The organism is Halobacillus dabanensis (assembly GCF_900114165.1).
Taxonomy (GTDB): domain Bacteria; phylum Bacillota; class Bacilli; order Bacillales; family Halobacillaceae; genus Halobacillus; species Halobacillus dabanensis.
Genome location: NZ_FOSB01000013.1, coordinates 16,587 through 111,982, shown reverse-complemented (window position 1 = coordinate 111,982; position 95,396 = coordinate 16,587). Strand labels below are relative to the sequence as shown.

The window sequence follows — 95,396 nt, the reverse complement described above, 5'->3', positions numbered from 1 at the left end:
TCTCTTTTGACGGACTCCTTCTGTTTTCAACCAGTTGTAATAACCCGAACGACTTACTCCCGCCAACTCACAAAAATATTGAATGAACTGAGGGAAACCATTTCCTCTTACCACTTGTTCAATTAGTTGAAATTTCTCTGATGTGGTTACTTTTTCTTCTTCGCCTGCCTTTCGAGTTCGTCGAGCTTTTTTACGAAATCTAACTCTGCCTCTAGGTACGCAATGCGCGCTTCTGCTTTCTTTAGTTTGTCTTCAGGAGAAAGCTCTTTGGAAGATGGGCGTCCCGTTGAACCTTTTCCTCTGCGTTCTGTATAGAATCCCTCTTCTCCGTACTTCTGGAACGTTGCTCGCCAGCGTTCAATACATTGTTTTGGTTTTCCAGAACCAATAATGGACAGATCAAACCCATGTTCGACAAAAATCTGATGAGGCCCTTTCCCCTCTGCGTTTTCCTTTACAGCTTTCACTTTAAATTCAGGAGTATAGGTAATGGATCGATCTGAAACCTTAACGATGTTTGGGTTGGACTCTAACTCTCTTCTCTGTGATTCAGTAAAAATAATCTTAGACATGTCTATAACCTCGCTCGTATTAGTTAATTCGATTATAAATGGACATTCGAGGTCATGAAACACAAAAACCCCGAATAAGGGCACTTTTTTATCAGTGTCCATTATTCGGGGTATAGTTCAATCAGACTTGTCAGGGCTTTTTTATAGTCTGGAAAACCAGTTAAGCGCAACATTTGCCCACACTTATTTCAAAAATAAATAGCAGGTTTATAAAAATATATTCATTGTTGATAATGTGTATAAAAATGTGCATATGTGAATAAAAGAAATGTTATGGAATGAAAATCACATTTATCCACATGTGTATAAAGGGAAAGTGCGGTTTATTGCCATAATATATAATAATTTGCATTTATTTTGCTTCTATTACATTACAAATCTGTAAAATAAATAAATTGTGAAGTGTATCTATTGACATATGAGGTTTGAGGGTTAATAATATTGTAAATATACAGACGTAATCATAAATATACATAGAGGTGGGTTCAAATTGAAGGCAGGGATTGTAGGTGCGACCGGGTATGGGGGAATTGAGTTGTTTCGTCTATTGCACAATCATCCACAAGTCGAAACAATAACCTTATATTCTTCCTCACAGGCTGGAGAAAATTTCGAAGAGATTTACCCCCAATTCCAGGGGGGAGAAACTCATATATTACAAGATTTAGAACCTCAGAAAATGAAGGAAAATCTGGATGTCATTTTCCTTGCTACACCAGCGGGAGTATCCAGTAGTCTTACCCCTCAATTACAAGAGGGCCGCGCGAAGGTGATCGACCTATCCGGTGATTTAAGGTTGAAAGACGCTTCCGTTTACAAGCAGTGGTACAAGAAAGAGGCCTCAGACGGAGAAACTTTAGAGAAAGCGATCTACGGTTTACCCGAATGGAATAAAGAACAAATCCAGACAGCAGACATCATTGCAAATCCGGGTTGTTATCCAACAGCTACACTGCTTGGATTAGGACCATTGGTAAAAGAAGGATTAGTGAAATCAGATTCTATCATAATCGACGCAAAATCGGGGGTATCCGGAGCAGGAAAAAACCCTAACCCGATCACTCATTTTGCTCATGCACAAGAGAACTTCCAAATATACAAAGTGAATCAGCATCAGCATATTCCTGAAATAGAACAACAATTATTCGAGTGGAATGATAGCATAGAGCCAGTGACATTCTCTACTCATTTAGTTCCGATGACACGCGGAATTATGGCAACCATTTATGTACAGTTGAAGAAGGAAATGACAGAGGAAGAACTTCGTGAAAAATACAGGAACTATTATGAGTCCCAACCTTTTGTCAGAGTACGTAATAAGGGCAGCTTTCCTTGCACGAAAGATGTTTATGGCACAAATTATTGCGATATCGGTATGACGATTGATCCCCGGACGAAACGAGTCACGGTTGTAAGTGTCATTGATAATTTAATGAAAGGTGCAGCCACACAGGCTGTACAAAATATGAATCTACTATTTCAATATGATGAAAGGGCAGGACTTGCACCATTGCCTGTTTATCCTTGATAAGAGAGGGAGAGATGCTTTGATACAACAACGGAAGGCGCAATCTATCGAAAAAATAGTCGACGGTTCCATATTGACACCGAGAGGATATAAAGCGGGTGGAATCCACAGTGGGTTAAGGTATCGAAAGAAAGACTTTGCCTTACTTATGAGTGACAAACCAGCTTCAGTGGCAGCTGTGTACACCCAGAGTCATTTTCAAGCACCGCCTCTCAAAGTCACACAGGAAAGTATAGCGGAACAAGGGAAAATCCAGAGTGTGGTAATCAATAGTGCAGTTGCTAATGCGTGTACAGGAGAAGAAGGGTTAGCAAATGCCTATGAAATGAGGAACATGATCGCCGATCGTTTCCAAATTCCAGCAGCCTATGTTGCTGTAGCTTCGACAGGAGTGATCGGGCAACAACTACCAATGGAAAAGATTGCGCACGGTTGTGAAAGTGTGGAAGTAACAGAGGATGGTAGTAGCGATTTCCAACAAGCGATCTTGACGACGGATACATGTCAAAAGTCAGCCTGCTATCAGGTTCAAATTGATGGGGAAACGGTGTCAATCGGCGGGGCAGCCAAAGGTTCGGGTATGATCCACCCGAACATGGCGACAATGTTAGGTTTCATTACGACAGATGCCACGATTGAATCTGACGCCCTGCATCGTGCTCTTAGTCAATCGATTGAGCGATCATTCAATCAAATCACAGTAGATGGTGAAACGTCTACAAATGATATGGTGCTCGCTCTTGCAAATGGGGAAGCGGAACATGGAACGTTGACAGAATCTCATCCAGACTGGGAGTCCTTTCAATCGACTCTTCAACTTGTTTGTGAAGACCTGGCGAAACAGATCGCCAAAGATGGGGGAGGAGCGACTAAGCTGATTGAGGTTCAAGTGACAGGCGCCCGCTCCAATGAAGAAGCCCGTATCATCGGTAAAAAAGTAGTAGGATCCAGTTTGGTGAAAACCGCTGTATATGGGCTGGACGCCAATTGGGGCAGAATAGTAGGAGCCATTGGCCACAGTGAAGCAGAAGTTAATCCGACGGAATGTGATATTTATATTGAAGATCAGCTTGTCTTCAGTAACGGAACCCCATGTCCTTTTTCAGAAGAGCAAGCAACAGAAGATCTCGATAATGAAGAAGTAACGATTTCCATTCATCTTTATGAAGGTGATGGAGTAGGGACGGCATGGGGGTGTGACTTGACTTATGACTATGTCAAAATCAATGCCAGCTACCGAACATAAACCGACCATCGTCGTCAAACTTGGCGGAAGCATGCTCGACCAATTGACAGACTCTTTTTACGCAAGCTTTAAAGAATTACAAGAGCACTACCACTGTATTATCGTCCACGGTGGTGGTCCAGCGATTACAAGGCTTCTCGACAAGCTGAAGATCGAGGGTGAATTTTACAATGGTTTGCGTAGGACTACGGAACAAACCCTTGAGGTCGTTGAGATGGTTCTCGGAGGCACTGTCAGCAGCCAAATTACAGGGGCACTAACAAAACAGGGAATCCCGGCAATCGGTGTGAAGGGTTCTGAAGCTTCTTTGTTGCAGGCGACTTACATGGACAGGGAAAACCTGGACTTTGTAGGGAAAGTCGAACGTGTGGATCCAACGATCTTGCAGCAACTATTGGCTTATGGATACGTTCCTGTCGTGGCCCCATTCGGTAAAACGGCAGATCAACAAACGGTCAACATTAACGGAGATGTTGCAGCTGGAGCTATTGCTCAAGCGGTAGGTGCGGAGAAACTCCTTTTTGTAACAGATGTCCCGGGGATTCTGGTCGAGGATCACGTGCTTGGGCATACAACGCCAGATGATATTGGGGTAATGATCGAAGAAGGAACCATCTATGGCGGGATGATCCCTAAAGTACAATCAGCTGTTGATGCCTTGTCGGATCATTTACAAGAGGTGCTCATAGTCAGTGGGGAGCGACCTTTAATAGAAGGCAGCACGTTGACAGGTACCTCTATCAAAGCGAAGAGAAAGGAGAAGGTGGAGTGAGTTTATTTCCTACATATAATCGTTTTCCATTAACAATCGTCTCTGGTAACGGAACAAAGGTTACAGACGATAACGGGAAAGATTATTTAGATTTTGTATCGGGTATTGCAGTTTGCAATCTTGGACACAGACCACCCATAGTGCAAAAAGCAATCGAAGAACAACTGAATAAGGTATGGCATGTTTCCAACCTTTATGAAATCCCTATTCAAGAACAGGCGGCAGAAATTTTAAGTGAAGCTGCTGATCTTGATTACGTATTTTTCTGTAACAGCGGAGCAGAAGCAAATGAAGCAGCCATCAAGCTAGCCCGCAAACATACAGGAAGGGAAAAGATTATTACATTCAAGCAATCCTTCCATGGCCGGACCTTTGCAACAATGAGTGCGACAGGTCAGGAAAAGATTCAAGAAGGTTTCGGTTCCTTGTTACCGACTTTCGAATATTTTCCTTATAACGATGTTTCATCGATTGAGGAAGTACATGATGGACATGTCGCTGCTATTATGGTGGAAGTGATTCAGGGGGAAGGTGGGGTTGTTCCTGGTACAAAGGAATTCCTGAAGAAAGTGGAGGAAAAATGCCGGGAGTTAGGGGCGCTTCTCATTATTGATGAAGTACAGACTGGCATCGGCAGAACAGGTAAAGCCTTCGCTTACCAGCATTATGGTCTTGACCCTGATATCGTTACGACTGCGAAGGGATTGGGTAGTGGATTTCCTGTTGGCGCTATGATTGGAAAAGCGGAACTGGAAGGCTCTTTCCAGGCTGGATCCCATGGTTCGACATTTGGTGGTAACCCATTAGCTTCGGCTGCTGTCAAAGCAACATTACAGGAGATCTTCACATCTGACTTTTTAGAAGAAGTGATAAATAAAGGGAAGGCTTTTAAAAGGAAATTACAAGAATCATTAACTGGATTCAGTAGTGTTAGCGAGGTGAGAGGAGAAGGTTTGATGTTAGGGGTGGCTGTTCAAACAGAAGCCCTTCCACTCGTGCATTCCTTGAGAGAGAAAGGATTATTGGCTGTCGTAGCTGGTCCGAATGTCTTAAGACTGCTGCCTCCATTAAATGTAGAATATGAGGAGATAGACCAAGCTGTAACATTGATTACAGAAGTTATTCGTCAACAAGAAGCAAGCTTACAAAAAGCTTGATCCTAAAGGCGGTGACATCCACAATCGAGATGAACGCCGCCTTTTTCAGCTACTTAATGTATAAAAATGCGCAATATATAATAAATATTCATTTTTATGGGGTGAAATCATGAACGGATATCTATATTTACAAAATGGCAAGACATTTGAAGGGAAAGCCTCCGACTCTATGATGGAGGGTGTTCAGGGGGAAATTGTTTTCTTTACTGGAATGACAGGTTACCAGGAAGTGCTTACTGACCCTTCATATAAAGGGCAAATTGTCGTTTTCACCTATCCTTTGATTGGAAATTATGGCATCAATAATGAGGATGGAGAAAGCCAAGAAATTCAAGTGAGCGGTGTGGTCATGTATCAATGTGCGGAAGCACCCTCCCATTTTCAATCAACCCAATCACTAGGGGAATATTTAGATGGGCAGGGAATCCCTTATCTGACAGAGGTGGACACACGTGAAGTAACGAAAGCGATTCGATCAGAAGGAACGCGACAGGCAGCCCTGACTGTTCATTCTTCCTATAGTTTTCAGGAGCCTGGTACAAAGCAAATCTATAAGGTACAGGGAGAAACAGCACAAACATATGGCAAAGGGGATTTCCGTGTCGCTTTGATTGACTTTGGATGGAAAAAGTCTATTTTAGAAGCCCTTCTCGAACGAAATATGGAAGTATCTGTTCTTCCTTTTTCTAAGCTCGGTTCGATCGATGATTTGAATCCAGATGCTGTTGTATTATCGAACGGACCGGGAAACCCGAAAGATGCTGTAACGATCCTGCCACAATTGAAAGAAGTGTTAGATAAATACCCTGCTTTTGGCATATGCATGGGTCACCAGGTGATCGCTCTCGCTTACGGAGCGGATACGACAAAGCTCCCGTTCGGCCATAGAGGAGCAAACCATCCTGTCAAAGATGTCGTCACAGGTAAAGTCTTCTTATCCTCCCAAAACCACAATTATGTTGTGAAAGAGGGAAGTCTCGAAGGTACCTCTCTCCAAAAACGTTTTTATAACGTTAACGATGGATCGATTGAAGGGCTGATGCATGAATCAAAAATGATCATGTCCTGTCAGTTCCACCCGGAAGCACATCCAGGACCTAAAGACGCAGAGTGGTTGTTTGATGATTTTATTCAATTGGCTAAAAGCAAAGGGGGAAAGGCATATGTATCGTAAAGTATTGGTGATTGGTTCAGGCCCGATCATTATTGGCCAGGCTGCAGAATTCGACTATTCTGGCACTCAAGGCTGTCTTGCTTTAAAAGAGGAAGGCTGTGAGGTCGTACTTGTCAACAATAACCCTGCGACAATCATGACGGATCATGATGTGGCGGATGTCGTTTATTGTGAACCACTGACTGTTGAGAGTGTGACGAAAATTATTGAATTGGAAAAACCGGATGCCCTGCTTGCTGGTTTAGGTGGGCAGACAGCTCTTAACTTAGCAGTGGAGTTAGAAAAAGAAGGGGTTTTGGAGAAATATGATCTCGAACTATTAGGTACTAGTGTCCATTCGATACAACAGGGAGAGGATAGAGAATTGTTCCGGGGTTTGATGAATGAGCTTTCTCAACCCGTTCCAGAGAGCGAGGTCATAACAACTGTTTCACAGGCTAAAGCCTTTGCTGATGAGGTCGGTTATCCTATCATCAGTCGTCCTGCCTATACTCTGGGAGGACGGGGAGGTGGGATCGTTCACAGCGAGGATGAGCTGGAAGAATTGATATCCACTGGTCTAAAAGCGAGCCCCATTCACCAAGTCATCGTAGAAAAGAGTATTGCTGGTTTTAAAGAAATTGAGTATGAGATCATGCGGGATCATAATGGGACGTGCATTTCTGTTTGTAATATGGAAAACTTCGACCCTGTTGGTGTACATACGGGTGACTCGATTGTTGTAGCGCCTTCTCAGACCCTTTCGGACGTTGATTACCAAATGTTACGTTCTGCTGCCTTTAGTATTGTTTCAGCACTGAATGTCATTGGGGGGTGTAATGTTCAATTAGCACTCGACCCAGAGAGCCGTCAATATTATGTGATCGAGGTCAACCCAAGAGTGAGTAGGTCCTCTGCCCTCGCTTCTAAAGCTACCGGATATCCGATAGCCAAAATGGCGACAAAAGTAGCACTCGGTTATACGCTGGATCAGATTGAAAACCCGCTGACCGGACACACTTACGCAAGCTTCGAGCCAGCATTGGATTATGCCATTGTTAAATTCCCGAGGTGGCCGTTTGATAAATTTTCTGAAGCAGATCGAAAGTTAGGTACAAAAATGAGAGCGACGGGTGAGGTAATGGCTATCGACCGTACCTTGGAAGGGGCGTTTCAGAAAGCGGTCCAATCCTTAGATACGACGATCCCTGTAATCACAGATCCGTGGGAACACCTGAAAAAACCGACGGATTTACGTTACTTTGCAATCCTTGACCTTTTACGAAATGGGGAAACGGTCGAAAACATCCATAAACAAACGAAAATTGATTTGTTCTTTTTACAAATAATGAAAAACATCATCGCGATGGAGGGTAGGCTGGCGACAGAGCCATTGAGCGATTCGTTAATCCAACAGGCGAAAGTGTACGGTTTCTTAGATGCACAAATAGCTAATCTATCCGGAAATTCAGAGAAAGAAGTGGTGGAAAAAAGAAAATCACTGAATATCAATCGTCAATTTAAAGTGGTGGACACCTGTGCAGCTGAATTCGAGGCCGCTACCAATTACGTTTATAGTACCTTTACTGGTAGGAATGAAATAGAAGCCCTGGAAGGAAAAAAGAAAGCGCTGATTCTTGGATCAGGTCCAATTAGAATCGGGCAAGGGGTGGAATTCGATTATAGTGCTGTCAAAGCGATCCAAAGCCTGCAGCAACAAGGCTGGACGACGATCATGATAAACAATAATCCGGAAACGGTGAGCACCGATTACGAAACAGCGGATCGTCTTTACTTTGAGCCGATACAAAAAGAAATCGTCCAATCGATTGTTGACTTTGAAAAAGTGGATGCTGTCTTCACGCAATTCGGCGGCCAGACAGCAATCAACTTGGCAGCAGAGCTTGAAGCAGAAGGGATTCCTTTAGCGGGCGTACCTACAGAAGTATTGGACGCACTTGAAGATCGGGATAAATTTTATGCTGCACTGAAAACTCTCGGTGTTCCACATGTCTCTGGAACGACCTGCCACACGAAAAAAGAAGCGTGGGAAGCTGCTGAGACATACGCTTTCCCTATACTTTGCCGTCCCTCCTATGTAATTGGAGGACAGGGGATGGTCATTGTCCACAATCAACAAGAGTTGACGGATGCCCTTGAGGAGACGGATGATCGTCATTTTCCAATCGTGCTTGATGCATTTATGCAAGGGACAGAGGTGGAAGTGGATCTCGTAGCGGACGGGGACCATGTTTTTCTTCCGGAAGTCATTGAGCATCTGGAACCTGGGGGAGTCCATTCAGGGGACAGCATGGCATTGTTTCCTTCGACGCTCTCCTCATCCATGAAGGATAAAATCAGTGAATACAGTAAGGAAATCGTCTCCCATTTTGATTATAAAGGAATCATGAACATTCAGTTTTTGTTGAGTGATGAGGAAGTTTATGTACTGGAAGTTAACCCACGGGCAAGTCGTACTGTACCAATCGTCAGCAAAGTCGCAAACGTTCCACTCATCGATTTAGCTGTGCGAGTCCTTATTGAAGATGCGGAGTTGGACTTGAAAAACATGGAAGTCCCAGTCATTCCTAAGAAAGCTGTCAAATACCCTGTCTTCTCCTCTTATGCTATGACAGAAATCGATCATAAACTCGGTCCGAATATGAAATCTACTGGTGAGGGCATGTGTGTAGCGGAAACAGTCGAAAAGGCTTTAAGAAAAGTATTTTCTCACCTTCCAAATGCACACCAAAATGCGGACACATGTTTTATAGATGTAGAGAGCAGTAGTAAGAAATTATCCACTCATCTTTCGTTTGAAGAATGGTTGACTATTGATGAAGCTTCTCTTTATGTAAATGACCAGCAGTCAGAGGAGGCGCGTCATAGACGTATACTAGCGGTGAAAAATGGGGTTACGGTGTTTAGTGAACTTAAAACGTTCGAGGCGTACTTACAATCACTAGCTTGCGAGGAAATGGAACCGACCCCGCTACCGGGGAATAAACGTGAAGGAGTGCAATTGGGATGAATTTGTTAGATCAAATGTACACAACCGATGGAGCAATGCACGGAAAGCATGTATTGACATGGATGGACTATACACAATCAGAAATATCTCAATTATTGGCTCAGGCCCAACATTTAAAGGAAAATCCTTACACGCAGTCATTGAAAGGGAAAAATCTTGCTATGATTTTTGAGAAATCATCCACGAGAACCCGTGTTTCTTTTGAGGTAGGGATGGTTCAAATGGGGGGACATGCACTCTATTTGAATACGAATGATATTCAAATTGGAAGAGGGGAAACCATTGCGGATACCGCTCGTGTGCTTTCCGGTTATGTTGATGCCATTATGTTCCGCACAACATCGCATAGTAAGTTGAAAGAGCTTGCCGACAACGCCTCCGTCCCTGTCATTAATGGCCTTTGTGATGTGTACCATCCGTGCCAGGCCCTGGCGGATATCTTTACTATTTTTGAATTGAAAGGCCGCCTTTCTGGGGTGAAAGTTGTTTATATCGGGGATGGCAATAATGTTGCTCACTCTTTGATGATATTGGCAGCAATGACAGGTATGGAGATGGTGATCTGTGCACCGGAAGGATACCACCCTCAAGCAGAGATTATGGATAAAGCAATAGAGCTAGCTGAACGTCATAGTGGTTCCGTCCGCTTAGAAAATGACCCGAAAAAGGCTGTGGTAGATGCGGATGTCATTTATACAGATGTTTGGACGAGTATGGGGCAAGAGGAAGAGTCAGAGAAGCGTCTCCAGGATTTCCGGGGCTATCAAGTGGATGAAGATTTACTCAACTCTGCAAAGTCAAACGCTTCTTTTCTTCATTGTCTTCCGGCGCACCGTGGCGAGGAAGTTACTGGTGGTGTGATTGATGGAACCCACTCAGCAGTCTTTCAACAAGCAGAAAATCGTATGCATGTCCAAAAGGCCATTCTGCAGGCGGTCATCGGCTGGAAGTGAATTTATGAGCATATTTTATAATGGCCGCACATTATGATATAGGAATGGGGACTGATTATTGATAAAGACATAAAAAGAAGGTCGAAAGGCTACGAATTTCATCGAACGCAATTTTTTTACAAGGGAATCTCAGATCGATGTGGAAGTAGTTAGAGAGAATATTCAAATTTTAAAGGAGTGGCCATGCAATGAGTGAGCAAATGACAACGGCGGTGGAACCTAAGGTCGTCCGTAAGTCCAATTTCAAAGTGGTCGGTGTATATTGTCAAACGATGATGGATGAAAGGGAAGTTAAAATTCCCCGCTTGATGGAGCAGTTTCACGCAAAAAAATTGCCTAAAGTCAGGAATCGCGTGAATGCCCCTTGCTCCATCGGGATGTTCGTCGACCCGCCAAATTGGAATGAAATGACCGATGCGTTCTATTGGATTGCTGCTGTAGAGGTCGATAGCTTCGAGAAAATACCGACAGATATGATTACGAAGACCATACCTGCTCACACGTATGCAATGCTTGAATTTGATCCTTCTATTCATGACTTTAACCCCTATCCATATTTACATGAGTGGATTGAAGCAAAAGGTTATCAACAAGTGGATGGATTCGGCTTTGAGGAGTACCATCCATACACAGGTTCTGAGACTAGATATCGTCTATATCTCCCAATTGGATAATACTCAAGCAAGGATGCCACCTTCACGCATCCTTGCTTTTTTTGCTTCTTACAAGCTTCCGCTTCCAGATGTCTTTTGAGTTGATAGGTTGGGCTGTAGAATAACTCGCTCCTCCAAGCACCATACTCACACATTATAGTTGGCGAACATGCTGGTTTTTTAGTGGGAGAGGGTGTGGTGTTATATAAAGAACGAGATGCTGAAATAGACGATGGCTGCGAAAGATGCTGCAATCAAAGCGGGTTTCAATTTGAACCTTGCATATTTGATAGGGTTCAAATTCAGGATCCCTGCAGTCGTATTGGTGTCATCACTCAACGGAGAAGCGAAAGCTCCGAAAGTGCCACTTGCGAAAACAGCCCCGATTACAATTGGAAGCGAACTTCCAGCTGCGACAGCAATCGATACTCCTACAGGCATGAGAATCCCCCATGTCCCCCAAGAAGAACCGATGAAGTAGGAGAGAGCGCATCCTACAATGAATAGAATGACTGCCACAAACCCTGCCGGAATCCAATCAAAAGAAGAAGAAATGAAGTCTGCAAATTCCAATGTTTCGGAACCGCTACTCAATCCCCAGACCATTGCCAGTAACACAATAACTCCCATCATTTCATTTCCGCCATCAATAAGGGTATTCATCATTTTTCGAAGTGGCTCTCTCCGAAACTTCAAATAGATGACAAAGCCTATCAAAGTCAATAGTACAGCCAATACCATTGCATCTAATACGCTCGCATTGATCAAGGCCTGGAATCCAGACTCTCCATTCCTTACTCCGACCATATACATAAGGAAAAAGGTTAGAACGATGACACTTATAAGGGGAACAATCAAATGCCAAGGTTGTGCAGGGAGATCTTTTGTTACTGCCGGGTGACAATCCTCCCATTGATCATCATCCGTCCTTTTTTCTTGATCCATATTTTCTGCATCCGTTGCCGGTTTTTTATTTTTATGGAAAAAGCTCATATAAAAGCCAACGAGAAGCATGGAAAAGGCAAAAAAGTTGAAGGGAATGCTGTTGATGTATAAAGAATAAGCATCCCCTTCCGTGTTCGCTTGTTGTAACGAAAGTTCAATCACAGAGGTCATGTAGCCGACGAATGCGGTTGCAATCGGAATCAGTACAACAAGAGGGGAAGCAGTGGTTTCGATGACAAAGCCGAGTTCTTGTTTGGTCATAGGAATGTTACGGCGCAAGGCTTTCATGACTGGCCCGATGGTGACGATCCGAAAGCTCGGTGCGCTAAATGTACCTAATGAGGATAACCATGTAAGGATGAATGCCCCTTTTTTGTGATCGATTCTTTCCGTTGCTTCTTTAACGAATCCTTTAATTCCACCTGACATCTTCACTAGTCCGATCAACGCAGAAAAGGCATACAAAAAAAGAATGATTTTTAAATTTGCTTCATCGCTCAATCCTTCAATGATGAAGCCTAAAGCTTCCATCATCCCCCCAAGCCAGTGAGGGTCGATAATATACCCTGCGACAACCACTGCAAACAATAAACTAGGAATTACTTGTTTTGTCCAAATTGCAGTTATAATTACAACGATGAATGGAACGACAGAAATCCAGCCCATAGGCCATCTACCTCACTTCTTTAATGCTTCTTTTATCATGTGTGTGTTTGTGTAAGATATTCTCCTTCTTGTAAAAAAGGAGTCTAGAGAGCAAGAGCGAATATAAAGGAAGGAGCTTTTTATAGAGGGGGTTCTTATGGTGTTTATGAATCAGTCAGTCATTATCCAAAAACCATTAGAAGAGGTGTTCGCCCAAGCGACGGACTTCACGAATAGTCCAGAAATCATGGATACTGTAGTCGATGTGGAGCTTTTGAGTGAGGGTCCTGTTAGAGAAGGTTTCCGTTTTAAAGAAACGCGTGAAATCCGAGGTAAAAAGGCGAGATCGGTGATTGAAGTTACCGATTTCGAACAAAACAAAAAATATTCCGTACGCAGTCACCAGCATGGTCTTGATTTGCGTTATCAATATGAGTTTGTGCAGACTACAGAAGGAACAAAAATAGAATTCATCGGGGAGCTTTACACAGAGGGATTTCGTAATAAGTTGATGAAACCGCTCATTAAGCTGATCATTAAAAAGGAAGATCAAGACCATTTGCAGCACTTGAAGAAGTTTATCGAAACTTCTTCATGAAGGTGATATAATATAAATTAAGCTATGGATCATGTATGAAAGGCCTCTCCATTATCCAATATGGGAAGAGGTCTATTTTTTTATCCTAAAAAGTCCCTCCACAAAAGCTCCTTTTCATGGAAGGCATAGTTTCGAGACGTCTGGTGAGCGCGAATGGGGTCTTGGAAGCTACTCGCTTTCCGCGGGGAAGACGGCAAGCCTCCTCGGGCCGTGTGCCCTGTGGGGTCTTGCCAGTCTATCCTTTCCCGCAGGAGTCTCGCAGCTTCCCATCCCCCATTACCTTAATGAGTATCTCGAAACTGTCGGATAAGCAGGAAAGGGAGAGCTACTAGTGGAAAGGCTCTACAACAGTATTTTCATGGGATTTTCACATACAACTATGGATACCATGCAGAGCGATTTCGAGTCACATTATACGGCTGAGGGGCGGAGGGAAACGGCGAGACTCCTGTGGGATTAGCGGGACAGGTGAGACCCCGCAAGGCGTTAGCCTGAGGAGGCTCAGCGCCCGCCCACGGAAAGCGAGCCGTTTCCTGCAGCCCCTAAAACACTAACAATATTCGAAATCAATTTTTATATACAGAAAGGACGGTTTATTTATGAATGAAAAAGACCAAAGTTGGTTTGCTGAATTGTCTCCATCTACCAAAGAAGTATGGGAAACCTCAGGTTATGATACATTAACGAAAGTTCAGGAGGAGACCATTCCATTCATATTACAAGGAACAGATGTAGTGGCTGAAGCACCGACAGGGAGTGGGAAGACTCTCGCATATTTGCTGCCCCTTATTGAGAAAGTGGATACCGAAAAAAAGAATACCCAAATCCTGATAATGGCTTCTTCCCATGAATTGGTCATGCAAATACATCACGAAGTGCAAGTGTGGACAAAGGGAAGCGGCATCACAAGCATGACAATGATTGGTGGTGCGAACGTTAAGCGCCAGATCGATAAGCTTAAGAAAAAGCCGCAAATCGTTGTAGGAACTCCTGGTCGTGTGTATGAATTGATGCAAAAGAAAAAATTGAAGGCACATGAAATTACATGTGTCGTCATGGATGAAGCCGATCAGTTGCTTGTTCCTGAGCATATCCATACGGTGGAGAATGTATTGAAAAGTACGATGCGAGATACACAAACACTGCTTTTCTCAGCAACCTTACCTGATGAGGTTATTGACGTTGCTCAAAACTTCATGGATGAAGAGGCAGAAGTTGTTCGTGTGACGGAGGAATGGAAGAAGCCTAAGGTTACTCATACGTACATCATGTGTGAAGAGCGGGAGAAAATTGAAGCAGTAAGAAAATTGGCCCGCATGGATGGGTTCAAAGGTCTTGCCTTCATGCAGGATATCGCCAAGCTTAATGTGATGGCGGAAAAACTGACGTACAAAAACTTGGATATCGGCTTGCTGCACAGTGATGCTAAGAAAGAACAGAGAGCCAAGGCGATTAAGGAGTTCAGAAAAGGGGAATACCCTTTACTACTAGCAACAGACGTTGCTGCAAGAGGTTTAGATATTCATGAAATCAACCACATTATCAATTTAGATGTGCCAAAAGATGTAACATCTTATATTCATCGGTCCGGTCGTACGGGAAGAATAGGTTCTGTTGAAGGAACGATCGTCTCTCTAGTAAACCCTGTAGAAGAAAAGCGTTTAAAGAAATATGCAAGGGATTTGGACATCCCCCTTCATCAATACGTCATTCATAAAGGAAAGTTGAAAGAAGCGTAATGGTAACCCTTGCCATTTGCCATTGTAGCCGTCCCGTGGAATACTGGTGAAAAGCACATCTTTCTTGTTGTAAGGAGAGAAACACCATGATTAAAAAGCTTTTTCTCTTCCTAGTAGCCTTGTTTATCATCATTATTATTGCGACACCAGTTTCTGCCCAGGATTTATGGAAAGAAGGTCCACGGGCCTCCTATGAGAAGGTAACGCAACAGGTGCAAGGTTGGATGGAGAATACGGATATTAAAAGAGAATTTGAGGAATGGGCCATTGATCTTCAGTCCTTTTTTGAGTTGATGGAAGATATTGAATGGAAGTACCCGGATGATCCATCTGATGAGCAAAATCCTTCCCCTTCGGAAGAGGATGAACCGGTCGATTCTAGCAGCGAATCCACTAGAGGTGAATCAGTGGATGGTTCACTGGAAGGGTACGAACTTGAAGAATTTGAGCAAGAGGTTGTTGCTCTGGTGAATAAAGAGCGTGAGGAGCGGGGACTCGAGCCTTTACAAACACACAATCGTTTGAGCGCGCTTGCCAATGTAAAATCACAGGATATGGCGGACAATAGTTATTTCAGTCATACTTCGCCGACCTATGGTTCTCCCTTTGATATGATGGATGAGTTTGACTTCCGCTACCGAACGGCAGGAGAGAATATCGCTGCTGGACAACGTACACCTGAACAGGTAGTGGATGGCTGGATGAACAGTGAAGGCCACCGTGCCAATATCCTTCATGAAGACTTCACTCATATAGGTGTGGGGTATATTGAGGGTACAGGACCGTATAAAAGATATTGGACACAGTTATTCATGACACCAAGGTGAAAAAGCAGGATTCCGATAAAGGGATCCTGCTTTTTTTATCTAGCATAAAAAGTAAACCATAATATTAAGCAATCTGTTTATTTTCTGATGACAAAGTATTCAAAGGTGGTTTCTTTAAATCTATCATCCCTACTCACAGCATCATTCTTTATTTAGGAAATAGTGACTATTAAATAAGAAAATTGTGCAAGGTGAAAATTATCTTATAAAAAATGGAAATGTCAATTAGGCTAATGTTATAATTTTATGGTTACATATTTTCTTTTCTAGTCTATTTAGCTCATATTATAAAAAGGCTCATTCATATTTCGTTACTTTTTTAATCATTACATGTGTGATTAAGCCGTATGGAAAGAAGTGTATAGATATGGAAGTCATCCAAAGCGTGGGTAACAATCAATCCCTTTTGAAAAACCTACTTCAGCAGTTGAGTGATGCGATCGCTATTATTGAAGTGATCGATGAAAAAGCTCTTTATACATACTTTAATCCCACTATGAAAAGGGTTTACGGAGAATTGGAAAACTGTTTCCTGGCTGACATCTATTGTGAGAAGAAATATACCCCGTTATGGAAAACATTGAAAGAAGCAGATTCATCACCAAAACAGTTAGTGAATGGAAGCGATGCCGAAAACGCTCCTTACTACGTTGATTATAAGATACAATCAATTAAAAGGGGTTCTGTCTACCTTCTTTTCATTAAAATGGATGCAGGGACAGCTTTTGATTTGCTGGAAAAAAAGGAAAGAGAGCTTTCAGAAAGTGAGAGTCGCTATGAATCGCTAGTAGAAACCTCCCCGGATGCTGTTTTTGTCCATGATGAAAAGGATCAGATCGTTTACGTGAACCAATCAGGCCTGCGTATGATTGGTGCTGAACGGAAGACCGACCTTCTGGGTAAAGACATTAAATCTTTCGTTCATAACGAGTCGGCCCAAAGTGTACGGGACCGTATTGCTATTCTGCTTGCTGGTGGTTTTGTTAAAGGACCGATCGAACGACAAATGAAAAGATTAGATGGTTCTGTTATAGATGTAGAAGTACATGGTAGTGTCGTCAAATACCAGGAGGTGAAAGCAGTCCAATCCATCTGTCGTAATATATCGGAACGAAGAAAACAACAAGAGCAACTAGAGGAAATGGCTTTTTATGATCAGTTGACCCAAGTCCCGAACCGGAGGAGCTTCTTTGAAAAATTAGAGAAGGAATGGAAGCGGGTAGAGGAACAAAAATCAATCCTGGCCCTTTTATTTTTCGATTTGGATAACTTTAAACAAATCAATGATCGATATGGTCACCAAGTCGGAGATGAACTTCTTGTTATTTTTACAAAGCGTCTTAATCAGGGATTGAGAAAGTCGGATACTCTTTCCCGGCTTGGAGGGGACGAATTTGTTATCCTTTTGACTGACTTGAATTCGGTTGACCATCCGAGGCTTGTAGCTGACCGAATGCTTGACCGGGTCCTTCAACCGATTCATCTGCAAGGAAGTGAAATTGAAATCAGCGTTTCTATTGGAGTTTCGATTTACCCGGAACATGGTACCTCACAAGGGGACTTATTGACGAAAGCTGATCGAGCCTTATATGTTGCGAAAGAGAATGGTAGAAGAAGTGTTTCCGTTTATTCCCCTGAATGATGGAAAAAAGGAGAGAGTGATTTGGAAATCCGTGAACTTCGTCAGTTTGATGCAATTGCATTGAAAGAAAGAGTCGAACGAAAAGAGCTCAGAATGGAAGAAGTGATTCAACATTATCAGACTGTGATGGAAAGGAAAAACCCTGAATTGAATGCTGTTGTCCATAAGATCGAGGAGCCAATCAATGAGAACGGGTATTTTCATGGTCTTCCTTTTTTAATCAAAGATTTGAATGCAGTCAAGGGTCACCCGTTAACTTATGGTTCTAAGATTATGGAAGGGTTTGAAGCAAGTTGGGATGATGAGATTGTAAAACGATTCAAACGCGGAGGGTTAACGTTCATAGGTAAAAGCAATACCCCTGAATTCGGATTTACACCTGCGACAGAGTCGGTCCATCTCGGGGTTACGAAAAATCCCTGGAACACAAAATATTCACCGGGAGGTTCAAGTGGCGGAGCAGCTGCAGCGGTAGCATCAGGCATGGTTCCGTTTGCTCATGCCAGTGATGGAGGTGGATCCATCCGCATCCCTGCATCTAATTGCGGTTTATTCGGATTGAAACCAACAAGAGGCAGAACACCTTTTTCTATGCATTTGAACAGCCTTGCAGTCAGTCATGGAGTGACGAGGTCTGTCCGGGATAGTGCAGCACTGTTGGATATTTTGGAAGGACCCCAGAAGGGAGACCTTTTCGCAACACCTTCCAAAGAATCTCCCTACATCAACCTCATCAATGATGGCCCCCCGCCTTTAAAGGTGGCATATATGGCTGATTTCGGTGAATGGATGGAGATTAGCCAGGACGTCCAGCAAGCGATCAGGGAAACGGCTGAGCTTTGTGAAAGTCTCGGCCACCATGTGGAAATCGCTTATCCAGATTTTGACTTGCATCGTTTTATGGAAGCATTCGTAACGGTATGGGTAGTCGGAGGAGCTTTAGCCGTTAAAGGGGCGGCAAGGATGAACAACCGGGTTCCCAGTGAGGGAAAGGTAGAAAAGATGCTTTCTACCTTGATTGAAAAAGCGGAAGGATATTCAGCTTTAGAATATGAACAGGCCCGGATGTTTTTAGCTGCAGAAAGCGTCAAGTTCCACGAATTTTTCGATCGGTATGATGTTCTATTACATCCTGTGAACTCCAAATCGGCCCTGCCATTGGGATGTTATAATGGGGAAGAGAAGACAATCGATGAAATTTTAGAGGTTTCCGCCCAATATGCTCATCTGTCTCCAGTTGCAAATGTAACAGGACTGCCAGCTATGAGTGTGCCTCTGTTCTGGAATCATGAAAATGTGCCGATTGGCTCTCATTTCACAGGGAGGTTCGGAGATGAAAAAACTCTCCTTAAGTTAGCTGCTCAACTGGAGGAAGCACGTCCCTGGTGGCACAAATATAATGAACTTATATAAAAAAAAGGAGAGAAAACCTCGATTTGGTTTTCTCTCCTTTTTTTACTGTCAGAATTGGATGAATTGATATTCAAGACTTTAACTAGATGATAAGCTTTGCCGAGTATCTTTGAAATCATTAAAATTATATAAAAAAAGCGTTTGCATTTTATAAGACAGTTTTAAATCAAATCTTGCGGGGAACCTCCTGAAAATGAGTCCGATTGATACAAATTTCAGGAGGTAACTATATGACTAAAGGGAAAAGTATCCATGCACTAATTATTCTTATGTTCACCCAATTCATATCAGGTGGTGTAACCAATACAAAAGGAATTGTACTCGATCAAGTCGAGAAGGATTTAGGCTTAGATATGAGTGAATTCGGTTTGATCGTCTTTATCTTCCAACTTGGATTCACACTTGCAAGTGTCGTCATCGGTTATTACACCGATAAAAAGGGATTAAGGACGATGACAATCATTGGATCCATCATTATGGGGCTTGGATTTTTAGGTACAGGTCTTGCCCCGAACATTATGTTTTTCTTAGGGTTTTATATGATTGTAGGCTTTGGTCTTGGTTCGCTTGGTGTAGCTTCGAACGCCATCGTTCCTGCAGCTTACCCGAAAAAGCAAAACCAAATGTTCAACTTTGCGATGGGTATCTATGGGTTAGGGATGGTCCTTTTCCCACAATTGCTTAATTATATGTTCCAATTCGCATCCTGGCGTTACTTTTATATTGGGATAGCCGCACTATTAGTGGCTGTCATCATTTATATTACAAGTGTGGCGTTTCCTGACGGTAAAGCGGAGAAGATTGATTTGAAAGCTTTCATTCCAATGTTGAAGGATGCACAGTTTGTGTTCTTGATGATTTTCCTTGTCTTCCAAGTGTCTGCAGAAGTTTCATTCACGAATTTCTTCCCGACTTATTTGAAATCCCTTGATTTGGGAGGTATGTCAGAAGCGAGTAAAGAAGATATGGTCGCGACAATATTGTCTATCTTCTCGATTTTCTTTATGGTCGGTCGACTAGGTGTGGCCTACCTGACGAACTGGATTAATGAACGCATTATTTTGATCACATTTTCCGCCGGAGCTGTAATAATGGTCGGCGCAAGCTTCCTTGTTGCAGAGAATTTCCCTTACCTATTTGCTGGTGCAGGTCTCTTTTTCTCCACGCTGTTCCCGACGGCGACAGCTTTCGGTACTCAGCTATCCAGAACGAGTGGCTCTGCTCTAGGATTGATTTATATTGCTGCAGGTATCGGAGGGGGGATTGCCGGTTATATTATCGGTGTTGCTTCAGAAATTTTCGGAATGGCAGGCGGCTTCAGTATCGTCTTAGTCTTCCTTGTTCTTATGCTGGTGACAACCTTCTTCTTGAACAGTGGAAAGTCTTCGCAAGTGGAAGGATAGTATACATGCTCCGCCTGATAAAGGCGGAGCAGCTTTTGGTTAAGAAATTATAAAATTATTAACTACTAAAATGCCTTTCCACTGTGATAGGTTATGTAGTGTGAATACGTCCCAGGTTGAAAGTTTTAATGTTATATATTTCCTTCATCTCATGTAAAATGGATAAAGAAGGAGGAAAGCGATGAAAAAGCTATTATTAATACTAATTGTACTGCTTATAACCGTTGGTTGTAATAAAAGCGACAGTGAGGCGGAAGATTCTGACCGCACCTCTACGAAAGAATTAGAAGGGTACTGGGAAGGTGAAATACAAGTTCCTAATCAGCCTTTAAATATTCAAATAGAATTTCATAACGGAAAAGAGTGGACGGGGATGATTGAGATACCTGCCCAAAATGTTAGAAACTTTACTTTATCAGAAATCAAAACAAATGGAAATGACGTATCTTTTCGTATGCCCTTAGCCGGTCAATCGATTCTTTTTGATGGAACGATTGAAGGGGAGGAGTTAAAAGGGACATTTACACAAAATGGTCAAAGCTTTCCTTTCTCGTTAACAAAAGGGGAGAAGGTGAAGGAGGAGGAAGAAGGAGAGTTCCTCTCTATAGAGACAGCAACAGGTGCACTGTATGGGGAATTGCTAATGCCACAAGGGGAGAAAGTTGCTCCGGTAGCCCTTATCATCCCAGGATCTGGTCCTACTGACCGTGACGGTAATTCACAAGGGTCTCCAGGAAAAAATGATAGTTTGAAACTGTTAGCTGAAGAGTTGGCAGCAAAGGGTATTGCCACACTTCGTTATGATAAACGTGGAGCAGGGAGGAACGCTGATTCAGTTGTTGCCCAGGAAGAAATGAGATTCGATGTATTTATTGATGATGCCAAACAATGGTTGGAGCTTCTAGAAGCAGATGATCGTTTTACTGACATTGCAGTCATTGGCCACAGTCAAGGATCTCTTGTCGGAATGATGGCAGCTGGCCCTGAAACGACGGAAGCTTTTATTTCCCTTGCAGGAGCTGGTCAAACGATTGATCAACTTTTAGAAAGTCAGCTGAAAGAGAGTCTTGAGGGGAAATGGTTGGAAGAAAGCCAGAAAATACTAGAAAGTTTGAGGGACGGGGAAACAGTAACGGAAGTGAGTCAACCCTTACAAAGTGTGTTTGCTCCGAATGTTCAACCCTTTCTCCTTTCGTGGATGGCTTATGACCCTGCTGAGCAACTGGCAGATCTCGAAGTTCCTACATTGATCATCAATGGCCGCCACGATCTACAAGTGTCTGCTGAAGAGGCTCGACGGTTAGAAAGAGCAAAACCAGATGCAGAGGTTCTATTGTTTGATGAAATGAATCACGTATTGAAAGAAGCTCCGGAAACTCGTGAAGAGAACCTTGCAACTTACTCAAACCCTGATTTGCCTCTGGCTCAAGGTTTGACGGATAGTATCGTCGATTTCTTGCATCGCTCTGGCTTCTCTAAGCAGGAATAAATAAGCACACAAAACAAGCTCAGATTTAAATCTGAGCTTGTTCCGTTCTCAATCACCCATCTTAAACAAAAGCTCCCTATTCTTGAAGGCTCAATTTCGAGACATCTGGGAAAGTACGAATGGGGGCATGGAAGCTACTCACTTTCCGCGGGGAAGACGGCAAGCCTCCTCGGATTAAATCCCTGCAGGGTCTTGCCAGTCTAGGAGACTCCCGTGGGAGAAGGAGGTAGGCGAGATCCCACAGGGCTTTAGCCCGAGGAAGTTCGCCAGTTCCCCCACAGGAAAGTGTTCAAATGCGGAATCGTGTCTGGACGATGGAGCTAGACGAGTAGTTCCCAACCACCCCCGCCTCTTCATAGGGCAACGAATCCCAGTTACCTCGAAATCGAGTCTTCCAGAATACTGCCAGATTGTTGAATAGAATAAAATCGGTTATCGTCTGAGCTTTTGAAGAAGGCGGAGGATTTCGATATATAGCCAGACGAGAGTGACGATCAAACCGAAAGCCCCGTACCATTCCATATGCTTCGGTGCTCCGCGGTTAACCCCTTGCTCAATGAAGTCGAAATCCAGTACAAGATTCAAGGCTGCAATAGCTACAATGAATAAGCTGATCCCTATGCCGATAGGACCGCTAGAATGTAGGTAAGGAACCGTCATGCCGAAAAAGTTGAGGATAAAGTTAACAAGGTAGACTAGAAAGATTCCAAGAGTTGCTGATACCACCATCAGTCGGAAGTTTTTCGTAACTTTAATGACCCTCGTTGCATACAGGAATAATAATGCTGCCATGACCGCTAATGTCAGGCTGACAGCTTGAATGACGATACCAGAATAGGAACTCTCGACAAAGGCAGATAAGCCGCCGATAAGAAAGCCTTCCAAGGCGGCATAAATAGGCGCTGTAATCGGTGCAGCTTTAGGAACGAAGGCTGTGATAAGAGCAAAAATCAGTCCGCCACCCCCTCCGATAAGCATCATGATGGTAACATCTGCACCCAGCGAGTATTGGTACCATGTATAAGCGGCAGTACCTAAAAGGAATATAAATAATAGCGAAATTTTAGCAACAGTACCGCCGAGTGTCATCGATTTCCTTTGTTCATTGGAACGTTGGAAGGTATCATTTTTCAACACAGGATTACCTGTTCTCATGCTTTTCACTCCTTCTTACGTAGCTTTATACTCCTTAATACCCTTCTATAGCTTCCTTCACACTAATGGGCATACCATTTATACAGTTTCTTAGGACGTCCGATTTTTTGATGGCTGACGACTTGCTTCACTTTCCCTTCTTCCAGGAGGTGCATTAAATAACGGTAAACCGTAGGGTAGGCAAGACCGATCTCTTTTGAAATTTCGTCGACAGGGTAAGCATCCCTGTTCTTTTGCAAATAATTCGAGATAGATTGCAATGTCCCTTTGCTGATCCCCTTGGCAGTAAAAACATCTTCTTCTTCCACTTGAGCATTCTTCATATTGGCGATTTGTGCATGTAATTTGATTCTCGAAATCAAATCAGGGGCTTTGACTGGTTTCAATGCAAAGTCTGTAGCGCCTTCTTCAAGGAATCGATCAGCAACTTCCTGTCGTTCATCCACTGTAAGGACAAGGATAGGGACAGTAGAGTTGTGCTTGCGTATTTCTCTTACAGTCTGCAGCCCATCCATCTCTGGCATATGATAATCCACGAGAATTACATCATAGTTTTTCTTCAAAAACATATCTACACCCTCACGGCCGTTGGTGGCTGTTTCTGAATCCCATTGGGCGTGTTTGCAAAATTCTGTCAGCATATAGCGTAAGGATTCATCATTGTCCATGATTAATATTTTCATCTCGTACTCTCTCCTTCGGTAAATGGATCCAGAATGTCGTTCCAATCCCTTGTTCACTTTCAATCGATAGTTCAGCACCGTGTTCTTTCACGACGTTTTGCACAAATGTCAAACCTACTCCAGGGTGGGATTTCGTACTGTATCCTGCGTTCCATATTTTGTTGATATCAGCTTGACTGATACCATGTCCATTATCTTTCACACCGATTAAGATGGTTTCTTGATCGACTTTTGTGGCGATGGTGACTTTTGCATCCTGATTACCTTCAACAGCATCACTGGCATTATCAATCAAATTGACCAGCGCTCTGGTCATCCTGATTTTGTTGATATAGATTTCAATTTGCTCATCCGCTTCCAAGTCAAAAGCATAGATGGTCGCAGAGTCTGAAAGCTTATTGGCTCGTACATATTCAATAAAGGTTTTTAATGTACACCAATTCTTTTTTTCGTGATAGAGAATTTCCGAAACCATATCACTCGTCGCTTGTATGGAGGAGGATATTTTATTTGTATATTGAAGAATTTCTTCATCTTTGGTTTTCATTTGAATCAAGGAATTCAATCCTTCCATGAGTGACAACGGTGTTTTCAAATCATGCACGAGGTGAAGGGCTTCCCTGCCGGATCGGGACTCGACCATATCTAATCGGGCAATATCCAAATCTTGTCTCATCCGTGCTTTTTGCTCAGCCACTGTCAGGTAGACAGCGAGGAATGTGGCATTGACGATGAAGACCCCGAAGAACACCAGGCTATAAAAACTTAAGGTGCTTCCAAAACCTAGTTGTTCCGCCATATTTTTTACTTGCATAGAGATTTCTCCGCCCCCGAAACCGAATGCGGTCAAAAAGGTAACTGTATCCAACCACTGGAATCCTAGTAAAAGTTGGGCGAGTATAAATGCTTTAAAAACAGGACGCAATTGTCCTCTGCCAAGGAAATGAAGCACAGCGATAGAGAGCAGAAGGAATATGGCTGGCCCACCGAAATGATAGTTGATGGAATTATAGCCATTGATGATAGCATAGACGATCGGGATGGCAGCCATTGGGACTAGCACTTTTAGCCATGGGCGTTTTAGTCTTGTCCCGAGCTCGTCTCCAAGTAACAATGCCCCAATATAATGGGGGAGCGCCCGAATAGTGTTCAGCAAAATGAGTCCGAAAGCGGCCATCATCAGTTTACTTCCTGATGGCTGATTTTCAAGATCTTCCATCAGTGCAGCAAGTCCGGAAAATTCGACGCTCAGCCATAGAGGCATCGTAATCCCTGCAAGAATGAGTGCAACTTTAATCCATATACTTTTCGATTTCCATAGGTCTTCTTTCAATAGAGGTCACCCTAACGACGAGTATCTTTCTATATATTCTAATATATGCGAAGAATATTTTCGATTCTTTTTTCCTGTGATGCGTTAATAGACTTGTATTTTCCAAGTTTCTCAACTATGGCAATGACTGTTATGGATAGTATAATAGAATTATATTTAAAGTATGAAGGGTGTCCGCAACTATGATTGTGATCATCGATAATTATGATTCATTCACTTACAACTTAGTTCAGTATTTTAAACAGATGGATAAAGAAGTGGTAGTTAAACGTAATGATGATTGGGAGATAAGAGAAATTCGTGACTTGGAACCAGATCTCCTCGTTTTGTCACCGGGGCCAGGCCGCCCGGAAGAGTCGGGCATTTGTGAGGAAGTGCTTCATGTCTTCGGGGGGGAGGTACCGATTCTTGGTATTTGTTTAGGTTATCAATTAATTGTCACTCATTTTGGTGGCCGGGTCGAAAAAGGAGGTCGTCCGATGCATGGCAAGGTTTCCCGGGTTACTCATGATGGACGTACACTTTTCCGCCAATTGCCTGGTTCGTTGAATGTGACAAGATATCATTCCCTTGAGGCTGTTCCCCGGACCATTCCGGAAGAGCTGGAAGTCACAGCTGTATCGAATGATGATGTTGTCATGGGCGTTCGCCACAAGTCGAAAATGGTGGAAGGGATTCAGTTTCATCCAGAGTCGATTCTCACAGAATACGGCTTCGAAATGTTGGAAAACTATTACAGGCAGGCCGTTCATTTTTGTGAAAATAAAAAAGTAGGGGTGAGCGTATGAGGAATTCCCCTTACCTTATGTTTGAATTCAAAGACGACCATCAAGGTTCCGTTCCTCTGGTTTTTCAGGACCCTATCCACATATTAAGTACGGATGACACGGAAGAGGTAGAGGCCGTTTTTGAACAGGCAGACGCCATGTTAGAACGAGGGTATTTTGTAGCTGGGTATGTCTCGTATGAAGCTGCACCTGCGTTCGATCCGGCCTTGACCGTTCACGCTTCACCAGACTGGCCCCTGGTCTGGTTCGGAGTATTTCATCACCCTGAATCTCCAGAGCAAGAGGAGGATGGAGAGTCTGGAATCTTTGATGTATCCTCTTGGGAGATGAAAGGAGATTTCGAGTCTTATCAAGAAGGGATAAAGGAAGTAAAAGCAGGGATTGAACGGGGAGATACTTACCAGGTGAATTTCACGACAAGGTTGAAGGCAGACTTTTCTGGAGATGACTTTGCCTTTTATAAAAAGCTTGTTCGAAACCAGCAATCTTCTTATAGTGCGTATTTGAACATGGGAGAGCGCCGCTTATTATCTGCTTCTCCAGAGTTGTTTTTCCGTATTGATGGACAGAAACTGCAAACGAAACCGATGAAAGGAACAGCTAAGCGGGGCCGTTATAGCCAGGAGGATGAGAAGCAAAAGCAGCAGTTGCAGAGTTCAGATAAAGACCGTTCAGAAAATCTGATGATTGTAGACTTATTGAGAAATGATCTCGGCAGGATTGCTCTTCCAGGAACTGTCCGTGTACCGAAACTCTTTGAGGTAGAGACATATCCAACCGTACACCAGATGACTTCTACCATTGAGGCGTGCTTACCTGAGAATTATACAATGTTTGAATTGTTCCGCTCTCTATTTCCGTGTGGATCGATCACAGGGGCTCCTAAAGTCAGGACGATGGAATATATTCAGAGGCTGGAAGATTCACCGAGGGAAGTTTATTGTGGTGCGATCGGTTATATGACCCCTGAGAAAGAAGCGATATTTAACGTTCCTATTCGTACCGTTATGATCGATAAGCAAGAGTCACAGGCGGTTTATGGCAGTGGAGGAGGAGTAACATGGGATTCTACATCAAGAGGGGAGTTCGACGAACTTCACACCAAAGCAAGATTGTTGACTGAAGACCGCCCTCCATTCAAGCTGCTTGAAACGATGAAATTAGAAGGTGGGGAAGTTCTCTTACTTTCCTATCATTTGGGTAGAGTCTTAGCAACAGCTGATTATTTCGATTATCCCGTGGAACGGAAGAAGTTAGAGGGGAAGATTACACACGTGACTAATGAGAACCCTGAAGGGCTCTATAAATTACGCATGCTGATCGATTCGAACGGAGAGGTTGATGTAGAAGTCCATTCAATTGGAAAACCGAAAACAAGGATGACAGGGGCGTTATCCAAGCAGGCGATTGATGAAGAAAGTCCATTTTTATATCATAAAACAACAAATCGTACCATTTATCAGAATCATCAAAGGCCTGATGCGGAAGCAACCTTGCTTTGGAATTCAAAAGGAGAATTGACGGAATTCACGATTGCCAACCTTGTTGTAAAAGTGAAAGGAGAGTATTTCACTCCCCCTATAGATTGTGGACTTCTAGCTGGTACATTTCGTCAACAGTTATTAGACGAAGGGCATGTTTCCGAGAAAGTACTTTTGAAAGATGAGCTTGCGGAGTTCGACGAAGTATGGATGATCAACGCACTAAGAGGCTGGATCAAAGTAGAAATGATGGAGAATAAAGGGGTGGCAGAGTGAAACATATCGTTTTTTATGATGCACAGTGTCCGTTTTGTTTTTATGTAAAAAAGGTCTTTCGGAAGTTTGATTGGATGAACCAGATTAAATGGGTAGCTGTTCAAACGATTGAAGACGGTGGGAAATACCCATATTTGGAAGGGCGAAATACATTGGAAGAAATTCATATGCTGACAAAACAGGGGGAAATCAAGCAAGGTTTTTACACGATCAGAAGGTTGCTACTTTCCTTACCATTGTTTTCTGTCCTAGGAATTGTTCTCTTCTTCCCAGGTATCGATAAGGTAGGTTCACCATTATATCGCTGGTTCTCTGACCACCGTCATCAATGGTTCGGTCGTTACGATCTTCCGAGATACGCATAAAAAGCTTGCTATTCCCACAAAACAAATGTAATGCCGAAGTATGATTGAAAAACCCCCCGCATACCGGAACTTACCTTTATCATAATGTATGTCGGTGCTGAATCCGATGGATATTACTCCTTTTGAGCGGTTATATATGTTACATTATATTTTATAAGTATAGTAAAATTCGAGGGGTATTATAGAATGAGAGAAGAACATATATATATTGGTGAAAAAATCTTACAGAATTCCGATCAATTAGCAACACGAGTGCGAGAATTAAAAACAGAAGAATTTGGATCAGCGACCGTGCGTACAGCCGATTGGGAAGAGTTGTTCACTATAATTGGGGAAGCTATTATTAGTAAGGAAACACCTTTACAACAAATCGAATTATGGGCTAACCGTGAAGGAGAACAAAAGGTAAAAGCTGAAGTCGAGCTGTATCAATCGCTCCGTACGATTAATTTTGTCCGACGGGCGATATGGGGTATTTTTGAGGAAGAATTGACGGACGATCATTTTTCTTCCAAAACGGTCGTCCAGGTAGGGAAAATGATCAATGAGTTATTGGATGAAATTACGAAACATTTCAGCCAAACCTATTCTGCGAACATTCGCTTAGAGTGGGAAAGAAAAGAACTGAGGTTAGCTGAAATATCTGTCCCTGTTGTACCGATAACAGAAGGGGTAGCCATTCTTCCTTTAATCGGAGAAATTGATACAAGCCGAGCGCAGCAGATTATGGAAGTTTCTTTAAATCATAGCGCTGAAGCAGAGCTGGATTACCTTTTCATAGATGTATCTGGAGTACCGGTGATCGACACACTGGTTGCAAATTATATCTATCAAGTGGTACAAGCGTTGGAACTTATCGGAGTCCACGCAACCTTGACAGGTCTTAGACCGGAAACGGCAAAAGCGCTCGTTGATATGGGGGTAACCTTTAACCATGTCAATACGAAAGCAGGATTGCATCAAGCTTTAGAAGAGATAGGCATTTACATCCATCATGGAGAAGAATGAAAAAGGCTGAGGGATTTTAATCCCTCAGCTTTTTTTATGCAAGGAAGAAAGCTCGTTCTTATTTTAATCTTTTCAGGGATGGATAAAGTTTCTGCTTTGCTACCTTAATTATGAGTTGGTTCTGCTATTTTGACGAGTTGTTTACCGATGTTTGTTCCTTCGAACAAGCCGAAAAATGCATCAGGGATATTTTCGAATCCTTCTGTGATCGTTTCTTCATAGGTCAGCTTTCCTTCCTGAAGCCATTGCGCCAGGTGGGTGAAGCCTTCATGGAATCTATCTTGGTAATCACCGACAGTAAAGCCTTTAATGAGGGCACTGGACTTAATTAAGTGCATTTGCATACGCGGCCCCTGGTCGTTCGGGACATTGTAGGAAGCGATTGCTCCACATTGGGCGATTCGCGCAAATTTGTTGAGAAGTGGATAGACAGCATCCGAAATGTTGCCACCGACATTATCGAAATAGATGTCGATTCCGTTCGGGCAAGCTTTTTCAAGTTGGGAAGATACATTTTCTGTTTTATAATTAATGACTTCATCAACGTTCAGCTCATTTTTTAAATAAGCTAATTTTTCATCGGACCCTGCAATGCCGACGACATGACACCCGGAAATTTTCCCTATTTGTGCCACTGTTGAGCCAACGGCCCCTGCTGCTCCAGATACGACGAGAGTTTCTCCCTTCTTAGGTTGTCCGATATCGATCAAACCAAAGTATGCAGTTAATCCCGGCATGCCAAGTATTCCTAACGACGTGGTGATTGGGCCAAGGCTGGTATCAATCTTTCGGAGGGTGTCTGCCTTGGCAGCAGTATATTCTTTCCATGGGAGCATACCTGTGATGATGTCCCCTTCCCTTAACGTGTCAGCTTTGGATTCAACTACTTCGCCTACGACGCCTCCTTCCATCGGTGCGTTTAATTCGAAGGGAGCGATGTAAGACTTAGCAGCACTCATCCGCCCTCGCATATACGGGTCAACTGAAGCATATAACAATTTGACGAGTACTTCCCCTTGGTCGGGTTGTGGTCTATCTTTTTCAACAATCTTTAAATGTTCATGAGTAGGTTTTGCTTTTGGTCTTTCTACTAAATGAATTTCGTGATTCATTTTATTCACTCTCCTTTTTTTTATCATAACGCTATTAAAGATTTCCCTGAAAGTAATAGGCCTTCTAATGAGGGAATGAATGGAGGATAATGGAGGGAGGAGGGGATGTAATGAACAAAAATCTATACAATTCCGTGAAATTTGTAATAGGGGAAGGTTTTGTAACAATAGAAGAGACGGGAACATTGAGCGATTGCGAATTGATGGAGTTATCCAATCAATTCGTTAGAGATCCGAATTTCAAGGAGGTAAAGAATTTAACCCTACTAGTCCCAGCGAAATTTGGCAAGGGAGCGAGAAATTATATTAAAAACCGAGGTTTTAAACCTCACGATGAAGTTTATTTTGTCCAAAAAGATTTGCAAAAAGGTTGGAAAGAGTGTGGACATTTATTTCAATTAAGGCCTTTAGGAGAAGTCCACGAAGCTGTGTTTAAAGAGATATGGCATCAATCTATGGAAGGATCTTTAAATGCTCCGCAGTCTTTAAACATGGATGAGCAGATGGAAAGCGTGAAAAAGGAAATAGGTCCGTCTTACATAAGCACATGTCTGACTGTGTATGAAAAAGGGCAGCCAATCGGAGTAGTCATGCCGCATATTGAACCAGGAACGACGGAGGAAGGGAGGATATTTTATTTCGGATTGATCCCAGAAGCGAGGGGAAAGGGGAAGAGTACGGCAGTATACAGTCAGGGGTTAGCGCTTTTGAAAGATAAGTTTGGCGCCTCCTATAGCGTTGGGGCGACAAGTATTCATAACAAACCGATGTTGCGCGTCTTCGAGAAGTGTGGTTTTGATTATATGGATAAAGTCACCGTCTACAAACGTTCCCTCCAAACATAGCCCTCTCCCACATCTTCAACAAAATGGCAGTATTCTCGAAGACACGATGTCGAGAAATTGTGGGGGCTCTAGGGGCTCCAGGAAAGCGAGTAGCTTCCAAGCCCCCATTCGTACTTTCCCAGATGTCTCGAAACTGAGTCTTCAAGAATAGGGAGCTTAGTGGGAGAGGGGATTATGGAAGGCAAAAGAACGCCCAGGGATTTTCCTGGACGTTCCTTTGTTTTTTAAGACTCCGAAGCTTCTTGAAGTTCTTTATACTCAGCATCTGTAAACGCACGGGAGCGGGTGAGGAACCTTTTCCCTTCCACCCCTTCCAAAGAGAACATCCCTCCACGACCATCGACCACATCAATGATTAGTTGGGTATGTTTCCAATAATCATATTGTCTCTTATTGATGTAGAAGGGAGTATCACCAATCTCACCAAGAAGGACATCCTGACTACCGATCAGCAGGTCTCCTTCTTGATAGCACATTGGAGAACTGCCATCACAACACCCACCGGATTGATGAAAAATCAAAGGACCATGCTTTTCTTTCAACTTCTCGAGTAAGTTGAGCGTAGCGTCCGTCGCTTTGACACGCTCTACCATGTTTCCAGCTCCTTTCTTCATACCCAAAACAAGGAGTTGAGGTTTAATTTTTAAAAGAATCCAAGCTTTTGAGGGCTATAGCTGACTAGCATGTTCTTCGTCTGTTGATAATGGCTCAGCATCATCTTATGGTTCTCGCGGCCGACACCAGACATCTTGTATCCGCCGAATGCAGCGTGAGCAGGGTATGCATGGTAACAGTTTGTCCATACACGACCAGCTTCAATGCCACGACCGAAGCGGTATGCGGTATTCATATCACGTGTCCAGACACCTGCACCTAAACCATAAAGGGTATCGTTAGCAATCTTCATTGCTTCATCTTTATCCTTGAATGTCGTAACAGAGAGGACAGGACCGAAAATTTCCTCCTGGAAAATTCTCATGCTGTTATCGCCTTTAAACACCGTCGGCTGAACATAATAACCATCTTTGAGGTCACCTTCCAATTGGTTGCGAGCACCACCAGTCAGACATTCCGCACCTTCGTCCTTACCAATTTCAAGGTAAGAAAGGATTTTTTCGAGTTGTTCTGACGAGGCCTGTGCTCCCATCATGACTTCTGGGTCAAGAGGGTTACCCACTTTGATTTCTTTCACGCGTTTAATGGCTCGTTCCATAAATTCATCATAAATAGATTCGTGAATCAAGGCACGAGAAGGACAAGTGCATACTTCCCCCTGGTTCAGCGCGAACATGACCATTCCTTCAATTGCTTTGTCAAGGAAGTCGTCATCTTCATCCAAGACATCTTCAAAGAAAATGTTCGGGGATTTCCCGCCAAGTTCAAGAGTGACAGGAATGATATTTTGGGAAGCATATTGCATGATCATGCGACCAGTAGTCGTTTCCCCTGTGAACGCAACTTTGTTGATGCGGTCACTCTGGGCTAAAGGCTTACCTGCTTCTAATCCAAAGCCGTTAATGATGTTTAATACGCCTGCAGGCAATAAGTCTTCAATCAATTCTAATAGATAAAGGATGGATGATGGCGTTTGCTCTGCGGGCTTCAAGACAATCGTATTCCCTGCAGCAAGTGCAGGAGCGATTTTCCATGTAGCCATTAACAGAGGGAAGTTCCAAGGGATGATTTGTCCCACGACACCCAAAGGTTCATGGAAGTGGTAGGCTACTGTATCGTTATCAATTTCACCGATGGAACCTTCCTGGGAGCGAATGGCTGAGGCAAAGTAACGGAAATGATCAACTGCAAGCGGTAGGTCCGCATTTAATGTTTCACGAACAGCCTTCCCATTTTCCCAAGTCTCAGCGATTGCCAGACTCTCGAGGTTCTCTTCTATGCGATCCGCAATACGATTAAGTACTAAGGACCGTTCCGTTACAGATGTTTTTCCCCAGGCGTCTTTCGCTTTATGAGCGGCATCCAGAGCAAGTTCCACATCTTCTTCAGTAGAACGGGCAACCTTGCAAAAAGTCTGACCTGTTACAGGTGTTACGTTGTCAAAGTATTGGCCTTTGACTGGGGCTGTCCATTCTCCACCAATGAAATTGTCGTATCTTTCCTTGAATTGTACTTTAGAACCTTCTGTGTTTGGAAAAGCATACACCATAAATACATCCTCCTAAGTGATTAATGAAGTAAACGCTTACAAAAACGCTTATGTAAGTAAGCGTGCTTACTTTTAAAACTACCATCTGAACAGAAAATTGTCAATTTACTGACAAATGTAAAGAATTCTCGGTACGAACTTAAAGGAAATCTTGTTATAATGGAACTATTCATAATCAAAGGAGTTAAAAAAATGACAACGAACCGAGTGATGCTTGTTGACGGTATGGCGCTACTTTTCCGGGCGTTTTATGCTACAGCAATGAGCAATTATTATATGATCAATAGTAAAGGCACCCCTACAAATGGTGTTTATGGGATGGTGAAACATCTGTTTACAGCCATTGAAGTCTATCAGCCCACCCATGTCATTTGCTGCTGGGATATGGGAAGCAAGACCTTCCGTAATGAACTTTTTCCGGACTATAAAGCGAATCGTGGTGCTCCACCAGAAGAACTGATTCCGCAATTTGATTTGGCAAAAGAAGTTATCGAATCATTGGATATCCCAAATGTGGGGCAGGTCGGTTATGAAGCAGATGATTGCATGGGCACATTGAGTCGTATGTACAGTGAAGACTCCCAAGTCTTTCTGTTAACAGGAGACCAGGATCTTTTACAACTATTAAAGCCGAACGTCCATGTCGTGTTATTGAAAAAGGGATACGGCAACTATGCAGAGTATCAGGAAGACTCTTTTACAGAAGAAAAAGGAATCACCCCTCAGCAGATGATTGATTTGAAAGCATTGATGGGAGATAGCAGTGACAATTATCCAGGAGTGAAGGGGATAGGAGAGAAGACAGCATTAAAGCTCCTTCTTAAATATCAAACCATTGAAGGAATTCTCGAAAATATCGAGGAACTGACAAAAGGTCAGCGTTCTAAAATCGAAGAAAACTTGGAAATGCTGCATTTGTCTCGGAAACTAGCAGCCATCTACTGCGAGGCAGATGTGAATTGTTCCTTAGAAGATGCACTCTTTTACATCAACGATGAAAAAATGGGTGCTAAATTCGATGAACTGGAGTTTAGAAATTGGAAAAAAAATATCGTGAGAATGTAAGAGAAAGTCGGAAGCATTGTGCTTCCGACTTTCTCTATAGAAGGTCTTTTTTTTGTGTTTTGCGGTAATTATTTACTTCCTTGTAATACATGGCTGCTTTTTTGTACATTCGTTTTTCATAATAAAGGTCCCCGAGCATTTCACAATAATTTTTATAATCACCATATTCATTATTCTCTCTCGCAAAAGGAATGATTTCGTTTTCCAATTCCTCTATGAAGAAGTCTTCTAATGTGTTTTCAAGGATGGTATTTCTAAGCACAAAGAACCTGTGTTTGAAAAATTGATCATCATGTTCTTCTGCGCTTTTTTCCCCTTGTTCAATATACTCCCATGCTTTATCCACATTCCCCGCATAATAATTTGTGGTAGCAAGCAGGTATATTGTATTGGTATAAAAAAAATCATCTCTAACGTCAATAGTCATATTAAAAGCTTTATCAATAAGTTCTAAGGCTTCCTCATATCTTTCTTGGTTGGCATAGATATATCCCAGGTTATGATAAACTCTTCTTTCATCGACAGATTTCAGACGGTATTTGGCAATTTTAATCAGTTTCTTAAAGTACTCCTCGGCTATAGAATATATATCCATTGATCGATAGTTAATAGCAATGATCATATAGGTGTCTATGGTGCGATCATAGTCTAAATCTTTAATATAACCTTCCAATGCCATATGGGCATAGTAATTGGATTCAATAGCAGCCCGTGTTTTGGAATAACTTAGAGCTAGGTGAAAGTATGTCTCACTATCATTAAATGGAAGTTTTCTTAACAGCTGTTCTGTTTGGTGGAAATGATGAAGGGCATTTTTGATTTGATTGTTTTTCAATAAGTAATGGATACCGACCGTTTTATGATAGAAAAATTTATATTCATCATTTGTATATGGGTATAGATCATTAATTTCTTTTAAATCATCCTCAGAAAGGGGGGCATGATTCAATTTCATTGTATGCCTGGATTTTACAATTTTATATAAATTATTCAGTTCTGTATTTTGGTTTTTCTTGAGGGCATTTGTACAATTTTGGTAGTATTCTTCCATCAAGGTCGAATCTCTTCGTTGGATGACTTCGTGCCAATCTAAAATGTCCTGGTGGATGGCATGGTCAAATTCCTGGTTGATATTGGTCAAATTAATGTTGAGTCGCTCTCCGAGCAGGCGATAAATATCGTCACTGGCGTTGATGGTGTCGTGTTCGATTTTACTTAGATAGGATACGGAGCAAATTCCTGATGCGAGATCCTCTAGTGTCATATTCTTGTATTTGCGGTGTTGTTTAATTAACGATCCTTTCATATTCACTACTCCTTTAAAGCGCCAATTACTTACATTATAGCAAAATATCGATCGGAGCAATGGATATAAATGACATTAATGTGTATATATAACAGAGGCAGGCTCAACAAAAGGGTGGTTGAGCCTGCTTCTATGATTATTATAGAGTCTTTAATGCATCTTCAATTTGCGTGTCGCCTGAAACCATTTCGAAGGTCTTATGATAAGCATTTGGCTCTTGAAGTACTGCAATCATCGTCTTCGCTACGTCTGCACGAGGAATCGAACCCCGGTCAACCTTCTCACCAACTTTAATCTTGCTCGTTCCTTCTTCATGAGTTAAGCCACCAGGTCGTACAATCGTATAATCGAGTTCAGTATTCTTCAAATACTCGTCTGCTTCATCCTTCATTTTCAAGTAATGTTGTAATGCTTCAGGTCCGCGCTCAGGCTCTCCTGCTGCAATGGCACTTAACATGACGAATTTCTTGATCCCTGAATTTTCCGTTGCTTTAACAAGGTTAATGGCACCATCGCGATCGACTGCTTCGGTTTGATCTGCACCAGTACTCGACCCAGAACCAGCAGCGAACATTACGGCATCCATACCTTTTACGGCATGACCGATATCTTTGGTCAAGTCTGCTAGTACGGGGGTACCGCCCAGTTTTTCAACCGTTGCTTTCTGCTCTTCTTTCCGAATCAATCCATAAGGTTCATGACCGTCTTCTTTAAGGTACTGGATAAGTAGGCGTCCTGTATGACCATTAGCTCCTGCTACTAGTACTTTCATCTATTATCACAACTCCTTTAAAAATAACGTTCCAGTTAATATTTAGCCATTTTCCATGCCATTCAAACACGATGGTTTCTTTAATATGGGGGAAAACAAAGTTCCTGATAGTTGCATCGGGCGCAGACGCGCGGATCATCCTGCATTGGAAATTGATCAATAGGCAGAGGTCGATTCTGGCTGCCATCTTCTAAGAAAAGTTTCATTTGTTCCATACTGATCTGGTATAAATGCTGCACGTTCACCAAGTCTTGATCCGTCAGTTGATGTTCGACATGCGTGCCATCCACTAAATATTCATTTCGGATGATAATATCATCGAGGGATTCAATGTTGTGTTTTTGTAGTAGATATAGAGCGTATAAAGCAAGTTGATTACGATCTTCGTCCGATGACTTTCCGGTTTTCCAATCTACAATCACCCATTTATCGCGGTTTAGGTCTTTATAAACAAGGTCCATGACGATGTAAACCTTTGCTTCTTCTGTCTTCATATAGCGAAAAGTCTCGGATTCTACAAATTCCATATATTCTTTGCTTCGTACATCAGTGAATGTTTTGCTTGAAAAGAAGTTCGATACCGTCCTATGAAGGCGGTCGGTAATCTTTTTCACCTTTGCTTCAGGCAACGAACCTGTTTGACTATAATAGATTTCGTGAAGCATGGTGTAATGCTTCGGGCGGTTTTGCCATAAATGCTCTTTCTTTGTCGATTCAATAAATCCACGGTTCAAGTGACGTCTGATTTCATCAATAAATGCTTGTTCACTTAGTATTGGTTGGTTCTTCAAACTAGCTTGGATCGTTTGATAGATAAGGTCGTGGACGACGCTGCCAAAGTGCATTTCGAGATTGGTTATTTTTTTTAAGCGGTATGTCTGCTTTGCTAATGGATCAGCAGAACTTATCCATCCATTATGGGAAATATAATAATCATAGGCGTATTTCCTTGAACAAGTGAGCATCGTCTTATGACGGGATAATGACCAGGAAAGCTCTGGATATGGTCTTACTTCAAACATATTAAACATCCTTCATCTATAATCAATATTCTTCAAAAGTAAACGTTGGGTAATAATTATATTTTTGCAAAGGTATTCTATTATTTATGACTGTAACGCCTTCTGCTTCAAGAAGGTCGCGTTGTGTTTTTTTATTGTTGTCTTCCTTGATCACTATTTCTCCCTTAGCATTGACTACACGATGCCAGGGGAGACTGTATTTGTCACTTAATGTATAGAGAACTCTTACCACTTGTCTGGCTGCTCGTGGATTGCCTGCACATCCTGCTATTTGGCCATAGGACATCACCCGACCTTTTGGAATGCTAAGGATTATTTTCAATACCCTTTCCGTGAAAGGTTGCATGCTATCGTCTCCTTTCTTTTCATTTTAACGTAACTCCAATGACCATGAATAGAATCAAGCCTCTAAAATTGATACAATTCATATCAGAAGAAATAGAGAGGGGTGCAAATGCGATGAGTATAGGAAGAGTGTTGACCATTGCTGGTTCTGCTGCGCAAGGAAGTGCAGGTATCCAGGCTGATCTGAAGACATTTGAAGAATTCAATGTTTATGGGATGAGTGCCATAACAGCTATTGTAGCTAACAACAAGCAGACGGACCAGGGAATATTCACCCAACAGGTGGAGTCAGTTGAAGCACAAGTGTATGCTTCTTTAGAACATGTCGGTATAGACGCTCTTAAAACAGGCATGCTTTTCACAAAGGAAATCATAAGTCGGACTGCTAGTTTAATTAAAGAGTCGGGAAACAAAAATGTGGTGGTCGACCCTGTGATGATTGGGAAAATGGGGTCTCAATTATTGAAAGATGAAGCAATTGATACACTTAAGGAAAAATTGGTGCCCCTTGCTAAAGTAGTGACACCTAATTTACATGAAGCTGCACGAATGTTGAATTGTCCTGTACCTGAAACACCGGAGGATATGAAAGTGGTGGCGAGTGACTTATACCAGCTCGGTCCTCAATATGTATTGGTCAAAGGGGGCAGTTTGAAGAATTATCCTGCTGTAGACATGCTTTATGATGGATCAAGTATGGTGGAACTGGAATCGGAACGTGTGAAAACTACTCATACAAGCGGGGCAGGTTGTACATACTCGGCAGCGATTACGGCAGAGCTTGCTAATGGTTTCCCAGTAGAAGAAGCCGTCCGTCGTGCTAAGTCATTTGTAACGACTGCCATTCGACATGCCTTATCTTTCGATCGCGGTATCGGTTCCACTTATCATGCAGCCCATAGAATCAAAGAGTAGCATTTCCATAAACTATCCGCCCTTCACTATTCAGAGGAGGGCGGTTTTTTATCCCGTATATTACAAGTCGCTGGTGACGTGTAAGATTACTAAATAAAAAACCCCACTTACGAAAAAAGTGGGGGAAATAATTATCCGTTGATACGGTCATATTTATCAATTTGTTTTTTGCGGACAACATCCCAGCGGTTTTCAGGATGTTCTTTGCATTCTGCTGTACAAGCGGCATGCTGTTCTTCTTCACATTCTTTGCAACATACATATTGACGGTTACATACAGGGTTACTACAGTTGATCATACGATCTTCTGCTTTCCCGCAATGCTCACATTCAGCGATTATTTTCTCTTCCACCTTGTTGATCGGTACAGAAATACGCTCATCGAATACATACATTTTACCATCGAAAAGTTCCCCTTTGACCTCAGGGTCTTTTCCATAAGTGGTAATGCCACCTTCTAATTGATAGACATCTTCGACACCATTTTTCTTCAGAATTCCTGTGAGTTTTTCACAACGGATTCCACCTGTGCAGTAGGTCAAGACTTTCTTGTCTTTCCACTGATCGGCATTTTCTGCAATCCATTCAGGGAACTCGCGGGAATGATTGACATCTGGTTGAATAGCATTGCGGAAGTGACCAATACGGTATTCATATTCATTACGTCCATCAATAACGATTGTATCTTCATCTTTCAGCATTTCGTTGAATTCTTTCGGTTTCAAATGTTTTCCGCCGAAGGTTTTCGGGTCGATGTCGTCTTCTTCGATACTCCAGTTGACAAGTTCTGGTTTCACACGGCAATGCATTTTCTTGAACGCGTGTCCTTCATGCTCATCAATTTTGAAATGGATATCTGCGAAACGCTCATCGGAACGAACGTAATCCATATATTCTTCCACTTGTTCCACCGTACCTGAAACAGTGCCGTTAATACCTTCGTGAGAAACGATGATTCTCCCTTTCAAACCAAGGTCTTTACAAAATTTCAGGTGGTTGTTGCAATATTCTTCATAGTCAGGAAGGTCGACATACTTATAATACAGCAGAACTCGATAATCTTTTGAGCTCATAAGTGATTCCTCCTATATTTATATATAAACAGTAGTAATTAACATAAAAGTCCATAGTTCATCATATTCGATTTTCATTTAGAATTCAAATGTCATTTTCTTGAACATTCTCCACCTGCTTGATTTGGCGGGCATAGATAGCCAGGGCGATGGCTGAAGCAGACATAAGAACAATTAAGAAGCCGAAAGGTAATTTGAAATTTTCAGCTGTGTAAGGTTGCGAACTTAGTTCTAGTAAAATACCAGCGAGAACAGAACCGGTGGCACTGCCAATAAAGTGGGTCTGTTGTTTAAGACCAATGCCCGCACCAATCTGTTCTGTCGGTAAGATTCTTGACACTTCATTTGTTGAGCTGGATGAAAGGCTTGAAAACCCGAAGCTTGTAAACATATAAGCGATCATTATCATATAAGGACTTTTTCCTGCTGTGAAAAAGAAGATAAAGGCAGAAATCATCAGTAACCCTTGTGATAAAAATAGTAGTTTAACATTACCGTAAGCATCCATGAGGCGGCCGACATAAATAGCTGCGATTGCAGATAGCATAGCTCCAGGGAAAATAATAAATCCGATTGCAGCTGCCCCACGACCATATACTTGTTCAAGCATAATCGGCATTAAGAATAAGACGGCGAAGTGTAAAGTGAAGCCGGCATAGCTTAGAAATACAATTTTTCTATAATGCCTGTTCAAAACGAGTCCGGGTTGGATGAATGGCGCATTTGTCCGATTCACCCTCCACCAGAGTAATGCTGCCGAAAGCAGCCCTCCTAATAAATAGTAGGGGGTGAAAGTAGAAATATAGAGCAGAAACAGAGTTGCACTACTTCCGGACAATAATGCACCAAATACATCAAAGCGTGCACGTGTTGATGTTTCCGTTGGCATGAATTTATACAAAACGGGTAGCAGTACACTGACCATAGTAGTAATAAGGAAAAGATAATTCCAGTTGAGAAAATCGGTAATGACCCCGCCTACAACAGGACCAAGCCCGAAGCCTAAAGAGGTTGCGGATGCGATTAAGGCATAGGCACTTCCGCGTCTAGACATCGGAATATATCGACCGGCAAAAACCATGGATAACCCAGGGATGGCTGCTGCTCCTGCTGCTTGACTTAAGCGGGCAATCAATAGCCAAAGATAACTCTCAGCGAAAAAACCTATGAATGAGGAAAGACTGAAGATGCATATACCAAGCGTCAACAAAGTGCGGATGGGCAAGTAATCCGATAATCGTGTGAACGTGATCGTAAAGATGGCAAGAACGATAGAATAACCTGAAACAATCCAGGCTCCTTCAGAAGGTTGTAAAGCAAACTCACGCAATATATTGGGTAAAGCTATGTTGAACATCGTTGTATTCATAACCACTATTAAAATAGAAGCACTTAAAATGAACACTGTCCGGAAGTGCTCGTTGGAAGGACGGGTTATTGCTTCCATATCGACGTTTCTTCCTTTCTATGAAAACATTAGACACCCGAAGTACTATACCACAAGTCCGCTGGTAAGAGAAAGGTAAAGGGGATGACCCCCAACAAATATTGGAGGGTCATCCCCTAAACGTTCCCCCACCAAAGCTCCCTATTCTTGAAGGCTCAGTTTGAAGACGTTTGGTTGTGAATATAGTGGGTGGGAAAACAAGTAGCTTTCCTTGGTGATTGGGCAAGCCAGCAAAAGCTCTGCGGGTCTCGCCTCCCATCCATTCCCTCAGGAGACCCCCGTTTTCCCACGCCATACGATTTAGAAATTCTCGAAACCGCATTGTAAAAGTAAGGAACTTTGGTGGCTGAAAATTCATATAGCCAAGGCATCAAAGGATGATTGTCCTCCAATATAGGGCAGGTTCACCCTCAGATTTTTCGGGAAACTCGCCCCAAATATCTAAAAATCTAGTCATCAAGTATACTGCCGGATAGTTGATGAGTTATATTATTTTTGCGCCTAAGGTTGTTTCGAAATGGGATAAAGCCCAGTCGTGGCCGGTCTGGTTGAAACTGGCTACACCGTTCTTATGGATGTGGATAGTGTACCCATGGTTATATGCGTCAATGGCTGTATGCAGAACGCAAATATCTGTGCAAACTCCGACAAGGTGCAAGTCATTAATCCCACGTTCTCGAAATTTTAAGTCAAGGTCCGTTCCTGCAAAGGCGCTGTAACGAGTCTTATCTATATAGAGCAAATTTTCTTTGTGTTTATTTTGCTCGTAAATGTTTTGAAGTGTCCCATATAAATCGCGTCCGCTCGTTCCGCGAATGTTATGAGGAGGGAAGAGGGGCGTTTCTGGATGATATGGATCGTCTTTTTCATGCACATCTACTCCCATTACCACAAGATCTCCGCCATTTAAAAACTGTCGGGTAAGGTCATCCATGTAATTTTCTAATACTTGGGCCGGTTTACCACAGGTTAACGCTCCCTCATCGGCAACAAAATCGTTCGTGTAATCAATGACGACTAAAGCGCGGTTCATTGTATCCTCTCCTTATGTCTTTACACCTATATTAACAGAAGGCCAGCAGAAAAAGTTGTTTAATAACTGGGAACTTGTTTAGGAGAGGCATGTTTTTTATTCATAGTTACGAACATAAGGGCTCCAGAAAATATCAGTAATCCACTAGTAACAAAAAACACCATGGAAAAACCATAAAACCCTGCAATCATTCCACCCATAGAGGGACCTATAATATTACCAAGGAAGCGAATGCTCGTATTGTAGCCTAACACTTCTCCTTGCATAGCAACAGGGGCTTCCTGACGAATGTAGGCGGTACGAACGGGAATGATGCCGCCAATTGATACCCCCAGTAAGAATCGAAGGGCGACCAATTGCCATATGTTAGTAACGAAAGCGGCGGGTAGATAAACGATCCCTGCCATAAATAATAAAACGACAAGGATTTTTATATAGCCGATTCGATCTGCGATTTTCCCCCACTGTCTTGCCATCATCAAGTTGCCGAGCCCAGCTGCTGAAAAAGCAATTCCAGAAAAAAGTGCTAAGTTTTCTAGCCCATGTAATTCTCCGACAAATAAAGAAAGGATCGGTTGAATGCTGAAATGGGCGATTTGAACAAATAACGATACAACCATGACCATCAATAACACAGGGTGCTTCAAAATATGGGCCAGCACTTCCTTTGATCGGTAGCTCGCTTTTTCATCATCCCCCTCTTTTTCAATCCGTTGTTCATGGATACCGAAGTAAACAATCAAGGCAGAGAGTGCGACTGTAATGGATACGTATTGAAAGGTGGTCGCATAACCAATAGAGTCTGCAATCCATCCACCAAGCATCGGCCCCATTAAACTTCCGGTAATACTTCCAGTTTGTAATGAACCAAGAACCTGACCAGCGATGTTTTTAGGTGTCTGGGTGGAAATGAGCGCCTGGGACATTGGGATGAAACCTGTGAAAACTCCCATAAACAAGCGAAGGAGGAAGAGTTGCCACACGGAGGTGACGAACCCCATTAGTAAAACGGAAAGAGCGAGTCCGCTGGCAGAAAGGATCAGTATTTTCTTTCTGCCATACTTATCTCCGATTTTTCCCCAAATAGGTGAGCATAAAAAAGCAGACACAAATGTCACACCGAAAACCCATCCAGACCATGTTTGTACATAAGCATCAGAGTAGTTTCCGAGTTCTTCTATATACAAAGACAAAAACGGAAGGACCATAGTGATACTTCCAGCAATAAAGAAATTTGCGAACCACATGATCCATAAGTTCTTTTTCGCTTGAGAGTGTTGTTTATTGAGGATAATGATCCCTTCTTCCTTTTTATTTCGACACCCTAAATATATAACATAAATGGCCAGGATCCGAAACCTTTGAAGTCATCATATTTGGAAAATAAGTGGGAAATGGATATACATTTCGAGGGAGGATAGCTGCATGGTCTATAAAATGAAGAAAAAGGTTGTATTACCTAAATCATTTACTAACCTAGAGAGGATTCCTTTGTAATTTTTACATAAATAAGTTTTTCAACCGGAAGGAAGGGAAATCCATTAATAATAATATGTTGTTAACGGTTGCATAACTTGTATATACAAATTATAATCAAATTGAATCATGTATATACAAGTTATAAAACAAATATATGTAAGCGTTTGAGGAGGAGATCGAGTTTGTTTAAGAAATTGTTTGGAAATAAAGAGACAGTATTAAATGTAACTTCACCTTTAACAGGAAAGAAGGTGGCATTAGAAGAAGTGCCGGACCCTGTCTTTTCTCAAAAGATGATGGGGGAGGGGATAGCTGTGGATCCGGAAGACGGACTTGTAGTTAGCCCAGTGGAAGGAAAGGTTGTTCAAGTCTTTCCTACAAAGCATGCCGTAGGTCTGGAGACGAAAAGCGGAGCAGAAGTCTTGATTCATATCGGTTTGGAAACGGTAGCGATGGAAGGCGAAGGTTTTGAAGCTTTTGCAGCTCAGGGGGATAAAGTGAGTGTCGGGGACAAGTTAATTTCTTTTGATTTGGACTTAGTTAAAGAAAAGGCGAAGAGTACGATAACTCCAATTATCATTACAAATAGTGATAGCTTTGAGGTACATGTAGAAGAAGATGTCGAGTTGAAAGCAGGATCCACTTCATTAATGACAGTTAAGAAAAAATAATAAAGGACAGCGGAGGGATTGTAATGAACCATAAGAAACAGGCCGAGCAAATACTGGAAGCGATCGGCGGAAAGGAAAACTTATCTGCTGCTACCCACTGTGTCACACGCCTGCGTTTAGCACTGCATGATGAAGGAATAGTAGATAATGAAAAGTTGAATAATATCGATGCTGTAAAAGGATCTTTTTCAACAAATGGCCAATTTCAGATTGTAGTCGGGCAAGGGACCGTTGATAAGGTTTATAAAGAATTAGTAGCTCTTGCGGGTATTGGAGAGTCTTCCAAAGAGGAAGTAAAAGAAGCCTCAAAAGGGAATATGAACCCGCTTCAGCGTGCGATCAAAACGTTGGCGGACATATTCATTCCTATCTTACCTGCCATCGTTACTGCAGGTTTGCTATTAGGAATTAATAACATTCTTACAGCCCAAGGAATCTTCTGGGACGAACAATCGATTATTGATGTGTATCCACAATGGGCAGATATAGCTAACATGATCATTATTATAGCGAACACTGCATTCGTGTTCTTGCCCGGACTTATAGGTTGGTCGGCTGTTAAAAAGTTCGGTGGTAGTCCGATTCTCGGTATTGTTATCGGTCTAGTCCTTGTCCATCCTGATCTGCTTAATGCATGGTCTTACGGTGACGCTGTCGCTGATGGATCCGTGCCAACATGGGATTTATTTGGAATGCAAGTAGAAAAAATCGGCTATCAGGGTCAAGTTTTACCTGTTTTAGTCGCTTCCTATGTATTGACGAAAATTGAATTGTTTTTACGTAACAGAATTCCTGATAGTATACAATTGTTATTTGTTGGTCCGATTTCTTTACTAGTCACTGGCTTCTTGACGTTTATCATCATTGGACCGATCACATTTGGAATAGGTAACTGGATTACAGATGGCCTTGTAAACATCTTTGATACATTTGCATGGTTAGGTGGATTCATCTACGGTGGACTTTATGGAGTACTCGTAATCACAGGTATGCACCATACCTTCTTAGCTGTAGATATTCAATTGGTAGGTAGTACAGGAACAACCTTCCTGTGGCCGATGCTTGCTCTATCCAACATTGCTCAAGGTTCAGCCGCATTTGCGATTTGGTTAGCAGCGAAAGACGATAAGTTGAAAGGTCTGGGGGTATCTTCCGGAATATCAGCATGGTTAGGGATCACAGAACCAGCCTTGTTTGGTGTGAACTTACGCTTCAAGTACCCTTTTATCATCGCTATAAGTTCTTCTGCAATCGCAGGATTATATATATCTGCTCAAGGGGTATTAGCAAGCTCTATTGGAGTCGGTGGTGTTCCAGGGATCTTTTCGATTGTAGCTGATTACTGGTTCGACTTTATAATCGGTATGATTATTGTTATCGTTCTTCCGCTTGTCGGTACGTACCTATATGCCAAGCGTAAAAAAGACGTATAAAATTTTGAAACGGTGGTGCTACAATGATTGAACAACCTTGGTGGAAAAAAGCTGTCGTTTATCAAATTTATCCGAAAAGTTTTAATGACACGACAGGGAACGGTGTCGGTGACATTCAAGGCATTATAGAAAAGTTAGATTATTTGAAGAAACTCGGGGTCGATGTCCTTTGGCTGACCCCGATGTACAAGTCTCCGCAAAATGATAATGGATATGACATCAGTGATTATTTTGATATCCACGAGGAATATGGGACAATGGAAGACTTCGAGCGGTTACTCCAGGAAACGCATGATCGAGGGATGAAATTGATTATGGATATCGTAGTCAATCACACGTCCACAGAACACCATTGGTTCCAGGAATCGAAGAAATCGAAAGACAACCCCTACCGTGATTATTATATTTGGCGTAAACCTGTAAATGGGGAAGAGCCGACGAATTGGCAATCTAAATTCGGTGGGAATGCATGGGAATATGATAAGGAAACTGGTCAATACTACCTGCATCTATTCGACGTGACTCAAGCAGATTTGAACTGGGAAAACGAACAGATGCGCGAAGAAATATATGAAATGATGCGCTTCTGGGCTGAAAGAGGGGTAGACGGCTTCCGACTCGACGTCATCAACCTTATTTCAAAAGATCAAGAGTTCCCTAATGATGACGGAAGTGTAGCGCCTGGGGACGGACGTAAATTTTACACCGATGGTCCCCGTGTGCACGAGTTCATGCAGGAAATGAACCGTGAAGTATTCGAACCCTATGATTTGATGACTGTCGGGGAGATGTCTTCAACGACGATTGAACATTGCATTAAATACACAGCTCCCGAGCGTAATGAGTTGAGTATGACGTTTAGCTTTCATCATTTGAAAGTCGACTATCCGAATGGGGAAAAGTGGACAGTTGCAGATTTTGACTTTCAGGAACTAAAGCAAATTCTCTCTAAGTGGCAGGATGAAATGAACAAAGGAAATGGCTGGAATGCCTTGTTCTGGTGTAATCACGACCAGCCGCGTGTCCTATCCAGATTTGGTGATGATGAAAAATACCCAGAGAAATCAGGAAAGATGCTGGCAACAACCATCCATATGATGCAAGGAACTCCGTATATATATCAGGGAGAAGAATTCGGGATGACGAATCCGAAATTCGAGAGTATCGAACGCTATCGCGATGTGGAGTCTTTGAATATGTATGAAGAGTTCAAAGCGAAGGGTGTAAGGGAAGAGAGGATCATGGATATTTTAAAACAGAAATCCCGTGACAATTCCCGTACACCTGTCCAATGGAATACCGAAAAAAATGCTGGCTTCACAAGTGGGACTCCATGGATAAGTGTGGCTGATAACTATAGGGACATTAACGCAGAAGTAGTCCTGGATAAAAAAGATTCCATTTTCAATCACTATCAGAAGCTTATCGAGTTACGCAAATCCCATGACATTATCACTCATGGAGATTACCTCCTCTTGAGACCAGAACATGACCGTGTATTCGCATATTTGCGCGAATGGAATGGAGAAAAACTTCTTGTCGTTAATAACTTTTACGGAGAAGAAACGAACTTCGCTATACCGGCGGAAGTCCCATTAGACGGGGAAGCTGAAATCCTCTTGAGCAATTATGAAGACTCTACAACAGATTACAGAAACATCAGCCTTCGTCCATACGAATCGGTTGTATATTATTTTGCCAATTAAAGGTTGGGGACGTGGAATGAAAAATAAGTATGTTGAGATTTACAACAAAATTGTCAAAGATATACAGAAAGGAGAGTATTCCTCAGGGGATACTCTCCTTTCTGAACACGAACTGAGTCGTCACTTCCAAACATCGAGAGAAACAATCCGGAAAGCTTTAAATTTACTTTCGCAGAATGGTTATATTCAAAAAGTCCGAGGAAAAGGGTCTGTCGTTCTAGATCGAGACAAGTTTGAATTTCCCGTATCAGGCTTAACGAGCTTCAAAGAGTTATCGGAACGCTTAGGGAAAAGCTTCCGTACCCATGTCCATGAACTTACGCTTAATAAAGGGAGTTCTCAAGTGTGCACACAATTGAATTGTGATCCGGCTTCCCATGTATGGAAGGTGGTTCGTTCCAGGGAAATAGGAGGAGAGCGGATCATTTTAGATAAAGATTATATTCTGCAAGATACTGTGCCTGACTTGACTAAAGAAATTGCAAAAAACTCTCTTTATGAATACATTGAAAATGAACTGGGCCTTGAAATCAGTTTTGCAAAGAAAGAGATCGTGGTCGAGACAGTGACAGAAGAAGATCAGGAGTTTCTCGATTTGAAAGGACATCAGCAAGTGGTTGTCATCCGGAGTTATGTGTATTTAGCCGATACGACTGCTTTCCAATTCACGGAATCCCGTCATAGACCGGATAAATTTCAATTCGTCGATTTTGCCAGACGAACGAAAGTTTAAACGAAGAAGGGTGTTTTATATCTTCTTTGTTTTTTTACACGAAAACGTTAAAATAGGAGCAAGACAACTGATAATGAGGTGGATGGATTGTTCGTAATCGGAGCTACAAAAAAGTTGCAAAATGAATTGACTAAACCTATAGAGGATGTGGAAGAGTACAATGAAGTGCCAGAGATATACCAATGGCACGCAAATATCGTTACCCTGAACCGCAGAAAATGTTTAATCCTTATGAATAATGCAACAGGTCTGAATTTGACATTATTCGGGTTGAGAAAACAGCAGTTTGAACATTTGGACAGTGTCATCAAAGGCTCACTAAAGCAACTTTTCCAGTTATTAGATATTGAAAAAGAGGTAGCAGATAAAGTGCTGGATAAGGCGGATGAGGTTGTTTTTACAAAAACGAAAAGTCGTAAGGTTTTAGGAATGATGAAGGAAATCAAATTTTTCGCTGAGGATTCTGTTCAGGGTCAAACCTATGAAGAGATTGATGCAGCTAAAATCAATGAGTCCAGTAATAAGGATTTACCGTTCTTAAATTTAGAGCACACATTCCCTCATAAGGCGTTTATTAACTATTTTAAAGAGCAGTAGTGTACTCACACTCCTGCTCTTTTTCATTGTGTCTCCTAACTATTAAACTATATGGCAGTATTCTTGAAGACTCGATTTCGAGATGTTTGTGGGAGTTTAAGGGTCGTGGGGGGAAGGACTCGCTTTCCTGCGAGGGAACTGGCAAGCTTCCTCAGGCTAAAGCCTTGCGGGGTCTCGCCTCGCTCCTTCCCCCAAGACCCTTGCCGTATGAGTTACTCGAAATCGCATAACAATAACCCTGCCATAAGGAGAGGGAGAATAACAATTAGCCGTAATCACCACACTTTCACTTACATTATGCTCCCTTTACTTGAAGGTTATTTCGAGATAAAGAATAGGGAGCGTTTTTTGGAGGATTTGATTTGAAAAAGGGGAAATACTAAGAGGGATTATGTTTCCTTTATACGTGTGCGGGTATGTTACATAGTAAGGATAAATTGCATATGGAGGGCTTGCGATGTTTTTTAAATCTTATTTTGATGAAGGATTAGCACAAATGTCTTATATGATCGGATGCCAAAAGACAGGAGAAGCGATAGTGATCGATCCCGCCAGAGACCTTACTGCTTATTATGAAACAGCAAAAAAAGAGGGGTTTAATCTTTCAAAAGCAGCAGAAACACATATACATGCGGATTTTCTTTCAGGAGCAAGAGAGCTGGCGAACGAAAAAGGAGCTAAACTTTACGTTTCCGACGAAGGAGATGAAGACTGGAAATATCAATACTTGAATGAAATTGAGCATCAATTAGTCAAAGATGGGGACGAGATTTACGTTGGTAATATCAGGATCGATGTCATCCATACACCAGGTCATACACCCGAGAGCCTATCCTTTTTACTGACTGATGAAGGTGGAGGATCGACTGTCCCTATGGGTGTTTTTACAGGAGATTTTGTTTTTGTAGGCGATGTTGGACGGCCTGACTTATTAGAAAAGTCGGCAGGAGCAGAAGGAACAGCCGATAAGGGTGCGGAACAAATGTTTCGATCTGTTCAACGATTCAAAAAACTGCCGGATTACGTGCAAATTTGGCCAGGGCATGGAGCTGGAAGTTCGTGTGGAAAATCTTTAGGAGCTGTTCCATCTTCCACAGTAGGTTATGAAAAAGAAAATAACTGGGCATTGAAATGCATCGATGAGAGTTCATTTACCGAAGAGTTGCTCCAAGGTCAACCTGAACCGCCGAAGTATTTTGCTATGATGAAAAAGATGAATAAACAAGGTCCATCCCTGGAAAAGGAACGTGAAATCAAGCAAATAGCACTTCGGGATATAGAAGATTACCACAACAGTTCCTATGTGATTATTGATACAAGAAAATCCTCAGAGTTTGCAGCAGGCCATATAAGTGGAACCATCAACATTCCTTATAATCGCTCTTTCACTAATTGGGCGGGGTGGTTAGTAGATTATGATCAAAAAATCATCCTCGTGGGACCAGAAAAACAAATATCACAAACGAAGCTCTCTTTAGAATCCATCGGTTTGGATAACCTCGTCGGGTATGTGGATATGGCAGAACTGGAAGCCTATGGAGGGATGGAAACCTATGAAAGCATTACCCCGGAAGAACTTGCTAAGCACTACAAAGATCATGATGATTACGTAATCATCGACGTGAGAAATAATAGTGAATGGGATGATGACCACATAGATGGCGCCTATCACATCATGTTAGGGAAATTGAAGGAGAGCCTCGATGAAGTTCCTTCTGGCCGTACACCAATCGTCCACTGCCAGTCAGGTGTAAGGTCGGCCATAGCGTCAAGTTTGTTGCAAGCTTATGGTCATAAAGATGTCTTGAACTTGAAAGGTGGATTTTCCGCCTGGAAAGAACGCGATAAATTAGAACAGTCATAAAAAGAAAGCTCTGTTTCTTTGGAAGTGAAGCAGAGCTATTCTGTTAGGAATAAAAAAAGACCTCTACTATTAAAGTAGAGGCAAAAGTTTGTATAGGTATAGGATTAGGGGAGGTGTTAATTTATGTTAATTGGAATTAACACACAAAATTAAATTTCATCCACAACTAGTGGTCGAGGATGAGATTCTTCAGCAGTATCAGTGTATGAAACATTTGCTGCTAAAGAAAAAACAATACCAAGTATAGCTACAAAACCTATTAACTTTTTCATAATATCATACCTCCTAAGTTCGAATATTTATTTAACAAATCAATTGCTAACCTTAAGTATTTAGAAGATTTTTTATAGCTTCTTTCAGCTTCTAATAATTCTGATAAAATAAGACAATATCTAATAACAAAACGATGTTGTTTTCTCTCCAGAAAGTGAGGGATTGCAACACCTTCTAGATAATGAGCAGCGTTATTATCTTTATTAATTAACATTGTATAAATGTTTAGGTGAATTTCATCTGTAGTTGTATCATTTATAGAGGAATTTAGATAAGAAAAACCTTCATTTATCCATTTGCTACAATCTTCTAATTCATTTAATTTATAATATTCAAGTATTAAGCAATAAATTGTTTCGAAGATTTCATGGACTGAAGCTGTTTTTGACTTATACGAAAAACTCCTTTTATAATTCATTAGTGCAGCTTCATAATTTCCTCTTCTAGACTCGATTACTCCTATGTTGTGATAGACCAAACCCAATTGGTAATAGTCTTTCGTTTGGGTAGCAATCTTACTTACCAAGTGATAGTTTTCGAGTGCTTTGCCGTAATTTTTCAATCTTCCGTAATTGATGCCTAATAAAATATGGCAATCAGCGCTTTTGACCAAGTTGTATTGCTTCTGGAAAATGGTCAATGCTTGATCAGCATTGAAAATAGAAGCAGAAATATTGTTCGCTTGGCTGGCACTTAATGCAAGAAGATAGTATAAATCACTTTCCTCCCAATCTTCTAAATTGATAGAAACACTGTGATTCTTTGCTTCCATCAATTGGAGGTAGGAATTTTCGTAATCTCCCTGGTAATAAAGGACAAGCCCTGATCCTAAATGGAAATAATACTCCATCTCTTCATCAAATGTATCCTCATATTGACGGATATCTTTCCAAGCTTCATAAGCCTTCTCCACCTCGTTTTCTAACAGCAGATGGCGAATGCGAAACAATTCAAAAAATATATACAAATGATGGTTATTGAGCGTATCTTTTTGTTGAATGAGTTCTTCCATACACTTTCTTGACTCTTCGTTTTTTTTGAAGACAATGAGTTCATACCATTCCTTCAACTTTTCTTTTGAAGGGTGGTTATAAGAAGAGTCGTGAAAATCAAGACCGAGACGTTCGTAAAGGTGCTCAAGTACCTCGAACGCAGGAACGGTTTGGTCGTTCTCAATCTTAGATAGGTACGCTGGTGAGATTATTCCATCTGCAAGCTGATTTTGTGTCAGCCCTTGTTTTACACGATGGAATCGAAGCACTTTACCATATTCCATTTTCCACACACCTAGTTGATCAACTGTCGATTTGCCAGAGTGTTTGCTCTTTCAAATCTATCTTTAGAATACATGTTCGTTCTGCTATTTTCAACAATATTCAATAGTTTCCCAAGTCATGAATTTTTTAAGCCTTTAAGGGGACTTTGGAAGTGGGACTTTCATAGATTTCAAGTTTTTGGATGTTGAAAAGGGTAAATTTGGGATCTATGAGTAATCATACAACATTAAGGGTATAAAAAGTACAGGGAAAATTTATTTTCACCAAGAACGTCAGCGATTAAAAGCGAGAAGGAGGAATGGGTGTGGGTTATAATGTCACACAAAAATTGATTAAAGACCATTTGGTGGAAGGAGAGATGATTCCGGGATCTGAAATCGGTTTAAAAATTGATCAAACGCTTACACAAGATGCTACAGGGACAATGGTTATGCTGGAGCTTGAAGCGATGGGAATTGAGCGTGCTAAAACAGAAGCCTCAGCTCAATATGTTGACCATAACTTAATTCAGGAGGATAGTAAAAATCCTGATGACCACCTTTTTCTAGAAAGTGCGGCTAAACGATTCGGGTTACACTTCAGCCGTCCAGGAAATGGGGTCAGTCACCCGGTCCATATGCAACGCTTAGCGAAGCCAGGTAAGACTTTACTAGGTTCTGACAGTCATACGTGTGCTAATGGATGTATGGGAATGCTTGCAATGGGAGCAGGCGGGATTGATGTCGCTATGGCAATTGCTGGTGAGCCATTTTATGTGAAAATGCCAAAAGTTTGGGGAGTCAAAGTCAGTGGAGAACTCCCGGATTGGGTCAGCGCTAAAGATGCCATTTTAGAAATGTTGAGAAGACACGGAGTGAAAGGTGGCGTCAACCACGTTTTTGAATATTACGGCCCAGGATTGAAAAACTTAACAGCTATGGATCGTCACGTTATCGCTAACATGGGAGCTGAGCTGGGAGCGACAGGGACAGTCTTCCCTTCTGATGAAGAGACGAAGCGCTTTATGAAGCTCCAGGGAAGAGAAGATGAATGGGTAGAACTAATTGCTGACGATGATGCCAAGTATGATGTCCACGATGAGCTCGATCTATCATCTTTAGGGCCGATGGTAGCGAAGCCTTCAAGTCCAGGGAATGTGGTGCCTATTGAAGAAATAGAAGGCGAACCGATTTATCAATCCTACATTGGTTCTTCGGCAAACCCAGGATACCGTGATTTTGCCATCGCATCCAAAATAGTAGAAGGACGTCACATTGCGGATGGTGTTTCGTTCGACCTCAACCCGACATCCAGACAGATGTTGATTGATTTATCTCAAGAGGGACATATCGCAAACTTCCTGCAGGCGGGTGGTCGCTTACACCAGGCTGGCTGTAATGGTTGTATCGGAATGGGGCAGGCACCAGCTACAGGTAGAAATAGTTTGCGAACTACACCACGGAACTTCCCAGGACGTTCCGGTACTAAAGAAGACAGTGTGTTCCTGAGCAGTCCGGAAACAGCTGCTGTCTCTGCATTGAACGGAAAAATTACGGACCCGCGGAAGGCTGGTTTTGATTTCCCTGACGTGAAGGATTTAGATAATCCGACTGTAGATACTAGACTGCTCGACGAACCACTTCCACTTGAAGAAGCAAAAGATGTTGAGCTTGTAAAAGGTCCAAACGTTGCTTCCATTCCTGAAATGGATGAGCTTCCGAACGACATGGAACTTCCTGTATTATTGAAGATGGGAGATGACATTTCAACAGATGAAATATTAGCAGGTGGTGCACGTGTCCTGCCATATCGAAGTAATCTCCCGGAAATCAGTAAGTTCACATTTGAAATTGTCGATGAAACCTATCATGATCGGGCAATGGAAATAAGGGAGCAAGGCGGCCATGCGGTTGTCGCTGGTATGAACTATGGTCAGGGATCAAGTCGTGAGCACGCAGCGTTAGCACCAAAATATTTGGGGCTTAAGGTCGCAATCGTCAAAGACTTTGCTCGGATTCACTGGCAAAACTTGGCCAACTTCGGTGTCTTACCACTTACTTTTGTAGATGGGAAAGATTTGGAGGAACTTGAACAAGGTGACGTTTTAGTATTCAAAGGTCTGCGTGATAAGATTAAACAATCTTCTCAAATAGAGGTGGAGATCAAAGGCAAAGACAAGACTTTGAAGCTCGAGCATGCCCTTTCTGATCGTCAAATTGAAATTATGCAAATGGGCGGTTTGATCAACTGGGTGAAAAATCGATTAGAGGATTAATCCAAAAACGGAATGGCATAAAGCCATTCCGTTTTTGTAGCTCTCATTGTTCAACATAAGCTCCCTATTCCGTAAGACTCGGTTTCGAGACTTTTGTGTGGGAAGATGGTGGTCTGGAAAACGGGTCATTTCCGTGGGCATGTGGTGAGCTTCCTCAGACTTCGTCTTCCGGGATCTCACCTATCATGTTCATCCACAGGAGTCTCCCCGTTTTCCAGACCACCATACGGTAGAATGATACTCGAAACCACCTTCATGTAAAGGGAGCTAAATGTAGGTGAAATTGCTGTAATCACAGGCTGGAAATGCTATTCTCCGTCCATTTATGGCGGGGTATTGTAGGGCGATTACGAGCAACTCATATGGCAAGGGGCGGAGGGGAATGGCGAGACTCCTGTGGGAAAAAAGTGCTAGGTGAGACCCAGCAGGACGCAGTGTCCGAGGAGGCTCAACGCGCTCCCGCGGAAAGCGAGTTATTCCCCGCAGCCTTATCCACTTAAACAAAAGTCTCGAAATTGAGTCTTCAAGAATACCGTCGTATAGCTTAAGAAGAAGTTGCTGATTCTTAACGGGAAGTGTCTAGAGGCGTTAAGCTTTCCTCGATTTCCTCTCGTTTATGTTCTAAGAATGGGGGAAGAGCAAGTGTTTCACCGAGATGATTCATGTCTTCGTCTGTTGCAAAACCAGGTCCATCTGTAGCCAATTCAAAAAGGATGTGGTTAGCTTCTCGGAAGTATAAGGACTTGAAGTAATAACGGTCGACCAGCCCTGAATTGGGGAATCCAGAAGCCTCGATTATTTCTTGCCACTTTTTTAATTCTTCTTCATTATCCACACGGAAGGCTACGTGGTGGACACTTCCCCGGCCAGGCTTTTCAGGTTGAGCATCCGGTTGTTCTTCTACATGTACCTCTGCTCCTGTGCCCCCTTTTCCTGTCTCATAAACAGTCCATTGGTCATAACTTCCTTTTTTACGAAATCCTAATATATCGAGGAGGACTTTTTCCGTTTTTTCTGCTTCTGTCACTGTAAGATGAATTGGACCTAGACCGGTTATGCCATATTCCTTGGGTACTGGAGAATGATCCCAGGGTTCGCCAGCATCCACTCCTTTATTTTGTTCATCGGAAACAAGAATCAATCGTTGTCCCTCGGGATCACGAAAGGCTAAAGTTTTCCTTCCTAATCGCTCTTTTATAGGATCCAAATCGATATCATGTTCTTCCAGCCTTTTTTGCCAGTATGTTAGTGCTTCGTCGTTTTTCACTCTCAGGGAAGTTGTTGATATACTGCGTGATCCTGGGTAAGTGTTACCAGCTCTGTGTATTTCGAAAAACGTCAAATCTGTACCTGGACGGCCTTGCTCATCAGCATAAAATAGGTGATACATAGATGGTGCATCCTGGTTTACTGTTTTCTTAACTAATCTCATTCCTAATACTTTTGTATAAAAATCATAGTTACGCTTTGCGTTTGCAGTAATTGCGGATACGTGATGAATGCCCTGGAGTTGCACGGTCATTCCTCCCTTAGTCATTAATCTTGAATTCGAGATAATTATATACTTTTTCTGATTGGTATGTCAAAGTTTCCGTTCATCTTCATAGAGAGGAGTCTCGCTCACAAAGATTTCTTTAAGAATTCTCTATGTTTTTTCAGTTGAATACATCCATCGGAAAAAATTGTCAGGTAAATACCTTTATCAGCTTTAGCTTTTAGTAATTTACAGACATTCCTATTGCATATCTTTCCGGTCAACTAGTTAAATCAAGAAAAGTTGTGAAGGGGGGGAGATGCCAGAGCGAATATCCCGCATGCGGAAAGAGGGATAGCAATCAATAGGAAGTTTGCTCGTATTCACCCGTTGGAAGTGAACGGGAAGTAATTATACTTTATGTATCCTAAATTCAGCCGGTTCACCTAAAAAGTACTCGTTCATCCATGGATGCTGTTTTTATAACTTGGTTTTTCTTCATTTTCTCTTTTTGTAATTTCTTTTTTTAATAAATAGATGAATTCGTCCTCTAGCTGTAATTCTAAAGCTTTTCGGAGTGTGTCTTGCAGAAGTAATGAGGAAAGATTTTCGATGATCATATAAAAGCCCCCTTGCCTATACTTGCCGTTACGATTGAAGTTCTAGTGAGGCAGTGGCCGCACCTATAATCCTTCCATCTGAGTCGTAAATTGGCTGACAAAAAACATCATATCGTACTGATCCGTCTGGGAGAGGGAAAGGAATGATGGTCCTTACAGACATTCCTTCTGTGATGACTTGTTTTTTTAATTGCATTAGTTTCCATGTTCCTTCATTAGGATCTAATTCATGATCTAATTCGTCATCCCTTTTTCCGATGACTGTATCCATCCTGAAGTGGGGATAAGGATTGAACATCCAAGTGTACCTAAGTTCAAGGTCGCAATGAGCTATTGTCATCGGAGAGTTGGCGAGAGCTGTTTCGAAAGGCTCACTTAAATGTTCTGAGTAAAAGAGGGAAGGGTTGATATGGAGATATGATGCAATACGAGAAGCGACTGTCATACTAGGATTACGAGTACCATTCTCAATTTGTGCATAGTAGGCACGATCGATGTGCGCGCCGGCTGCGATTTGTTGTTGAGTCAACTGTTGTTCTTTTCTAAGTTTGATGAGCCATCTTCTCATTTTTCTCACATCCTGCTTTCTATTTTAATATAATTAATTCGCGTAAATTGTTAGAAATCCTTGTGGCAGTTTGCAACAAAATACGAGGGGGACACTCCACCTTTATGGATTATAAGATATTTCCTCTTGATGAGTACATATTAGCATGAGATTTTTAATGGTAATTAGAAAGAATTCTAACGAAGAGGAAAGAATCTGTTATAATCAATCAGTCTGAAATTATTAGAAAGATTCACAAAGAAAAGTATCATCAGGGGGGAGCGCCGATGACGTGGGAAATATTAAATATATTAGCGGTAAGTGCGTTTGCGTTCAGTGGGGCGATTGTGGCATTAAATGAAAGATATGATATATTCGGTACATTTATCCTTGGAATTGCGACACCATTTGCAGGGGGGATCATTAGAAATATTGCCTTAGATGTGCCGGTCATCCATGTGTGGGAACAAGGATATCTTTTTTATGTTGCTCTCGGAACCATTGCGATTGTTTACTTTTTCCCTAAAACCTGGGTGATGACATGGGATCGCTGGAATATTTACCCTGATGCCATCGGTCTTTCCGCATTCGCACTTCAAGGGGCTTCTTTTGCAATAGAAAACAACTTCCCATTAGGTGGAGTTGTCTTCGCAGCAATTCTGACAGGGGTTGGCGGTGGTGTTACGAGGGATGTGCTAGCACAACGTCGGCCGATGGTCATGCACCAGGAGATTTACGCTGTATGGGCAATGATGGCAGGGCTTTTTATTGGAATCGGTTGGATTGATATAGAAAACGCTTGGCAGACCTATATGATATTCCTTTTGGTCATTGTTTGTCGTGTGGCATCTTACCATCTGGGGTGGCATTTGCGTTTTAGAGATCTTTATCGTCTATAATCATTCAGGTAAAGTTTATATTTTTGATTGTTCGTACCTGGAAAGATTATTGAAGACTTGATTTCGAGATATTGTGTGAAGGGAAGAGGCTGTGGGGAATGAGTAGCTTTCCGCGGGAGCGCGGTGAGTCTCCTCAGGCTGACGCCTTGCGGGGTCTCACCAAGCACTCCCTTCCCGCAGGTCTCCCCATTCCCCTCTGCCCCTTGCCATATGAGTTGCTCGAAATCGCTCTACAATATCCTGCCATAAATGGGAAGAGAATAGGACTTCCAGCCTGTGATTATAGCATTTCACCTACATTTAGCTCCCTTTACATGAAGGTGGTTTCGACTATCATTTTACCGTATGGTGGTCTGGAAAACGGGGAGCCTCCTGTGGGATGAACATAATAGGTGAGATCCCGGAAGACGAAGTCCGAAGAAGCTCCCCACATGCCCACGGAAAGCGATCCGTTTTCCAGACCACCATCCTCTCAAATTGTCTCGAAACGGAGTTTTCAAGAATAGGGAGCGTTAGTAGGAGGATATAAAAATCTCAGAGGTTATTTAAACCTCTGAGATTTCTATTACTATCTAATAACGGAAAAGGTCACCAGAAAGATAACGTTCTCCAGTATCCGGGGCGATGCAGACGATTACTTCCCCTGGTTTTTTCTGTTTTGCCACTTGAATGGCAGCCCAGCAAGCAGCGCCAGAAGATGTGCCAAGCAGTAAACCTTCTTCACGAGAAAGACGTCGTGTAATATCATAGGCGTCTTCATCTGTGACCTGGAAGATTTCATCGTACACCTCTTGATTCAATATCGATGGGATAAATCCAGGGCTTGTCCCGACTAATTTATGCTTACCGGGTTTTCCACCTGAGAGGACGGGAGAACCTGAAGGCTCAGCTACATGGATGGTCATGTTTTCAAAGCGTTTTTTCAGTTCTTCCCCTGTACCCGTAATTGTACCGCCTGTGCCAGCTGTCGATACAAAGGCAGAAAGAGGTTTACCGAGTTCGTCCATAGCTTCAATGATTTCGGCAGCTGTAGTATGGCGATGGGCGTCAGGGTTCGCCATGTTCTCAAACTGCATTGGCATAAAACTGCCCTCTATCTCCTCTACCAGTTCTTTGGCTTTAGCGATTGCTCCTGGCATTTTTTCGTCACCAGGGGTGAGTACGATTTCCGCTCCGTATGCTTTTAAGAGGTTAATCCGTTCTTGTGTCATGGTATCTGGCATGACAAGGATAGCGCGGTATCCTCTGGCTGCAGCATTCATCGCGATACCGATTCCTGTATTCCCGCTTGTAGGCTCAATAAGTGTAGATCCTGGCTTTAAAAGTCCATCTTTTTCAGCTTGCTCCATCATATTGAAAGCGGCTCGATCTTTGACACTTCCACTTGGGTTATATTTTTCTAACTTCAGGTATATGTCAGCTCCATCTTCTGGAGAGAGGCGGTTCAGTTTGACCAGAGGGGTGTCCCCGATCAAATCTGAAATATTATTTACGACACGCATATCTGTCACTTCCTTACTGTTGGGAATGATAGTCCAATTTTATCATAATTGATAGCATGCATTCATCTGCCGCGCTTATTCCATATGTTGTTGGACGACTTCTTGGGCGAATTGAAAAGAGTCTCTTGGTACAGCGATCTTGAAAGAAAGTTGATTAGAATTCAAGTTGAAGCGATCAACTTTGACATTGAAATTACTAGCGGTGTCCATCTGAGTGACAGCCACATAAATGTTCTCTTCATTAGGGTTGACTATGACCCATTCAGGTAAATTGTAGTTATCTTTCACAAATTCCAAAACTTTTTTATTAGGGAGAGGAAGCTTTCCTAAAGAGATTCTTTCTTGCTGCAGCACAAGGTCCCCATTCTTTTGAACGACAGGTTCTAATTCAACATTGATAGGTATAACTTGATCGAAGGCTCGAATGTTCCCAGATAAAGTCACATTTCTTTCAAGGGAGATCGAGTAATCAAAGACTGTTTGTGTAGATAGTTCTGAAAGGTATTCATTGGCTAGCTGTTCCATATTTTCTTTGGTGGATACGATTGTAAATTCCGCATCAGGGCTTTCTTTTTGCTGATCGACGTTGACGAGAGTATAGGAGCTAGGCAAAAAAATTAAAGCGGCTAGCCAAATGATGATTCCTAAGTTAATCAGAGCAAGCAGCCAAAACGATGTTCTCCATTTATTGTTAAGTAATATCCGTTTCATCTTATTCATTCCACCTGTGTTATTGTTCGATATCTTCTCTTATATATTCTAACACGCGCTCCGCCATTTTCTTGTATCCTCTTTCATTTGGGTGGAAAAAGTCTTCCTCCCACAGCAGTTCTTCTTCTGATCCTTCGAAGAGATCCCGGATGGGTATGAATGTCGCTTGTTCATAATCGTTGATTACCCCACGACTGATCGCATTCCAATCTCCCATAATCTGTCCGAGTTCTGGAATATTTGTGAAGTACTGGTTGAAAGGGTTGTAGAGGCCGAGAAGGTATACTTGAGCGTCTGGGTTCAGTTCTTCTACCCTCTGTATAATGTCGTGTAATCGATTTTCATAATCCTCTTGTGCCTCAACAAAGTCTTGATAATCCAAACTTGTGAAGTTGTTTTTCACTACTTTCATTACATCATTAGCTCCGATGGTAATGAGCACGAGGTCAGCATTGGTGATGGAATTTGAAATTTCCTCGGACTCCATTCTTTTTAATAATTGGTCGGTACGGTTGCCGCGTTTACCAAAGTTTTCTATGTCTACCCTTGCTGATTCATCATTCGAATGGAAAGTGCCTTCTAAAATGCCGATATATCCACCTTTTTCCGTCGAGTCACCAACCCCTTGCGTAAGAGAATCGCCGATAGCTACGATGTTGAGGTTATCTTTTAGAAAAAGGTCGCGGGCACTTTCAATGACACCTGTGAACACTTCACGCAACTCTTCGCTCAATTTGCTATCATTTTCTCCAGTTTGTGTTTCTTCCTCGGGGATTTCCTCCTCCATATCTGGTTCGCTTTCTTGGGCAGGGGTAATATCAGTAGTTTCCTTTTGTTCCTGTGGATTTGATGGCTGGTCCTCTTCCGGCGTATATATAAAAGCTGCTATGATAAAAATTGCAATTAAGAAGGAAAGTATGATAGCTCCAATCCATCTCCATTTTTTCAATTCTTAATCCCTCCTGAAGGGTTCTCAATTATTATTATATGTGGTTTCCACCCATTGGGAAATGAAAAGTTTTACCCACAATTATATCATGAAGGTTATACAATAGACATACGTAAAAGATTATAAGAAGATGAGGGTATTGAATGAATGTCACGATGAAGGAGGGGGACTATGGAAGGGGCAATAACTATATCCGTAAGAGAGCTTGTTTCCTATGTCTACCGGACAGGAAGTATCGACGAGCGTTTCCAAACGAATGCAGCATTAGTAGAAGGTACTGCAATCCATCAGGAAATACAAAAAAAGTATAAAGAAGGCGACCAATCAGAAGTTTTCTTAGAATATGAGTATGAAAAAGATCAGATGCAACTCCATATCCAGGGGCGGTGTGACGGCTTATTGGAATCAGAAAAAGGGCCGATCATTGATGAAATCAAGTCTACAGCAATGGAGTTGGATGAAATAGAAGAAACTACTCATCTCGTTTATTGGGCACAAGCGAAAGGTTATGCTTTTATCTACGCAAGGAAGGAAAAATTAAACCATATCCAAGTTCAACTGACCTATGTTCAAAAAAAAACAAAGGAAAAAAAGCGTTTTTTGCGTACATTTACATATGAAGAGTTGTCGACGTTCATGGAAGAGACTATTGAGGAGTACTCATCGTACGCACGTATTCTCCTTCATATCCGGGAGCAAAAGAATCAAACAATCCCTGATTTGAGTTTTCCCTTCCCGAGTTATCGAGAGGGGCAACGTAAGCTTGCAGGAAGTGTTTATCGGACGGTGAAAGAAAAGAGGAACCTTTTTGCTCAAGCTCCTACTGGGATTGGTAAAACGATCTCTACCTTGTTTCCGGCAATAAAAGCTTTGGAATTGGATGATATGGACCGAATCTTTTACCTTACTGCTAAAACAATCACGCGAGCGACAGCAGAAGAGGCTTTATTGAAAATGAAAGAAATGGGCCTCCAATTGCGTTCCGTTACATTGACTGCGAAAGACAAAATTTGTTTCCAGGAAGAAACCATATGCCAACCGGATTATTGTCCTTTCGCGGATGGTTATTACGACCGAATAAATGGCGCTGTCGTCGACATTTTACTCCACGAAACACAAATGACGAGGCCAGTCATCGAAGAATATGCTAGAAAGCATCGGGTTTGTCCCTTTGAATTTTCTTTAGATTTAACGGATGTGGTGGATGTAATCATCGGGGATTACAATTATATATTCGATCCACGGGTTTCCTTAAAGCGCTTAATGCCTGATCGTAAGAGGAAAACGGCATTACTTGTGGATGAAAGTCACAATCTAGTGGAACGCGCCAGAGAAATGTATTCAGCATCGATTCACCTGCAATCTTATATGACCGTCAAAGAAGACTGGCATGGAGAAAATGACACCATAACGAAAGCAGCAATGGCTATAGAAAAGGGATTGAATCGTCTATATTCTTCTGAAGAAGAATATAGACGTCTGGAAAGTGTACCAGGGGAGCTTGAGGAAAATATGGAACGATTTCTTTCAGAAGCAGAATCGATTTTGCAGGACGACGCAGAAGGAGAACGAGCAGATAGATTAGTAGATGTGTATTTTGAATCTCAGCGTTTTATGAAAATATTAGAATTTGTCGATGAACACTACAGGATTATCGGAGAAAGTACGGTAGAAGGGAATTTCAACTTGAAACTATTCTGTCTGGACCCATCACATGTACTGAAGGAAACGACAAAATCTTTCCGTTCTGGTATCTTCTTTTCAGCAACATTGTCGCCATTCGCCTATTATAAAGAAATGTTGGGCGGGGGGAAGGAAGATTATATTCTCCACCTTCCTTCCCCTTATGATTCTTCTCAAATTGATGTAATGATTACCCCTTTATCTACACGGTATAAAAATAGAGCTCATACATTAACAGAATTGGCCCGTCGTTTACAACATCAAGTAGAAGAACATAGTGGGAACCATCTTTTCTTCTTTCCTTCTTATCAGTATATGGAAATGGCTTATTATGAATTTCGCAAACTGTCTGACGTGGATGCAGTCATGCAGGAAAGAGGGATGGGAGAAGACAGGCGTGAAGATTTCCTTGCTCAATTTGAAGTAGGCGGGCGGCTGGTAGGCTTTGCCGTGCTGGGTGGGATATTTTCCGAAGGTGTCGATTTAAGAGGGGACCGCTTGAATGGGGTAGCTGTCGTCGGAATAGGACTGGCTCCGAGAAGTTTTGAAAAAGAATTGATAAAAGACTACTTCAATGAAAAGAAACGAAATGGATATGATTATGCTTATGTATTTCCTGGCATGAATAAAGTTTTGCAGGCGGGAGGTCGCTTGATTCGCTCAGAAACGGATTACGGTGCCATTCAACTTGTTGATGATCGATTCTTATCGAAAAAGTATTTACAACTTCTTCCCGGGGACTGGGAGAATTATCGAATTTTGAATTGATATGATTTCCTGGGAAATATGGTGGCGGAAAAACAGAAATATGAAAGAGAAAGGTCAAAATTCCCAACCGAAATCTTGATAAAAATATTAAATCTGACTTTTGTTAGGGAAAAAGCCATCTATCATAAAGAGTGTTAAGGGTGTATTTACATTTACCTTCTTAAATTAATGGTTTGCTTTTTCCTTGGAGAAGAGTAGGAAAGTGCAATTACAGGGAGTCGGGTTTAGTGAGTTTCAGAAAGGTCCCTGTCCATAAGGAATAACAAAGGTTGTGACGGGGAGGTATAACCTTTGTTAACTTATATTAACTAAAGGTTGACATTAAGTGTTCGCTTCCCGTATCTTATTAGTAGAATAAGAGAGTTCACTAGGGAGGAATACGAAATGAAGCAAACACGATTATCCGCTTACGACATTACATTAGGTAGTTTATTTGTTGCTTTGATGGCAGTCGGAGCCAATATCACCGCATTCATGCCGTTTTTGCAAGTCATGGGAGTGCCGTTGACTCTCCAAACCTTTTTCGCTATCTTAGCAGGACTTGTCCTCGGGAGCCGCTTGGGTTCTTTCTCTGTTTTAGTGTATAGCATTCTTGGCCTGATCGGTGCCCCTATTTTTGCTGGTTTCAAGGGTGGTGTCTCTACACTACTATCCCCGACATTCGGTTTTATCCTTTCTTTTATCATCCTGGCTTATGTAGTAGGGAAAATCGCTGAATCTAAGCGTAATCTACCCACTTATATAACAGCTGCAGTGGTTGGAATTGCGATCAACTATTTTATCGGTGTAAATCATTTCTATCTGGCTATGAACTTCTGGGTCGGTGGCGAGGGGATTGGATTAGGACTCGCGTGGTCCAGCATGATTCCATTTTTGATTAAAGATTTTGCCTTATCTATTGGTGCTGCCATTTTTGCTTTAAGGTTAGAAAGATACTTGCTTCATCGCACTCCTCTCAGGCAAGCGGCATAAATAAAGACAGGCCCACTATTGATAGTGGGCCTGTCTTTTTACGCATCTTCTGATATAAATCGTCCGTGGATAAAGGCCATGATTGCGAACAGGGCAAAAGCAATTAATAAAACAGTGCCCCCGACAATGAAGAAAATGGTATTGAAAGTGCTCATGCCATCGATTGGCTGCGTATAATAGAGCCACATTCCCACAGTCAATCCGAACACACCGAAGAAGGACGTCCAAACATGAGCGGTTGCTAACTTAGAACCTTTAGGGATGGAGAAAACTCTATAATAGATCCCGAATGCAAATAGGGAAAGCCACCCGACTACTAAAATATGAGCGTGGATTGCACTCAACTGCAATCCGCCGCCTCCAGCCATGTGAGACCCCATGAATGCTCCTATGAGGGCATAAAGGGCGGCGACTCGAACAAAAAAACGCGTGCGGTCCATATTTCTGCTACCTCCTATATTCCGAATCATAACCTTCTGTCATTATATCGAATGCTTCCATCATTGAGAAATGAAAATATAAAATTGTCGTTAAACGTTCACTCTATTTTCGCACTTTTGTGTGATTTGGATTGCCAGGCAGATTGATATATGATGAATAGAGTTAGTAAATAGAGGAGTGGATGAAGATGGAACATAGATTAAAGCAATTTTCTAAATACCTTAAAGAGCAAAGTATTGATGCTGCTTTTATTAATTCAACCGAAAACTTCTTTTATTTAACAGGATTCCATACAGATCCCCATGAAAGGTTACTGGGTTTACTAGTTTTCCCAGAAGCGGATCCGATTGCTGTATTGCCTGGAATGGAAAAGGGACAAATCCGTGCTGCTGGGTGGAAGGATGAAGTAATCGGGTATGCCGATCACGAAAACCCCTGGAGTATGATGGCAGAAAAAATGAATGAAAAAGGGATTACATCTGTCCATTCAGTAGGTATTGAAAAACAAGTCTTATCTTATGGAAGAAGTGAATCCTTTTTCTCACTCTTTCATGACGTGAAAGTAGAAGATATCGAACCGGAATTGAATGAAATGCGCGTGGTTAAAGACGAGCATGAAATCAGTGTGATGAAGGAAGCGGCTGAATTGGCGGACTTCGGGGTGAGTGTTGGCGTGGAAGCCCTTGAAGAAGGGGTTACGGAAATGGAAGTGTTGGCTAAGATCGAATATGAGCTGAAGAAAAAAGGCGTCGCTGAGATGTCCTTTTCTACAATGGTCTTGTTCGGTGAAAAATCTGGACAGCCACACGGAAACCCTGGAGATCGCAGGTTAAGAGCGGGAGATTTTGTCTTATTCGACCTTGGCGTTGTGTGGAAAGGTTACACTTCAGACATTACACGAACATTTGCTTACCGCTCTGTGAGTGAGGAACAGAGATCTATTTATGAAAAAGTCCAGGAAGCAATTGAAGCATCTCTTGCCATTAGCAAGCCAGGAACACGAATTGGAGATCTTGACCAGACGGCGCGTGATATTATTACAGACGCCGGTTATGGTGATAAATTTCCTCACCGTATTGGACACGGCCTGGGAATCAACGTTCACGAATTCCCTTCAATGAGTCATTTGAACAATGGAGTATTGAAAACGGGAATGACTTATACGATCGAACCAGGAATCTATGACCCTGAGATCGGTGGAGTCCGTTTGGAAGATGATGTTCTCGTTACGGAAGATGGTTACATTACATTGACTAAAACACCAAAAGAATTGCGGATTATTGAATAATAGGAAAAGGTCGCTTTTGAAAGCGGCCTTTTTTGTATTTTTGTGAGGGTTATTTCCCTGTTTTTCTTCACTTCGATTAATAGATCAACAGCTCGCTCCATTTCCTTTCATACACCATATTCGCCTTTTCATCTATATTACTATAAGCCTCAAGGTGTAGTTTAAAATATATCCCTGGCTCATTACACCAACATTCTTTTCTCGATATGATTAAGACAAGAAATCAGCAAGGAGGGAAAAAGATGAAGAAATTTTTACTATTCCTAGCAGGGTTAGTCGCTCTTATTGTACTGCTCGTCAATTTAGGGCCGATGATCCTCCTGGGCGTAAGCGTCTGGCTGCTTTATGTCGTGTTCAAGCAATTCATGAAAAGTGACTCGACCGCTGGAAAAATCGGCTGGGTAGTCGCAGGTTTGATTATCCTCAGTATAGCGGCATCAAATATCTACGCTGTTATAGGTGTGGCGGCAGCCTGCGTCTTGTACTGGATTTATAAAAATTGGACAAGCAAGAAGGAAGAAATTCATACGAGGTCAGATGACCCATTCACTAATTTCGAACGTCAATGGGCAGAGATGAACAAATAATTCAAAGGAGAGATCGTCATGGCTAATTTATTTACTAGATTAAAGGATTCGATTACGGCGGATTTGCACGAAGTATTGGACCAAAAAGAACAGAAGAATCCAGTAGCAATGCTGAATCAATATTTGCGTGAGAGTGAAAAGGAAACGGAAAAAGTGAGGAAATTGGTGGAACGTCAATATCGTTTGAAAGATGAGTTCTCCCGTGAGTTCCAAAAGGCCCAGGACATGGCTGATAAACGTAAAAGACAGGCGGAAATCGCTGAAAAAGCGGGCGAGTCGACGATGTATGAATTTGCAATCAAGGAACAGCAGGAGTACGAAGCTAGAGCGGAGCGCCTTCAAGCTTCCAGAAGGGATAGCGTCGAACAGCTGGAGGCTCTGGAGCGTAAATATGAAGAAATGAAACATAAATTGAAAGACATGCACCTGAAGCGTATGGAATTAATGGGCCGGGAAAATATTGCGCGGGCCCATCACCGTATGAATCGTGTCATTGAAGACACAGCGGACAAGCCATACTCCAGATTTTCAGAAATTGATCGCTACATCGAAGACCTGGAGTATAAGGTGAACAGCGCTTATTACCACAATACATTTGACAGTAAGATGGCCCACCTTGAAAGAGAGCTGGAGAAACGGGAAGAAGTACCCGCTAAATAGAAAACGTGATATGATAAAGGCGCAGAATTCTGCGTCTTTATTAATATCTGATTTAGAGAATATTTTTATTGCAGATGATTTATGCTCGGTATCATACAGCTCCAGCGTTCAGCATTTCGTGTCTTTCAGGACATTTACGCTTTAGTGCTGATCTTTAAGAGAGAGCGTGGATTTGATTAGGTGAGGAGGATGACCTGTATGCTTAATAAACTTTCAACGAACACAATCAACACGATTTTGATCATAGGGGTGGTTCTCCTCGTCGTAGAAATCGTTTTTTTTAATGGCGGCCTTGTGTTTTCTGTCCTGTTTTCCAGTGTTTTGATTTATCTCGGCTGGAAAAATTACAAACCTTTGTGGAGGAAAGTCTTGTTCTGGATCGGAATCATCAGTTTGGTTTTTACTATTCTCAGTATGATTGCCGTCCGTTTCCTCATCGTCGCCATGATTTTGATTTTTTTAATGAACTATTTCAAATCCCGGGAAAAGCCGGAACGCCTGGAACCGGAGATCATTGATAACAGGCAGGAAATCCCTGATCATGAACCACTACTCAAGCAAAAGTTCTTTGGGGATGAAACCACACCAAAAAGGTCTTATGAGTGGAGTGATGTGAATATTCATGGCGGTTTTGGCGATCGGATCATAGATTTAAGTCACACTGTTCTCCCTCATGATGAAGCCGTTATATCCGTTCGCCATTTTGTTGGCAACATCACAGTGTATGTCCCTTACGAAGTTGAAGTGAATATTCATCATAGTGCACTCATTGGCAGGGCTTCTGTGTTCCAATATAAGAAGACGAAAGTGTTGAACCAGGTGCTTTCTTTTCAAACGGAGAATTATCGTTCGACGAAACCGCGAGTGAAAATCCTTACATCCATGGTTTCAGGGGATCTTGAGGTGAAGCGCGTATGAATATATGGCAAAGGCAAGTGTTATCAGGAACACTCACTTTTTTCTGTTTTACTGTTCTCATACTGAGCATTACTTTTTACGCGTTTCCTTTTGATTCCTGGGCGGATTTATGGGAGCGGGAAGTCATTGATATGCCTTTTGCTTTTCTTGTGCTAGCCATTTCTCTGTCCCTCGGGTTTGTAGTCGGCATCATCCAGGGATGGTTCTGGCGTAGACAGCTTTACAATATTGAATATCAACTAGGGGAGTTGTCGAAGGGGAACGAACTTCCTTCTGGTGAAGTGGATTTAGAGGAAATTAAGCAGATTGAAAATACGATCCAGAGTATTGAAGAAAAGATGACGAAACAAACGGAGCTCGCTCAACGTATGGTAACAGAGAGGGCGGAAGAGAGAGAAAAGAGTTTGCAGGAAGTAGTGATTCAGGAACGGAATAGACTGGCGCGGGAATTGCATGATTCTGTTAGTCAGCAGTTGTTTGCAGCTTCGATGATGATGTCCGCAATCAATGAGACAGATTCCACAGATGTACAGGCGACAAAAAAACAAATGCAGATGGTGGAGAGGATGATTCATCAATCTCAACTCGAAATGAGAGCATTGCTGCTCCACTTGAGACCTGTAGCTCTAAAAGATAAATCTCTGGCTGAGGGGATGGAAGAACTGCTTTATGAGCTGACACAAAAAGTTCCGATGGCTATTGATTGGTCTGTGGAAAGCCTGGATCTTGAGAAGGGGATCGAGGATCAATTGTTCCGGATTTTGCAAGAATCGGTATCTAATACGTTGAGGCATGCAAAAGCAACCAATTTACATGTAATGCTGATCGAACGTGACCAAAATATTATCCTACGTATCGTGGATGATGGTGTTGGTTTTGATGTGGAAGAAGAGAAAACAAGCTCCTATGGTCTGCAGAATATGCAGGAACGTGCATTGGAAGTCGGTGGTGCAATGAAGATTGTAAGTGTGAAAGAACAAGGAACACGGTTAGAGGTGAAAGTTCCTCATCGTAAAAAAGGAGGCGATAGTGCATGATTACTGTTTTATTTGCTGATGATCATGAAATGGTACGGATTGGCGTGTCTGCTTATTTATCAGCACAACCGGATATTGAAGTTATTGCAGAAGCAGTCGACGGAAAAACGGCGGTCGAGTTGGCATTAGAACATCGCCCGGATATCATTTTAATGGATCTCGTAATGGAGGAAATGGATGGGATAGAAGCAACGGAGCGGATTACCAAGCAGTGGCCGGAAGCGAAGGTCATTATTGTAACAAGCTTCCTTGACGATGAAAAAGTTTATCCAGCTCTTGAAGCGGGGGCAACTAGTTATATGTTGAAAACTTCCAAAGCGGAGGAGATTGCTAAAGCCATTCGTTCTACATACGAAGGCCAGTCCATTTTAGAGCCAGAAGTGACAGGGAAAATCATGACGAAGATGCGTACACCTGGCGATCCTGTTCTACACGAACGATTGACAGAACGGGAAAAGGAAGTATTGCTTTTAATGGCGGAAGGCAAAACCAATCAAGAAATTTCTGAGCAATTATTTATTGCTTTGAAAACTGCCAAGGTGCATGTGAGTAATGTTCTGGGAAAATTAGAAGTCTCAGATCGTACACAGGCAGTGATTTATGCATTTAAACACGACTTAGTAAAGTGAAGCCTTGACGGACATGTTCGTCAAGGCTTTTTTTTATTGGTTGTGGATGAAAAGTACGAAAAAGATGATAAGGATGAGGTAGAAGATGAATAACTTCCAGTAGACCCTTTTCAATTTCATCTCCTCTTTTCATTCAAAAATGGATTATATTAAGTTTATGTACATACGGAGGAAAGAATGACTTGAAACAGTAAACAAAGGTTTGGATCATTTCGGTAAAATCAACTCAATCCCTTTGGTCCTGTACTCTTGCTCATCCCTTTCTTACACTTTTCCGGACATATGCTTGTTTTTTTATTCTTTCGGGAATACCTAGGAGCAGGGGTGATATATGTGAAATGGGAAAATAAAATCGCTAGTAATGCCTTGTGGTCAGGAGAGATATCCAACCTAAGGAACAAAGAGCATGTAGCTGAGCAAGTCAGTCAGTTCGTGAAAAATGGGGATACGATTGGCATTGGTTCTGGATCGACTTCTTATCTTGCTTTGCGAAAGATAGCCTCAAGGGTTGCGGAAGAACAGCTTGATATATTGGCGATTCCAACATCAAAGGAAGCAGAGATGAATTGCAGCTACCTTGGTCTGACAACAACTTCGCTTGTAGCAGCTCGACCGGATTGGGGCTTCGATGGGGCAGATGAAGTCGATGACCAGAGACGACTCATCAAAGGAAGAGGTGGAGCCCTTTTTGCAGAGAAACTCGTGATGGCAAGCTCACCAAAAACGTACATTTTAGTAGATGAGAGTAAACACGTCACGAAATTAGGAGAGAAATTCTCTGTACCTTTGGAAATAGACCCGAGAGCCGTCCATATTGTAGAAACGGCTCTCGGAGATTTTCCTTGTGAGGAGGTTCATTTAAGAATGGCTGCAGCTAAAGATGGTCCGGTTCTTACGGAAGCTGGCAATTTCCTTTTGGATGCTAAGTTCCATCATATAGGCAATGATTTGGAAAAAGAGCTGAGTGCTATCCCGGGGGTTGTTGAATCAGGGTTGTTCATTGGGTATTCCGTGGAAATTTTAACGGTTTGACGCCCATTTTACTTATATTTATTGGTACATTGTAATACTTTTTCTATAATAGTAGTAAATCCTTATTCAAAGGGGAATTCATTATGGGACTGCCAAATAGGATTGCTTACCAGGATCAAAGATACCCGTATATAGTACTTGTGCCGATCGGAAAGAAAAATAAACACATTCGGTCGATAGGACATAAATTTGAACGGGGGTTACTATCCAGGCTGAACGACGCGATCGTGGATCTAATCAATGACAAAGCTCTTGATATCACGAGCATCCGCCCATTTTTGGGATTATCGGGTAATGCTGTCCTACCTGTTTCTTTTGAAAAAGAAGAAACTATCCACCCACATTTGTTGCGCCCAGAGTTATTTTTATGGAGGTCTTTGCCGGAAGGACATGGACTACCTCTGAAAGAGAAATTTTTATATTCAACAGATTTCACACAGCTCTCCTCTGAACAACTTTATGATCATGTCGGAGAAGTGCTGGAAGATTATCTGTTCTTATCTTATATAAGTGAACACGACCAAGAATATTGGTTATCGAGAATAGCGGCTGCTTTTCATAATCATCCGATTGTCCAATTGTTCCATGAAAAACGTCCTGTCATCGATGCTGTGGAAGTGATGAATCAATCCTCACTCATTTCGGTATTGAATTATCCAGAAGATATCTCCTACTGGCGGCACCGTGTCGAGATTGTAATGCGGCCATTCCGTTCCTTGCCGGAGGAGTGGTTGAAAGGCAAGCATTCCAGTTGCACTCACAACAAAACATTAGAATTTGATGCTACCCATCGATGCATATGCTGTTACTGTGAAACATGTGACTTTAACTTGTACTATTATGTGGACGAAGATCAAGTCACATTTGATGAAGAGTTCGACGTGGAAAGAGCCTGCAAACGAGTAGGCACAATAGAGAAGCAATTTAATGAAATAGCTGCACAGAATGAACGTCTTTTAGAACAGCTTGATCAACTGAGGTCATTGAAAAAGCAATTAAGTGTAGCAAGGAAGACTTTAGACGAGAGTCTTGAAGTTATCCATCAAATTGAAAGATATCAAAGAAAAGAAGAAAACTTAAAGTCTTACCCACTGTTGGATATGTACGATAAGTTGAGCCGGACCCATATTCCGGAACAAAAGGTTGATTCAGAGCTTCTTTGGTTAGCTTGTGTACAAATGGACAATGTCAAAATGCTCAAAGAGCTTCGCGAATGGAAAAAAATCGTTCCAGAACATGTGTATCCGATGACAAGTCACGTCCTCGAACAATTGAAAAATAAACTTGAAGACGTTCGTTACGAAGAGAATGATATTATCATTACAGTCAAAGGTCGTCAATTAAATTATTCAGAAACCCAGCAGGTGCTGGATTTGATTTATTATTATGGAACGGATTACCCTGCACATACACTCGTCCAAGTACTTGCAGGAAAAGCGACAAACAAGTTAAGAAGCCTAAAACTCCATGAAACACGTTGGTTCGGACTGTTATCCAATTGGCCAGAAAAACACATCCAGAAACTTTTCAACCAATTAGAAAAACAAGGATGGCTCATGAAACAACAAAAAGGGTACTCCGTAAGTGACTATGCAGAAGAAGTCATGTGATAAGAAAAGCGCAAACGCCTTGGGAGACACGAAAAGCATAAGACGAGCAGCGCAGTGAAGTGTACTTTCTTCACGGAGGTGAACGACTTATGCCTCGAGTGTCTAGGCGTTGGAGCTGGATAAAAGAAAAGCGCAAACGCCTTGGGAGACACGAAAAGCATAAGACGAGCAGCGCAGTGAAGTGTACTTTCTTCACGGAGATGAACGACTTATGCCTCGAGTGTCTAGGCGTTGGAGCTGGACAAAAGAAAAACGCAAACGCCTTGGGAGACTTAAAGATCGTGCCGTCTTGTATGGCCATGGATAAAGACCTGCTACACACGCAGGTCTTTATTTTAGTACACCCTTATTAGGTAAACGGTTTCTTGTGGTATAATGCCAATACATAGATTTATGGGTATAATTTAGGTTCCTGACTCAAATCATATTCATCACAGAAGGAATAGAGAACTTATCTTTATGAATCATTTACTTAAATGCCTTGTGTTATTTGGAACACAAATATCAGAACCTCAAAATCAAGGGTTTCTTACTGGACAAGCATTTATACGCGGCAGTTGAAAAACTGAAAATAATCAAAATCGGGAGACAAAGGAACTTGTTTTCAGAAGGGAGTTTAGACATGAAATCCATCTATCACCGAGCTTTAGGAGAGCAATTTCATAGACTTCATCCAGAGATGCAAAAAAAGTATGGGTTAACAAGTAAGCAAAATTTGATGGTTCTCGGCCAGGGCCGAATGACTGAAATCAGAGGAACAAATCCGTTTATCCGTCCGTTATTACAAATCGGTGTGAAAGATTATCTTATTTTTGCTGAGAGAGGAAAGGACGTTCCTTTCACTTTAGAAAACTATGTATATGCAGATGAACAAGGACGAGAAACGGTAAGCTGGATTCGTCGTTTTTTCTTTCCTTATGCTATCCGCGGGTTCGATGCAGCAATGAGATACGATGAAGAGAGAAAGTGTATCGTTGACGATCTTGGGAAATCGGGTTTTGTACAAACAGAACTTGATCTTCATGTGACAGCCCAAGGTGGATTATACATGGAGTCAAAAGCGGTGAATGTGGACGGTATCCTTTCTATGATAACTCCGAAGACGAGTGTTTATGAACATTACGATGAGGTAGAAGGTGCTTTTCGAGTCCATGTCCATGCTGAACATCCTCTTCTTGGTACGCTGCTTATGTATGAAGGAATGGTACACACAGAATTTTTGCCGATGACTTATAAAAACATCCCTGAACGTGGCGTTATAGATTAAAGGAGTGAGGCGATATGAAAGATCGGCGAAATAATGGTGAAGAGGAAGTGCATACGGACTTTTCCGATCGGATGACTTACGGAGAGTATTTGAATTTGGATACTCTTCTAGCAGCACAAAATAGAAGGTCCGCACACCATGACGAAATGCTGTTCATCATTATTCATCAAGTAAGTGAATTATGGATGAAGCTGATCTTGCATGAGCTTCAAGCAGCAATCGAATCTATCCGAAATGGAGAAATGCAGGCGGCCTTTAAAATGCTGGCGCGGGTATCCTCTACACAAAAACAGATCATTCAGGCATGGGATGTTTTATCTACATTGACACCGTCCGAATATATGGAATTTCGTGATCAATTAGGTCAAGCATCTGGTTTTCAATCTTACCAATACCGAATGATTGAATTCGCATTAGGATACAAAACCAAACATGTACTGAAAATTTATGAAAAGGATCCTGGATTACATAAACATCTTGAAGCGGCTTATAAGGCTCCGAGTATATATGATGCAGCCATTGAAAAGCTTGCAACTGCCGGATTTCCAATTACAGGAAAACTCCTGGATAGAGATTATACAGAGCTTTATGAGAAAGATCAGAGCGTGGAAGCGGCATGGACGGCAGTATATAAAGATGTCGATAAGTATTGGGATTTGTATCAGTTGGGTGAAAAGCTTGTGGATATCGAGGATAGTTTGCAGCAATGGCGTTTTCGCCATATGAAAACAGTGGAACGGATTATTGGCCATAAAAAGGGGACCGGGGGATCATCTGGTGTGGGATACTTGAAAAAAGTATTAGATCACAGGTTTTTCCCTGAGTTATGGGATATACGCACGAATATTTGAACACAACATTTTCAAAAAAAAGGGACTTCCACCCAAGGAAGTTCCTTTTTTATAGGATTCATCCTCTTCCCCAAAAGCCTCGAAATCAAGTCTTCAAGAATACTGCCATTATGTTGTATGATATAGTGATGGAAAAAATTAAATAAATTGAATATATCGAAATAATTAAGTCATTGTTACATTTATGTTACAATACACTATGAGACGACTAAGAGATAAAGAGGTAGAACTATGAAACAACCTATTATATATACATTGTTATTCGTATTATTAACCGCTTCCGGTTGCTCCTTTATCGCTAATGCGAATGAGCAGCCAGAAAAAAAAGTATCAGATGAATCTTCTTTCTATGACGTTAAGATGGAGACGAAAATAGAAGAGTATGATGCTTATCATATAACAATCCATTATCCACAAACATCGAACAATCAGATTGATCAGACAATTGTTGACTATGTGAACCAGCAAAAAGCTCGTTTTAAAAAAGAAAGCTATAGGAGCAAGCGATCAAGTGAAGTGCAAGGATCGCATGAGCTGCATATCGATTTTGAAGTGATTCACCAGAATGCTCGCTTTTTCGTTGTAAGGTTTATCGAAACGATGGATATAGGCGGGGAAGAGCTCATTACAGATCAAACGGTAATGAATTTTGATAAGAAAATTGGTAAGAACTTGAATATCGGAGAATTGTTTAAAGATAACATTTACTATGTCGATCGTTTGCATGAATGGACGATTGAAAAATTAGAAGAAAACGAGAGTGAATATGAACAAACCTTCAAAGGGCTAGAAGCCACGCCTGAAACATATGAAAATATTGCGCTCCTTAACGATGGGATTATGGTTTATCTTGAAAACCCAGAAAACAAGGAAACTGTAGAAGTATTCCTTGAGCTTGATAAGGTATCTTCTCTACTGCGTTCCAGTTATGTGAAAGCTATTGATCAGCTTACTGAAAAAGACCAAGAGGCAGATATAGTGAAAGAAAGCATAAGCTCAGGGGAAATGAATAATTCTTTCATAGACAAGAACCTGAATTCCAACGAGAAGAAAGTTGCACTGACCTTTGATGATGGTCCTCACCCTAAAGTGACTACCAAGATCCTTGATATCCTCGATCAACATGAAGTGAAGGCGTCTTTCTTTATGATTGGTAAAAGGGTGAGCTATTATCCTAACATTGCACGTGAGGTAGGAATTCGGGGACATGAGATTGGTAACCACACATGGAACCATCCACGTCTTAATCGTTTGAGAGCAGCGGAAATCGATCATCAAATCTCCTCTACACAAAGAATTATTGAACAAGTGACCGGGCAACATCCTGACCTGGTTCGCCTCCCGTTCGGTGAGCCGGCATCAATCGCCTATAATGGTGATTTAAATGCTGTCCCTTGGACCATTTATTCGGAAAAATGGAGGGAACAGGAGCCTGTGACAATTGTGCAGGATATTCTATCGCAAGCAGAAGACGGGTCTATTATATTATTACATGATCTTGAAAACTATACGGTGGAAACAGTGGACTTCCTGTTGGAAAGGTTGAACTCAGAAGGTTACCAAGTTGTCCCAGTGGGAGAACTTTGAATGAAAATAAGTCTGGTGGAAGCTTTCCTCTAAACGATAAAACGCGTGAAATCAAGATTTCTCCATCTGATTTCACGCGTTTTTTATTTTTTGGTAATTTGAAGAGGGCAGTGAAACTTATTACTTCGTTTCCAACATTATGACTTTAGTCTAACTTCTCCTTGATCCATTTTCCCCAACGTTCAAATTCAACAAGAAATCCATCATGTCCGTAATCGGTCGGGATATGGTAATGGGAGGATTTTTCAGGATGTATGGCGAATTGACGGATCAATGAGTCTGGATATAATAAATCGTGTTCAAAGCTGAAAGTGTGTAGTTCGGCCTTATATTGTTTTGCAGCATTTTCCCAGCCATCACGCCCTCTGCCGATGTCATGATTATTCATTGCATCCAACAAGTAAAGGTAACTATTCGCATCAAAACGTTCTTTTATTTTGTCCCCTTGATAATCCAAGTAGGACTGAATTTCATAAGCATCTCCTGCTTTATGGGATCGGTCGAACCTTTTTTCGAAGAGGGGTCCACTTCTATAAGTGACCATCCCGGTCATCCTGGCGATTTCAAACCCATGGAGCTGTTCATTTGATTCGTAATTTCCTTCTTGAAAATTTGGATCACATTTGATTGCTCTTGCGCCAATATGATTGAAAGCAATACCATAATCACTCAAATAGGGGGTGGCAGCTAGTATGAATAATTTTTTCATATATTCAGGGTATAGGAGGCCCCACTCATATGCTTGCATGCCTCCGAGCGATCCCCCTGCCACAGCTTGCACTTCTTTGATGCCGAGAGATTGAAGAGCGGAATGTTGAGCATGGACCATGTCGCGAACGGTGACTTTCGGGAAATTTTGACGAAACGCTTTTCCGGTATTAGGATCGATACTCGCAGGGCCTGTGGAACCGTGACAGCCACCGAGGACATTGAAGGTGATGACTTGGTAACGATTTGTATCAATGGGGCAATCTTCACCGATTAACCCTGCCCACCAGCCTGGTTCTTCTTCTGACCCTATGGCAAGCTGGTTTCCGGTCAGGGCATGACACACAAGTATGACCGGGGCATCAGTCGGACCGCAGCGTTCATAAGCAAGTTCGACATTCGGCAATTGCTCACCAGACTCGAAGGTGAAAGAACCAATTGATATCGTCTTGATTGTACGTGGATGGCTGGTGGGATTTCTTAATGACATGCATCATTCTCCTTTCTTTTCTTTATACCGATACAAGGGATGTTGAAATGTCCTGTCCTGATCGAATACTAACAATCGCTTCATAAAGACTTAGTCCAGTAACAACATCTTCTTCCTCACTAGTGGCGTGTTTATATGACCATAAGATTCTTGGCTTGATTGCTTGTGCTATACTTCGATCCGCTTCATTCAAACCTTCCACATATAGGACATCCCAAGTTCCTTCCGGATGGTTCAAAGCTTCTTTTATGTCGGAGAGGAGGATGACATCGAATCCTAATCGAGCCAATTTCTTGCGCTCGTTCTCGAGGTGTTCGGATTGGACCACGCCGATGACTTTCTTTCTAATTTCTCCTCCGGAACGATCAAGGGAAGATTTTAAGGTCTGTTCTGCCAAATGTTTCTCTTTACCATAGGCCTTCTGATAACCGGTGGCATGTGAAATAGCTGCATCCAGGTCGTGGATTAAATCTTCTATTGATTCTAGCCCTACGGATAGGCGCACGAGTTCTTCAGAGACGCCGGATTTACTTAACGCGTCATCACTTAATTGCTGATGGGTGGTAGAAGCTGGGTGAATGATTAAAGATTTAGCATCGCCCACATTTGCAACATGGGACCAAATAGTCGTGTTATCGATCAATTCACGTCCTGCTTCTCGATCCCCTTTAATACCGAAAACAATAATCGAACCGTGGCCGTAATCAAAGTATTTCTCTGCTAATGAATGAGATGGATGATCTTTCAGCCCCGGATATTTCACCCAGTCGACACCTTCATGGCTTTGTAAATATTTAGCGATTTCTAACGCCTGATCCGCATGCTTATGGATGCGTAGATGAAGCGTCTCAAGCCCTTGTAATAATAAAAAGGCGTTTTGTGGACTTAAACATGCACCGATATCCCTGAGCAGTTGGACGCGGAGTTTGATCGCAAATGCTGCAGGTCCCACATCAATTCCGAATCGAATGCCGTTATAGCTTTCATCCGGTTCTGTAAAACCGGGGTACTTTTCATGATTCCAATCGAAGCGGCCGCTGTCGACGACGATTCCTCCAATGGCTGTTCCGTGGCCTCCTATCCATTTGGTGGCAGAATGGACGACAATGTCAGCGCCCCAGGCAATTGGCTTACATACATAAGGGGTGGCAAAAGTATTGTCGATAATTAACGGGATGTGATATTCATGAGCAACATCAGCGACAGATTCTATATCTAACACATTCAGACTTGGGTTACCGATCGTCTCTGCAAAAATAGCTTTGGTCTTCGGTGTAATGGCTTCAGCATAGGCTTCGGGATCGTTTCCATCAACGAAATGGACGTTGATTCCGTAGCGCGGAAGAGTATGGACGAACAAGTTGTAAGTCCCGCCATATAGTTGTGTTGAGGTGACAATATCATCTCCGGCACTAGCAACATTCAAAATGGCCATCGTAATGGCAGACATACCTGAAGCTGTAGCTACCGCTGCTACACCATCTTCGAGCAAAGCTATTCTTTGTTCAAAAACATCTACGGTCGGGTTACCGATACGCGTATAGATATTACCGGGTTCCGCAAGTGAAAAAAGATTCTGAGCATGCTCGGTATCATTAAACACATAGGATGTCGTTTGGTAAATCGGGACAGCACGTGATCCTGTAGCCGGATCTGGTTCCTGACCTCCGTGAAGCAGTTGCGTTTCTTGCCCATAAGTATGGAATGGTAAACTCATGATCAAAATTCCTCCTCTAGTTTTTTCTAGGTCATCCCTGAGTTATTTTACGAGGAAAAGGAAAAGCCCTCTTCTGTAAGTAAGAAGAGGGCTTTATGTATCTTATACCTCCCCTTATCTTTCAGATCACGTGATCTGTAGGATGTAGCACCTTTTCAAGGTCTTTCCTTGAAGGTTGCCGGGCGTCGTAGGGCCTAGTCCCTCTGCCGCTCTCGATAAGAGTTGTTTTGTATTCAATTATTCTGACTTGTTTGAAATTATAAACGCCCACCTCGGAATTGTCAAACAATTTCAATGCTGACTGGACGTTTGAACCTCCCTTATGATGGGAATGGATAATTAAGTCTATGAGATAGGAGTGAAGTTCATGAAACAATATAGTGTAGTACCTAATAAAGATGTAACAGGATGGTTTGTAAAGATTGAAGATGTCGCTCCGACAGACCTTTATGATGAGCGAGATACGGCGGTAGCAAAAGCGGAAGAAATTGCTAAGGAAAATAAGCCAAGCAAGTTGCAGATTTTAGATCAAAATCATGAAATAGAAGAAGAGCGAACGTATTAATAAAAAACTCCCCTCAGTGGGAGTTTTTTATTTGCTGAAATCTCTAAGGTGGCGGAAGTCTGTTAGTTTGAAGCTGTTGAATGATATCCTGAATGTTACATATTATTATTAAAAGTTGGGACTCTAATTGTATAGAAAATAAAATCAAAAGGAGTTTCAATTATATGTCTATTGCTGAATTGATAATTAGACTAGTCATCGCTTTTATTACTTTGTTAGCATTAACAAGATTAATGGGTAGAAAAGAGATATCTCAAATGACCTTTTTTAATTTTGTTTCAGGAATCGCCATCGGAACCATTGGCGCATTCTTAGCAATAGATTCCACCTTATCTATACGTAACGGAGTATTAGCGTTAATTGCTTGGAGTACATTTACCATCGCTCTTGGAATTATTGATATCAAGTCCAAAGCGATTCGTAAAGTCATAGAAGGCGAACCTAGGATAGTTATCAAAAAAGGAAAGGTAATGGAGGATGAACTCCGAAAAGTCCGTTTAGATATAGATGCATTAAATGCAAAACTTAGAGAAAAAAATGTTTTCTCTATTGCAGATGTAGACTATGCCATATTTGAAACAGATGGTAAATTATCTGTGATGAAAAAAGAGATCCAACAAACCGTTACTAGAAGTGATTTAAACATACAACAACAACATACAAATGTTTTTCCAACATCCACCCTCGTCGTTTCGGATGGCCAGATTGATAAAGCGAACTTGGAAAAATTAAATTTAAATGAACAGTGGTTGAATCAACAGCTGGAATCTGCTGGAATAACTTCAATTTCAGATGTATTCTATGCCTAGGTTCAGAAGGACGGTTCGTTATATATCGATAATAGAAACGACATGTGACACTAGGAAGGTTTAACTGACAAGGATTCCTTCATAAATTATTTATCTGCTTATTAGACTCCACTGTGTAAGTGGAGTTTTTGCTTACTTTCCTAGTGGAGGGATGGTGGTTATGGGTAGTGTTTTTGGGAGGCTGCCGTTAAGATGGAGGGAAAGGAAACGTGAGGGTGCATGCAGTGATGAGTGGAAAATATGATGTTGTAATTGTCGGGGCCAGGGTAGCTGGATCCAGTTTAGCGATACTGTTAGGCCAGATGGGGAAGAAGGTGTTGCTACTGGACAAGGCCAAATTCCCGAGCGATACATTATCTACCCATTTCATGTCCCATACTGGATTTCTAAAAAAGTTGGGTGTGCTGGAGCAGTTGGAAGAGTCGGGTTTAAGAAAAGTAACAAGAATGCGTACATATATAGGAAGCAGTTTCATAGAGGGACCTAGAACTTCCTATACCATTATTCCAAAACGTGACCAGCTGGATTCTGTTTTGATTGAAAAAGCTTTGGAGTTTCCAACGGTCACCTTTAAACCAAAAACTTCTGCACGGGCATTACTTTGGAATGGAAACAAGGTTACAGGAATTCGCGTGGAAGAAAATGGGGGAGAGGAAGAAATCCATGCTGGCTTAGTGGTCGGGGCAGACGGCAAAAATTCCAATATTGCTCATTGGGCAGGAGCGAAAATGTATAAGCAGACCGAGCCCCTTCGTCCTGTCATTTATGGATATTTTGAAGGAGTGGAGCCATTACGGGAACCAACAACGGAAATCTTCCTACATGAAGGGAGAATCGGCTTTGTTTTTCCCATGGAACCTGGACGGGATTGTTTAGGGATGGAAATCCATCCAGACGAATTTCGTACAATGATGCATCAGCCGGAACTCTCATTTAAACAAACGTTTGATCAATTATATGGCATGGCCGAGCGTATGAAAGAATCACGCTTACTAGGGAAAATCATCGGAACACCGGGGATGCCTAATTTTTTTCGGGAAGCGTATGACCATGGGTGGGCACTTCTTGGAGATGCCGGGCACAGTAAAGATCCCAGCACGGGTCTTGGGATTAATGATGCTTTCCTGCAATCTTTTCTTTTTGCAGATGCGTTGAAACAGATAGATAACGGTACACCTTGGTCTGAAGCAATGTCCGAGTACGCCAGAAAGCGGGATGAGCAGCTTCTGCCAGGATTCCAAATGACTCTCGACTATATTCAGAGCTTGAAAAAATGGACAGAAAACGAAGTAGCTTTATTTCAATCTATCGCTGCAAATCCGATGGTATGGAATAAACTTGTCCCGAAGTTATCTGGACATATCAAAAAAGATACAGAAGACTTTCCGCTCTTCTATCAATCGTTAAAAATGGAAGCGGAACACTTCGGTTATAAAAAGGAATCATAAAGAAAAAGGTCGAAATATATTAGGGAGGTGATAGAGATGGAATGGACTAAAACAACCGCATATGAGAAATTACAAGAGATTTATACAGATCGCGTCATGCAAGACGAAAAACGGAGGGTCTTTCAACAAGTGTATCGCCATCTACTGGAACATTTGGATGATCTCGCTGTCAAATCAGGGTTGAAAGAAAAAGCAGAGGAACAACTGAAATTCTTTAAAGAATATACATTTATGCCCGGAGATAATTTATTTCAGTCGATGCGTTACGTCTTTTTGATCGCGCGCGGGGAAAGGGAGAGAGATCCTGAAGAAACACGACAACACTTGAATCGTATCTATCGCTCTCTCTACCAACCGGCGGGGTTGAAAAATCCATATATCCCTGATTCATTTTGGGAGACGCCGCTTGGTGTGGCGTGTCTAGTTGCAGAAGAAGGGGTAGAAGCTGTTTACCCTGTATTAGATGAAGTAATAGAAGTAGAGAAAGTATGAATCATTTTAAAAGTCAGAGCCTTGAATGGCTCTGACTATATTTACGTCAATCGATAATAACTTTGAATGTGTTTGACCAATTTACCAAAGCGAGAATCTGTTTGAAGGTTTGAAAGTAGGGCTTTTATAATCGCTGGTCTTGGTGTTTCCCTATTTATTTCTTCTATTAGTACGTGGATCGTGTCCTTAACATCTTGCTGTTCTTCTCTGATGGCTAATTCATCAAGTTCCTCTACAATACTCTCTTTCTCATCACTTTGAAAGACTTGGGGGATTGTTTGTTTCATGATCTTCTCATCTATGACTGGTTGGTCATTATGGTTGATAAAACCGTCAACGATATAATCCGCCCGTTTCACCATAGCTTCAGATAATGCTTCAAAATCAAGGTTTGCCCCTTCAATGATGACTAAATCCATATATCCTTTGAATATCCCCTGAAGCATCAAACTCACTTCCCAAATAGATGACTGAATCCTCTCTTTGTATATGCTCTCTAAATGCTTTTTGTAAAACAAGTAAGAATTGATTCGCATTTGTGTGAGGAATTCTTCGATATTCTCATTGAAAGGGATGGCTTGTTCTCTGATTTGCATAATAATAAACTCTCTATGGTCGGCAATCTCCTCAAATGTGACTTGGAGTTGTTTGGTAAACTTTGTCCGTTCATCAACATCCAGGTTTTGAATATCTTCCATCCTCACTTGAATCCGTTGGTAATAATAATTGAATATTTGTAATAAGAGGGCATCCTTTGATTTGAAGTGAAGATAAAAGGCCCCTTTTGACATTCCGCAGGCGTTGGCTATTTCTTGAACAGAGGTCGAACTGAATCCCTTTTGGGCAAAAAGTTTGATTGACTGCTCTATGATATAAATAGATTTTTGTTCCATGTTTTCGCTCCTTCAATGCTCGGAAACATCGAGCATTTCATGTTTACCCCTTGACCTTTGACCACCCGGTCATTTATATTGTATATGGTTGTGACTAACTGGTCAATTAAGGGGAGAATAAAAATGAAGAGAATTATCGATTTTTCGATGAATAACAAATTTGCTATATGGTTAATGACAATCCTGATTACCGCTGCGGGTTTATATGCAGGGTTGAATATGAAATTAGAAACCATCCCTGATATAGAGCCACCGATAATTACGGTAACGACGACATATCCAGGGGCGACTCCGGAAGAAGTGGCTGATCAAATATCAGAGCCCATTGAACAACAGGTAAGTAACTTAAGTGGAGTGAAAACCGTTAGTTCCTCTTCCTACCAAAATGCTTCATCCATACAACTGGAATATAGCTTTGATAAAAGTTTAGATGAAGCAGAGGATGAATTGCAAGATGCGGTTAGCGAAGTTACCTTACCAGAAGACGCTCAAGAACCTTCTGTCTCAAGGCTGAACTTCAATGCATTTCCAGTGGTCAGCTTAAGTGCGATCAATGGAGAAGGATCTTTAGAGCAATTGACGAAAAATGTTGAAGAAAATATTGTTCCAGCGCTAGAGGGGCTAGAGGGTGTTGCAGATGTTCAAGTGTCTGGCCAACAGCTCGAGGAAGTTCGTATCGATCTTAATGAAGAAGCGCTTGATGAAAGAGGCCTTGATGGAGAAACGATTACTAGCTTGATTCAAGGGTCTGATGTTTCTTTCCCTCTAGGTTTATATACATTTAACGATACTCAAAAGTCTGTCGTTCTAGATGGAAACCTTACAAGTGTAGAGGAGCTAAGAGAATTACAAATTCCAGCTGTTCCTAGCGCATCCGGTGGAAGTCAAGGAACCGAGCAGATGCCATCCCAAGGATCAGAGGGATTACCACAAGGTGCTGAATCTCCACAACAGGAAGGACAAGCAGCTGATATGCCGGCACAATTGGATGGTATCCCTACGGTCCAGTTAGGTGAAATTGCTGATATAGAAGTAGTAGGGGAAGCAGAGTCGATTTCCAGGACAAATGGGGAAGATTCTATTTCCTTGCAAATTGTTAAGTCCCAAGAAGCGAATACAGTAGATGTAGTCAATCGTGTCAAAGAAGAAACAGCTTCATTCAAGGAAGAGCTGGATGGAGTTGAATTCATCTATTCCTTTGATCAGGGGGAGCCGATTGAAGAATCAGTCAGCACGATGCTGAATAAAGCTTTGTTTGGTGGTATTTTCGCTGTCCTTGTTATTTTACTCTTCTTACGAAACATTAAAACAACACTAATATCTGTTATATCTATTCCATTATCATTATTGATTGCGATTCTATTCTTGAACTGGATGGATATCACCTTAAATATTATGACCTTAGGGGCGATGACTGTAGCGATCGGACGAGTGGTCGACGACTCCATTGTTGTTGTTGAAAATATATACAGGCGGATGTCCTTATCTGATGAAAAACTTAAAGGAAAAGAACTCATTCGGGAATCAACAAAAGAAATGTTCATGCCGATTCTTTCCTCAACCTTAGTTACCATTGCTGTCTTTCTACCGCTAGGTCTTGTGGAGGGAACAGTAGGACAAATCTTCTTACCATTCGCCCTGACAGTTGTTTTTGCGTTGCTTGCTTCTCTAGTAGTAGCCATAACGATTGTCCCGATGTTGTCTCATTCTCTTTTGAAAAAATCTAAAGTCAAAGAACAACCACATGAAGAGAGCGCTGGCAAATTGGCACTTTGGTATAAGAAATTACTCAACAGCACACTGAATCATAAAATCATTTCAAGTATCGTGGCTGTTTTAGTCCTGGTCGGAAGTGTTGCACTTCTACCATTGGTCGGAACAAGCTTCTTACCAGATCAAGAGCAAAAAATGGTGATGGCAACTTACAATCCTGAACCAGGACAGACAAAAGAAGACGTACAAAGTATCGCTGAAAACGCACAGGAATTCTTCGTAGGTCGTGAAGGGACAGAAAACATCCAGTATTCCATCGGTGGGGAGAATCCGATGAGTCCTGGTGCATCCAATCAGGCGATGTTTTATGTGGAATATGCCGATGATACTGAAGAGTTCTCCGAAGAAACACAAAGAGTCATTGATGGTCTGAATGAACAAACCGAACGAGGAGAATGGGCAAGTCAGGACTTCTCCGGTACTGGTTCAAGCAGTGGACTTGAAATGCGCGTGTATGGCGATAATACGGAGGAAATTAAGCCTGTCGTAGAAAAAGTAGAAGCCTTGCTTTCTGAAGAAGGAGATCTGAGAAACGTAGATTCCAGTCTCTCTGAATCCTATGAAGAATATACACTAGTGGCAGATCATGAACGTTTGAGTGAACTTGGACTGACGGCTGCTCAAATTGGTATGGAGCTTGGGCAAAACCGTGAACAACCTGTGATTACAACAATCGAACGTGATGGAAATGAAATGAATGTGTATCTGGAAGTAGAGGAAGAAGACATTTCCGGCATTGATGATTTGACAGGAAAAGAAGTGACTTCCCCAACTGGCCAAACCGTAGCGATCAGTGAGCTTGTGGAAGTAGAGGAAGGAACAACAGCGGATACGATTACTCGTAGAGACGGGCGCGTATATGCAAGCGTAAGTGCAGAGATAACAGTAGATGATGTCGGGGCTGTTTCTCAGCGAGTAAACGAGACAGTACAGGATATTGATACGCCGTCTGGTGTGGATATCACACAGGGTGGTGTAGCAGAGGATATATCTGAATCCTTCTCTCAATTAGGCATAGCCATGCTTGCTGCCATTGCGATCGTTTACTTGATTCTCGTCGTTTTCTTTGGCGGAGGATTAGCACCACTCGCGATTCTATTCTCGCTACCATTTACAATCATCGGAGCTGTTTTAGGCTTGCTCATCAGCGGAGAAACGCTTAGTATATCAGCAATGATCGGGGCTTTGATGCTGATTGGTATTGTTGTTACAAATGCCATCGTACTCATCGACCGTGTTATTTATAAAGAAAAAGAAGGGCACTCAACAAGAGAGGCCTTACTAGATGCAGGTATGACACGATTACGACCAATCCTGATGACGGCCCTGGCTACAATTGGAGCCTTGCTGCCACTGGCTTTAGGTTTTGAAGGTGGATCAATTATCAGTAAAGGACTAGGGGTTACCGTTATTGGTGGTCTAGCAAGTTCAACGTTACTGACTCTCTTAATTGTGCCGCTCGCCTATGAAACATTGATGAAGTTCCGTAAAAAGAAATAAATGCAAACAATAGAATAGAGTTTGATAAAATAAGAACATCCTCACGTTCGTTGAGGGTGTTCTTTCTATATTGTCAGGGAATAACCATATAAAGAATTGTGGAGGTGTCGGAATGGAGCATTTTGAAATAACGATTGTCGGTGCTGGGCTGGCGGGGATTACGGCTGCAAGACGCTTGAGGAAGCAAGGACGGACGAATTTTGTTGTGACAGATAAAGGGAATTGTGTTGGCGGACGTTTAGCCACACGGTCGGTATCGGGTGGCCTTGCGGATCATGGAGCACAGTTTTTCACTGTAAGAACAGAGGAACTGGAAGAAGAGGTGCAAGGTTGGCTTCACAAAGGTTGGATTAAGAAGTGGTTCGGAGAGAAGTATGCCCGTTACACAGCGGTGCAAGGTATGAATGGATTAGCCGGGCATCTTGCATCAGACCTGCCTACCTCACTACATACAAAGGTAGTCAAGCTGCTCGAGAATGAGGGGGGGTACCGTGTTTATGGCGAAGATGGATCGGAATGGCAGTCAGATAAAGTGCTGTTGACAATGCCAGCTCCACAAGTGGTGGAACTTTTGAAAAATAGCCATGTGGATGTGGAAAAAGAGGAAATCAAACAACTGAAGAGTATACTATTTGCGCCGACATACGTAGGGATCTATCATTTCGATGGCGTGACAGACTTACCAGAAAGCGGACATGTAGACAGTGGTTTGCCGGATGGAGTGGAACGAATTGTCGATCACCGGAAAAAGGGAATTTCTTCTGAAACGATAATCAGTATATATATGGAGGCAGAGTGGTCCAGGAAGCATTATGGGGAAGACTATGTCATGAGCTTGATCAAAGAAAAAACAGAACCTTACCTTGACTGGGGACAAATGAAATCTGAACAATTAAAGCGGTGGAAGTACGCTCAGGCGAAAAAAGTGATGAGACAACCCTATGTAGATGTCTCCGGAGATGGCTGCTTGGTTGTAGCAGGGGATGCTTTTCTTCGGCTGAATGACGAAGCGGGCCGTACACGGTTTGAAAGTGCCTATCTCTCAGGCAAAGATGCCGCAGCTTACCTGAGCTGGTAACTTCTCTTATCTTAACAGTTTTCCAAGAATCACGTTGGGGTGGCGAATGGGGGATGGAAAGCGAGTCGATTCCCCCAAGCACCTTTCTCCATAGGATATCCAGGAGTTAAGTATTCTACTGTCCTGTCTCATTAGTGTTGTTAATGAGCGAAGGTTAGCTTGCTTTCGCTTCATATTTTTTCAGGCGTTTCACACGGGTGACGGTATAAAGAGCTAGCCCAGCCCAAATGAGAGTGAAAGAAACGGCGTGAACGCTCGTGAAAGGCTCATCATAGAGAAAAACCCCGATGATAAGCATAATCGTCGGCGCGAAGTATTGAAGGAATCCCACCATAGACAAAGGGATCCTTTTCGCCCCCGCGGAAAATAATAACAGTGGTATGGCTGTGACAATCCCGGCGCCAAAAACAAGAACGGCGGTCATGGATAGCCAATCGACCGAGGACCATTGCCCGGTTTGTTGTTGTACCAAAAAAATCAGAGCGATAGGGGTTACGATAAGAGTTTCAATCGTCAAACCGAACATCGCATTAAGCGGGACCAATTTTTTCAAAAGTCCATAAGAACCAAAGCTGAAAGCTAGTAACAAAGCTAGCCATGGAACGGAGCCAAAGTTCAGTGTCATATAAAGAACACCAAGCACAGCAAGCAAAAAAGCCACCCATTGGGCTTTGGAAAACTTCTCTTTCAAAACGACCATACCGAGCAGAATACTGACGAGCGGATTGATATAATATCCAAGACTTGCCTCAACAACATGATTCGTATTGACAGCCAGTATGTATGTAACCCAATTGATGCTGATGGTTAGAGAGGCAAGTGTAATGCCGATCAGCTGCTTTTTACTTCTCATAATACTACGGCATTCAGCAAGGAAGGCTCTATGTTTTCTAGCCAACAAGACGATTGCGCCCATAAAAACAAAGGACCAGATAATACGGTGGGCAAGTATTTCAAAGGCGGGGATTTCTTGAATAAGCTTCCAATAAATTGGCAGCACACCCCATAATATATAGGCACCTGCTGTGTACAAGATGCCGATTTTCTGTTCATCGATCATGGTGAGGACCCTTTCGTATTTTGTTATATATGTTCATCTGCTTTATTATAGCACCGATTAGGAAGGGAAGCTCAAAAAATGCACGCCGCATGGGTCGTGCATTTTTTGAGGGGAGAAAGGATGCTCGTTTTACTTATGCGTTCCGTGTCTTTCGAGGCGCTTGCTTTTCTTATAATGTGTCCGGCTGGTCATTTTGGTCACTTTCCTCTATGTGGGGAGGGACTTCGTGACCTTCTTCTATGGCTATTTTCATTAGAGGCTGTTTTGCCGGCCCTTCGACAACAGCACCATCATAGGAGAAGCGGGAACCGTGACATGGACAGTCCCATGTATGATCTCCGCTGTTCCATTCCACTTCACACCCCATATGAGTACAAGTTGTATCAAGGACGTGAAGTTTCCCTTCTTCGTCTCGATAAGCTCCAGCCCGTTCCCCTTTCCATTGAACAACCATTCCTTCTCCGCTCTTCAGGGATTTTGGTCGATCTGCAACGAGTTCAAGCTTCCCATCAACCAGATGGGTGGCGACATCGAAGTTTTGCGAGATGAATTGTTTCATGCTAGGGTCCGACTTGAAGCGGGATGGTTTAAATAGGTCATGGAATAGGGACTTTTCCCCTAACACATAAGCAGAGATGAGCTTGGCTGCAAGTGTTCCATTTGTCATCCCCCACTTACGGAAACCGGTGGCTATAAAGACACGTTCGTTGTTGCGGGTGATCGGACCGATATAAGGAACCTTATCGAGTGTGGTCAAGTCTTGAGCAGACCACTGGAACCATTTCTTTTTCACTCCGAAGGTTTCGGCAGCGAATTCTTCAAGAGCATTGTAGTGAAAAGAAGTATCAACCCCTTGACCTGTTTTGTGGCTTTCTCCACCAATCAAAAGGAGTGATGTTCCATTATAATCAGCGGTTCGAATAGACCGTTTAGGTTCATCGATGGATAGGTACATCCCTTCCGGAACATTCTTTTCAGGCTCAATGGCAATAACATAAGAGCGATCCGCATACATACGGCTGAAATATAGTCCTTTTCCATCATAAAAAGGAAAGTGACTGCATGATATCAGCTTTTCGCAAGCGACCGTGTAACCGTTCCCCGTTTCCACTTCAATGCGATCTTTTTCCTTTACGTCTATAGCTTTCGTATGTTCGTAAATTTCCCCGCCCATTTTCGTGAATTCCTCCACAAGGGCGGTTAAGTATTTAAGTGGATGAAAACGAGCTTGGTTCTTCATGCTTAAGGACTTGGTCGTTTCTATATCGAATGGCAGTGAGTTGTCTGTTCCACCTGGTATTCCCAGTGCCTGATAAGCTTCATACTCTTTTTCGAGCTTATGGGCTCCTTTTTGTGACGTTGAGAATAGATAAGCATCTTCTTTCACCCAGTCACAATCGATTTGGTATTTATTGATCCATTCCTCGATGGAATCTAAAGCACTCATCTGAGCTTGATAATAGAGAGAGGCTTCCTCTTCACCGAAATGCTTTATCAATTCATGGTAGATGAGTCCATGTTGTGCTGTCACTTTAGCAGTCGTGTGGCCAGTTGTTCCGTTTAACAACACATCGGATTCAATGAGGGTGACTTTTTTTCCGGCTTTGGCTAATAAATAAGCCGTTGTAACCCCGGTTATACCTCCTCCGACAATAGCAATTTCTGTCGCTGTATCTTCTTTTAATGCTTTGAATGTTGGTAATGATTGATTTGCACGCCATAAAGGTTCTGGCTGAGTCCATTTCTGATGCTTTTCCATAAGTACCCTCCTGAAGACTCTTTTCTCTCAGTCTCTCCTGCTCGTATGATTTCATGTATTTCCTATGGGAAATTAACAATATATAGGCTTTATAGTATAATTGTTATGGTATATACATCCGTGTGAAAGTGGGGAGCATCTATGGAAGTATTTGTGGCACGCCAACCGATTCTGACTGTGGAAAATGATGTCTATGGTTATGAACTGTTGTATCGGAACAGTGAGGAAAATCGGTTTGTTCCAATGGATGGAAGTCAGGCTACATCCGAAGTATTGATGAATAGCTTCTTTACCATCGGGTTGGATCGCTTATCTGAGAACAAACCTTGTTTCATCAATTTCACAGAAGATTTACTGCTTGAAAAAGTGCCTGAATACTTCAACCCTGACCAGCTTTTCGTTGAAATTCTTGAACATGTCTCCTTCAGTATGGACATAATCAAGGTTTGTCGGGAGCTAAAAGAAAAAGGGTATAGGATTGCTCTTGATGATATCATTAATATCGATCAGCCTTCATTATTTGAACTACTCCCTTATGTCCATATATTGAAAGTGGATATCCGCTCCGTAACGGATGAAAATCGTAAAAAAATTATTCAATTAGCAGAAGAATACGATTTGAGGTTGTTAGCTGAAAAAGTGGAAACTAATGAGGAACATCAGCGTTGTGTAGCGGAGGGCTTTTCTCTTTTTCAAGGTTTTTATTTTAGCAAGCCTGTTATAGTGAAGGGGTTGGATATCCCGTTTTTTTCTTCTACCTATTTTCAAATGATCAAGGAACTGTCTCTTTCGGAAGATGAGATCAATATTGAAAAAATGACGGGGCTGTTAGAGCAGGATATCGGGCTCACTTACAAGTTGCTGCGTTTGATCAATTCCTCGCAAAGGCGGACGAAAGTACCGATCCGATCGATTAAACAGGCTGTCGTGCTATTAGGACCAGAAAGTCTAAAAAAATGGTTGTATGTACTGTCTATTGAACAGACATCCACCATACGAACGCCGCAATCACAGCTTGTTATAAAAACGAGTTTAGTCCGAGCGAAGATGTGCGAACAAATTGCTGTTCGAATACGGGCGAAAGAGAAGTCGGACGGTTATTTTTTGACAGGGTTCCTTTCCCTGGTGGATGTGATGGTTCAACGTCCCGTAAATGAGGTGATCGAATCCCTGCCGTTAGATGAAGGGATAAAGCAATGCATGCAGGGATGTAAGAATGCATATCGAAAAGTATTGGATCTCGCAATAAGGATGGAAAAGGCTGATTTTGAAGGCCTGGAATCTATCTTGAAAAACGATCATCTCTCATTCACAGAAGTATTTGAAATATATGGCCAAGCAATTGCCTGGACGGAAAAACTTTATCAGGATCATTTTAAGGTGAAGGTGAAAGGTTAGACAAGAATCAATCTCAGTGATATATTGGGGTTTGTTGCTCTCCAAACGGGGAGTAATTTTTTTAGTTAAACATTACCTAGGTAACGAAAGGGGAATTGTATGAGCTTGTTGTTTCACCATATCCAACAATTATCACGCGAAATAAATCAATATTTGAATACCGCCCTTGAAGGGGAAGAAATATTCATGTCTCATTGGGCTGTTTTATTTCAAGTTTCTTCAAATGGCGGCTGTATTACTCAAGCAGAGTTGAAGGAGCGCTTGAATATAGAAGCACCTCCTTTGTCACGGGTGATTGCTAAATTAGAAACATTAGGCTATATCCAGAAGTATAAAAGTGAAGATCAGAGAACGAATGATATTTCTTTGACCACACGTGGAAAAGAACGGTATCCGCATTGGCAGCAATCCATCCAAAAAGCAGAGGCACGATTAATCGAGAGGTTAGGCAAGGATAGGGAAAAAAAGCTTGAAAGTGATGTAATTAATTTATCCCAATTGGTTTCTGAAGAAAGGAGGAGGTTGTAATGAGTAAAAAACCACGATTGTGGACAAGGAGTTTCCTCAACGTTTGTGCAAGTAACTTTTTCGTTTTCTTAGTCTTCTACCTCTTGTTTGTTACGATGCCTATCTATGCGATTGAGAGTATCGGTGTAGAGGAAGGGGAAGCTGGGCTGATCATTACAGTTTTCTTATTAGCTGCGATTCTTATCCGCCCTTTCACTGGCCAATGGATCGAGACTATTGGAAGAAGACCAATAGTGGTCCTTGCTTTAGGAATCTTTCTCCTAAGTTCTGCTTTATACTTACTGTTTGATTCCTTTGTCCCTATCCTTGTCATCCGCTTCATACAAGGGATTGGATTCGGAATGGGGACCACTGTGCTTGGAGCATTAGCTGCAGACGTTGTCCCAGATTCACGAAAAGGGGAAGGTCTTGGTTATTTTGCAATGTCTATGAATTTGGCAATGGTCATTGGACCTTTTATAGGACTGACATTAAGTCAAACAATGGGGTATATCTTCATGTTCATTGTATGCCTGTTATTTGCCGGAATTGCGTTCATAGGTGGACTGACCATACGCGCGCCGAAAAATGAGCTTTCGCAGCAAAGAAGTCTGGTGCCGAGTCTGCACAATCTTTTGGAGAAGCCGGTTATACCTATTGCATTGACTGGTGCACTAATGGCGCTTGCCTATTCAGGGGTTCTCTCTTTCGTTTCGGTTTATGCCAATAACCTCGGAATGAGTGGGGCAGCCAGTTACTTTTTTGTCGTCTATGCAGTGGTTCTATTAATCTCAAGGCCTTTCACGGGAAAGTGGTTCGATCAATACGGAGAAAATGTGATCGTTCTCCCATCCATTGTCATCTTCGGAATTGGCATGCTTGTGTTAAGTTTTGCTCATTCTTCGTGGATCCTTCTATTATCCGGAGGATTGATCGGCTTGGGTTGGGGTACCCTCGTGCCAAGTTTCCAAACCATTGCCCTGAAAAAAGTTCCCGAACGTGCGGGGGCTGCGACAGCGACGTTTTTTACTATTTTTGATATCGGTATGGGAGTAGGATCTTACGTAGTTGGGGCCATAGCGACAGGAATCGGATTTTCATCATTGTATTTCAACAGTTCTTTCATCATTTTCGGTGCAATAATACTTTATATAATGGTTCATGGAAGAAAAGTGAAATCGAACACGAAACCTACCATCGAATATAGTAGTTAAGAAGGAGGACTAAACCTCCTTCTTTTGGTAAAATTTACTGGAAGCGCTTACAAAGGAAAGGTGGAGTCCATTGTGAAGAAAAAAGAGAAACAAATAGAGACATCGATGATCCATTCCCATCAAAACAACTCGCAAGAATATAAGGGGAGTTTGACTACACCCATTTTTCAGACCTCTACATTCTCATTCGCTTCCGCAGAAGAAGGGGCGGGGAGATTTGCGGGAGAAGAGGAAGGTTTTATTTACACAAGGCTTGGAAACCCAACTGTCAAAGTCCTTGAAGATCGAATTTCCACCCTGGAACGAGGAGAGCGAGGATTGGCCTTTGCCTCTGGTATGGCAGCTGTATCAGCGGTTTTAATTGCATTAACTAAAGCGGGGGACCACGTTTTATGTTCCAATGGTTTATATGGATGTACTTATGGATTACTTCGAATGTTTGAAGACAAATATGACATCTCCCATGACTTCAGTTACATGGAAACCGAAGAGGAACTACGGAAAAAAATCACAGCGAAGACGAGTTGCATTTTCATTGAAACGCCTATTAATCCAACGATGAAAGTCATCGACCTTTCGATGGTCGCACGTGTGGCGAAAGAGTACAACATCCCTGTGGTAGTTGATAATACTTTTTGTACTCCATACTTGCAACGGCCATTAGAGCATGGGTGCGATATAGTACTGCATAGCGCCACCAAATACATCGGGGGACACGGGGATGTCATAGCGGGTTTGGTCGTAGGCAGAAAGGAGTTCATGGATGAGCTGGCGATGTCGCAACAGAAGGACATCGGTGGTGTGCTATCACCGTTCGATTCCTGGTTGTTATTAAGAGGTATCAAGACGTTACATGTCCGTATGGACCGTCACAGTTCTAACGCTAATAAGATAGCAGAAAAGTTGAGCCATCATCCTAAAGTTAAAAAGTTATATTACCCTGGACTTGAGAATCATGATTCTTCTGCCATTGTCCAAAAACAAATGAAAACGGGTGGGGGTGTCCTTGCTTTTCAGCTAGATGGATCGAAGGAAGAAGCACAACGTTTTATGAATCAACTGAAGTTAATACAAATAGCTGTTAGTCTAGGTGATGCCGAAACTTTAATTCAACATCCTGCGACAATGACCCATGCAGTCGTTCCAGAAGAAAAACGGAAAGAGATGGGGATTGGTGATTCTCTCATACGCTTATCCGTAGGGCTCGAGTCTGTCGAAGACCTTTGGGATGACTTGGAATTAGCACTTAACCAAATTTGATCATTTGATATCTTGTCTAAAACTTACGTCCACAAAAAGCTCAGTTGACCTGGGCTTTTTTATTATACTCTCGTCCTTATCCCACCAACACTTCTTAAGCAAAATGGCAGTATTCTGGAAGAATTGATTTCGAGATGTTTTGGGGTTCGTTGCCTGGTTGAGCGACAGGGCGGCTGGGAAGCTACTCGCTTTCCTGTGGGGGAGTGGTGAGCTTCCTCGGACTTCGTCCTACGGGCTCTCACCTATCTCCTTTCTCCCACGGGAGTCTCGCAGCTTCCCAGCCACCCCATTCGATATATGTGAGTAACGAACTACTTCACCGAGGCAGGCTGTCTTCCACTATCCTGTTGTTATAAGCGTAAATCGCTCTATAACAGGCTTTCCGCGTGCAGAATAGCTTATTAGGAGCTCATTCTTCTCCAATTACCATGTGTATGAAGCAGCTTTTTCCG

General features: G+C 42.1%; 83 protein-coding genes, 1 riboswitch and 1 other annotated feature (1 of these 85 only partly in view). Of the genes, 53 read left to right on the top strand and 30 right to left on the bottom strand.

What is annotated here, in order from left to right:
- Window positions 1-146 precede the first annotated feature (146 nt).
- Window positions 147-572 (bottom strand): HTH domain-containing protein, encoded by a 426-nt coding sequence (locus BMZ58_RS20875; protein ID WP_075037768.1) that lies wholly within the window; start codon window positions 570-572, stop codon window positions 147-149.
- A gap of 490 nt (window positions 573-1,062) precedes the next feature.
- Here BMZ58_RS20875 and argC point away from each other — a divergent pair, with 490 nt between their 5' ends.
- From argC to BMZ58_RS18205, 8 genes are all read left to right on the top strand, one after another.
- Window positions 1,063-2,100, top strand: coding sequence for an N-acetyl-gamma-glutamyl-phosphate reductase (argC, locus tag BMZ58_RS18240; protein WP_075037981.1), 1,038 nt, complete (start codon window positions 1,063-1,065; stop codon window positions 2,098-2,100).
- Window positions 2,101-2,119: 19 nt separating this feature from the next.
- Window positions 2,120-3,346: a bifunctional ornithine acetyltransferase/N-acetylglutamate synthase gene (gene argJ, locus BMZ58_RS18235; RefSeq protein WP_075037980.1), complete on the top strand. Its 1,227-nt coding sequence runs from the start codon at window positions 2,120-2,122 to the stop codon at window positions 3,344-3,346.
- Entirely contained in the window at window positions 3,315-4,118 is an 804-nt protein-coding gene (gene argB, locus BMZ58_RS18230; RefSeq protein ID WP_244151657.1) for an acetylglutamate kinase, read from the top strand. Before argJ ends, argB begins: the two co-directional genes overlap by 32 nt.
- The gene (locus tag BMZ58_RS18225) at window positions 4,115-5,275 is read left to right on the top strand and encodes an acetylornithine transaminase (protein WP_075037978.1); all 1,161 of its coding nucleotides are present in this window, start codon (window positions 4,115-4,117) and stop codon (window positions 5,273-5,275) included. The genes argB and BMZ58_RS18225 overlap by 4 nt, the downstream gene beginning before the upstream one ends.
- A 109-nt stretch (window positions 5,276-5,384) precedes the next feature.
- Window positions 5,385-6,449: a carbamoyl phosphate synthase small subunit gene (locus BMZ58_RS18220; RefSeq protein ID WP_075037977.1), complete on the top strand. Its 1,065-nt coding sequence runs from the start codon at window positions 5,385-5,387 to the stop codon at window positions 6,447-6,449.
- A complete protein-coding gene (locus BMZ58_RS18215; RefSeq protein WP_075037976.1) occupies window positions 6,439-9,459 on the top strand; it encodes a carbamoyl phosphate synthase large subunit in 3,021 nt (1,006 codons plus the stop codon). Before BMZ58_RS18220 ends, BMZ58_RS18215 begins: the two co-directional genes overlap by 11 nt.
- Window positions 9,456-10,412, top strand: coding sequence for an ornithine carbamoyltransferase (argF, locus tag BMZ58_RS18210; protein WP_075037975.1), 957 nt, complete (start codon window positions 9,456-9,458; stop codon window positions 10,410-10,412). Before BMZ58_RS18215 ends, argF begins: the two co-directional genes overlap by 4 nt.
- Window positions 10,413-10,600: 188 nt before the next feature.
- Window positions 10,601-11,086 (top strand): GyrI-like domain-containing protein, encoded by a 486-nt coding sequence (locus BMZ58_RS18205; RefSeq protein ID WP_075037974.1) that lies wholly within the window; start codon window positions 10,601-10,603, stop codon window positions 11,084-11,086.
- Window positions 11,087-11,266: 180 nt separating this feature from the next.
- On the opposite strand, the gene BMZ58_RS18200 is transcribed toward BMZ58_RS18205, so the two are convergent.
- A complete protein-coding gene (locus tag BMZ58_RS18200; protein WP_075037973.1) occupies window positions 11,267-12,676 on the bottom strand; it encodes a Na+/H+ antiporter NhaC family protein in 1,410 nt (469 codons plus the stop codon).
- 136 nt (window positions 12,677-12,812) lie between these two features.
- On the opposite strand from BMZ58_RS18200, the gene BMZ58_RS18195 reads away from it, so the two are divergent.
- From BMZ58_RS18195 to BMZ58_RS18165, 7 genes are all read left to right on the top strand, one after another.
- Window positions 12,813-13,253 carry an SRPBCC family protein gene (locus BMZ58_RS18195; RefSeq protein ID WP_075037972.1) on the top strand — a complete coding sequence of 147 codons (441 nt, stop codon included), beginning with the start codon at window positions 12,813-12,815 and terminating at the stop codon, window positions 13,251-13,253.
- 599 nt (window positions 13,254-13,852) lie between these two features.
- Complete coding sequence (locus tag BMZ58_RS18190; RefSeq protein ID WP_075037971.1) at window positions 13,853-14,992, top strand: DEAD/DEAH box helicase; 1,140 nt, start codon at window positions 13,853-13,855, stop codon at window positions 14,990-14,992.
- A gap of 86 nt (window positions 14,993-15,078) precedes the next feature.
- Complete coding sequence (locus BMZ58_RS18185; protein WP_075037970.1) at window positions 15,079-15,819, top strand: CAP domain-containing protein; 741 nt, start codon at window positions 15,079-15,081, stop codon at window positions 15,817-15,819.
- 385 nt (window positions 15,820-16,204) lie between these two features.
- Window positions 16,205-17,461 carry a diguanylate cyclase domain-containing protein gene (locus BMZ58_RS18180; protein WP_167360115.1) on the top strand — a complete coding sequence of 419 codons (1,257 nt, stop codon included), beginning with the start codon at window positions 16,205-16,207 and terminating at the stop codon, window positions 17,459-17,461.
- 21 nt (window positions 17,462-17,482) lie between these two features.
- A complete protein-coding gene (locus BMZ58_RS18175; protein WP_075037968.1) occupies window positions 17,483-18,874 on the top strand; it encodes an amidase in 1,392 nt (463 codons plus the stop codon).
- 230 nt (window positions 18,875-19,104) lie between these two features.
- On the top strand, window positions 19,105-20,277 hold the full coding sequence (locus BMZ58_RS18170; protein WP_075037967.1) for an MFS transporter: 1,173 nt from the start codon (window positions 19,105-19,107) through the stop codon (window positions 20,275-20,277).
- Between the two features lie 181 nt (window positions 20,278-20,458).
- Entirely contained in the window at window positions 20,459-21,766 is a 1,308-nt protein-coding gene (locus BMZ58_RS18165) for an alpha/beta hydrolase (RefSeq protein WP_075037966.1), read from the top strand.
- A 432-nt stretch (window positions 21,767-22,198) separates the two neighbouring features.
- Here BMZ58_RS18165 and BMZ58_RS18160 read toward each other — a convergent pair whose 3' ends face one another.
- The 3 genes from BMZ58_RS18160 to BMZ58_RS18150 form a co-directional block, all read right to left on the bottom strand.
- Complete coding sequence (locus tag BMZ58_RS18160; RefSeq protein ID WP_075037965.1) at window positions 22,199-22,921, bottom strand: Bax inhibitor-1/YccA family protein; 723 nt, start codon at window positions 22,919-22,921, stop codon at window positions 22,199-22,201.
- A 62-nt stretch (window positions 22,922-22,983) separates the two neighbouring features.
- Window positions 22,984-23,604 (bottom strand): response regulator, encoded by a 621-nt coding sequence (locus tag BMZ58_RS18155; protein WP_075037964.1) that lies wholly within the window; start codon window positions 23,602-23,604, stop codon window positions 22,984-22,986.
- Complete coding sequence (locus BMZ58_RS18150; RefSeq protein WP_075037963.1) at window positions 23,579-24,937, bottom strand: sensor histidine kinase; 1,359 nt, start codon at window positions 24,935-24,937, stop codon at window positions 23,579-23,581. Before BMZ58_RS18150 ends, BMZ58_RS18155 begins: the two co-directional genes overlap by 26 nt.
- A gap of 182 nt (window positions 24,938-25,119) precedes the next feature.
- Here BMZ58_RS18150 and BMZ58_RS18145 point away from each other — a divergent pair, with 182 nt between their 5' ends.
- The 4 genes from BMZ58_RS18145 to BMZ58_RS18130 all read left to right on the top strand — a co-directional run bounded on the left by BMZ58_RS18145 (window position 25,120) and on the right by BMZ58_RS18130 (window position 28,855).
- Window positions 25,120-25,725 carry an anthranilate synthase component II gene (locus BMZ58_RS18145; protein WP_075037962.1) on the top strand — a complete coding sequence of 202 codons (606 nt, stop codon included), beginning with the start codon at window positions 25,120-25,122 and terminating at the stop codon, window positions 25,723-25,725.
- 17 nt (window positions 25,726-25,742) lie between these two features.
- Entirely contained in the window at window positions 25,743-27,482 is a 1,740-nt protein-coding gene (gene pabB / locus BMZ58_RS18140; protein WP_244151655.1) for an aminodeoxychorismate synthase component I, read from the top strand.
- Window positions 27,479-27,847 (top strand): thiol-disulfide oxidoreductase DCC family protein, encoded by a 369-nt coding sequence (locus BMZ58_RS18135; protein ID WP_075037960.1) that lies wholly within the window; start codon window positions 27,479-27,481, stop codon window positions 27,845-27,847. Before pabB ends, BMZ58_RS18135 begins: the two co-directional genes overlap by 4 nt.
- A 186-nt stretch (window positions 27,848-28,033) precedes the next feature.
- Window positions 28,034-28,855: an STAS domain-containing protein gene (locus tag BMZ58_RS18130; protein ID WP_075037959.1), complete on the top strand. Its 822-nt coding sequence runs from the start codon at window positions 28,034-28,036 to the stop codon at window positions 28,853-28,855.
- Window positions 28,856-28,959: 104 nt separating this feature from the next.
- On the opposite strand, the gene BMZ58_RS18125 is transcribed toward BMZ58_RS18130, so the two are convergent.
- Entirely contained in the window at window positions 28,960-29,967 is a 1,008-nt protein-coding gene (locus BMZ58_RS18125; protein ID WP_075037958.1) for an NADP-dependent oxidoreductase, read from the bottom strand.
- Window positions 29,968-30,077: 110 nt separating this feature from the next.
- Here BMZ58_RS18125 and BMZ58_RS18120 point away from each other — a divergent pair, with 110 nt between their 5' ends.
- Complete coding sequence (locus BMZ58_RS18120; RefSeq protein ID WP_075037957.1) at window positions 30,078-30,812, top strand: GNAT family N-acetyltransferase; 735 nt, start codon at window positions 30,078-30,080, stop codon at window positions 30,810-30,812.
- A 224-nt stretch (window positions 30,813-31,036) separates the two neighbouring features.
- Here the strand turns inward: BMZ58_RS18120 and BMZ58_RS18115 are convergent, their stop codons facing one another.
- Window positions 31,037-31,405 carry a DUF779 domain-containing protein gene (locus BMZ58_RS18115; protein ID WP_075037956.1) on the bottom strand — a complete coding sequence of 123 codons (369 nt, stop codon included), beginning with the start codon at window positions 31,403-31,405 and terminating at the stop codon, window positions 31,037-31,039.
- 50 nt (window positions 31,406-31,455) lie between these two features.
- A complete protein-coding gene (gene adh, locus BMZ58_RS18110) occupies window positions 31,456-32,976 on the bottom strand; it encodes an aldehyde dehydrogenase (protein WP_075037955.1) in 1,521 nt (506 codons plus the stop codon).
- Window positions 32,977-33,168: 192 nt separating this feature from the next.
- On the opposite strand from adh, the gene BMZ58_RS18105 reads away from it, so the two are divergent.
- On the top strand, window positions 33,169-34,041 hold the full coding sequence (locus tag BMZ58_RS18105) for a 5'-3' exonuclease (protein ID WP_075037954.1): 873 nt from the start codon (window positions 33,169-33,171) through the stop codon (window positions 34,039-34,041).
- A 34-nt stretch (window positions 34,042-34,075) separates the two neighbouring features.
- Here BMZ58_RS18105 and BMZ58_RS18100 read toward each other — a convergent pair whose 3' ends face one another.
- From BMZ58_RS18100 to BMZ58_RS18085, 4 genes are all read right to left on the bottom strand, one after another.
- Complete coding sequence (locus BMZ58_RS18100; RefSeq protein WP_075037953.1) at window positions 34,076-35,347, bottom strand: helix-turn-helix domain-containing protein; 1,272 nt, start codon at window positions 35,345-35,347, stop codon at window positions 34,076-34,078.
- A gap of 139 nt (window positions 35,348-35,486) precedes the next feature.
- Window positions 35,487-36,119, bottom strand: coding sequence for an SDR family oxidoreductase (locus tag BMZ58_RS18095; protein ID WP_075037952.1), 633 nt, complete (start codon window positions 36,117-36,119; stop codon window positions 35,487-35,489).
- An 80-nt stretch (window positions 36,120-36,199) separates the two neighbouring features.
- A complete protein-coding gene (locus BMZ58_RS18090; RefSeq protein WP_075037951.1) occupies window positions 36,200-37,141 on the bottom strand; it encodes a PD-(D/E)XK nuclease family protein in 942 nt (313 codons plus the stop codon).
- Between the two features lie 22 nt (window positions 37,142-37,163).
- A complete protein-coding gene (locus tag BMZ58_RS18085; RefSeq protein WP_075037950.1) occupies window positions 37,164-37,487 on the bottom strand; it encodes an MGMT family protein in 324 nt (107 codons plus the stop codon).
- A gap of 113 nt (window positions 37,488-37,600) precedes the next feature.
- Between BMZ58_RS18085 and thiD the strand changes: the two genes are divergently transcribed.
- The gene (gene thiD, locus BMZ58_RS18080) at window positions 37,601-38,401 is read left to right on the top strand and encodes a bifunctional hydroxymethylpyrimidine kinase/phosphomethylpyrimidine kinase (RefSeq protein ID WP_075037949.1); all 801 of its coding nucleotides are present in this window, start codon (window positions 37,601-37,603) and stop codon (window positions 38,399-38,401) included.
- A gap of 131 nt (window positions 38,402-38,532) precedes the next feature.
- Here the strand turns inward: thiD and trhO are convergent, their stop codons facing one another.
- From trhO to BMZ58_RS18055, 4 genes are all read right to left on the bottom strand, one after another.
- Window positions 38,533-39,474 (bottom strand): oxygen-dependent tRNA uridine(34) hydroxylase TrhO, encoded by a 942-nt coding sequence (gene trhO, locus BMZ58_RS18075; protein WP_075037948.1) that lies wholly within the window; start codon window positions 39,472-39,474, stop codon window positions 38,533-38,535.
- Between the two features lie 85 nt (window positions 39,475-39,559).
- Entirely contained in the window at window positions 39,560-40,921 is a 1,362-nt protein-coding gene (locus BMZ58_RS18070) for an MFS transporter (RefSeq protein WP_083412888.1), read from the bottom strand.
- A gap of 484 nt (window positions 40,922-41,405) precedes the next feature.
- Complete coding sequence (locus BMZ58_RS18060; protein WP_075037946.1) at window positions 41,406-41,954, bottom strand: cysteine hydrolase family protein; 549 nt, start codon at window positions 41,952-41,954, stop codon at window positions 41,406-41,408.
- Between the two features lie 59 nt (window positions 41,955-42,013).
- Window positions 42,014-43,201 carry an MFS transporter gene (locus BMZ58_RS18055; RefSeq protein ID WP_075037945.1) on the bottom strand — a complete coding sequence of 396 codons (1,188 nt, stop codon included), beginning with the start codon at window positions 43,199-43,201 and terminating at the stop codon, window positions 42,014-42,016.
- 414 nt (window positions 43,202-43,615) lie between these two features.
- Here BMZ58_RS18055 and BMZ58_RS18050 point away from each other — a divergent pair, with 414 nt between their 5' ends.
- The 6 genes from BMZ58_RS18050 to BMZ58_RS18025 all read left to right on the top strand — a co-directional run bounded on the left by BMZ58_RS18050 (window position 43,616) and on the right by BMZ58_RS18025 (window position 50,437).
- Window positions 43,616-44,104 carry a PTS sugar transporter subunit IIA gene (locus BMZ58_RS18050; RefSeq protein WP_075037944.1) on the top strand — a complete coding sequence of 163 codons (489 nt, stop codon included), beginning with the start codon at window positions 43,616-43,618 and terminating at the stop codon, window positions 44,102-44,104.
- A 23-nt stretch (window positions 44,105-44,127) separates the two neighbouring features.
- The gene (treP, locus tag BMZ58_RS18045) at window positions 44,128-45,537 is read left to right on the top strand and encodes a PTS system trehalose-specific EIIBC component (protein ID WP_075037943.1); all 1,410 of its coding nucleotides are present in this window, start codon (window positions 44,128-44,130) and stop codon (window positions 45,535-45,537) included.
- A 23-nt stretch (window positions 45,538-45,560) separates the two neighbouring features.
- Entirely contained in the window at window positions 45,561-47,243 is a 1,683-nt protein-coding gene (gene treC / locus BMZ58_RS18040) for an alpha,alpha-phosphotrehalase (RefSeq protein ID WP_208601439.1), read from the top strand.
- A gap of 16 nt (window positions 47,244-47,259) precedes the next feature.
- Entirely contained in the window at window positions 47,260-47,976 is a 717-nt protein-coding gene (gene treR / locus BMZ58_RS18035; protein ID WP_075037942.1) for a trehalose operon repressor, read from the top strand.
- A gap of 87 nt (window positions 47,977-48,063) precedes the next feature.
- Entirely contained in the window at window positions 48,064-48,573 is a 510-nt protein-coding gene (locus BMZ58_RS18030; protein ID WP_075037941.1) for a DUF6933 domain-containing protein, read from the top strand.
- A gap of 457 nt (window positions 48,574-49,030) precedes the next feature.
- Window positions 49,031-50,437, top strand: a complete 1,407-nt coding sequence (locus BMZ58_RS18025) for an MBL fold metallo-hydrolase (RefSeq protein ID WP_075037940.1) — start codon at window positions 49,031-49,033, stop codon at window positions 50,435-50,437.
- Between the two features lie 149 nt (window positions 50,438-50,586).
- Here the strand turns inward: BMZ58_RS18025 and BMZ58_RS21665 are convergent, their stop codons facing one another.
- A complete protein-coding gene (locus tag BMZ58_RS21665) occupies window positions 50,587-50,709 on the bottom strand; it encodes a hypothetical protein (protein WP_279626146.1) in 123 nt (40 codons plus the stop codon).
- Window positions 50,706-51,986, bottom strand: a complete 1,281-nt coding sequence (locus BMZ58_RS18020; protein ID WP_075037939.1) for a helix-turn-helix domain-containing protein — start codon at window positions 51,984-51,986, stop codon at window positions 50,706-50,708. The genes BMZ58_RS21665 and BMZ58_RS18020 overlap by 4 nt, the downstream gene beginning before the upstream one ends.
- A 305-nt stretch (window positions 51,987-52,291) precedes the next feature.
- On the opposite strand from BMZ58_RS18020, the gene BMZ58_RS18015 reads away from it, so the two are divergent.
- A complete protein-coding gene (locus BMZ58_RS18015; RefSeq protein WP_083412886.1) occupies window positions 52,292-54,241 on the top strand; it encodes an aconitate hydratase in 1,950 nt (649 codons plus the stop codon).
- Window positions 54,242-54,806: 565 nt separating this feature from the next.
- Here the strand turns inward: BMZ58_RS18015 and BMZ58_RS18005 are convergent.
- The 3 genes from BMZ58_RS18005 to BMZ58_RS17995 all read right to left on the bottom strand — a co-directional run bounded on the left by BMZ58_RS18005 (window position 54,807) and on the right by BMZ58_RS17995 (window position 56,903).
- The gene (locus tag BMZ58_RS18005) at window positions 54,807-55,757 is read right to left on the bottom strand and encodes a ring-cleaving dioxygenase (RefSeq protein ID WP_075037936.1); all 951 of its coding nucleotides are present in this window, start codon (window positions 55,755-55,757) and stop codon (window positions 54,807-54,809) included.
- A gap of 419 nt (window positions 55,758-56,176) precedes the next feature.
- A complete protein-coding gene (sda, locus tag BMZ58_RS18000; protein WP_083412884.1) occupies window positions 56,177-56,335 on the bottom strand; it encodes a sporulation histidine kinase inhibitor Sda in 159 nt (52 codons plus the stop codon).
- Between the two features lie 28 nt (window positions 56,336-56,363).
- Window positions 56,364-56,903 (bottom strand): helix-turn-helix domain-containing protein, encoded by a 540-nt coding sequence (locus BMZ58_RS17995; protein ID WP_075037935.1) that lies wholly within the window; start codon window positions 56,901-56,903, stop codon window positions 56,364-56,366.
- 266 nt (window positions 56,904-57,169) lie between these two features.
- Between BMZ58_RS17995 and BMZ58_RS17990 the strand changes: the two genes are divergently transcribed.
- Window positions 57,170-57,781 (top strand): trimeric intracellular cation channel family protein, encoded by a 612-nt coding sequence (locus BMZ58_RS17990; protein ID WP_075037934.1) that lies wholly within the window; start codon window positions 57,170-57,172, stop codon window positions 57,779-57,781.
- 572 nt (window positions 57,782-58,353) lie between these two features.
- On the opposite strand, the gene cysK is transcribed toward BMZ58_RS17990, so the two are convergent.
- The 3 genes from cysK to BMZ58_RS17970 form a co-directional block, all read right to left on the bottom strand.
- Window positions 58,354-59,283 carry a cysteine synthase A gene (cysK, locus tag BMZ58_RS17980; protein ID WP_075037932.1) on the bottom strand — a complete coding sequence of 310 codons (930 nt, stop codon included), beginning with the start codon at window positions 59,281-59,283 and terminating at the stop codon, window positions 58,354-58,356.
- 75 nt (window positions 59,284-59,358) lie between these two features.
- On the bottom strand, window positions 59,359-59,994 hold the full coding sequence (locus tag BMZ58_RS17975) for a YpmS family protein (RefSeq protein WP_083412883.1): 636 nt from the start codon (window positions 59,992-59,994) through the stop codon (window positions 59,359-59,361).
- A 19-nt stretch (window positions 59,995-60,013) separates the two neighbouring features.
- Complete coding sequence (locus BMZ58_RS17970; RefSeq protein ID WP_075037930.1) at window positions 60,014-60,943, bottom strand: SGNH/GDSL hydrolase family protein; 930 nt, start codon at window positions 60,941-60,943, stop codon at window positions 60,014-60,016.
- A gap of 171 nt (window positions 60,944-61,114) precedes the next feature.
- Here BMZ58_RS17970 and BMZ58_RS17965 point away from each other — a divergent pair, with 171 nt between their 5' ends.
- Both BMZ58_RS17965 and BMZ58_RS17960 read left to right on the top strand, forming a co-directional pair.
- The gene (locus tag BMZ58_RS17965) at window positions 61,115-63,394 is read left to right on the top strand and encodes an ATP-dependent DNA helicase (protein WP_075037929.1); all 2,280 of its coding nucleotides are present in this window, start codon (window positions 61,115-61,117) and stop codon (window positions 63,392-63,394) included.
- Window positions 63,395-63,778: 384 nt separating this feature from the next.
- A complete protein-coding gene (locus BMZ58_RS17960) occupies window positions 63,779-64,366 on the top strand; it encodes a biotin transporter BioY (RefSeq protein WP_075037928.1) in 588 nt (195 codons plus the stop codon).
- 38 nt (window positions 64,367-64,404) lie between these two features.
- On the opposite strand, the gene BMZ58_RS17955 is transcribed toward BMZ58_RS17960, so the two are convergent.
- Window positions 64,405-64,806, bottom strand: a complete 402-nt coding sequence (locus tag BMZ58_RS17955) for a hypothetical protein (protein ID WP_075037927.1) — start codon at window positions 64,804-64,806, stop codon at window positions 64,405-64,407.
- Between the two features lie 188 nt (window positions 64,807-64,994).
- Between BMZ58_RS17955 and BMZ58_RS17950 the strand changes: the two genes are divergently transcribed.
- The 11 genes from BMZ58_RS17950 to BMZ58_RS17895 all read left to right on the top strand — a co-directional run bounded on the left by BMZ58_RS17950 (window position 64,995) and on the right by BMZ58_RS17895 (window position 76,273).
- Window positions 64,995-66,095 (top strand): M24 family metallopeptidase, encoded by a 1,101-nt coding sequence (locus BMZ58_RS17950; RefSeq protein ID WP_075037926.1) that lies wholly within the window; start codon window positions 64,995-64,997, stop codon window positions 66,093-66,095.
- Window positions 66,096-66,337: 242 nt separating this feature from the next.
- Window positions 66,338-66,682 carry a lmo0954 family membrane protein gene (locus BMZ58_RS17945; RefSeq protein WP_075037925.1) on the top strand — a complete coding sequence of 115 codons (345 nt, stop codon included), beginning with the start codon at window positions 66,338-66,340 and terminating at the stop codon, window positions 66,680-66,682.
- An 18-nt stretch (window positions 66,683-66,700) separates the two neighbouring features.
- Window positions 66,701-67,342: a PspA/IM30 family protein gene (locus BMZ58_RS17940; protein WP_075037924.1), complete on the top strand. Its 642-nt coding sequence runs from the start codon at window positions 66,701-66,703 to the stop codon at window positions 67,340-67,342.
- Between the two features lie 198 nt (window positions 67,343-67,540).
- Window positions 67,541-68,260 carry a cell wall-active antibiotics response protein LiaF gene (liaF, locus tag BMZ58_RS17935; RefSeq protein ID WP_075037923.1) on the top strand — a complete coding sequence of 240 codons (720 nt, stop codon included), beginning with the start codon at window positions 67,541-67,543 and terminating at the stop codon, window positions 68,258-68,260.
- On the top strand, window positions 68,257-69,297 hold the full coding sequence (locus tag BMZ58_RS17930; protein ID WP_075037922.1) for a sensor histidine kinase: 1,041 nt from the start codon (window positions 68,257-68,259) through the stop codon (window positions 69,295-69,297). Before liaF ends, BMZ58_RS17930 begins: the two co-directional genes overlap by 4 nt.
- The gene (locus BMZ58_RS17925) at window positions 69,294-69,926 is read left to right on the top strand and encodes a response regulator transcription factor (protein ID WP_075037921.1); all 633 of its coding nucleotides are present in this window, start codon (window positions 69,294-69,296) and stop codon (window positions 69,924-69,926) included. Before BMZ58_RS17930 ends, BMZ58_RS17925 begins: the two co-directional genes overlap by 4 nt.
- 333 nt (window positions 69,927-70,259) lie before the next feature.
- Entirely contained in the window at window positions 70,260-70,958 is a 699-nt protein-coding gene (gene rpiA, locus BMZ58_RS17920; RefSeq protein WP_075037920.1) for a ribose 5-phosphate isomerase A, read from the top strand.
- A gap of 83 nt (window positions 70,959-71,041) precedes the next feature.
- Complete coding sequence (locus tag BMZ58_RS17915) at window positions 71,042-72,568, top strand: RQC-minor-2 family DNA-binding protein (protein ID WP_075037919.1); 1,527 nt, start codon at window positions 71,042-71,044, stop codon at window positions 72,566-72,568.
- Between the two features lie 622 nt (window positions 72,569-73,190).
- Window positions 73,191-73,835 carry a DUF4166 domain-containing protein gene (locus BMZ58_RS17905; RefSeq protein WP_075037984.1) on the top strand — a complete coding sequence of 215 codons (645 nt, stop codon included), beginning with the start codon at window positions 73,191-73,193 and terminating at the stop codon, window positions 73,833-73,835.
- A 14-nt stretch (window positions 73,836-73,849) separates the two neighbouring features.
- Window positions 73,850-74,686: a tryptophan 2,3-dioxygenase gene (gene kynA, locus BMZ58_RS17900; protein ID WP_075037917.1), complete on the top strand. Its 837-nt coding sequence runs from the start codon at window positions 73,850-73,852 to the stop codon at window positions 74,684-74,686.
- A 231-nt stretch (window positions 74,687-74,917) separates the two neighbouring features.
- Entirely contained in the window at window positions 74,918-76,273 is a 1,356-nt protein-coding gene (locus BMZ58_RS17895) for a polysaccharide deacetylase family protein (protein WP_075037916.1), read from the top strand.
- Between the two features lie 145 nt (window positions 76,274-76,418).
- On the opposite strand, the gene metX is transcribed toward BMZ58_RS17895, so the two are convergent.
- Together metX and BMZ58_RS17885 are read right to left on the bottom strand one after the other, a co-directional pair.
- Window positions 76,419-77,471: a homoserine O-acetyltransferase MetX gene (gene metX, locus BMZ58_RS17890; RefSeq protein WP_075037915.1), complete on the bottom strand. Its 1,053-nt coding sequence runs from the start codon at window positions 77,469-77,471 to the stop codon at window positions 76,419-76,421.
- Between the two features lie 22 nt (window positions 77,472-77,493).
- A complete protein-coding gene (locus BMZ58_RS17885) occupies window positions 77,494-79,188 on the bottom strand; it encodes an O-acetylhomoserine aminocarboxypropyltransferase/cysteine synthase family protein (RefSeq protein ID WP_075037914.1) in 1,695 nt (564 codons plus the stop codon).
- Between the two features lie 111 nt (window positions 79,189-79,299).
- Window positions 79,300-79,410: riboswitch (SAM riboswitch) on the bottom strand.
- Between the two features lie 145 nt (window positions 79,411-79,555).
- Between BMZ58_RS17885 and BMZ58_RS17880 the strand changes: the two genes are divergently transcribed.
- The 4 genes from BMZ58_RS17880 (at window position 79,556) to BMZ58_RS17865 (ending at window position 82,502) form a co-directional block, all read left to right on the top strand.
- On the top strand, window positions 79,556-79,753 hold the full coding sequence (locus tag BMZ58_RS17880) for a DUF2188 domain-containing protein (protein ID WP_075037913.1): 198 nt from the start codon (window positions 79,556-79,558) through the stop codon (window positions 79,751-79,753).
- Between the two features lie 164 nt (window positions 79,754-79,917).
- Window positions 79,918-80,562, top strand: coding sequence for a YetF domain-containing protein (locus BMZ58_RS17875; protein WP_075037912.1), 645 nt, complete (start codon window positions 79,918-79,920; stop codon window positions 80,560-80,562).
- A 227-nt stretch (window positions 80,563-80,789) separates the two neighbouring features.
- Window positions 80,790-82,010, top strand: a complete 1,221-nt coding sequence (locus tag BMZ58_RS17870) for an NAD(P)/FAD-dependent oxidoreductase (protein ID WP_075037983.1) — start codon at window positions 80,790-80,792, stop codon at window positions 82,008-82,010.
- Window positions 82,011-82,046: 36 nt separating this feature from the next.
- Complete coding sequence (locus tag BMZ58_RS17865; RefSeq protein WP_075037911.1) at window positions 82,047-82,502, top strand: hypothetical protein; 456 nt, start codon at window positions 82,047-82,049, stop codon at window positions 82,500-82,502.
- Window positions 82,503-82,543: 41 nt separating this feature from the next.
- Here BMZ58_RS17865 and BMZ58_RS17860 read toward each other — a convergent pair whose 3' ends face one another.
- Window positions 82,544-83,395 carry a TetR/AcrR family transcriptional regulator gene (locus BMZ58_RS17860; RefSeq protein WP_075037910.1) on the bottom strand — a complete coding sequence of 284 codons (852 nt, stop codon included), beginning with the start codon at window positions 83,393-83,395 and terminating at the stop codon, window positions 82,544-82,546.
- Window positions 83,396-83,518: 123 nt separating this feature from the next.
- Between BMZ58_RS17860 and BMZ58_RS17855 the strand changes: the two genes are divergently transcribed.
- On the top strand, window positions 83,519-86,668 hold the full coding sequence (locus BMZ58_RS17855; protein ID WP_075037909.1) for an efflux RND transporter permease subunit: 3,150 nt from the start codon (window positions 83,519-83,521) through the stop codon (window positions 86,666-86,668).
- 112 nt (window positions 86,669-86,780) lie between these two features.
- Window positions 86,781-87,746: an NAD(P)/FAD-dependent oxidoreductase gene (locus BMZ58_RS17850; RefSeq protein ID WP_075037908.1), complete on the top strand. Its 966-nt coding sequence runs from the start codon at window positions 86,781-86,783 to the stop codon at window positions 87,744-87,746.
- 154 nt (window positions 87,747-87,900) lie between these two features.
- Here BMZ58_RS17850 and rarD read toward each other — a convergent pair whose 3' ends face one another.
- Entirely contained in the window at window positions 87,901-88,806 is a 906-nt protein-coding gene (gene rarD / locus BMZ58_RS17845) for an EamA family transporter RarD (RefSeq protein WP_075037907.1), read from the bottom strand.
- A 169-nt stretch (window positions 88,807-88,975) separates the two neighbouring features.
- The gene (locus BMZ58_RS17840; protein WP_075037906.1) at window positions 88,976-90,565 is read right to left on the bottom strand and encodes an FAD-dependent oxidoreductase; all 1,590 of its coding nucleotides are present in this window, start codon (window positions 90,563-90,565) and stop codon (window positions 88,976-88,978) included.
- A 141-nt stretch (window positions 90,566-90,706) separates the two neighbouring features.
- Between BMZ58_RS17840 and BMZ58_RS17835 the strand changes: the two genes are divergently transcribed.
- The 4 genes from BMZ58_RS17835 (at window position 90,707) to megL (ending at window position 94,944) form a co-directional block, all read left to right on the top strand.
- Window positions 90,707-91,963, top strand: coding sequence for an EAL and HDOD domain-containing protein (locus tag BMZ58_RS17835; protein ID WP_075037905.1), 1,257 nt, complete (start codon window positions 90,707-90,709; stop codon window positions 91,961-91,963).
- 99 nt (window positions 91,964-92,062) lie between these two features.
- The gene (locus BMZ58_RS17830; RefSeq protein WP_075037904.1) at window positions 92,063-92,491 is read left to right on the top strand and encodes a MarR family winged helix-turn-helix transcriptional regulator; all 429 of its coding nucleotides are present in this window, start codon (window positions 92,063-92,065) and stop codon (window positions 92,489-92,491) included.
- Window positions 92,491-93,684 carry an MFS transporter gene (locus BMZ58_RS17825; RefSeq protein WP_075037903.1) on the top strand — a complete coding sequence of 398 codons (1,194 nt, stop codon included), beginning with the start codon at window positions 92,491-92,493 and terminating at the stop codon, window positions 93,682-93,684. Before BMZ58_RS17830 ends, BMZ58_RS17825 begins: the two co-directional genes overlap by 1 nt.
- A gap of 72 nt (window positions 93,685-93,756) precedes the next feature.
- Window positions 93,757-94,944, top strand: coding sequence for a methionine gamma-lyase (gene megL, locus BMZ58_RS17820; RefSeq protein ID WP_075037982.1), 1,188 nt, complete (start codon window positions 93,757-93,759; stop codon window positions 94,942-94,944).
- A gap of 387 nt (window positions 94,945-95,331) precedes the next feature.
- Window positions 95,332-95,396: a sequence feature (16S ribosomal RNA rRNA prediction is too short), on the bottom strand; it runs 209 nt beyond the window's last position.

Excerpts from the sequence above, each read along its gene's own strand:
- treC (WP_208601439.1), top strand. The coding sequence starts at position 45,561 with ATGATTGAACAACCTTGGTGGAAAAAAGCTGTCGTTTATCAAATTTAT.
- BMZ58_RS17895 (WP_075037916.1), top strand. The coding sequence starts at position 74,918 with ATGAAACAACCTATTATATATACATTGTTATTCGTATTATTAACCGCT.
- BMZ58_RS18095 (WP_075037952.1), bottom strand. The coding sequence starts at position 36,119 with ATGAAAGTACTAGTAGCAGGAGCTAATGGTCATACAGGACGCCTACTT.
- BMZ58_RS21665 (WP_279626146.1), bottom strand. The coding sequence starts at position 50,709 with ATGAAAAAGTTAATAGGTTTTGTAGCTATACTTGGTATTGTTTTTTCT.
- BMZ58_RS18100 (WP_075037953.1), bottom strand. The coding sequence starts at position 35,347 with ATGAAAGGATCGTTAATTAAACAACACCGCAAATACAAGAATATGACA.
- BMZ58_RS18220 (WP_075037977.1), top strand. The coding sequence starts at position 5,385 with ATGAACGGATATCTATATTTACAAAATGGCAAGACATTTGAAGGGAAA.
- thiD (WP_075037949.1), top strand. The coding sequence starts at position 37,601 with ATGAGTATAGGAAGAGTGTTGACCATTGCTGGTTCTGCTGCGCAAGGA.
- BMZ58_RS18125 (WP_075037958.1), bottom strand. The coding sequence starts at position 29,967 with ATGAATCACGAAATTCATTTAGTAGAAAGACCAAAAGCAAAACCTACT.
- BMZ58_RS17940 (WP_075037924.1), top strand. The coding sequence starts at position 66,701 with ATGGCTAATTTATTTACTAGATTAAAGGATTCGATTACGGCGGATTTG.
- BMZ58_RS18160 (WP_075037965.1), bottom strand. The coding sequence starts at position 22,921 with ATGAGAACAGGTAATCCTGTGTTGAAAAATGATACCTTCCAACGTTCC.
- BMZ58_RS17850 (WP_075037908.1), top strand. The coding sequence starts at position 86,781 with ATGGAGCATTTTGAAATAACGATTGTCGGTGCTGGGCTGGCGGGGATT.
- trhO (WP_075037948.1), bottom strand. The coding sequence starts at position 39,474 with ATGAGCTCAAAAGATTATCGAGTTCTGCTGTATTATAAGTATGTCGAC.
- BMZ58_RS17945 (WP_075037925.1), top strand. The coding sequence starts at position 66,338 with ATGAAGAAATTTTTACTATTCCTAGCAGGGTTAGTCGCTCTTATTGTA.
- sda (WP_083412884.1), bottom strand. The coding sequence starts at position 56,335 with ATGATCATCGAAAATCTTTCCTCATTACTTCTGCAAGACACACTCCGA.
- BMZ58_RS18025 (WP_075037940.1), top strand. The coding sequence starts at position 49,031 with ATGTTTTTTAAATCTTATTTTGATGAAGGATTAGCACAAATGTCTTAT.
- BMZ58_RS17925 (WP_075037921.1), top strand. The coding sequence starts at position 69,294 with ATGATTACTGTTTTATTTGCTGATGATCATGAAATGGTACGGATTGGC.
- BMZ58_RS17875 (WP_075037912.1), top strand. The coding sequence starts at position 79,918 with ATGTCTATTGCTGAATTGATAATTAGACTAGTCATCGCTTTTATTACT.
- BMZ58_RS17830 (WP_075037904.1), top strand. The coding sequence starts at position 92,063 with ATGAGCTTGTTGTTTCACCATATCCAACAATTATCACGCGAAATAAAT.
- BMZ58_RS17955 (WP_075037927.1), bottom strand. The coding sequence starts at position 64,806 with ATGGACCGCACGCGTTTTTTTGTTCGAGTCGCCGCCCTTTATGCCCTC.
- BMZ58_RS18145 (WP_075037962.1), top strand. The coding sequence starts at position 25,120 with ATGATTGTGATCATCGATAATTATGATTCATTCACTTACAACTTAGTT.
- BMZ58_RS18090 (WP_075037951.1), bottom strand. The coding sequence starts at position 37,141 with ATGTTTGAAGTAAGACCATATCCAGAGCTTTCCTGGTCATTATCCCGT.
- metX (WP_075037915.1), bottom strand. The coding sequence starts at position 77,471 with ATGTCATTAAGAAATCCCACCAGCCATCCACGTACAATCAAGACGATA.
- treR (WP_075037942.1), top strand. The coding sequence starts at position 47,260 with ATGAAAAATAAGTATGTTGAGATTTACAACAAAATTGTCAAAGATATA.
- BMZ58_RS18165 (WP_075037966.1), top strand. The coding sequence starts at position 20,459 with ATGAAAAAGCTATTATTAATACTAATTGTACTGCTTATAACCGTTGGT.
- BMZ58_RS17990 (WP_075037934.1), top strand. The coding sequence starts at position 57,170 with ATGACGTGGGAAATATTAAATATATTAGCGGTAAGTGCGTTTGCGTTC.
- pabB (WP_244151655.1), top strand. The coding sequence starts at position 25,743 with ATGTTTGAATTCAAAGACGACCATCAAGGTTCCGTTCCTCTGGTTTTT.
- BMZ58_RS18185 (WP_075037970.1), top strand. The coding sequence starts at position 15,079 with ATGATTAAAAAGCTTTTTCTCTTCCTAGTAGCCTTGTTTATCATCATT.
- BMZ58_RS17865 (WP_075037911.1), top strand. The coding sequence starts at position 82,047 with ATGGAATGGACTAAAACAACCGCATATGAGAAATTACAAGAGATTTAT.
- cysK (WP_075037932.1), bottom strand. The coding sequence starts at position 59,283 with ATGCGTGTCGTAAATAATATTTCAGATTTGATCGGGGACACCCCTCTG.
- BMZ58_RS18020 (WP_075037939.1), bottom strand. The coding sequence starts at position 51,986 with ATGGAATATGGTAAAGTGCTTCGATTCCATCGTGTAAAACAAGGGCTG.
- BMZ58_RS17930 (WP_075037922.1), top strand. The coding sequence starts at position 68,257 with ATGAATATATGGCAAAGGCAAGTGTTATCAGGAACACTCACTTTTTTC.
- BMZ58_RS18060 (WP_075037946.1), bottom strand. The coding sequence starts at position 41,954 with ATGAACCGCGCTTTAGTCGTCATTGATTACACGAACGATTTTGTTGCC.
- BMZ58_RS18070 (WP_083412888.1), bottom strand. The coding sequence starts at position 40,921 with ATGGAAGCAATAACCCGTCCTTCCAACGAGCACTTCCGGACAGTGTTC.
- BMZ58_RS17960 (WP_075037928.1), top strand. The coding sequence starts at position 63,779 with ATGAAGCAAACACGATTATCCGCTTACGACATTACATTAGGTAGTTTA.
- BMZ58_RS17880 (WP_075037913.1), top strand. The coding sequence starts at position 79,556 with ATGAAACAATATAGTGTAGTACCTAATAAAGATGTAACAGGATGGTTT.
- BMZ58_RS17860 (WP_075037910.1), bottom strand. The coding sequence starts at position 83,395 with ATGGAACAAAAATCTATTTATATCATAGAGCAGTCAATCAAACTTTTT.
- BMZ58_RS18085 (WP_075037950.1), bottom strand. The coding sequence starts at position 37,487 with ATGCAACCTTTCACGGAAAGGGTATTGAAAATAATCCTTAGCATTCCA.
- BMZ58_RS18120 (WP_075037957.1), top strand. The coding sequence starts at position 30,078 with ATGAACAAAAATCTATACAATTCCGTGAAATTTGTAATAGGGGAAGGT.
- BMZ58_RS18155 (WP_075037964.1), bottom strand. The coding sequence starts at position 23,604 with ATGAAAATATTAATCATGGACAATGATGAATCCTTACGCTATATGCTG.
- BMZ58_RS18130 (WP_075037959.1), top strand. The coding sequence starts at position 28,034 with ATGAGAGAAGAACATATATATATTGGTGAAAAAATCTTACAGAATTCC.
- BMZ58_RS17885 (WP_075037914.1), bottom strand. The coding sequence starts at position 79,188 with ATGAGTTTACCATTCCATACTTATGGGCAAGAAACGCAACTGCTTCAC.
- BMZ58_RS18170 (WP_075037967.1), top strand. The coding sequence starts at position 19,105 with ATGACTAAAGGGAAAAGTATCCATGCACTAATTATTCTTATGTTCACC.
- BMZ58_RS17975 (WP_083412883.1), bottom strand. The coding sequence starts at position 59,994 with ATGAAACGGATATTACTTAACAATAAATGGAGAACATCGTTTTGGCTG.
- BMZ58_RS17835 (WP_075037905.1), top strand. The coding sequence starts at position 90,707 with ATGGAAGTATTTGTGGCACGCCAACCGATTCTGACTGTGGAAAATGAT.
- BMZ58_RS17995 (WP_075037935.1), bottom strand. The coding sequence starts at position 56,903 with ATGAGAAGATGGCTCATCAAACTTAGAAAAGAACAACAGTTGACTCAA.
- BMZ58_RS17870 (WP_075037983.1), top strand. The coding sequence starts at position 80,790 with ATGAGTGGAAAATATGATGTTGTAATTGTCGGGGCCAGGGTAGCTGGA.
- BMZ58_RS17825 (WP_075037903.1), top strand. The coding sequence starts at position 92,491 with ATGAGTAAAAAACCACGATTGTGGACAAGGAGTTTCCTCAACGTTTGT.
- kynA (WP_075037917.1), top strand. The coding sequence starts at position 73,850 with ATGAAAGATCGGCGAAATAATGGTGAAGAGGAAGTGCATACGGACTTT.
- argF (WP_075037975.1), top strand. The coding sequence starts at position 9,456 with ATGAATTTGTTAGATCAAATGTACACAACCGATGGAGCAATGCACGGA.
- liaF (WP_075037923.1), top strand. The coding sequence starts at position 67,541 with ATGCTTAATAAACTTTCAACGAACACAATCAACACGATTTTGATCATA.
- BMZ58_RS18190 (WP_075037971.1), top strand. The coding sequence starts at position 13,853 with ATGAATGAAAAAGACCAAAGTTGGTTTGCTGAATTGTCTCCATCTACC.
- BMZ58_RS18200 (WP_075037973.1), bottom strand. The coding sequence starts at position 12,676 with ATGGGCTGGATTTCTGTCGTTCCATTCATCGTTGTAATTATAACTGCA.
- BMZ58_RS18055 (WP_075037945.1), bottom strand. The coding sequence starts at position 43,201 with ATGTGGTTCGCAAATTTCTTTATTGCTGGAAGTATCACTATGGTCCTT.
- BMZ58_RS18115 (WP_075037956.1), bottom strand. The coding sequence starts at position 31,405 with ATGGTAGAGCGTGTCAAAGCGACGGACGCTACGCTCAACTTACTCGAG.
- BMZ58_RS17965 (WP_075037929.1), top strand. The coding sequence starts at position 61,115 with ATGGAAGGGGCAATAACTATATCCGTAAGAGAGCTTGTTTCCTATGTC.
- treP (WP_075037943.1), top strand. The coding sequence starts at position 44,128 with ATGAACCATAAGAAACAGGCCGAGCAAATACTGGAAGCGATCGGCGGA.
- BMZ58_RS18105 (WP_075037954.1), top strand. The coding sequence starts at position 33,169 with ATGACAACGAACCGAGTGATGCTTGTTGACGGTATGGCGCTACTTTTC.
- BMZ58_RS17915 (WP_075037919.1), top strand. The coding sequence starts at position 71,042 with ATGGGACTGCCAAATAGGATTGCTTACCAGGATCAAAGATACCCGTAT.
- BMZ58_RS18195 (WP_075037972.1), top strand. The coding sequence starts at position 12,813 with ATGGTGTTTATGAATCAGTCAGTCATTATCCAAAAACCATTAGAAGAG.
- BMZ58_RS18215 (WP_075037976.1), top strand. The coding sequence starts at position 6,439 with ATGTATCGTAAAGTATTGGTGATTGGTTCAGGCCCGATCATTATTGGC.
- BMZ58_RS20875 (WP_075037768.1), bottom strand. The coding sequence starts at position 572 with ATGTCTAAGATTATTTTTACTGAATCACAGAGAAGAGAGTTAGAGTCC.
- BMZ58_RS17950 (WP_075037926.1), top strand. The coding sequence starts at position 64,995 with ATGGAACATAGATTAAAGCAATTTTCTAAATACCTTAAAGAGCAAAGT.
- rarD (WP_075037907.1), bottom strand. The coding sequence starts at position 88,806 with ATGATCGATGAACAGAAAATCGGCATCTTGTACACAGCAGGTGCCTAT.
- adh (WP_075037955.1), bottom strand. The coding sequence starts at position 32,976 with ATGGTGTATGCTTTTCCAAACACAGAAGGTTCTAAAGTACAATTCAAG.
- BMZ58_RS17855 (WP_075037909.1), top strand. The coding sequence starts at position 83,519 with ATGAAGAGAATTATCGATTTTTCGATGAATAACAAATTTGCTATATGG.
- argB (WP_244151657.1), top strand. The coding sequence starts at position 3,315 with ATGTCAAAATCAATGCCAGCTACCGAACATAAACCGACCATCGTCGTC.
- BMZ58_RS17840 (WP_075037906.1), bottom strand. The coding sequence starts at position 90,565 with ATGGAAAAGCATCAGAAATGGACTCAGCCAGAACCTTTATGGCGTGCA.
- BMZ58_RS18205 (WP_075037974.1), top strand. The coding sequence starts at position 10,601 with ATGAGTGAGCAAATGACAACGGCGGTGGAACCTAAGGTCGTCCGTAAG.
- BMZ58_RS17905 (WP_075037984.1), top strand. The coding sequence starts at position 73,191 with ATGAAATCCATCTATCACCGAGCTTTAGGAGAGCAATTTCATAGACTT.